Here is a 112,040-nt window from a genome sequence, read left to right on the forward strand (position 1 = left end):
GCGGGCAACTACGAAGCGCTCTGCGCGCAGCTGTGCGGCGTGGGTCATCCCAACATGCGCGGCTTCGTGGTGGTTGAGGACCCGGCGAGCTACAGGGCCTGGCAGGCCGCGCTGCCGACCTTCGCCAGTTCGCAGGCCAAGGCTCCCGAGCTCCCGGCGGACGCCGCGGCGGCCGGCGGCGGCGCGCGTGTCCAGCAGGGCCGCGCGCTGGCGGATGCCAAGGGCTGCGTGGCCTGCCATACGGTCGATGGCAGCGCGCGAGTGGGACCGACCTGGAAGGGCCTGTACGGCAAGACCGAAACCATGTCGGACGGCTCCACCGCGCTGGTCGACGACGCCTATCTGCGCAGCTTCATCCGGGATCCGCAGGCCCGCCAGGTGAAGGGCTTCCCGCCGGTCATGCCCAGGATCGAGCTGAGCGACGAGGAACTGGCCGCGCTGGTGGCCTATATCCAGAGTCTCGGCAGCCCGCCGGCGCAGGCCGCCCCCGAACAGAAGGCCGCGCGATGAACCATCCCTCGCCCACGGGGCACGCCGTGTCCCACGCCGACAACGCGGGGCACCCCGCGCCGCGCAGTTTCCTGACCCGCTACGTCTGGAGCCAGGACCACAAGGTGATCGCGGTCCAGTACGCCTGCACGGCCATCGCGGTGGGCGTGGTGGGCCTGGTGCTGTCCAACCTGATGCGGCTGCAGCTCGGCTTTCCCGGCCAGTTCGAGTTCATCAACGCCGAGCGCTACTACCAGTTCGTGACCATGCACGGGATGATCATGGTGATCTACCTGCTCACGGCGCTGTTCCTCGGCGGCTTCGGCAACTACCTGATTCCGCTGATGGTGGGGGCGCGGGACATGGTCTTCCCCTACCTCAACATGCTGAGCTTCTGGGTCTACCTGCTCTCGGTCGTGGTCCTGATGGCGAGCTTCTTCGTCGAGGGCGGCCCCACCGGCGCGGGCTGGACGCTGTATCCGCCGCAATCGATCCTGCCCGGCACGCCGGGCCATGCGGGCGGCATCGTGCTGATGCTGGTCTCGCTGCTCATCTTCATCGTGGCGACCACGATGGGCGGCCTCAACTACGTGACCACCGTGCTGCAGGCGCGCTGCGAAGGCATGACGCTGCTGCGCATGCCGCTGTCGGTGTGGGGCATCTTCGTTGCCACCATCCTCGCGCTGCTCGGCTTTCCGGCGCTGTTCGTCAGCGGCGTGATGCTGCTGCTCGACCGGACGCTGGGCACCAGCTTCTTCATGCCGGCGCTGGTGTCGATGGGGCAGGTGACGAACTACAAGGGCGGCAGCCCGCTGCTGTTCCAGCACCTGTTCTGGTTCTTCGGCCATCCCGAGGTCTACATCGTGGCGCTGCCGGCCTTCGGCCTCGTGTCCGACCTGATCAGCGTGCACGCGCGCAAGAGCATCTTCGGCTACCGCACGATGGTGTGGGCCATCGTGGCCATCGGCGGACTCAGCGTGGTGGTCTGGGCGCACCACATGTTCGTGAGCGGCATGAACCCGTACTTCGGCTTCTTCTTCGCGACCACTACGCTGGTCATCGCGGTGCCCACCGCGATCAAGGTCTACAACTGGCTCCTGACGCTGTGGCGGGGCGACATCCACCTGTCGGTGCCGATGCTGTTCGCGCTGGCCTTCGTGTGCACCTTCGTCATCGGCGGGCTGACCGGGCTCTTCCTCGGCAACGTGAGCGTGGACATTCCGCTTTCCGGCACCTATTTCGTGGTGGCGCACTTCCACATGGTGATGGGCGTGGCGCCGCTGCTGGTGGTGTTCGGCGGCATCTACCACTGGTTTCCCAAGATCACCGGCCGAATGCTCGACGACCGGCTCGGCCGGCTGCACTTCTGGATCACGTTCCTCGGCACCTACGCGATCTATTTCCCGATGCACTACCTCGGCGTGCTGGGCATGCCGCGGCGCTACTACAACTTCGACGGCTACAAGTTCATTCCGCAGTCGGCATTCAGCCTGAACACGTTCATCACCGTGGTTGCGCTGATCGTCGGCGTGAGCCAGCTGATCTTCATCGCCAATCTCGCCTGGAGCGCCTGGAGCGCCTGGCGCGGCCGGCGCGCCGACGCCAATCCGTGGCGTGCCGCGTCGCTCGAATGGCAGACACCCGAAACGCCGCCGGCTCACGGCAACTGGGGCCCCCGGCTGCCGGTGGTCTACAGGTGGGCCTACGCCTACGGGGTGCCGGGTGCGGCGGAGGATTTCGTCGCGCAGAACGCACCGCCGCAAGCCGGGGGCGAGGAGCCCGGAGCGCAGCAGGGCCAGGGCGGGGTTCGAGGGGCACCGGCATGAACCCGGGCATCGCCTCCCTGGGCGTGCGCGGCGCCGGCCGCGGCGGTGGTCCTCGCGACGCGAACGCGAGCGCGGCCAGCATCGGCCTGTGGGTTTTCATGGGCGTGGCCACCGCGTTGTTTTCCCTCTTCATCGTGGCCTACGTGATGCGCATGAGCGGCGACGACTCGATGACGATCGCGCTGCCGTGGCAGCTCTGGCTCAGCTCGGCGCTGCTCGTCGGGGGCAGCGTGGCGCTGCAATGGGCAGCTGCCGCGTCGCGCGACGCCGGGTCGACGCGCAGCCGTCGCCTGCTGCTGGCCGGTGGCCTCTGCGCCGCGGCCTTCCTGGGCGTGCAGCTGTGGGCCTGGCAGGTGCTTTGGAGCGCGCAGGTGATGCCGGCCGGCAATCCGGCGGGCAGCTTCTTCTATCTGCTGACCGCCATGCACGGGCTCCACCTGGCGGGTGGGCTGGTCGGGTGGGCATGGACGGCGCGCGTCGCATGGGTCGATCCTGCCCAAGCCGCGTGGCGCGTCGCGCTGTGCGCGCGCTACTGGCACTTCATGCTGGCGGTGTGGCTGGTGCTGTTCGGGCTGCTGGGCTGGGTGACGCCGGAGGTGGCGCGCTTCGTCTGCGGCACATCCTGAGGAGGCGTCCCATGAACACGTCGACGATCGCGGCAACGCCATCGAACCCGGCCGTCGCCGCCGCCGCGAGCGGCTGGCGCGGGCTGGTCGCCGACTGGTCTTCCGATCGCCAGGCGTTCCACGTCTCGTGGGGCAAGGCGATGATGTGGATCTTCCTGCTCAGCGACACCTTCATCTTCAGCTGCTTCCTGACCGGCTACATGACGGTGCGCGTCTCGACCACCGTGCCGTGGCCCAACCCGAGCGAGGTGTTCGCGCTCCATGTCGGAGGTGCCGACGTACCGCTGCTGCTGATCGCGATCATGACCTTCGTGCTCATCAGCAGCAGCGGCACGATGGCGATGGCCGTCAATTTCGCCTACCGTCGCGACCGCGTGAACGCCGCCACCCTGATGCTCGTGACCGGCACCCTGGGCGAACTTTTCGTCGGCATGCAGGCCTTCGAGTGGTCCAAGCTGATCCTCGAGGAGGGCGTGCGGCCCTGGGGCAACCCGATGGGCGCGGCGCAGTTCGGCTCGACCTTCTTCATGATCACGGGCTTTCACGGGCTGCATGTGTCGGCCGGCGTGGTCTTCCTGTTCACCGTGGCCTTCAAGCTGATGCGCGGCGACTACGACAGGGCCGGCAACTACCAGATCGTCGAGATCGCCGGCCTGTACTGGCATTTCGTCGACCTGGTGTGGGTGTTCATCTTCGCGCTGTTCTATCTCTGGTGAGGACGACCATGAACCCCGCTACCGGCCAGCAACATCCGATCGGCCTCTATCTCAGGATCTGGGGTCTGCTGTTCGTGCTCAGCACGATGTCGTACCTGGTGGACTACTTCCATTTCCAGGGGTACCTGCGCTGGGCCCTGATCATCACCTTCATGCTGTTGAAGGCGGGGCTGATCGTCGCGGTCTTCATGCACATGGCCTGGGAGCGGCTGGCGCTGGTCTATGCCATCCTGCTGCCGCCCCTGTGCCTGCTGGTCCTGGTCGGGCTGATGGCGGCGGAGGCCGGCCATACCTTCCTGACGCGGCTGCTGTTCTTCCACTGAGGACGGTGGCGGCTGGCCCTTCAGCGCCGCACGATGTAGCGCGTGATCACCGGCCCCGTCTCGCCGATGTGGAAGGCGAGCCGACGTTCGCGCAGCGCCATGTCGCTCGCGGTGGCGCGGTTGAAGCGGCGCAGGTGATCGGTCCACGACTCGTCGACGATCTGCTCGACGTAGCGCTCGGGCTGCGCGATGTCGTGCAGCAGCTCCCAGCCGATGGCGCCCTGGCTCAGGCGCGCGCGACGCGTCTGCTGCATCACGAGGTGGAAAGCCGCGGCGCGCGCGGGTTCGATGATGTATTCGACGGTGATCACCACGCGGCCGTTTTCCTCCGGCGCCTCCGCGGGCGGACCGACGGCCCAGCCGGCCTGCGCGGGGCTGGTGTCGTCCTCGCCGCTCACGTCGGTCACCCAGCGCAGCGCAACGAGCATCAGCAGCGTGCCGCTGACGGCGGCCACGCCGAGGCTGGCGACCAGCGAGGTGACCGTGGCCACCTGCCCCCAGATGGCCGCGCCGATCGCGCTCGCGCCCATGATCGCCATCTGGTACATCGACATGCCGCGTGCGCGCACCCAGTCGGGCAGCGCGAGCTGTGCCGACACCGAGAGCGAGTTGGCCACCGTGATCCACGCCATGCCGCCGAAGAACATCGCGGGCACGGCGATCCACGCATTCGGCGCGAAGGCCATGACGGCGGTGGCGCCCGACTGCAGCAGCGTGCCGCGCAGCACCAGCTGGTCGCGCCCCAGCGCCTGGCGCAGCCGCGGCAGGAACAGCACCGCCACGATCGCGCCCGCGCCCATGGCGGCCAGCAGCAGCGTGAAGGTGCCCGCGCCGCCGCCCTGGAGGTTGCGCGCCAGCAGCGGCAGCAGCGCCAGCAGCGCGGTCGAGTGGAAGAAGAAGATCGTGATGCGCGTGAGCACCGCGCGCATGCGCTGCGACTGCCGCACGAACTGCACGCCCACGCGCATCGCGCTGATGAGCTTCTCGCGGCCCAGCGGGTTGGGCGTGTGCTCGCGTCGCCAGCGCAGCACCACGAAGCCCGAGGCCACCGACAGCACCGCGTTCAGCGCGAACACCCAGATGCTGCCCGCGCTCGCGATCAGCATGCCGGCGGTGAGCGGGCCGACGATGCGCGATGCGTTCATGGCAATGCCGTTCAGCCCCAGCGCCGCCGGCAGCTGCGGCCGCGGCACCAGCTCGGGCACGATGGCCGCGAACACCGGCCAGCGCAGCGCCAGCCCGATGCCGTTGGCGAAGGTGAGCGCCAGCAGCAGCGGCGCGGTCATGAGGTCGAGCGCCAGCGCGCCGCACAGCACGATGGCGGTGCCGGCCAGCCAGAACTGCGTGGCCACCAGCCAGCGCCTGCGATCGAGGATGTCGGCCAGCGCGCCGCTGGGCAGGCCCAGCAGGAACACCGGCAGCGTGGAGGCCGACTGCACCAGCGCCACCCAGATCGGCGAGGAGGTCAGCGTGGTCATCATCCACGCGGCGGCCACGTCGTTCATCCACATGCAGATGTTGGCGACGAGCCAGGTGCTCCACAGCATGCGGAACACGGGGAGCTTCAGGGGCACGAGCGCCGCGAACTTCGTCGGCTGCGGCCTCGCGGCGGGGATGGGCGTCTCTTCGGGGGATATGGGCGGCATGTGGCGCTATTTTGGCCCCGGCGCCTGCGGGCCTGGCGATCTGGTCCTTCCGCGAACACCGAGGAACCGGCTTTGCCGGGCCTCAGGTGTTGCCCCCTGCAAGGGGGGTGGCGAAGCGACACGAAGTGCGCGAAGCCTGGGGGTGTGCCTAGGCTCTGTCGCTACGCGCGAGGCGGTGCTCCAGGCGGCGCAGCATCGTCGTGAGGATCAGCGTCATCACCCAGTAGATCACCGAGATCGCGAGGTACGGCTCCCAGTAGCGCGCATAGGCGCCGGCCACGGTGCGCGCGGCGTAGGCCAGCTCGGCCAGGCCGATGGCGGAGACCAGCGACGTGTCTTTCAGCAGCGCGATGGCGTTGTTGCCCAGCGGCGGCAGCATGCGGCGGAAGGCCTGCGGCAGTACCACGTAGCGCATCACCTGCGCGGGCGAGAAGCCCAGCGAGCGGCCCGCGTCGAACTGCCCGCGCGAGATCGACTGGATGCCGGCGCGGAACACTTCGGAGATGTAGGCAGCCGAGTTCAGCGTGAGCGCCACCACGCCCGAGATGAGAGCGCCGTGCTCCTGCTTGAGCGTGCGCGCGAGCTCGCCGTCGATCAGGATGCCCGAGGTCGGGTGGATGAACACCGGCATCACCGCGAAGTGGATCAGGAGGATCTGCACGAACAGCGGCGTGCCCCGGAAGAAGCTCACGTACACCGTGGCCGGCCAGCGCAGGAAGAAGCGCGCGACCCAGGTCCATGGCGCATGGCGCGGATGCGCCAGCCGCGCGAGCGCGAGGCACAGCCCCCAGCTCGCGCCCAGCAGCACGCAGACCACCGTCATGCGCAGCGTCATCCATGCGCCCTGCCAGAACAGGTCCTTGTATTCCACGAGGATGTCCCAGCGGAACCATCCGAAAAGCAGCACTGGTTGTTCCATGCTTGCGTCCTCAAACTCTCATCGATCAACGGAAAACGAAACGGCCGCGTTGGGGCGGCCGTGTTCGGTGAAATGCCGTGCGGCTCAGCGCACGTTCGGGTCCTTGTTGAACCACTTCTTGTAGATCGTCACGTAGCTGCCGTCGGCGCGGATGGCCGCGAGGCCGGCGGTGAGCTTGTCGAGCAGGGGCTTGTCGCCCTTCTTCACGACGATGCCGAAGCCTTCTTCGGGGAAGGACTTGTCGTCCAGCGTCTTCAGCTCGGGGTTCTGCGCCACGCGGTAGGCGATCACGCCGTTGTCGCCCATGGCGGCATCGACGCCGCCGCCGGCCAGCTCGGAAATGATGAGCGGCGTGCTCTCGAAGCGGCGGATGTCGGGGCTGGTCTTGCCGAACTCGCGCGATGCGATGTCGTCGGCGGTGGAGGCGCTGACCACGGCGATCTTCTTGCCGGCCAGGTCCTTCAGCGAGGCCACCTTGCTGTTCTTCGGCAGCGCGATCAGCTGGCGGGCCGCGAAGTAGGGCGGCGTGAAGTCGTAGCTCTGCTTGCGCTTCTCGTTGATGGTGACGCCCGAGATCACGAGGTCGACGTCGCCGTTGTTCAGCGCACCGAAGATGCCGGTGAAGGGCGTGTTGACGATCTTGATCTTCAGGCCTTGCTGCTTGGCGATGGCATTGATGATGTCGATGTCGAAGCCGACGATCTGCTTGTCCTTGTTCTCGAAGGCGAAGGGGGCGTAGGTGGCGCTGGAGGCCACGATCAGCTCGCGGTTCTGGGCCTGGGCGCCGAGCGTGAAGGCCGCGCTGGCGGAAAGAAGAACGAGCGACAGGGCGCGCCGGATGCGGTTCATGGGGTGTATCTCCCGGGAAGTGATGGCTAAGGCCGCCCGAAAAGGGCAAAGGAGCGGGATTTTAGGCTCCCGGCCGCGGGCCCCCGGTTGCATCACGGCCTGCGCGGATGTGGCGCCGACGCCCTCCCTGTTAACAAACGCTGTGGATTTCTTCTCGTTGCCAGCCCCAATTTCAAGCGTTGCCCCGATTTGCAATACACCAATAGTTAACAGGAATAACAATGGCAAACCTTTGAAAACAAGTAATCAGGGAAGAAGAAGGTATGTCTCTCGTTCTGGGCGTCATGGGGCTCCCTCAGGTTGAGGTCGAGCTCCTGAGAATCATCGTGCGCCTCAGCTCCAATCTCCGCTCGCGCTGGACCGTCAGCGAATCGCGATCCTGCGATCTGCTGCTGATGGACGGCGATTTCCCAGCCTCTGAATGGCAGTCGCTCAGGGCACGCTTCGTGGTGCCCATGGTGAGCCGCGGCGATGCCGCCGCCGCGAGCGGCAGCCGCGCGCTGGCGCGGCCCATCTATGCGGAGGAACTGGTCGAACTGCTCAACCAGGTCGGGCCGGGTACCTCGTTGGGCGATGCCGCTCGTGCCGCGCAGCGCCCGGCCGGCATGCGTGCCTCGCTCGTGCGCTGGCCCTCGCAGGCGACCCTGCGGCGCCATCCGGCCTTCGCCCGGCTGGCGGCCGCGCTTGCCAGGAGCACGCAGTCGGCGGAAAGCCTCAGCGTGCTCGGCCGCGTCGACGTCGAGGTGTGCAGCACCTTCCTCGGCCTGCTCGACGGCGAAGGCGCCCTGGCCTGGGCCGGGGAGGCCCCCGTGCCTTCCCGCGCGCGGGCCGGCGGCGATGCCGCGCGGCGCAAGCAGGGCCTGCTCTCGCGCATCCGCCAGCGCCTCGGGCTGGCCTGATCGGAGGCCGCCATGAGGGACTACAAGCTCGTCTTCACGGGCCCGATGGGCGTGGGCAAGACCACCGCCATCGCCGCCATCAGCGAAACCCCGCCGATCAGCACCGAGGTCGCGAATGCGGACGCCTCGGTCGCCAAGGCCACCACCACCGTCGGGCTCGACTTCGGCCAGGTGACGCTGGACAACGGCGACCGGCTGCGCCTGTACGGCACGCCGGGGCAGGCCCGCTTCGACTTCATGTGGAAGATCCTGGTGCGCGACGCGCTGGGCTTCGCCATCCTCATCGACAACAGCCGGCCCGATCCGCTCGCCGACCTGGCGGCCTACCTCGACGGCTTCGCGGGCGCGCTCGAGAAGATGCCCTGCGCGCTCGGCATCAACCGCCTGCCCACGCACCCCCTTCCCACGCTCGACGACTATGCGCGCGCGCTGGCCGCTCGCGGGCTGGTGCTGCCCGTGCTGGAGATCGATCCGCGCCGCAGGGACGACGTCGTCTCGCTGATAGAGATGCTGCTGATGCAGATCGAGGCGCTCGACGAAGAGGTCGCGCCATGAGGATTCCCCATGCCATCAGGCTGCGCGCCGCGGACGAGGTGCAGCGCGTGCTCGAGGACGTGAACGGCATCGTTTCCGTGGTGATCGCCACGCCCGACGGCTTCGAGATCGCCAGCGCGAGCCAGCGCGACATCGAGCCCGCGCGCATCGCCGCGATGGCCAGCTCGATCTGCGCCATCGGCGCCGTCGCGGCGCAGGAGGCGCGGCTGGGCCGCTGCACCTGCATCACGGTCGCCACCGACAACGGCTTCGCGCTCGTCAGCCCGGTACGCAACGGGGAGACCGAACTGGTGGTGAACGTCATCGCCGGCGCCGGCGCGGTGCTGGCCCAGGCGATGTACCGCACCGCGGCCTGCGTGCGGGCGCTCGAGGCGCCATGAGCGGCCGCCGGCCGGATCGAACCACAGGCGCGGACGGGTTGCATGCGACGCCCTCGCCTCACTCCTTCATTCGCATGAGCAACCGAACCTTGGGAAAACATTGAAATGGCCTCGATCCAGAACAGCCTCGAAAACCTCCTGACCGCCGACGGCGCGCTGTGCGCCGCCGTGGTCGACTCCTCCAGCGGCATGATGCTGGGCTCCGTCGGCACCGGCGTCGACCTGGAAGTGGCCGCCGCCGGCAACACCGAGGTGATGCGCGCCAAGCTCAAGACCATGCGCGCCCTCGGCCTGAACGACAGCATCGAGGACATCCTGATCACCCTCGGCAAGCAATACCACCTGCTGCGCCCGATGGCGCGGCACGAAGGCGTGTTCATCTACTTCGTGCTGGACAAGGCGAAGTCGAACCTGGCGCTGGCCCGCCGCAAGCTGCAGGAAGTCGAAAAGGAAATGGCCTTCTGACGGCCTTCCGACCTGAGCCCGCGCTGCCGGCCGTACGCGGCCTGGATTGCCGGGCCGGCTCCCTCGCGGGGGCCGGCCCTTTTTCTTTTGCGTCCCTTTGGGTTCCTTCGCGCGGGCGGGCTAACTAAGGTTCTCCGGGCGGGATGAAGGGCATCGCGATACGGCCGGTGCCCGCTGGCTAGCATCCGGGACTTTGCTGTCGAGGAGCCTTGCATGAAGACGTTCCGGCCCGCCTTTCTTCTCTGTGGCATCGGTCTCGCATGGAGCGCCGCGAGCGCGCTGGCGGCCGATCCCGCGGTGCCGGTCTTCGATCCGCAGCGCCTCTCGCAGATCGTGAAGACGGTCTCCGGAGACGACTTCGAGGGCCGCGCGCCCGCCACGCCGGCGGAAGCGAAGACGGTCGACTACCTCGTCGCCCAGTTCAAGGCCGCCGGCCTCGCCCCCGGCGGCGATCTCGAAGGCGGACGGCGCGCGTGGACGCAATCGGTGCCGCTGGTGAAGACCGAGTTCCGCGGCACGCCGCAGATCACGCTGCAGGTGGGCGCCCAGCGCGACGCGCTGGCGCAGGGCGAGCAGATCGCGGTGCGCGCGGCGCTCGACGGCTCGACCGCGGTTTCGATCCAGCAGGCGCCGCTGGTCTTCGTGGGCTACGGCGTCAGCGCGCCCGAGCGGCGCTGGGACGACTACAAGGGCGTCGACCTGAAGGGCAAGATCGCCGTGGTGCTGGTGAACGACCCCGATTTCGAAACCGGAAGCGGCGACTTCGGCGGCAAGGCCATGACCTACTACGGCCGCTGGACGTACAAGTTCGAGGAGGCCGCGCGCCGCGGCGCGCTCGGCGTGCTGATCGTGCACGAGACCGCCCCCGCCGCCTACGGCTGGGCCACGGTCAAGAATTCCAACACCGCGACCATGCTCGACATCGAGCGCGACAAGCCGGCGGCCGTGCATCCGAAGCTGGAGGCCTGGATCCAGCGCGACGTGGCCGTCGAGCTGCTGCGCCGCGCGGGACTGGACTTCGAGGCGCAGAAGAAGCTCGCGCAGACGCGCGAGTTCCAGCCGCAGGTGCTGAAGGACGCGAGCCTGTCGGCCGAGTACGCGATCGACCGGCAGGTGATCGTCTCGAAGAACGTGGTGGGCCGCATCGAGGGCCGCAGGCACCCGGGCGAGACGGTGATCTACAGCGCCCACTGGGACCATCTCGGCGTCGGCGCGCCCGATGCGAAGGGCGACCGCATCTACAACGGCGCCGTCGACAACGGCACCGGCCTGGCCGCGCTGATCGAGATGGGTCGCGCCTTCGCAGGCGCGCGTCCCAGGCCCGACCGCTCGGTGGTCTTCCTGGCGGTGACGGCCGAGGAGCGCGGGCTGCTGGGCTCCGAGTTCTACGGAGCCAGGCCGCTGTACCCGCTCGCGAAGACGGTGGCCGTCATCAACATGGACGCGCTCAGCCCCGAGGGCACGGCGCGCAACTTCAGCACCTCGGGCAGCGCGGTCTCGCAGCTGCAGGACCTGCTGGTCGAGCAGGCCAGGGGTTTCGGCCTGGCCTATGCGCCCGATCCGCACCCCGAGGCCGGCTACTTCTTCCGCTCCGACCATTTCTCCTTCGCCAAGCGCGGCGTGCCCGCGCTGTCCTTCGCCTCGGGCAACGACCTGGTGGAAGGCGGGCTCGCGGCCGGCGAGGCGGCCGGCAAGGCCTACACCGCCGAGCGCTACCACCAGCCGGCCGACGAATGGCGCGCCGACTGGTCCTTCGCCGGCATGGCGCACGACCTGCCGCTGCTCTACCGCGTGGGCGAGACGCTGGCCAACAGCCGGCGCTGGCCGGAGTGGGGGCAGGGTTCGGAATTCCGCGCGATCCGCGAGGCCAGCCGGGCCGAGCGGCGCTGACCCAGGGACCTAGGCCGCGCGCGGCCGGGCGCCACCGCCCAGGTGCGCCAGCGGCAGCGCGCTGCTGGCCTTCACCTCGCCCAGCGAGAAGCTGGTGTGCAGGTCCTTCACGTTCGGCAGGTTCATGAGGTGCTGGCGCGCGAAGGCGGAGAAGCTGTCGAGGTCCTGCGCCACCACCTGCAGCTCGAAGGTGCCGGTGCCGCTGATGTAGTGGCAGGCGATCACGTCGGGCAGCTTGCGGATCGCGTCCTCCAGCTTGCGCGTGGCCTCGTGGGTGACGCGCTCGGTGTCCACCCGCACGAACGCGAGCACGCCCAGGCCGATCTTGTGGCGGTCGATCTCGGCGTGGTAGCCCTTGATGAAGCCGGCCTCCTCCAGCGCGCGCACCCGGCGCCAGCACGGCGCGGCCGACAGGCCCACGCGCTGCGCAAGCTCGGCGTTGGTGAGGCGGCCGTCCGCCTGCAGTTCTTGCAGGATCGCGAGGTCGAACTTGTCAATGCTTTCCATGGATGCCGATGTTAAGCAAGATTCTTTCTGGATACGCGTTTTTCCCGGCAAAGAACGCAAACACCTGTCGCGGACCCCGGCATACACTTTGCGGGATCATGGGCTCGTGCCCTACCCGGGCACAGACCCAGAAACAGCCAGGCCCACGAGGCCCTGCCAAACGGAGACAGACGACATGAATGCACCGCTACCCGCGCACATTCGCAAGGCCCTAGAAACCGTCACGCTCGACGACAAGTACTCCCTCGACTACGGCCGCGCCTTCATGAGCGGCGTCCAGGCCCTCGTGAAGCTGCCCATGCTGCAGCGACTGCGCGACAAGCAGGCCGGCAAGAACACCGCCGGCTTCATCAGCGGATACCGCGGCTCCCCGCTCGGCGGCTACGACCAGGCGCTGTGGAAGGCCAGCAAGTTCCTCAAGGAACAGAACATCGTCTTCCAGCCCGGCGTGAACGAAGAGCTGGCCGCCACCGCGCTGTGGGGCACCCAGCAGCTGGGCTTCTCCCCGCAGGGCACCAACAAGTTCGACGGCGTCTTCGGCATCTGGTACGGCAAGGGCCCGGGCGTGGACCGCTGCTCCGACGTGTTCAAGCACGCCAACATGGCCGGCACCACCCAGTACGGCGGCGTGATCGCGGTGGCGGGCGACGACCACATCTCCAAGAGCTCCACCGCCGCGCACCAGAGCGACCACATCTTCAAGGCCTGCGGCACGCCGGTGTTCTTCCCGGCGAACGTGCAGGAAATCCTCGACCTGGGCATCCACGCCTTCGCCATGAGCCGCTTCGCGGGCGTGTGGTCGGGCATGAAGACGATCCAGGAGATCGTCGAGTCGAGCGCCACGGCCATGATCGACCCCGAGCGCGTCGAGATCGTCATTCCCACCGACTTCGAGATGCCGCCCGGCGGCCTGCACATCCGCTGGCCCGACCATGCGCTGGAGCAGGAAGCCCGGCTCATGCACTACAAGTGGTACGCCGCGCTGGCCTACATCCGCGCAAACCGGCTCAACCACAACGTGATCGAGGGCCCGAACGACCGCTTCGGCATCATGGCCAGCGGCAAGGCCTACAACGACACCCGCCAGGCGCTCATCGACCTGGGCCTGGACGACGCGGCCTGCCGCCAGCTCGGCATCCGCCTGCACAAGGTGGGCGTGGTGTGGCCGCTGGAGGCGCAGCTCACGCGCCAGTTCGCCACCGGCCTGCAAGAAATTCTGGTGGTGGAGGAGAAGCGCCAGGTCATCGAATACCAGCTCAAGGAAGAGCTCTACAACTGGCGCTCCGACGTGCGGCCCAACGTGGTCGGCAAGTTCGACGAGGGCGAGGTTCACGCGGCCGAGGGCTACTCGGGCGGCGAATGGTCGATGCCCAATCCGACCTCGCACACGCTGCTGCGCGCCAACGCCGACCTGAACCCGGCGCTCATCGCCAAGGCCATCGCCACGCGCCTGAAGAAGACCGGCCTGCTGGCCGCCGCCGGCGCCGACATGACCGCGCGCATCGACGCCCAGCTCGCCATCCTCGAGGCCAAGGAGCGCTCGATGGTGCTGCAGCAGGCCTCCACCGGCGTGGCCGACGCCACGCGCCAGCCCTGGTTCTGCTCGGGCTGCCCGCACAACACCAGCACCGTGGTGCCCGAGGGCTCGCGTGCGATGGGCGGCATCGGCTGCCACTTCATGGCGACCTGGATGGACCGCTCCACCATCGGCTTCACGCAGATGGGCGGCGAGGGCGTGCCGTGGGTTGGCCAGCAGCCCTTCACGACCGACCAGCACATCTTCGCGAACCTGGGCGACGGCACCTACTTCCACAGCGGCCTGCTCGCCATCCGCCAGAGCATCGCGGCGGGCGTGAACATCACCTACAAGATCCTCTACAACGACGCGGTGGCCATGACCGGCGGCCAGACGGTGGGCGAGCGCCCCGAGGGCCACTCGGTGCTGCAGATCGCCGAGAGCCTGCATGCCGAGGGCGCGGCCAAGGTCGTCATCGTCACCGACGAGCCCGAGAAGTACGAGGGCGTGACCATTCCCGGCGAGCACGTTCAGGTGAAGCACCGCGACCTGCTCGACGACGTGCAGCGCGAGTTCCGCAAGATTCCCGGCACCACGGCCATCATCTACGACCAGACCTGCGCCACCGAGAAGCGCCGCCGCCGCAAGCGCGGCACGGCCGTCGACCCGGCCAAGCGCGTGGTCATCAACGAGCTGGTCTGCGAAGGCTGCGGCGATTGCAGCGTGCAGAGCAACTGCCTGAGCGTGGAGCCGCTGGAGACCGAGTTCGGCCGCAAGCGCACCATCAACCAGAGCAGCTGCAACAAGGACATGAGCTGCCTGAAGGGCTTCTGCCCGAGCTTCGTGACGGTCGAGGGCGGCCAGCTGAAGAAGAAGGGCAAGAACAAGGCGGCCACGCCGGCCGAGTTCGGCCTGCTGCCCGAGCCGTCGATCCCGTCGCTGGAAGGCGGCAGGGTCTGGGGCGTGGTGGTGGCGGGCGTCGGCGGCACCGGTGTGATCACCATCGGCCAGCTGCTGGGCATGGCGGCGCACATCGAGGCCAAGGGCATCGTCACGCAGGATGCAGCCGGCCTCGCGCAGAAGGGCGGTGCCACCTGGAGTCACGTGCTCATCGGCGACACGCAGGACGACATCCGCACCACCCGCGTGGGCACGGCGGCGGCCGACCTGATCCTGGCCTGCGACCCGCTGGTCACGGTGAACGCCGAGACCATGGCGCGCATGCGCGAAGGGCGCACGCACGTGGCGCTCAACAGCCACAGCGCGCCGACGGCCGCCTTCGTGCGCAACGCCAACTGGAAGAACCCGGAAGAAGCCTGCGCGGCCGAGATCGTGCGCGCCGTGGGCACCGACGGCGTGGGCAGTTTCGATGCCGACGCCACCGCGACCGCGCTGATGGGCGACACCATCTACGTCAACCCGATGATCCTGGGCTACGCCTGGCAGAAGGGCTGGATCCCGCTGGCGCACGAGTCGCTGATGCGCGCCATCGAGCTGAATGCGGTGGCCGTCGATAACAACAAGGCGGCCTTCGAATGGGGCCGCCAGGCGGCGGTGCGGCCGGAAGAGCTGCAAAAGCGCGTGCGTCCGGGCCAGGTCATCGAATTCAAGAAGCGCGAGTCGGTCGAGAACATCGTCGCGCGCCGCGCGGAGTTCCTGACCGGCTACCAGAACGCCGCCTACGCCGACGAATACAAGCAGTTCGTGGGCAAGGTGCAGCGGGCCGAGGCGGCGGTGGGCAAGAGCACGGCGCTCACCGAGGCGGTGGCGCGCTACCTGTTCAAGCTGATGGCGTACAAGGACGAGTACGAGGTCGCCCGCCTGCACAGCGACCCTGCCTTCCTCGGCCGCATCGAGGGCATGTTCGAGGGCCAGATGGGCAAGGACTTCAAGCTCAACTACCACCTGGCGCCGCCGATCATCGCGAAGAAGAACTCCAAGGGCCAGCTGCAGAAGCAGAAGTTCGGCCCCTGGATGCTCACGGGCTTCAGGTTCCTCGCCAAGCTGAAGGGCCTGCGCGGCACGGGGCTCGACATCTTCGGCCGCACCGAGGAGCGCAGGACCGAGCGCGCGCTGATCGGCGAGTACCGCGCCAGCATCGAGGAAGTGATCGGCGGCCTGCGCGCCGACAACCACGCGCTGGCGCTGGAGATCGCCGGGCTGCCCGAGCAGATCCGCGGCTACGGCCACGTGAAGGATCGCAACCTGGCGGCCGCCCGCACCCGCTGGAGCGAGCTGATGACCCGCTGGCGCAACCCGCAGCAGGCGCCACGCGCGGCGGCCTGACCCCGGGGGCGCCGGAGCCCCAAGGGCCGGCGGACCATGCAAAGGGCGCCCTCGGGCGCCCTTTGCTATTGAAACCGTAGCAAAAAGCCGGCTCCCGGGACAGCTCGAAAGCCCTCCCCACTGCGCCGGATAAGCGCTCGGAGCCGGCATCCGCGCCGAATACAATGCCCGGTGCTGTGCGCGGCCAGGCCCCGCCGCGCTTTGAGTTGCAGCCCGCATCCCGCGTGGCGGCGAAGCCCAAGGAACCGCGGGCGTGACCCGCGCTCCCACACGTTTTCTTTTCTCTTCTTCCCTCTGCTGGAGACTCTCTTGTTCATTTCCTCTGCTTTCGCCCAGACCGCGCCCGCTGCAGGCGGCGGCGACATGATGTCCTCGCTCGGCAGCATGCTGCCCCTGGTGCTGATGTTCGTGGTGCTGTACTTCGTCATGATCCGGCCCCAGATGAAGCGCCAGAAGGAAGCCCGCGCCATGATCGAGGCCCTGGCCAAGGGCGACGAAGTCGCCACCGCCGGCGGCCTGCTCGGCAAGATCACCTCGCTGAACGACCAGTACCTGGGCCTCGAGATCGCCAACGGCGTCGAGATCAAGATCCAGCGCAGCGCCGTGGTGCAGGTCCTGCCCAAGGGCACCGTCAAATAAAAGCGTGAGCTGAACCTTGCGCCTTGCGGCGCGGGCCCCAGATCACGCCGTGTCTCGTTTCAGAAAAAGCGCTTTCTCATGAACCGTTACCCGGTCTGGAAGTACGCGATCATCGTGATCGTGCTGCTCGTGGGGCTCATCTACGCCCTGCCCAATTTCTTCGGTGAAGCGCCTGCGGTGCAGGTGTCGGCGGCGAAGTCCACCGTCAAGATCGACGCGTCGACCCAGGCCAGGGTGCAGGAGCTGCTCAAGACGGCAGGCCTCGCGCCCGACCTGCTGACCCTCGAGCCCACCGCCGTGCGGGCCCGCTTTGCGACCACCGACGACCAGATCAAGGCGCGCGACACGCTCCAGCAGGCGCTGGTGCCCGACGCCGACGACGCCTCGTACACGGTGGCGCTCAACCTCGTGTCGCGCTCGCCCTCGTGGCTGACGGCGCTGCACGCCTTCCCGATGTACCTGGGCCTCGACCTGCGCGGCGGCGTCGACTTCCTGCTGCAGGTCGACATGCGCGGCGTGCTCGACAAGAAGGCCGAATCCTTCGCCGGCGACATCCGCACTGGCCTGCGCGAGAAGAAGGTGCGCGGCAGCGCCGTGAACCGCAACGGCCAGGCCGTCGAGATCACGCTGCGCGACGCCGACAGCGTCGAAGTCGCCCGGCGCCTGATCCAGGACCAGATGCCCGACCTCAGCACCGTCGAGACCCAGCAGGGCAACGAATGGCGCATCGTGGCGAGCATCAAGCCCGAAGCCGCCCGCCGCTTCCAGGACGCGGCGCTCAAGCAGAACGTGACCACGCTGCACAACCGGATCAACGAACTCGGCGTGGCCGAGCCGGTGATCCAGCAGCAGGGCATCGACCGCATCGTCGTGCAGCTGCCCGGCATGCAGGACCCGGCCCAGGCCAAGCGGATCATCGGCCGCACCGCCACGCTCGAGATGCGCATGGTGGACGAAAGCGCCGAGGGCCGCGCCGCCGAACTGAGCGGCGGCCCGGTGCCCTTCGGTTCCGAGAAATTCCTCGACCGCCAGGGCCGTCCGGTGATCGTGAAGAAGCAGGTGCTCGTCACCGGCGAGAACCTCACCGACGCGCAGCCCGGCTTCGACCAGCAGAGCAACCAGCCCAAGGTCGACCTGACCATGGACTCGAAGGGCGGCACCATCATGCGTGACGTCAGCCGCGAGAACTACAAGAAGCGCATGGCCATGCTGATCTTCGAGAAGGGCAAGGGCGAAGTGCTCACGGCTCCCTCGATCAACGGCGAGCTGGGCAACCGCTTCCAGGTCTCGGGCTCGATGAGCGTGGCCGAAGCCAACGACCTCGCGCTGCTGCTGCGCGCCGGCTCGCTGGCGGCGCCCATGGAAATCATCCAGGAACGCACCATCGGCCCGACGCAGGGCGCCGAGAACATCAAGAAGGGTTTCGACAGCGTGATGTACGGCTTCGCCGCGATCATGGTGTTCATGTGCATCTACTACGCGCTGTTCGGCCTGTTCTCGTCGATCGCGCTGGCCGTCAACCTGATGCTGCTGGTGGCCATCCTCTCCATTCTTCAGGCCACGCTCACGCTGCCGGGCATCGCGGCCATGGCGCTGGCCATCGGCGTCGCCATCGACTCCAACGTGCTGATCAACGAACGGGTGCGCGAGGAGCTGCGCAACGGGGCGACGCCGCAGGCGGCGATCCATGCGGGCTACGAGCGCGCCTGGGGCACCATCCTGGACTCCAACGTGACCACGCTGATCGCGGGCATCGCGCTGCTGGCCTTCGGTTCGGGACCGGTGCGCGGTTTCGCGGTGGTGCATTGCATCGGCATCGTCACCTCGATGTTCTCGGCCGTGTTCTTCTCGCGTGGCCTCGTGAACTTCTGGTACGGCCAGAAGAAGAAGCTCAAGACGGTGTCCATCGGCACGGTCTGGCGCCCTGCGGCCGACAGCACGGCCGCGGCCGAAACGAAGTAAGAAGCAGAAGAGACGCACAGCCATGGAATTCTTCCGCATCCACAAGACCATCCCGTTCATGCGCCACGCGGTGGTGCTGAACATCGTTTCCGTCGTCACCTTCGCGCTGGCGGTGTTCTTCCTGTTCCACCGCGGGCTGCACCTGTCGGTGGAGTTCACCGGCGGCACGGTGATGGAAGTCGCCTACACGCAGTCGGCCGACGTCGGCAAGGTCCGCGAAATCGTCGGCACGCTGGGCTACACCGAAGTGCAGGTCCAGAGCTTCGGCAAGTCGGTGCAGATCCGCTTGCCGGTGAAGAAGGGCGCGACCTCCGCGCAGCAGAGCGCCGAGGTGATGAACGCGCTGAAGGCGGCAGAGCCCACGGTGGAGTTGCGCAGCAACGAGTTCGTCGGCCCGCAGGTCGGCGACGAGCTCACCACCAACGGCCTGAAGGCCCTCGCCATGGTGGTCGTCGGCATCATGATCTACCTGGCGTTCCGCTTCGAATGGAAGTTTGCGCTGGCTACCGTGCTGGCGAACCTGCACGACGTGGTGATCATCCTGGGCTTTTTCGCCTTCTTCCAGTGGGAGTTCTCGCTGGCGGTGCTGGCGGCGGTGCTGGCGGTGCTGGGCTACTCGGTGAACGAATCGGTCGTGATCTTCGACCGGATCCGCGAGAACTTCCGCCGCTACCGCAAGATGTCGACCACCGAGATCATCGACAACGCGATCACCTCGACGATCAGCCGGACCATCATCACCCACGGTTCCACCCAGCTGGTGGTGCTGTCGATGTTCTTCTTCGGCGGCCCGACCCTGCACTACTTCGCGCTGGCGCTGACCATCGGCATCTGCTTCGGCATCTACTCGTCGGCCTTCGTGGCGGCGGCGATCGCCATGTGGCTGGGCGTGAAGCGCGAGGACCTGGTCAAGGGCGGCCCGACCAAGCGCGACGGCGGCTCCGAGGACGACCCGAACGCCGGCGCCGTCGTCTGACGGATACTCCAGGGTTAGGCAACAAGGCGCTGGCGGCGGCAACACCGCCGCCGCGGTTCGCATGCAACGCCGGGCACTTCCACACTTGTGCGGCAGCCCGTCCCGATGCAAGCTCGCGGTTGTTGCCGACGAACAGAACACCCTGGCCCTTCCGACTTTTCAATGAGCACCGCTCGGTCCGCCTCTTCCCTGCAGCTCGCACGCGAGACGCGTGAGCGCTTCGTATCGGCCACTGAAGGTGCCATCGTGCCGCTGGCCCGCGCTATACGGGACCGGCTGACGACCATGGCCTCCGAGGCCGGCACCGCCCGCTCCATGCAGGAGAACCGCGACGACTTCGTCGCGTTCCAGGGCCAGGCAACGCAGTGGGTCACGCTTTCCCAGACCGGCTGGCGCAAGGCGCTGGCCGCCTCCGGCGGCGCGTCGAGCATGCCTTCGGCGCTGCGGCTCGAGCTGATCGGCGACGAGGTGGTGGAGAGCAACATCCTCTCCTCGCGGCTCGCCCAGCTGATCCACGACAAGGCCAGCTTCGAGCTCAGCGACCTGCGCCTGCGCATCCAGCACCTGGAGGGCACCACCGAACTCGACGCCAAGGACGTGCTCAAGCCCGAGACGCTGGCCAAGCTGCTGGTCGAGCAATGGCTCGCGGTGGGCCTGAGCCGCGGGCTCTGGACCCGGGTGCAGGACACCGTGCAGCAGGGCCTCGTCGACGTGATCGTCAAGGCCTACGAGAGCGCCAACGCCTACCTGATCGCCAACGGCGTGATGCAGGAGATCGACCTCAAGAGCTTCGTGCGGCGCACGGGCAACGCTGGAGGCGGCGCCGGTGGCAGCGGTGCCAGCGGTGCTGGTGGCGGCTCGGGTGCCGCGCCGGTCGACAGCGGAGTCTCCGGCGGCCCCCAGAACAACATGCAGCGCGCCGGCTTCGGGTACGACGGCCAGCAGCAGCAGTCGACGCCGACCGCTCCGGCGACCACGTCGACCATGAGCAGCTCGCCGCTGATGATCGCGCGGCAGCGCGCCCAGACCGCGCTGCTGAGCCTCAAGCGCTTCGTGACGGCGCGCATCGGCGGCGAAGCGGGGGGCGGCGCCGGGGCGTTCCAGACCGCGAGCACGGATGGCCGGGCCACGAGCCCCGGCAGCCAGTCGGGCCAGGGCGGCGGTGGCGGGGCGCCACGCGCGTTCTCCAGGACATTCGCCGGCGCCATCGCCGAGGCCGAGGCCGCCTACCGGATGGCCGCCACGCAATACATGGAGGGCGCGGGCGAGCAGGCCACGCTGATGCAGCAGACGGCCGTCGACCTGCGCCGACGCTCCGCCGAGCTCAAGAAGCGCGCGCCCACCACGGCCGACAAGGCCACGGTCGAGATCGTGGCGCTGATGTTCCAGGCCATCCTCGCCGAGGAACGCATTCCGTTCTCGGCCCGCGTGTGGTTCGCCCGCCTGCAGATGCCGGTGCTGCGCGTGGCCATCGCCGAGCCCGAATTCTTCGGCACCCTGCAGCACCCCGCGCGCATGCTGATCGACCGCATGGGCTCCTGCGTGATGGGCTTCGACGCGGCCGCCATCACCGGCAGCGCGCTCGAAGGCGAGATCCGTCGCGTGGTGCAGGTGATCGAGCAGTATCCCGAGACCGGCCAGCGCGTGTTCAAGCTGGTGTTCGACGAATTCGTCGCCTTCCTCAACCGCTACCTGACGCAGAGCGACACCACGCAGCGCGTGATGAGCGTGGCGCAGCAGGTCGAGCAGAAGGAGACGATGGCGATCCAGTACACCATCGAGCTGCGCAAGATGCTGAACGACATGCCGGTGCGCGACGAGATCAGGGAGTTCCTCTTCAAGATCTGGGCCGAGGTGCTGGCCATTGCCGCGCTGCGCTACGGCGCGCAGGGCGAGCAGACCGTGATGCTCAAGCGCGTGGCTTCCGAACTGGTGTGGGCCGCGAGCGCCAAGCCCAATCGCACCGACCGCGCCCGCGTGATCCAGGACCTGCCGCAGCTGCTGCAGCGCCTGCGCCAGGGCATGGCGCTGCTGGGCATCGTCGACGAGCCGCAGGAAGCGCAGATCAAGATCATCGGCGCCACGCTGTCCGACGCCTTCCTGTCGAAGACCGAGGCGATCCCGCAGGCCAAGATCGAAGCCATGGCCGAGCGGCTGGCGCACCTGGAAGATTTCGTGAGCGACGTGGGCGGCACCGCCGACCTGCCGCTCGACGCGCAGAGCATCGAACTGCTGCTTGGCGTGGACGCGGCGTCGATCGAGGTCATTCCCGACACCGCCGGCACCAAGGTGCCCGAGGACATGATCGCCTGGGCCAACGAGCTGCAGGTGGGCAACTGGTTCATGCTCGACCACAACGATCGCGTGAGCCAGGTCCAGTTCGTCTGGCGCAGCGACCGCAAGCAGCTGCACCTGTTCGCCTCGGGGGATGGGCGCAGCTTCCTGATCCAGGCCGGACGCCTGGCGACCTATCTGCAGGCCGGCCTGCTGGTGCCTGCCGAAGAGGAAACGCTCACGGTGCGCGCCACGCGCGAGGCACTGGCGAAGCTCGACGCGAATCCCGAACGTCTGCTGAATTAGCTGCGCGGCTTTTTTCGTGGAACACCGAGGAACCGGCTCTGCCGGGCTTCTGGTGTTGCCCCCGGTAGGGGGTGGCGAAGCGGCACGAAGTGCGCGCAGCCTGGGGGCGAGCCTGGCTAGTGTGCCGTGCGGCCTTCGCGGCTCTCGCAGAGCTCGTCGAGCACCAAGGCATCGGGCTCGATGCCGGTGCTCCAGTGCACCATCAGCACGATGATCTTCAGCTCGTCGAGCGCGACCGGTGCGCCCGGCGCGGCCATCGCGCGCTCGATGACGATCTCGCGCAGCCCGCAGGGCAGCACGTTCGACGATTCGAGAAAGCGGATGAAGCCGAGGCACTCGGCGCCAAGGTGGTCCTGCTCGGCCAGCGAGTAGACGCGCATCGCGTCGGCGGATTGCGGCATGGCCGCGGGAGGCGCTCCGGACAGCACGACCGTGGCGGTGGCGTCGTCATCGGAGCTTCGCTCGATCTGCATGCCCTGCGTTGCAAGGCTCAGGCCGTCGAGCCAGTGAAGGGCTTCGCGGATCTCTTCTGCCTCGAAGCCGTGTGCACTGAGCTTGCGGCCCAGTTGTTCGGCCTCGGGGCAGGCATCGCCGCGCCAATAGTTTTCGTAGACAAAAACAAGCACTTCGAACATGGGCCCAATATAGCCGACGTTCGTGCAATGCCGACCAGGGCCTGTTCACACTATTTCCGGGGTTGCGTTGGTGCCCTTCGCACCTCCGGAAATAGTGTGAACAGGCGCTAGGTGGATGCCACTCGTTGGAAGAGGCCGCCGGGCAACCGGGAGACGTGCCCGTCCAGTTCCAGCTCGAGCATCCTGGCTTGCAGCGCGGCGGCGCCCCAGCCGGTGCGCGCGCCGAGTGCGTCGAGGCTCGCCGGCTCGAAGCCGAGGGCCTCCAGCAGCGGATCTCTCGGCGACGAAGCCATGCTCGCGCTGTCGGAGACGAATGAAGCCGGGGCAGCGCGCGGCGCATGCAGGGGCGGCAGCTCCTCGAGGATGTCGCTCACCGACTCCACGAGCTTCGCGCCCTGGCGGATCAGCGCGTGGCAGCCGCGCGACTGCGGCGAATGGATCGAGCCGGGGATCGCGAACACCTCCTTGCCCTGCTCCGAGGTGAGCCGCGCAGTGATCAGCGAGCCCGACTGCAGCGCCGCCTCGACCACCAGCGTGCCGCGCGCAAGGCCTGCGATGAGCCGGTTGCGCTTCGGAAAGTTCTGGGTGAGGGGCGGCGTGCCCAGCGGCAGTTCGCTCACGATCAGCCCCTGCAGCGTGATGCGGTGCGCAAGGTCGCGGTGCCGCGCGGGATAGACCCGGTCGAGCCCGGTGCCGACCACCGCCACCGTCGCGAGCCGGTGCGCATCGCCCGCCGCGTCGAGCGCGCCGGTGTGCGCCGCGCCGTCCACGCCCAGCGCCAGCCCCGACACCACGGGCAGCCCGGCCTCGCCGAGCGCCCGGCCGAAGCTGCGCGCGTTGGTTGCGCCCTGCGGCGTCGGGTTGCGGCTGCCCACGACGGCGATGCTGTGGCCGAGCTGCGTGAGGTCGAAGCCGGTGGCGCCGAGCACGTAGAGCATCAGCGGCGGATCGGCCATTTCGAGCAGGGAGGCCGGATAGCCGGCGTCGCCGAGCGTGACCACGCGGCGCGATACCTTGTCGTCGCCCGCCTGCAGCCATTGCCAGGTCAGGTCGATCTGCGCCTGCAGGCCGGCGGGCGGCTGCGCCAGCGCTTCTGCCTGCGCATGCGAGACGACCTCGCGCAGCGCGGCGTCGGGTTGCACGAAGATGCGCTCGGGCAGCCCGAAGGCCGCGAGCAGGCGGCGCGCGGCACCATCGCCGATGCCGGGCGTCAGCGAAAGCCGCAGCCAGCCTGCGAGTTCTGCGCGTTCCAAACGAGTGTGCGAGAAGAAAGGCCGGAGTCGCGGGTCAGGGATTGACGAGGAAGTCGCCGGCGCGCGGAGTGTCGTTGATTTCGAGCACCAGCGCGTACGAAACCTTCTCGAAAGTGCGGAACACCATCAGCAGGCCGATGCGTTCGTTCGGCAGCTTGATGGTTTCCTTGCGGGCGCCGGTGCGGTCGAGGATGGTCTCGCCGTTCTTCAGGATGGCCAGCACGTGACCGTTGTCGATGCCGTCGCGCGTGCCCTTGTTGATGGCCACCACCTGGTTCTGCGCCGCGAACTGCACCGCGTTGCCGTAGACCGAGATGATGCGGCCGTCGACCTGCGTCGACGGGGCGCGCGGCACGTAGCTCAGCAGCTGGCGCGGCGGCTCGGGCAGCAGGCGGTCGCCGGCGCGCATTTCCTCGCGCGAGGCAATGATGTCGATGCTGGCGGGCACCACCGTGATGAGGTCCTTGTCCTCGACCGTCTCGACGGTGGTCGATTCGCCGCGCTGCAGGCGGGCCTTGCCCAGGTACTGCGCCTCGTAGCCGAGGATTTCGCCCGTGCCCGGGTCCTTCAGCGGCGTGGCGTTGCGGAAGATGCGGAAGTTCTGCACCGGGCCCGGCACCTCGACCAGCGGCGCCTCGGCGGTGCCGCGGGCATAGGCCCGGTCGCCGCGCGACAGCAGCACGCGGCTGTCGTTGCCGGCGACGATGCGCGGCGCGGCCTCGAGCGTGCCGGCATCGACCACGATGGGTTCGCTCAGGAAGGGCTCGATGATGCTCGGGTTGAGCGTGGGCAGCGCCATGCCGGCCAGCGAGTCGAAGCGGGTGCGCGGCGAGAGCTTGATGGTTCCGCCGTCGCCGCTGACGCCGCCGCGGCGGGTGGTCAGGCGGGCGCGGCCGCCGGTCTTGTCCAGGTAGAGCACCTGGCCGGGGTAGATCCGGTGCGGGTTGGCGATTTCATTGATGTTCATGCCCCAGAGTTCCGGCCAGCGCCAGGGGCGCAGCAGGTAGAGGCGGGAAATGGCCCAGAGCGTGTCGCCCGGCTTGACGGTGTATTCGTCGGGCGCGTTGGGCGCCAGCTCGCTCAGCGGCACGCCGGCCTGGGCGGTCTGCTGGGCCGTGGCGCGCTGCTGCTGGGTGATGGGGTAGTTCTGTGCCCAGGACGTCGCGGCGCCGCAACTGCCGATCACCGCCAGGGCTGTCAGCGTGGCAAGAAAGGAGGGGCGCCGGCGTTCGGTGAGTCTGAGCTTTTTCATGTCTGGATGGTGAGCGCGCGACGTATCGCTGCGCATACGAATCTCACAATTTGCTACGAATTCTGCGCTGAAGCCCTTGGGAGGGCAACGTTTTCGGGCTCCTACGGCGCGTGTCGTCGCGGAATTGGCGAAAATAGCCACAACTTTCCCCCGATTTCATGGCCAAACGAAACATTCTGAGTTACCCGGACAAGCGCCTGCACACCGTCGCCAAGCCGGTGCAGGGCGTCGACGCGCGCATCAAGGCCCTGGTCACCGACATGCTGGAAACCATGTACGACGCCAACGGCATCGGCCTGGCGGCCACGCAGATCGACGTGCACGAGCGCCTCGTCGTGATCGACGTGTCCGAGGAGCGTAACCAGCCGATCGTGCTGATCAACCCCGAGATCACCTGGGCCAGCGAGGAAAAGGTCGTGAACGAAGAGGGCTGCCTGTCGGTGCCCGGCATCTACGACGGCGTGCTGCGCTCCACCTCCGTGAAGGTGCAGGCGCTCGACGAGAACGGCGAGATGCGCACCATCGAGGCCGAGGGCCTGCTGGCCGTGTGTATCCAGCACGAGCTCGACCACCTGCTGGGCAAGGTGTTCGTCGAATACCTCTCCCCCCTGAAGCGCAACCGCATCAAGAGCAAGCTGCTGAAGCAGCAGCGCGAAGAATTGCGGGAGCGGGCTTGAACCTCCCCGCCATGACCGACGCACGCCGTCGCTCCCTTGCAGCGATGGCGTTCCTCGCGGTCGCCGGCCTCGGCCTTCTTGCCGGCTGCGCCAGCGAACCCACCCGCATCCAGCCCGGCGCCACCGCCGCCGAGACCCTGCAGCGCCTGGGCACGCCCACCGGCCGCTACCCGCTCACGGGCGGCGGCGAGCGGCTGCAGTACTCGCGCATGCCGGCCGGCTTCGAGGTCGTCGACATCGACGTCGATGCCTCCGGCAAGGTCGTCTCGGTGACGCAGGTGCTCAGCGAGGCGCGTTTCGGCCAGGACATCAAGGTCAACCAGTGGCGCCAGAACGACGTGATGGCCTTCTACGGCCGGCCCTATGAGATCACCCGCGTGAGCTCCTTCGACGGCGCGGTCTGGACCTGGCGCTACAAGGCCGTGAACGAGCGCCGCATGCTGTACATCTACATCGATCCGACCGGCGTGGTCCGGCGCTATCACACGGGGGACGATCTCGATTTCGATCGGATCCGGGATTGAGCCGCCTCAGAGTCGTTTTCGCGGGCACGCCCGAGTTCGCGCGCGTCGCGCTCGAAGCCATCGCCGCCGCCGGCCATGAGGTCGTGCTGGTGATGAGCCAGCCCGACCGCCCCGCCGGCCGCGGCATGAAGCTGCAGGCCTCCCCCGTCAAGCAATGCGCCGTCGCCAGCGGCTGGCCCGTGGCCCAGCCGCGCAGCCTGCGCCTGGACGGCAAGTACCCCGACGAGGCCTCGGCCGCGCGCGACACCCTGCTGGCCGCGAAGCCCGACGTGATGGTGGTCGCCGCCTACGGCCTCATCCTGCCGCAATGGGTGCTCGACCTGCCGGTGCACGGCTGCCTGAACATCCACGCGAGCCTGCTGCCGCGCTGGCGCGGCGCCGCGCCGATCCACCGCGCCATCGAGGCGGGCGACGCGCAGACCGGCATCACTATCATGCAGATGGACGCCGGCCTCGACACCGGCGACATGCTGCTGCGCGAGGCCGTCGACATCGGTCGCGACGACAACACCGCCCGCCTGCACGACCGCCTGGCCGAACTCGGCGGAAAGATGATCGTCGAGGCGCTGGCGCGCATCGGCACGCTCGTCCGCACGCCGCAGCCCGCCGAGGGCGTTACCTACGCCAACAAGGTCGAGAAGCACGAGGCGCTGGTCGACTGGACCCAGCCCGCCGACGCCATCGTGCGGCGCGTGCTGGCCTTCGACCCGTTCCCGGGCGCCAACAGCCCGCTGGACGGCGAAACCGTCAAGCTCTGGGCGGGCCATGCGGCGACATCGGTTGAACAGGCCGCGCCGGGCACCATCCTCGCCGTGAGCGAGACCGGCGTGACCGTGGCCGCCGGGGCCGGCTCGGCCCTCGTCGTCACCGAACTGCAGCGGCCGGGCGGCAAGCGCCTGGCCGTGGCCGATTTCCTGCGCGGCTTCGACCTGAAGCCCGGGCAGGCCTTCGGCTGATGTTCCTCTCGCAAAGCATCCGCAGCCGCCCCGAATTCCGTACCGGCGTGCGCGACATGTCTCCCGTGGCGCTGGGCATCGGTGCCTGGGGGCTCATGACCGGCGTGGCCATGGTCAAGTCGAACATGAGCCTGGTCGAGGCGGTGGCGATGACGCTGCTGGTCTACGCGGGCAGTTCGCAGCTCGCGGCCATTCCGCTGCTCTTCGCCGGCGCGCCGGCCTGGGTGATCCTGGCCACGGGTTTCTGCGTCAACCTGCGCTTCGTGGTGTTCAGCCTGCACCTGCGGCCCTACCTCATGCACATGCCACGCTGGCGCCGCATGCTGCACGGCTACCTCACGGCCGACATGAGCTACGCGCTCTTCACGAAGAAGTACCCCAAGCCGCCGCTGACCGTTGCCGAGCAGCAGGCGCAGGAGGCCTACCTCACGGGCAACTACTTCGTCACCTGGTGCGCCTGGATGGGCATGAGCCTGCTGGGCATCGCGCTGGCCAACTTCATCCCGCAGAGCTGGGGCCTGAGCTTCGCCGGCGTGCTGAGCCTGGTGGCCATCGTCTGCTCGATGGCGACGACGCGCCTGCGCGTGCTGGCCGCGCTGATCGCCGGCGCGACGGCCGTGGCGGCCTATGCGCTGCCGCTGAAGCTCAACATCGTGGTGGCCATCGGCGTGGCCGTGCTGCTGTGCTTCTGGCTCGAGAAGCAGCTCGGACTCGACCCTGACGCGGAGGACGACAAGTGAGCGCCGCCCGGCCGCCCGAAGGCGCTCGCCCCCTCCGTCCGGAGGGGGGAGGAGAAGCGACACGAAGTGCGCGGAGCCTGGGGGAGGACAACAAATGAGCGCCGCGAATGCGACCACCGACTGGTGGACCATGGGCGTGATCGTCGGCCTGGCCCTGGTCACCGTGCTCACGCGCTGCTTCTTCTTCATCCTCGACCGGCCCTGGGGCCTGCCCGAATGGGCGCACCGCGCGCTGCACTATGCGCCGGCCGCCGCGCTCGCGGGCGTGATCGCGCCCGAGATCGTCATGACGCAGGGGCACCTCATCACCACGCTGCACGACGCGCGCCTCTACGCGGCGGTGGTCGGCGCCGCGTACTTCTACTGGCGGCGCGGCGTGCTGGGCACGATGCTCGCGGGCATGGTGGTGTACCTGCCGCTGCACCTCGGTCTGGGCTGGTAGGCGGCCGCCGCCGGACCGCCCCAAGGCGGGCCGCGCCTCCCCCTCGGGGGTGGAGTTACACGCAGCGAAGCGAAGTGAAAAGCCGGGCGCTCCGGTTTCTAGTCGAGCTTCACGCCGGCGGCGACGATGATCTTGCCCCAGCGCTCGCTCTCCGCGCGCGAGAGCTTGTAGAAGTCCTGCGGCGTCCCCGGCAGCGCCTCGAAGCCGAAGTCGGCGAACAGCTTCACCACCTTCGGCGCCTTCATCGCCTTGTGCAGTTCGGCGTTGAGCCGCGCCACCGCCTCGGGCGGCATGCCGGCCGGACCGATCAGGCCGTGGAAGGCGTAGGCGTTGACGTCGCTGAAGCCGGCCTCGACGAAGGTCGGAACATCCGGCAGGGCGCTCGCGCGCTGCGGCAGTGCAATGGCCAGCACGCGCACCTTGCCCGACTTGATGATCGGCAGGCCCGAGGCCAGGTCCAGCATCATCGTCGGCACCTGGCCGCCCATCACATCGGTCATGGCGGGCGCCGCGCCCTTGTAGGGCACGTGCGTGATCGTCAGTCCGGCCTTCTGCTTGAAGAGCTCCATCGCCATGTGATGCGGCGAGCCGTTGCCGGGCGAGGCGTAGCTCACCTTGTCGGGGTTGGCCTTCACGTAGCGCACGAACTCCGCCACGTTCTTCGCGGGAAAGTCGGGGTGCACCACCAGCGCCACCGGAAAGCGGCCGATGGTGCCGATGTAGGTGAAGTCGCTCGCGGGCTTGTACGGCAGCTTGGCGAACATGTGCTCGTTGAAGAGCAGCGCGGCATTCTCGGCCTGCATGATCGTGTAGCCGTCGGGCTTGGCCTGCATCATCACGCCCACGCCGATGTTGGTGGAGGCGCCCGGCCGGTTGTCGATGATGAGCGGCTGCCCCAGCGACGGCTGCATCGCCTCGGCCAGCGTGCGCGCGAGGTTGTCGGTGCCGCCGCCGGCCACGTAGGGCACGATCCATTTGATCGGCTGGGTGGGGTAGGCCGCCGGCTGGGCCGATGCGAAGGGGGAAGTGGCCAGCGCGAGGGTTGCGGCCAGCATGGGAAGGAATCGCTTCATCGTCTCTTGTCTCCGTTGCTCGTTTTGAAATCAGTCTGGCCGGCTTGCTAGCCGCGCAATGTCTGCCACAGCTCGCGGTCGCGCTCGGCGGTCCACACCACCGGGTGCTCGATGCCGCGCAGCTCGTCGTACGCGCGCGAGACGTCGAAGGGCAGCACGTGCTGGAACACGGGCCAATCGCCGAAGCGCGGCGTCATCGCCGCCTCGGCGCGCGCGAAGCAGCCCTTGAGCGTGTCGCCGGCCGCGATGCCGGCTTTCACGCTCTCGAGCAGCGTCGAGAGGAATGCCTTGGTGAGCCCGATGGCTTCGGCGCAGGCGGCCTCGTCCTGCAGCACCGCGCCGCGGCCGGGTACCAGCACGCGCGGCTTCAGGGCTGCCACGGCGTCGAGCGTGCCGGCCCAGTCGCCGATGTAGGCGTCGCCTGCATACACGCCGCAGTGGTTCTCGACCACGTCGCCCGAGAACAGCACGCCGCTGTCGGGCAGCCATGCGACGGTGTCGCCGCTCGAATGGCCCCGGCCCAGCGCCATCAGCCGCAGCTCGCGGCCGCCGCCTAGCGGCAACGTCATCTCGCGCTCGAAGACCGTCGTCGGGATGGTCAGGCCCGGAATCTCCTCCACGCCCGCGAAGAGCCGCGGAAAGCGACCGACTTCCGAGTCGAAGTCGGCCTGCCCGCGCGTGCGGATCCAGTAGAGCGTGCCGGCGCTCGCGACGATGTCGCGCGCCTCGTCGAATGCGCTCGCGCCCATCACGCGCACCGCGTGGTAGTGCGTGAGAACGATGGTGCGGATGGGCTTGTCGGTCACCGTGCGGATGGCGGCCAGGAAGTCGCGCGCCATGCGCGGCGTGGGACGCGTGTCGATCAGCACGACATGCTCGTCGCCGACGACGAAGCCGCAGTTGGGATCGAAGTCGCTGATGTAGCCGTACGCGCCGGGCGCGAGTTCCTGCAGCCGGGGCTTCTGCTCGCGGGTGTCGGAGGCGGATGCGAAGGAAACGGTCGTGGTCATGGGGCCTTGTCGTTCGTCGTCGTGAGGTCTTCTTCTTCGGCCGCCGCGCGGATGCAGGCGAGCAGCACGTCCTGGTCGGCGCACTGGTTGGCCAGCAGCAATACGAGGCGCGCGTTGAGGTCGGCGCTCTGCGCTTCGGTGCGGCCCTCGTGCGCGGCGAGCAGCGCCGCGTAGAAGCCGTCGGGGTCGGGGATGCGGGGCTCGGTGATCATGGGTTGCGTTCGTTGGCGGCCAGTGCGGCGCGCACTGCAGATGCGACGGCTTCGGGCGTGGCGCTCGCCAGCGTGGCGGCGCGATAGGCGTCGGGGCGCACGAGGACGAAGCTGCCTGCATCGCCTGCGCCGAGATGGCTTGCGAGCTTCTCGTTGGCCTGCAGCGTGGGCAGGCCGCTGTCGCCGCCCACGGCCAGCAGGCGCAACGGCAGTGAAGCCATCGCATCGAGCGCCGCCCGCGCCTGCTCGCGTGTCGGCGCGAACCACAGGCCGATGCACTCGGTGCCTTCGGACAGCAGCTGCATCAGCGTCGTCTCGCGCCCATCGGCCCAGCGCAGCGGCAGGTTCTGCACCGAGCGCGCGCCTTCGGGCAGCAGCGGCGCGGGCGGATAGTCGTTGGCCACCGACATGCGGCCAGTGTTCACCAGCGCCCGTGCGAAGGGATGGCGCGCCGCCAGAGCCACCACGGCGCGGCGCAGGGTGTGCTCGGCCGGCGAACGTGGTGCGAGGAAGCGCGCCGAGCGGCTCGTCACCTGCAGGTTCTGCTTCGCGGCGGGTTGCCGCTCCGCGTCGTAGCTGTCGAGCAGCGCGTCGTCCGCCTTGCCCTGCGCGACCAGCGCGAGCTTCCAGCCGAGGTTGGCCGCGTCCTGGATGCCGCTGTTGCCGCCGCGCGCACCGAAGGGGCTCACCACGTGCGCCGCGTCGCCGATGAAGAACACGCGGCCGTGGCGGAAGTTGTCGAGCAGGTGGTCGCGGTAGCCGTAGGGGCCGATCCAGACGAACTCGAACTCCACGTCGGGCCCGAGCTGTTCGCGCAGCCGCGCGCCCGCCACTTCGGGCTTGCTGATGTAGGCCGTGTCGCAGTCCTCGGGCATCTGGTAGTCGATGCGCCACACGCCGTCGGCCATCAGGTGCTGCCATACGCCGCGGCCTTCGTTGAAAGGCGCGTCGACCCAGGTCCAGCGCTCGGTGGGCAGCGGCTTCCTGAAGCGCACGTCGCTGATGCACCAGCGGTCGGTGCTGCGCGAGGAGTGCGCGTCGATGCCGAGCTGCGTGCGGATCGCGCTGTTGGCGCCGGTGGCGTCGATCAGCCGGTCGGCCTCGATGGTGTAGCTGCCCGCGGGCGTCTCCACCTCGAGGCGCACGCCGTCGGCCAGCTGCTCCACGCGCGTGACGCGGCTCTTCCAGCGCACGTCGGTCAGCCCCAGTTCGAGGATGCGGTCGACCAGGAACCACTCGACGTAGAACTGCTGCAGGTTGATGAAGGGCGGCTGCCTGGAGACGCTGTTCGCCTGCAGATTGAAGTTGTAGACCTCCTGCTCGCCCGAGAAGGTGCGCCCGAACGACCAGGTGATGCCCTTGGCCGCGATGCGCTCGTAGATGCCCAGGCGCTCGAAGATCTCCAGGCTCTTCTGCGCGTAGCAGATGCCGCGCGACGATGCGCCGCGCACGCCGACGGTGTCGTCCTCGTCCAGCAGCACGGCGCGCACGCCACGTTGCGCGAGGTCGCAGGCCAGCGTGAGGCCCGAGGGGCCGGCGCCGACGATCACGATGGGGTGGCGTGCGATGGTCTTGCTGCCCAGTTCGGGCGGCGGCGTGAAGGGCCAGGCCGGCAGCTCGTAGGCCGGCGCGAATGCGAAGTTTTCCATGTCTCTGCTAAAGCGCGTGCGCGAACTCGGCGATGGCATCCGCCGCCTTCGGGATCAGCTCCGGCTGCCCCGCGAGATAGTGGTTGCCGCCGACGATGTCGACGTTGCGGATGCGCGATCCGCCCGCCGCCATCCACGCGTCGCGCGTGCTCGGGAAGGTCGACTGGTCGCCCGTGTAGGTCAGCAGCAGCTTGGGCACCGTGGTGCGTGCGAGGTTGGTCGGCCCGTCGGCCTGCGAGCGCGATGACCACTGCGACAGGAACGCCGTGAGCGAGGTGGTGCGCCCCATCGCGTTGGCCGAGTAGTTCACCTGCCGGGCGTCGCCCCACACGCTGCCGGGCAGGCGGTCGTTGGGGTCGAGCGAGAGATCCACGCAGCGCGGATCGGCATGCGTGCGGTAGACGATGAAGGTCTGGTCGCGCGGGGCGCCCGGCGTGTCGCGCAGCAGCGCGAGGCGGTCGATGCACCACTGCTCGATGCGATCGAGACGTGCCTTCTGCGCGGCGCTGAAGCGCGCGAGGAAGTCGCTGTCGTAGGGCACGCGATGGCGCGCGTCGTACATGTCGAGCTCGGGGTCGACCGAGAGCGGGTCGTGCTCGTCGGTGACGGAAGGGTCGATCCAGTCGCGCATCAGCCGCGTGCGGCCCAGGTGCGCGGCGCACAGCGCGATGCCGTCCACGGGCGGAAGGTCGCCCGGGTGCAGGTGCGTGGGGTCGCCGTCGGGCAGGTGCGTGGCGGTGAGCTTCTCGGCCTGCGCCTGGTAGAAGGCCGAGAGCGCTGCGCCGCCGGAGTTGCCGACGAGGAACACCTTCTCGTAGCCGGCCGAGCGCAGGTACTGCACGCCGGCGCCGAGGTCTTGAATGGCGCGCTCCATCAGCAGCACCGTGTCGTTGCCCACGAAGCGGGAGTTCAGGCCCATGCAGCAGATGCCGCGCTCGGCCAGCGGGCCGATCAGGTAATGGCCCATGAAGTTGCTCGTGGGGTGCATCACGATGGCGGCGATCTTCTTCGGGCCCCGCGGCGCGCGGAAGGCGCCGTAGATGCGCGGGCGCAGCAACTGGAGGCCCGACTGGCTCTCCATGGCCGCACCGGGCTTCACGTCGATGACGGCGAGTTGCAGCTCAGGCATTCGACACGCCCCTTGCCGCGCGAAGTTCGGCCTTGCGCGCGGTCCATGCGTCGAGGTCTGCCCGGGCGCGCAGTGCATGCGCGTCCATCTCGGCCTGCGGCACGGTCGGTGTGGTCAGCTCCACGCGGATGCCGTTGGGGTCGAAGAAGTAGATCGATTCGATGATGTGGTGGTCGGTCACGCCCAGCACCTCGATGCCGGCGCCTTCGAGCCGCGCCTTGGCGGCCAGTAGGTCGGCCACGGAATCGACGCGCAGCGCGATGTGGTTCACCCACGAGGGCGTGTTGGGCGAGGGCAGCGCGGCGATGTCGTCGCCGAGGTCGAAGAAGGCGATGTACGAGCCGTCGCGCATCTGGAAAAAGATGTGCACGTAGGGGCAGTACTCGCCGGTGCTCGGCACGTGGTCGCTCTTGATGACGTGGGCCAGCGGCAGGCCGAGCAGGTCTTCGTAGAAGCGGCGGGTTTCCTCGCTGTCGCGGCAGCGCCAGGCGAAGTGGTGCAGCCCGCGCACGGGCGGTGGTGGGGTCGGCATGGCTCGTGTGTCTCCGGTGAGCCGGTATTGGGCGATGCCGGGTCTTATGATGCAATCGAAATTAATTCATCGATTGATGAAATAACCGTATATATGAACCTCACCCTGCGCCAGCTGCGCGCCTTCGCCGCCGTGGCCGGGACCGGCAGCTTCACCGCCGCGGCGCAGCAGCTGCACCTCACGCAGTCGGCGCTCAGCGTGCTGGTGCGCGAGCTGGAACGCGAGATGGGCGTGCAGCTGCTCGACCGCAACACGCGCCGCGTGCAGCTGTCGGAGGCGGGGCGCGAGTTCCTGCCCTCGGTGCACCGGCTGCTGGGCGACCTGGCCGGCGCGGTGGCCGGCGTCACGGATTTGCGTGACAAGAAGAAAGGCTTGCTACGGCTTGCCGCGCCGCAGCTCATGGCCTGCACGCTGATGCCGCGCGTGATCGCGCTCTACCGCGAGCGGTACCCCGACGTGGACGTGCGCCTGGCCGACACCCTGCCCGAGCACCTGCTCGCGGGCGTGACGGCGGGCGACGTGGAACTGGCCGTGGGGCAGGACGTGGCCGTCGACGACGCCATCGAGCGCCGCGCGCTGCTGCGCGACCGACACTGGCTGATCTGCCCGCCGGGCCATGCCTTCGCCAATCGCCGCAAGGTGCGCTGGCACGAGCTCGGCCCCTACACCTTCATCGCGCCCACGCGCGACTTCCGCCAGCGCGTGCTGCCCGAGTTGGCACCCGCGGAACGCGAATACATGCTGCGGCCCGGCACGCAGGAGGTGTCGTACATGACCACCGCGCTGGGCATGGTGGCCTCCGGGCTGGGGCTGACCGTGTGCCCGACCTACTCGGCGCCGCTGGTGCGCGCCCACGGCCTGCAGATGGTGCGGCTCGAATCGCCCGACTTCCATCGCGAGGTGTGCGTCTACAGCGCGGCGCGGCGCTCGCTGTCGCCGGCGGCCGCGAGCTTCGTCGAAGTGCTCGAGGGCTTCGCGCGCGAACAGCAGCAAAAAGACTGAAGAACGGGTTGAAGAAAAGCATCGACGCGCGGCAAGAGGCGCACAGGTCGGCGATGGGGCAAAAACTACAATGCAGGCCGATCTCCGTCTTGTCTTCCATCTTCTCCGGACTCCCCCCATGAACGTCATTCGCTTCACCGACCTCTGCGCGCAGGGCAAGGCCGCCGGCCAGCGCGTCTTCATCCGTGCCGACCTCAACGTGCCGCAGGACGACGCCGGCAACATCACCGAAGACACGCGCATCCGCGCTTCGGTGCCCTGCATCAAGCTGGCGCTGGACGCCGGCGCTGCCGTGATGGTCACCTCGCACCTGGGCCGCCCGACCGAGGGCGAGTTCAAGCCCGAAGACTCGCTGGCTCCTGTTGCCAAGCGCCTGGGCGAGCTGCTCGGCCGTGAAGTGCCGCTGGTCTCCAACTGGGTCGACGGCGTCGACGTGAAGCCCGGCCAGGTCGTGCTGCTCGAGAACTGCCGCGTCAACAAGGGCGAGAAGAAGAACGACGAAGGCCTGGCCCGCAAGCTGGCCGCGCTCACCGACATCTACGTGAACGACGCCTTCGGCACCGCGCACCGCGCCGAGGCCACCACCTACGGCATCGCGCAGTTCGCCAAGGTGGCTGCCGCCGGCCCGCTGCTGGCGGCCGAGATCGACGCCATCACCAAGGCGCTGGCGCAGCCCAAGCGGCCGCTGGTGGCCATCGTGGCGGGCTCGAAGGTCAGCACCAAGCTCACCATCCTGAAGAGCCTGTCGGCCAACGTCGACCAGCTCATCGTGGGCGGCGGCATCGCCAACACCTTCATGCTGGCCGCCGGCCTGAAGATCGGCAAGTCGCTGGCCGAGCCCGACCTGGTCGACCAGGCCAAGGCGGTGATCGACGCCATGCGCGCGCGCGGCGCCGACGTGCCGATCCCGGTGGACGTGGTCACGGCCAAGACCTTCGCGGCCGACGCGGCCGCCACCGTCAAGGACGCGAGCGACGTGGCCGACGACGACCTGATCCTGGACATCGGCCCCAAGACTGCCGCCCAGCTCGCCGCGCAGCTGCGCGAAGCCGGCACCATCGTCTGGAACGGCCCTGTGGGCGTGTTCGAGTTCGACGCCTTCGCGGGCGGCACCAAGGCCATCGCGCAGGCGATTGCCGAGAGCAGCGCGTTCTCGATCGCCGGCGGCGGCGACACGCTGGCGGCCATCGCCAAGTACGGCATCGAGAAGCAGGTCGGCTACATCTCGACCGGCGGCGGCGCTTTCCTGGAAGTGCTGGAAGGCAAGACCCTGCCGGCCTTCGAGATCCTGTCGAAGCGCGCCGCGGGCTGAGCGAGGCCCGAAGCGGGAAAACCCATGGGTGACTTCCGTTCGACACACAAACTGTATACAGTAGCGAATACAAAACGGAGACTACCCTCATGAGCACGGACCGCATTCCCCGCCACGCCACCAAGATCGTTGCCACCCTCGGTCCGGCGTCCAGCACGCCCGAACTGCTGGAAAAGATGATCCAGGCCAAGGTCAGCGTGGTGCGGCTGAACTTCAGCCACGGTACGGCGCAGGACCACATCGATCGCGCCGCCATGGTGCGCGAAGCCGCCCGCCGCGCGGGCCGCGAGGTGGCCATCATGGCCGACCTGCAGGGCCCGAAGATCCGCGTCGGCAAGTTCGCGCAGGGCAAGGTCTGGCTGGAGGCCGGCGCCAAGTTCGTGCTCGACGCCTCGCGCACCGAGCTCGGCGACGCCGATGCCGTGGGCCTCGACTACAAGGACCTGCCGCGCGACGTGAAGCCCGGCGACAGGCTCCTGCTGAACGACGGCCTGATCGTGCTGACCGTCGATGCCGTCAGGGGCGAGGCGGTGCACACCACCGTCAAGCTCGGCGGCGAGCTGTCGAACAACAAGGGCATCAACAAGCAGGGCGGCGGCCTCACCGCGCCCGCGCTGACGGCCAAGGACATGGAAGACATCAAGACCGCGATGAGCTTCCAGGCCGACTACGTGGCCGTGAGCTTCCCCAAGAACGCCACCGACATGGAAATGGCGCGCCAGCTGTGCAACGTGGCCGCGGCCGAGTACGGCCACAAGCCCGGCATGATCGCCAAGATCGAGCGGGCCGAGGCCATCCCGAAGCTGGAAGAGATCCTGCGCGCCAGCGACGGCATCATGGTCGCGCGCGGCGACCTCGCGGTCGAGGTGGGCAACGCGGCCGTGCCCGCGCTGCAGAAGAAGATGATCCGCATGGCCCGCGAGATGGACAAGGTGGTGATCACCGCGACCCAGATGATGGAGTCGATGATCACCAACCCCGTGCCCACCCGCGCCGAGGTGAGCGACGTGGCCAACGCCGTGCTCGACGGCACCGACGCCGTGATGCTCTCCGCCGAAACAGCCTCGGGCCGCTACCCGCTCGAGACCGTGCAGGAGATGAGCCGCATCTGCGAAGCCGCCGAGGCGGCCGAAGACAAGCAGCTCGACGCCGACTTCAGCGGCCAGAACTACAGCCGCATCGACCAGTCGATCGCCATGGGCGCGCTGTTCACCGCCCATCACCTGGGCGCCAAGGCCATCGTCGCGCTCACCGAGTCGGGCTCCACCCCGCTGTGGATGAGCCGCCACCGCGCGCACATTCCCATGTACGCACTGACCTCGCGCCTGGCCACGCAGCGCAAGATGGCGCTCTACCGCAACGTACGCCCGCTGCTGATGGATTCGGAAAGCGACCGCGACACCGCGCTGCTGCAGGCCGAGAACCACCTGAAGAAGCGCGGCATCGTGCAGAGCGGCGACGTCTACGCGATCACCTGCGGCGAGCCGATGGGTGCCCCCGGCGGCACCAACATGCTGAAGATCTGCCGAGCGAGTTAAGCACTCCCCAGGCTTCGCGCACTTCGTGTCGCGCGCGCCTTCCCCCTCGCCGGGGGCAACACCAGCGGCCCGGCAAAGCCGGTTCCGCTGTGTTCCTGGAATCAGCCGTTGCGGAACAGGAAGCTGTAGGCATTGAGGGCGGGCACGCCGCCCAGGTGCGCGTACAGCACCTTCGATCCGGCAGGGAATTCACCCAGCCGCACCTTCTCGATCATCCCGTGCATCGACTTGCCCTCGTACACGGGGTCGGTCAGCATGGCCTCGAAGCGCGCGCTCAGGCGGATGGCTTCCAGCGTGCCTTCGTTGGGCAGGCCGTACTCGGGGCCGCCGAAGCGGCGATCGAGCACGATGTCTTTTTCGGTGATGTCGCGGCCCAGCTCCACCAGCTCGGCCGTGTTCTTGGCGATGCGCAGGATCTGGTCGAAGGTCTGCTGCGGCTTGGCCGAAGCGTCGATGCCGATCACGCGGTCGGCCCGGCCGTCGGCCGCGAAGCCCACCACCATGCCGGCCTGCGTGCTGCCGGTCACCGAGCAGACCACGATGTAGTCGAACTTGAAGCCCAGCTCGGCCTCCTGCTGGCGCACTTCCTCGGCGAAGCCGACGAAGCCCAGGCCGCCGCGCGGATGCTCCGAGCAGCCCGCCGGGATCGGGAACGGCTTGCCGCCTGCCTTGCGGACGCTCTCCATGGCGTCTTCCCAGCTCTTGCGGATGCCGATGTCGAAGCCGGCTGCGTCCAGGCGCACGTCGGCGCCCATGATGCGTGACATTTCGATGTTGCCGACCCGGTCGTACACCGCGTCGGAATAGTTGACCCAGTTCTCCTGCACCAGCACGCACTTCATGCCGAGGTGCGCCGCCACGGCCGCAACCTGGCGCGTCTGGTTCGACTGGATGCCGCCGATGGACACCAGCGTGTCGTAGCCGCCTTCGATCGCCTCGGGGATCAGGTACTCGAGCTTGCGCGTCTTGTTGCCGCCGAAGGCCAGGCCGCTGTTGCAGTCCTCGCGCTTGGCGTAGAGGTCGACCTTGCCGCCCAGGTGCGCGCTCAGGCGCTTGAGAGGCTGGATCGGCGTGGGGCCGAAGGTCAGCGGGTAGCGGGGAAACTTCTCGAGGTTCATGGTGCGGCTCCGTCCAGGAAATTGAAGCTTGAATCGTAGGAAGAAGCCTGCGCAACGTGCTTGCGAAGTTTGCTGGCTTTGGTCGAGAAAAAAATGCAAGATCGAAAAATCGATAGTTTTTGATTTGAAGATCTGGCAATGAGCACAACAAAATTGCGTGACGCGCCGGAGCTCGACCGGACCGACCGCGCCATCCTGCGCACCATGCAGCGCGACGCCTCGCTGTCGAACGTGGCGCTGGCCGCCAAGGTCAATCTCAGCCCCGCCGCCTGCCTGCGGCGCGTGGAGCGGCTCAAGGCGGCCGGGCTCATCAAGGGCGTCGTCGCACTGCTCGAACCCGACGCGCTCGAGCTCGGCATGCTGGTGATGATCGGCGTGGTGCTCGACCGCTCCACGCCCGATTCCTTCGCCGACTTCGAGAAGGCCGCCCAGAAGGTCTCGGGTTGCCTCGAATGCCACGTGGTGTCCGGCGAGTTCGACTACTTCATGCTCGTGCGCACCCGCGACAACGACAGCTTCAACCGCCTGCACGCCGAGCAGCTGCTGTACCTGCCGGGGGTGCGGCAGATCCGCACCTTCGTCGTGCTCAAGCAGGTGCTGTCGACCACGCAGCTGCCGATCTGACGAAACCGGCACCCGGCAGCGTGCGTACTGTTGCGATGAGCCTTCCCACCTTCGCCTCACTCCGCCGGCGCCGCGGCGCTTTTCTCATCGCCTTCTCCGTCATCGCCGCGGCAGTGCTCTCGGCCTGTTCGCCGGTCAAGGTGCTCAACGGCCTGGTGCCCACCGACACCTACCGGTTCCAGGGCGGCATCGCCTACGGCCAGGCGCCGCACCAGTTGCTCGACGTGTACCAGCCGCTGCCGGCCACGCAGCCAGCGCCGGGCGGGCGGCCGCTGGTCGTGTTCTTCTACGGCGGCACCTGGACGACCGGCGATCGCGCCAGCTACAGGTTCATGGGCGAGGCGCTGGCCGCGCGGGGCGCCGTGGTGGTGGTGCCCGACTACGGACTCTCGCCGGCCTTCACCTACCCGGCCTTCGTGCGCGACAGCGCGCTGGCCGTCAAATGGGCGCTCGACAACGCGGCCCGGCTGGGCGCCGACCCGAAGCAGGTGTTCGTCATGGGCCACAGTTCGGGCGGCTACAACGCCGCGATGGTGGCGCTCGACGGGCGCTGGCTCGGGGAGGTGGGGGCCAGCCCGAAGCAGCTCGCGGGATGGATCGGCCTGGCCGGCCCCTACGACTTCCTGCCCATCATCGACCCGCAGGCGCGGGTCGCCTTCAACTGGCCGGACACGCCGCGCGACTCGCAACCGCTGGCGCATGTCACGTCCGGATCGCCGCGCGCCCTGCTCATGGCGGCTTCGAAGGACGACCTGGTCCAGCCCGGCCGCAACACGGGGCAGATGGCCGCAGCGCTGCGCGCGGCGGGCGTTCCGGTGCAGGTCCGGCTGTTCGACGACCTGAGCCACGTGACGCTGATCGGCGCCTTCGCCAGGCCCATCCAGTGGCTGGGCGGGCCGGTGCTGCCGCCTGTCATGGATTTCCTCGGGCTGGCGTCGGTCCTGTCCCACAAGGGTGCTCGGTAGAATTACGGCAGTTTTTCCCGCCTTTCCGTCTTCTTCTTCTTTCAATTTCCCGCGAGGTATTTCCCATGGCACTCGTCTCGATGCGCGAACTGCTCGACCATGCCGCAGCCAATGGCTACGGCATTCCGGCCTTCAACGTCAACAACCTCGAACAGGTCCAGGCCGTCATGGAGGCCGCCAAGGAAACCGGCGCGCCCGTCATCCTGCAGGCCAGCGCCGGTGCCCGCAAATACGCCGGCGAGGCCTTCATCAAGCACCTGATCCAGGCCGCCATCGAGCAGTACCCGAACATCCCGCTGGTCATGCACCAGGACCACGGCCAGAGCCCGGCCATCTGCCAGGGCGCCATCGACCTCGGCTTCTCCTCCGTCATGATGGACGGCTCCCTGCACGAAGACGGCAAGACGCCCGCCTCCTTCGACTACAACGTCGACGTGACCCGCAAGGTCGTGCAGCTGGCGCACAAGGTCGGCGTGACCGTCGAAGGCGAGCTGGGCTGCCTGGGCTCGCTCGAGACCGGCATGGCCGGCGAGGAAGACGGCATCGGCGCTGAAGGCGTGCTCGACCACTCCGCGCTGCTGACCGACCCCGAGGAAGCCGCCCAGTTCGTCAAGGCCACGCAGCTCGACGCGCTGGCCATCGCCATCGGCACCAGCCACGGCGCCTACAAGTTCACCCGCAAGCCCACCGGCGACATCCTGTCGATCCAGCGCGTGAAGGAAATCCACGCCCGCCTGCCCAACACCCACCTGGTGATGCACGGCTCGTCGTCGGTGCCGCAGGACCTGCTCGAAATCATCCGCAAGTTCGGCGGCAACATGAAGGAAACCTACGGCGTGCCCGTCGAGGAAATCCAGGAAGCCATCAAGTACGGCGTGCGCAAGATCAACATCGACACCGACATCCGCCTGGCGATGACCGGCGCGGTGCGCAAGTTCATGGCCGAGAACCCCGAGAAGTTCGACGCCCGCGAATGGCTCAAGCCCGCGCGCGAGGCCGCCAAGCAGATCTGCAAGCAGCGCTACATCGAATTCGGCTGCGAAGGCCAGGGCGCCAAGATCAAGGGCGACACGCTCCAGGTCGTCGCCACCAAGTACGCCAAGGGCGAACTGGCGCAGGAAGTCATCTAACCAGGCTCGCCCCCAGGCTGCGCGCACTTCGTGTCGCTTCGCCAACCCCCTACCGGGGGCGGGCCGGCCGCTTCGGGCGGCCGTGCGCGGCGGCCCCTCGGATGATCAGGGCCTTTTCACGATCTGCGGGCCACCTTCGATGGTGGCTTTTTTCTGCGCGCACAATCCGAACTCCGCTATCCCGTTTCACCGCACCAGCCCCATGACCACCGTCCACACCTCCTCCATCCAGAGCCTGCCCCTGCTTGCGCGCGGCAAGGTGCGCGACAACTACGCCGTCGGCGAAGACCGCATCCTGATGGTCGCGAGCGACCGCCTGAGCGCCTTCGACGTGATCATGGGCGAGCCCATCCCCGGCAAGGGCGAGATCCTCACGAAGATGGCGCTGTGGTGGTTCGACCGGCTCGGCCAGATCTGCCCCAACCACCTGACCGGCGACGCGCCCGAGAGCGCCGTCACGGCCGCAGAGGTGCCGCAGGTCACCGGCCGCTCGATGCTGGTCAAGCGCCTGAAGCCGATCCCGGTCGAGGCCGTGGTGCGCGGCTACCTGGCCGGCAGCGGCTGGAAGGAATACCAGGAAAGCCGCTCGGTCTGCGGCGTGCCGCTGCCCGAGGGCCTGACCAACGCGAGCAAGCTGCCGCGCCCCATCTTCACCCCCGCCGCCAAGGCCGCGGCCGGCGAGCACGATGAGAACATCAGCTACGAGCGCGTGGTGGAAATCGTCGGCCCCAAGCTCGCGCAGCAGATCCGCGAGACCAGCATCGCCATCTACGAGACCGCCGCGCAGATCGCCCTGACCAAGGGAATGATCATTGCCGACACCAAGTTCGAGTTCGGCCTCGACGAGAACGGCACGCTGGTGCTGATGGACGAAGTGCTCACGCCCGACAGCTCGCGCTACTGGCCGGTCGAGGGCTACCAGGCCGCACTGGCCGCCGGCGCCAATCCGCCGAGCTACGACAAGCAGTTCGTGCGCGACTGGCTCGAGGGCACCAAGATCAACGGCAAGCCCTGGGACAAGACGCCCCCGGCGCCGCGCCTGCCGGCCGAGGTCATCGAGAAGACGGCCGCCAAGTACCGCGAGGCGCTGGAACGGCTCACCGGCTGACAGGCCGACAGGCTGAAGCAGGGGCTGCCCGCGTAGCCGGGTAGTCCATCCCGGGCGCCTTGTCGCCACGGGAACAGGGGATGCCCGAACGTCCCCGCCTCGCCATCATGTGCGCCAAGAACATGAGGGGCGGGAATATGGAAACCGGAGCAGGAAGAGTCCAGCGCTGGCATCGCTGCATGGCCGCGGGCCTTGCCGTTGCGATCGCGGGGTGCAGCAGCACGAATCCCTACCAGCGCAGTGCGCGCGTCGACAAGCCGATCAGCCAGCTCGGCCGGGAGGAAGTGCACTACGCCCATGCCGAAAGGCTGGCCGGCAACCTGCACGGCGCGCTCGCCGTGCTCAAGGACCAGCGCCGCGAGTGGTACGACTCGCTTTCCACGCAGGCGCGCGTACGCGCCGTCACGCAGCTCGGACTGCTGGGCGTCACCGCCGCGGCGCTCTACAGCGGCCTGAAGTCGGGCGTGACGAGCGACCACGACAAGAAGCGCCTGGCGCTGGCCGGCGCGGCCGGCTTCGCGGCTTACTCAGGCAGCACCTGGTTCGTCAATCCCGCCCAGGAGCAGGCGTATGTCGAAGGCATGCGCGAGCTGACTTGCGCGATGATGAACATCGAGCCGCTGCGCATGAGCGCGGTCCAGTTCTCGCAGATGAGGCAGGAGCGGGAAGATCTTGCGAAGGCCATCAACAAGCTCGACAAGAGCCTGCTCGAGGCCGAGGCCACCGAGCGCTATGGCCGCGACAGCAAGCTTGCCTGGGCGCAGGTCCGGGTGGAGGCGAGAAGTGCGCTGGTGCGCGCCCGCAAGACCCTGGCCTCCAGCGAGCAACTGGCCGACCAGCTGAACAACAGCGGCGTCACCCTGATGCGCGAGGGCGACCTCGTCTTCGCCCGGGTGGCCGCGCGGATCAACGCAGCCAGCAAGCCCATCACTTCGCCGGAGGTCATGGCCAGCCAGGCAGCGGGAATCATCGGCAGCTTCAGATCGGTGAAGATCGATGTCCCGAGCGAAAGCAATGGGGGCGCAGGCGGCGGCGCTGGCACTCCGCCAACCACGTCGGGCGCTGGCGACGGCGGCGGTGCCGCTGGCAAGCAGACGAAGACGACGACCACCGCTGCCGCGTCGAAGTCGCTCGGAAGCGCCAGCATGCAGGAGCTGCTCGCACAGGTCGCCGCCCTGCAGAAGCAGCAGACCGCCGCCGCCGTGAAAGAGGCGCAGAGGACGCGCGAAGACAGGCTCGAAGCGCAAGCGAAGGGCCAGAAGCCCAAGGCGGACGAAGCAACGACAGCGCGCAGGCTGGCAGCCGAAACCGCCGACCTCTACGCCGCCCGTCGCCCCCTGAGTAATCGCCTGCTCAGCTTCGCCGAGCAGCGCAAGTCCGTCGAACGCAACGGCAGCTGCGTGGGCGGCGTGAGCGCCATGAGCATTTCCCCGGCAGACGACACGAAGGTCGCCCCGGGCGAGGCCCACGAAATCACCGTGAGCGGCGTGACCGCGACGCCGCAGGTATCGGTCAAGGGCTCGGCGAGCTTCGAGATCCTGGTCGGCCCGGGCGTGAACCAGTACATGGTGCGCATCAAGGTCGCGGCCGATGCCAAGGGCACGGTGGACGTCACCATCTCCGACCGGGGCCTGGCCACCGAGGAAGTCCAGCTGACCGTCGCGACGGCAGCCGACAAGTAAGACGTCGGGGGCAGCTCGGGAGCGCCCCTCAGCGCCCCCCGCCGCTGTTCAGCAGCGCCACCGTCCGCCCGCTGGCATCCAGCAGCGCCAGCCGGGTCGGCCCGGCCAGCCGGTAGCTCGTGGCGCTCTGCAGCGCGGAAATGAACTGAGCCTCGTTGGCGCCGCGCGTCGGGTCGGTGCAGGCCATGCGGGTCGAGGCCATCTGGCCGATCTTCAGCGCGACGCCGGTGCGCGTGAAAGTGCCCGAGATGCGGTTGCAGCCGCCCGAGCCGCTCACCCGTCCGCTGCTGCGGTCGAACTGCACCTGCGCGCCGCTGCCCGGCGCCACCGGCTCGTCGCCCAGCTGCACCAGTTGCCAGGCCGGGCCTTCGATCGGCTCGTCGAGGCTGATGCCGCTCCCGCAGCCGGTCAGGGCGGTCGTCAGTGCCGCCGCCGCGAGGGCGGAAGGCGCAAGGCGGCGGGCGAGGCGGGCGAATGAGCGCATGGCCGGTCTTTCCTTTTCAGATCAGATCTGCAACAAGTTGAATCGGGCGTGATCGTATGCGACGGCGCGGGGCTCGCCAATGGCGCGCCCGCTTGCCGCAAAGGCCATGAAAAAAGCGACCCGGAGGTCGCTTTGGGAAGATCTTCTGGAAGGGGATCAGCTCAGCACGATGCTGCTGAGCCGGCGCCGGTAGCTCGCCACCACCGGATCGTCCGGCGGGATCTGCCCGTCGGCCACCTTCACCTTCGGCGGCTCGATGATGTCGAGGATGGCGATGTAGGTCTTGCGGGCGAGGTCCTCGCTCCAGGTCTTGTCGCGCATCAGGATGTCGAGCAGCTCGTCCATGGCGTCGGTCCAGCGCTGCGCGGCCATCAGCAGGCGGGCGCGGCCGAAGCGGGCGTCGAAGTCGCGCTTGTTGGCGGCGATCTTCGCGTCGAAGTCGGCGACAGCAGGCGCTGCGCCTGCCACTGGTGCTGCGAAATCGATAGCGTCCATCCAGCGTTGCAGCGCGTCGAAGCGGCGCACCACCGAGGTCTTGGCGATCACCGGGGCGAAGGCCACCTTGGCGTCGTCGATGCGGCCTTCCTGCAGCAGCAGCTTCACGTAGTCGAAGCGGGCGTCGTCGTTGGCCGGGTCGGTGGCCACCGCGTGCTGCAGCTTCTCGAGCGCGCCTTCGGTGTCGCCACCGGCCAGCGCCTCCTGGGCGGCGGCTTCCTGCGAGGCTGCCTCGGCCTCGTCGGCGCCGGGCACGTGCTTGTCGAGGAATTCGCGGATCTTGTCGGCCGGGATGGCGCCGACGAAGCCGTCCACCGGCTGGCCGTCCTTGAACATCACGCAGAACGGGATGCTGCGCACGCCGAACATCTCCGACAGCTGCGAGGAAATCTGCGGCACCTTGTCGGCGTCGAGCTTGGCCAGCGTGAAGCGCCCGCCGTACTCGACCTCGAGCTTTTCGAGCACCGGGCCCAGCTGCTTGCAGGGGCCGCACCATTCGGCCCAGATGTCCAGCAGCACCGGCGTGGCGACCGAGCCTTCGATCAGTTCGGCCTGGAAATTTTCGAGAGTGATGTCGATCATCGGAACCAGCTGGGGGTGAAACGTAAAATTGAAACCATGAACGAAACCATTCAGGTCGGTGTAGTGATGGGCTCGAACTCCGATTGGGAGACGATGCGCAACGCGGTCGAGATTCTCCAGCAATTCGGAATCGGGCACGAAGCCAGGGTGGTCTCGGCCCACCGGATGCCCGACACGCTCTTCGAATACGCCGAAAGCGCCGCCGGGCGCGGGCTGGCCGCGATCATCGCCGGCGCGGGCGGCGCGGCCCACCTGCCGGGCATGCTGGCCTCCAAGACCACGGTGCCGGTGCTTGGCGTGCCGGTGGCCAGCCGCCACCTGCAGGGCGTCGATTCGCTCTACAGCATCGTGCAGATGCCCAAGGGCGTGCCGGTCGCCACCTTCGCCATCGGCAACGCCGGCGCGGCCAACGCGGCGCTGTTCGCGGTGTCGATGCTGGCGGTGAACAACCCGGCGCTGCGCGCGAAGCTCGACGCCTTCCGCGCCGCGCAGACGGCGGCCGCCGAGGCCATGACCCTGCCCCCGGCCCCCGCTGGCGAGGCTCCCCCCGTGTCTCCTTTCTCGCCGCAAGGCGGAGGTGCCCTGTGAGCAGCAAGAACGGTGACCTGCCCATCCTCCCGGGCGCCACGCTCGGCGTGCTCGGCGGTGGACAGCTGGGGCGCATGTTCGCCCACGCCGCCCAGCGCATGGGCTACTTCACGGCGGTGCTCGATCCCGACACCGACAGCCCCGCCGGCCGCGTGAGCCACCACCACATCCACACCGACTACGACGACGTCGACGGCCTCGCCCGCCTGGCCGGCCTGGCCGACGCGGTGACCACCGAGTTCGAGAACGTGCCCGCGCCTTCGCTGGAGCATCTCGCGGTGGCGCGCCCGGTGTCGCCCGCCGCGCCGGCCATCGCCATCGCGCAGGACCGCATCGCCGAGAAGGCGCACTTCACCCGCTGCGGCGTGCCCTGCGCGCCTTACGCCGTCATCGAGACCGCCGCCCAGCTCGCCGCCGTCGACGACAACCTGCTGCCCGGCATCCTGAAGACCGCGCGCCTGGGCTACGACGGCAAGGGCCAGCAGCGCGTGAAGACGCGCGCCGAGCTGGTCGACGCCTGGCAGGCCACGGGCTGCGTGCCCTGCGTGCTCGAGAAGATGCTGCCGCTCGAATTCGAGTGCTCGGTCATCCTCGCGCGCGGCCGCGACGGCCAGATCGTGCACTTCCCGCCGCAGCGCAACCTGCACCGCGACGGCATCCTGGCCGTGACCGAGGTGCATGCGCAGAACATGCCCAAGACGGTGGCGCAGGGCGCCGTCAACTCCGCCAAGAGCATCGCCAACGGCCTGGGCTACGTGGGCGTGCTGTGCGTCGAGTTCTTCGCGCTGGCCGACGGCTCGCTGGTCGTCAACGAGATGGCGCCGCGCCCGCACAACAGCGGCCACTACACGATGGAAGCCTGCGACGTGTCGCAGTTCGAACTGCAGGTGCGCACCCTCGCCGGCCTGCCGCTGGCCGCGCCGCGCCAGCACAGCCCCGCGATCATGCTCAACCTGCTGGGCGACCTGTGGTTTCCCGCCGGCGCCGACGGCAAGGCCGACAAGCCGGTGTCGCCGCACTGGAGCGAGGTGCTCGCGCTGCCCGGCGCGCACCTGCACCTCTACGGAAAGATCGAGCCGCGCCGCGGCCGCAAGATGGGCCACCTCACCCTCACCGGCGCCACGCTCGAGGCGGTGCGCGCCACGGCCTCGCAGGCCGCGCTGCTGCTGGGCCTGCCGGCGGTGAGCACCACCGACCTCGCATGATCCTCGACGGCCGCACCCCCGAAGCCATCGCCGAGGCGGCGCGCGTGCTGCGCGCGGGCGGGCTGGTGGCCTTCCCGACCGAGACCGTGTACGGCCTCGGCGCCGACGCGAGCAGCGACACGGCCGTGGCCGGCATCTTCGAGGCCAAGGGGCGGCCCTCCGACCATCCGCTGATCGTCCACGTGGCGGCCGGCACCAAGGGCATCGAATCGCTCTCGCGCTTCGCCCAGCCGCTACCGGCCTTCGCGCAGAAGCTGGTGCAGGCCTTCTGGCCCGGTCCGCTCACGCTGATCGTCACGCGCCAGCCCGGCGTGGGCGCGGCGGCCGCCGGCGGGCAGGACACCATCGGCCTGCGCTGCCCCTCGCATCCGGTGGCGCAGGCGCTTCTCGAAGCCTGCGCCGAGCAGGGCGTGCCCGGCGTCGCGGGGCCAAGCGCCAACCGCTTCGGCCGCGTCAGCCCGACCACCGCGCAGCACGTGCACGACGAGTTCGGCGACGACCTGCTGGTGATCGACGGCGGGGCCTGCGACGTGGGTATCGAGTCGACCATCGTCGACTGCAGCCGCGGCGCGCCCGTGCTGCTTCGCCCGGGCCTCATCACGCGTGCCGAGATCGAGGCCGCCTGCGGCGAGAAGCTCGCCGACCGCGAAGTGCTGGAAACGCCCGACCCGCGCGCCTCGGGCACGCTCGAAGCGCACTACGCGCCGAACGCCAAGGTGCGGCTGATGGACGCCAAGTCGATCCAGACCGGCCTCGACGTGCTGGGCGCGAATGCCGCCCACATCGCCGTGTGGTCGCGCACGGCGGTGCGAAGCCGCTCGCAGCGCGTGCTGCTGCGACGCATGCCCGACGACGCGGCGGCGAGCGCGCAGCTGCTGTTCGCGGTGCTGCGCGAGTTCGACGCGCAGGGCGTCAAGCTGATCTGGGTCGAGACGCCGCCCGACACGCACGACTGGGAAGGCGTGAAAGACCGCCTTCAAAGGGCGTCGGCCGCTTGAACCTGGCTAACGGCTAGCCCCCAGGCTTGCCCACTTCGTGTGGCCGCCCACCCCCTTGCAGGGGGCAACACCAGCGGCCCGGCAAAGCCGGTTCCGCGGTGTTCCTGGAATGGGCTCTTCGTTCAGCCTCCGGCTGCGAGGACACCCTGGAAGAAGCCTCGCGCGGAGGCCAGGCAGAACGGCGGCGCCAGCGTGCCGTGGTACGCCAGAGTGACCGCCTGTGCCTTGTCCGATGCGCTGCCCGACGTGTTCTGCGCCAGCAGGGCCTTGGCCTGCGCGAAGCCGGCGCGGGCGGTCGAGTAGGCGTCGATCGCTGCCGAATCCTCCAGGTCCACCACGGACAGCAAGCTCGACGGCATGCCCTTGGCGCGGAAGTAGCCCGAGGTGGCGCGTGTGCTCACGAAGTTCACCGTGGGGTCGTTGGCGCCGCCGCACATCAGCACCGGCCGGGTCGGCACCCAGTTGCGCAGGTCGTTGGCGATGGCGGCCTTGCGAAAGCCCGTGGACGGCTTGCAGTCCAGCGGCGAGGTCGTGCTCAGCGAGGCCGCCGTGGCTGGCAGCGCGTTGCCGGCGCAGGGGTTGCCCTGGATGTCGCCGGCCGCCTGCGTCAGGAAGCTCTGCTTGATGAGGTTGTTGGCGCCGTAGAAGATCGACAGCTCGGGGCTCACCGGACCCGGCGTGGCGTTGGCCGGGAACAGCGCGAGCTGCGGCAGCTTGCCGCTGGAGAACAGCGTGCCGGGCGAAGTGCTCGGCAGCAGGGTGTCGATGCCGCTGGCGTACTGCGCCTCGTACACGTCGCTGGTGGAGCCGTAGACGTTGCCGAACTGCTGCTGCCAGCTGGTCGACAGCAGCGGCACGAACAGCGTGGCGCCCAGTGCCGGCCAGCCCAGGTAGGTGTAGTCGGTCAGCAGGCTGATGGCCGAGGGCGCCGACAGCGGCGCCGATGCCGTCACGGCCTTGCCGTTGGCCTGCATCTCGCGGTGCGCCGCCATCGCCACGTAGCCGCCCTGCGAGTAGCCGGTGATGAAGAGCGAGCCGGCGTCGTTCGCGCCGATGCCCGAGAAGGTCTTGCGCGCCGCGGTGAGCGCGTCGACCATGTCCTTGCCCTGCTGGTCGCCGTTGAGGTACGGGTGGTAGGGCAGCGTCGACTTGTCGTAGCCCGCGTAGTTGGGCGCCACCACGATGTAGCCCTGCGCCGCGAACATGGCGGCGACCATCAGGCCCTCGCCGGCGGCGGCCTGCGTGCTGTCGGTCCACTTCGCCAGGTTGTAGGCCTTGGCGGCGGTGGTGCCGTGGGCATAGAGCACCACCGGGCGCTGGCCGCCGCAGGCCACGTCGGAGCCGGTGGGCACCATGATGGCGGCGGTGGCGTTGGTGGCCTCGTTCTTCGCGCCGACGGTGCGGTACTCGAGGTAGCGCAGGTCCACGCCGCACTTGGGCGTGCCCGCCACCTGCAGCAGGGCCTTGCCCTGGTCGCTGGCCTGCAGGCTGGCGGTGAACTGGGTGGCCGTCAGCGCGGCCGTCTTCTCGGGCGGGTCGGTGACCACCGAGCCCCGGCCGTTGTCGACCGCGGGCGGCGGAACGCCCACCCCGATGCCGATGCCTCCTCCGCCCCCGCCACCACCGCCGCAGGCGGCGAGCAGCAGCAGCGTCGCGGCGCTTGCGACGGCCGTGAAGGCGCCGGTCTTGCGCAGGGATCTCGAGGACTGGGGATGAGGCTGGTTCACGTGATGTCTCCTGCGCTGGTGCGCTTGGCTTGTCTGTATGGAATCGAACGACCGTCCGATTCTGTGCAGCGGCATGGTCGTGCGCAAGCGGGCGTTTGCCCTCAGAAAACTTCAGTACACAGCGCTGCAAGCCAGCCAGCCGCCGGCCATGCAGGCGGCCTTCAGGCCTTCAGTTGTCCTGCGAGGCCCAGTCGACCAGCGCGTCGAAGGCCGCTCGCGCGGCCCCGGCGTTCTCGCCGTTGGCGATGGCCACGAGCACGTAGCGGCGTCCGCTCGCGCCGTCCACGTAGCCGGCCACGCCCGAGGCGTCGCGCAGCGTGCCGGTCTTCAGGTGCGCCGAGCCGCCCGAACGCAGCGTGCGCTTCTTCAGCGTGCCGTCCACGCCCATGGCCGGCAGCGAGGACATCAGCTCCGGCATCACCGGCGAGCGCCACGCCACCTGCAGCATGCGGCCGAGCGCGGCGGCGCTGATGCGCTCGTCGCGCGACAGGCCCGAGCCGTTCTCGAACACCGGCTGCGCCTCGCCCGTGCCGATGCGCTCGCGCCACCACTGGCCCAGCGCCGTGCGCGAGGCCTCGAAGGTGCCGCGGTTCTTCTGCGCCAGCCCGATGGTGAGGAACAGCTGCTGCGCCATCACGTTGTTGCTGTACTTGTTGATGTCGCGGATCACCTCCGCCAGCGGCGGCGACTCGAACTCGAAGGCCGGCTTCAGCCCCGCCGGCACGCGCCCCTCGCGCATCTGGCCGCCGACGCGCCCGCCCATCTCGGCCCACATGCCGCCGATGGCGCGCATGGCGTAGGTGCGCGGGTCGCCGTAGGCCACGGCCCAGCTCTTCTCGCCGCAGCCGCTGGGGAAGCCGCCGTTGAAGCGGATGCGGTTCACGTCGCTGAAGTCGGCGCGCAGCGTGCCGCGCCAGTCGCCGCATTCGCCGGGCACCAGCGCCACGGTCTGCGGCATCGCCACGCTGGCCAGCGGGGGCTCGTAGCTCACCCGCGCGATCTGGCCGGCACGGTCGGGCGCGAAGGTCATGTTGACCGACTTGAAGTTCACCAGCAGCGCGTCGGGCGAGGCGTTGTAGGGGCGCAGCGGCTCGCCGTCGAAGGCGGCGGGGTCGCTTTCCACCGTGGTCTCGAAGGCGCTGCGGTCGAGGACGATGTCGCCGCTCACGGTGCTGATGCCCAGCCCCTGCACGTGGCGCAGCAGCAGCCACACGCGCTCCAGCACCAGCTTCGGATCGCCCTGGCCCTTGATGTAGAGGTTGCCGTTGAGCACGCCGTTGTTCACCGTGCCGTCGACGTAGACCGGCGTGGTCCAGCTGTAGGCCGCGCCGAGCAGGTCGAGCGCGGCGTAGGTGGTGACCAGCTTCATGATCGACGCCGGGTTCACCTGCGCCTGCGTGCGCCAGGCCAGGCGCGGCTGGCGCGTGCCGTCGGCCTCGGCGACCAGCATGGTCACCGACTCGCGCGGCACCTTGGCGCGGGCGAGGGCGGCTTCGACCTGGGTCGGAAGGGCTTGCGGTGCCTGTTGTTGGGCGAGTGCGCCGGCCGGAGCCAGCGTTGCGAGAGTCAGCGCGCAGGCGAGTGCACGGGGGACACGACGAAAGGCGAAAGGCATCCGCCCATTATCCCGGCGGGAAAACGTGCAGCTTCGCGTGATACAGCAGCATCACCGTCTTGGCGTCCGCGATGCGCCCGTCGGCCACCATGGCCAGCGCCTCGTCGATGCCCACCTCCAGCACCTCGATGTCCTCGCCTTCCTCGGCCAGCCCGCCGCCTTCGCCGACGCGCATCGAGGGCTCGTAGGGCGCGACGAAGAAATGCAGCTTCTCGGTGACCGAGCCCGGGCTCATGAAGCACTCGAAGACCTTGCGCACCTCGCCCAGCCGGTAGCCGAGCTCTTCCTCCACCTCTGCGCGGATGCGCTCCTCGGGCGCCGCGTTGTCCAGCAGGCCGGCAGCGGCCTCGATCAGCAGGTCGTCGTGTCCGTTCACGAAGGCCGGGTAGCGGAACTGCCGCGTCAGCAGCACGGTGCGCCGCTCGAGGTTGTAGGGCAGCAGCGTGGCACCGTTGCCGCGGTCGTAGGTCTCGCGGTGCATGCGCTGCCACTGGCCGTCATTGCGGCGCCAGTCGAAGGCGGTGGTGCGCAGCGTGTACCAGTTGTCGGAGAGCAGGGTGACTTCGTGCACCCGGACGCGGTCGTGGATGGTCATGGCGGCGAGCATATGCGCACATTCGTGCAAAAACAAGAAAAAACGTGCAAATTCCGGCGCGAGCCGATACCATCGGCCGATGCTCACCAGCCAGCGCAAGCAACACATCCTCTCGGTCCTGCAACGCGACGGCAACGTCGTCGCCAAGTCGCTCAGCGAAGAACTCGGCCTGTCGGAGGACACCATCCGCCGCGATCTGCGCGAGCTGGCAGCCGAGGGCCTGCTGCTGCGCGTGCACGGCGGCGCGCTGCCGCTGGCGGCGGCCGAGGCCGACCTCGCCGGCCGCCAGCAGCTCGCGCCCGACGAGAAGATCGCCATCGGCCGCGCCGCCGCGCGCCTGGTGAAGCCGGGGCAGGTGGTGTTCATCGACGGCGGCACCACCGCCGTGCAGCTCGCGCGACACCTGCCGGCGAACCTGCGGGCCACGGTGGTCACGCACAGCCCGTCCGTGGCGGTGGAACTGGCTTCGCATGCCGGCGCCGAGGTGGTGCTGATCGGCGGGCGCCTCTTCCGGCATTCGATGGTGGCGGTGGGTTCGGCGGCGATGGCGGCCATCTCGCGCATCCATGCCGACACCTACTTCATGGGCGTCACCGGCGTGCATGCCGAGGCCGGGCTGACCACGGGCGACCTGGAGGAGGCAGAGATCAAGCGCGCGCTGATGGCCTCGGCGGCCGAGACGGTGGTGATGGCCTCGTCGGAGAAGATCGGCGCGGCGTCGGCGTGGGTGGTCAACCCGGTGGCGTCGGCCGGCACGTTGCTGGTTTCGCCGCAGGCTCCGGCGGGGGCGCTGGCGCCGTTGCGCCGGGCGGGGTTGACGGTCCTGCGCAGTGACGGTGCGGATGACGCGAACGCAGCCGATATCGCAGGCCGTGCTTCGGGATTGCCCGGCCCTCGATAATCGCGGGGATGCCTTCCGTCCCGCCCAAGCTGCTCGCCTTCGATACCAGCACTGAACACCTGTCCGTGGCCGTGATGCACGGCGACAGGCTGCTGGCGCACGAGGGTGCCGGCGGCGCGCAGGCCTCCAGCACCCTTCTCCCGCTGATCCGGCAGCTGCTGGGCGAAGCCGGCCTCGCGCTGGCCGAGCTCGACGCCATCGCCTTCGGCCGCGGCCCGGGCTCCTTCACCGGCCTGCGCACCGCCTGCTCGGTGGCGCAGGGCCTGGCCTTCGGCGCCAAGGTGCCGCTGCTGCCGGTCGACACCCTGCTCGCGGTGGCCGAGGAAGCGCGCCATGCCTTCGGCGCGCAACAGGTGGTGGCGGTGCTGGATGCCCGCATGGACCAGGTCTACGCCGCGCGCTACGACTTCGCGGCCCATGGCCCGCTCGGCCAGCCCGAAGGAGGCGAAGAGCCCCTGCTGCTGTCGCCCGAGGAGCTCGACGTGCCCGCCGGCTGGGCCCTCGCCGGCAATGCCTTCGCCGCCTACGGCGCGCGCCTGGCCCCGGCCTCCGCCCGCCATGAGGCGCTGCCGACGGCCGTCGCCATGCTCCGGCTGGCGCCCGCGCTGCTCGCCGCCGGGCGCACCGTGCCGGCCGCGCAGGCCTGGCCGCTCTACGTTCGCGATAAAGTGGCGCAAACCACCGAAGAGCGCGCCGCCATCAAGGCGGCCGCTGCACGCTAGACACCCTCGCATGAGCGCCGTCCTCCAACCCGTCGAAGCCCGCCTCGAACCGCTCACCGTCGAGCGGATCGATGCCGTCTGCGCGGTCGAGCAGACGGCCTACAGCCACCCCTGGACGCGCGCCAACTTCACCGATTCCATGGCCGTGGGCTACCACTGCCAGTGCCTGCTGGCCCCCGGCGCGGCGCCGGGCGTGAATTCGCCGGTCACCCAGCTGGGCGAGACGCTGATCGGCTACTTCGTCGCCATGAAGGGCGTCGACGAGGTGCACCTGCTGAACATCACCGTGGCGCCGGCCTTCCAGCGGCAGGGCTGGGCGCCGCTCATGCTCGAGGCGCTGGGCGGCTGGTCGCGCGCCGAGGGCGCGCAGTGGCTCTGGCTCGAAGTGCGCCAGAGCAACCAGCGCGCGCTCGACATCTACCTGCGCCAGGGCTTCCGCAGCGTCGGCGTGCGCAAGGGCTACTACCCGGCGTACGACGGCAAGCGCGAGGACGCGGTCGTCATGAGCCTGCGCCTGAACGAAAGCACCACCGCCTGGGGAGGCCTGCGATGAGCGGCGCTGTGCAGACACTGAGGCTCGACGCCCGCCAGCGCGCGATGCTCGACGAGATGGGCGTGAAGGTCTGGTGGCCTGTGCCCGAGGCGGTCGAGGTGGCGGCAGCGCCCGAAGCTCCGGCGCCCGTCGAGGACGAAGTGGTCATCGTCGACGAGCGGCAGGAAGTCGAAATGCCGGTGGCCGCGCCGCCGCCTGTCGCCCGGCCTGCCGTCGCACCGGTGCAGGCCCCCGCGCCGGCTCCGCGCGCCGCCGCGCCAGTCACCCAGGGCGCAGCCGTTCTGGTCGAGGCACCCTGCCGCCTCTATGCAGATGCCGATGCCGGCGCGGAGCCCGCACAGGGCGGCTGGCTGGTCGTGGCCGACATGCCCCCCGAAGCCGACGGCCGCCACGGCGATCCCTTCGCCGGCGACGCCGGCCGCCTGCTCGACAACATGCTGCGCGCCCTGAAGCTGCACGATGGCGGCACGCCGGTGCACCTCATGCGCACCCACCGCGGCGTGGCCGCCGGCCAGCCCGGCAGCCCGCGCGCCATGGACGAGGCCTTCGGCGAGCATGCGGCTGCCATCGCTCCGCGCGTCGTGCTGGCCATGGGCCCGCTGGCCGCGCAGAGCCTGATGCGCAGCGGCGACCCGCTCGGCAAGCTGCGCGGCCGCGTCGTTCCGCTGGATTCCGCCGGCGGCGCGGCGATGGTGGTGGCCACCTACCACCCCGCGTACCTGCTGCGCAATCCGGCCGACAAGGCCCGTGCCTGGGCCGATCTCTGCCTGGCCGCCGAGCAGCACACGCCGGCGTCGAACTGACGGGCTGGCGTGGTTCCGGGGCGGCCCGCCTAAAATCGGGCCTCATGACTTTTCTCGACAAGCTGGCCGCCGCACAGCAAAAAAACGGTTCTTTGCTTTGCGTGGGGCTCGATCCGGAGCCAGCCAGGTTCCCGGGTCAGTTCAAGGGTGACGCCACCCGCATCTACGATTTCTGCGCTCGCATCGTCGACGCCACGGCCGATCTGGTCATTTCCTTCAAGCCGCAGATCGCCTACTTCGCCGCCCATCGCGCCGAAGCCCAGCTCGAGAAGCTCATGGAGCACATGCGCCGCAACGCGCCCCACGTGCCCGTGATCCTCGACGCCAAGCGCGGCGACATCGGCTCCACCGCCGAGCAGTACGCCCTGGAAGCCTTCGAGCGCTACGGCGCCGACGCGGTGACGCTGTCGCCCTTCATGGGCTTCGACTCGGTGGCGCCGTACCTCAAGCACGAGGGCAAGGGCGCCTTCCTGCTGTGCCGCACCAGCAACCCGGGCGGTTCCGACCTGCAGGGCCAGCGGCTGGCGGACGTCGAGGGCCAGCCCTTCCTGTACGAGCACGTCGCCAAGCTGGCGCAGGGGCCGTGGAACCTGAACGGCCAGCTCGGGCTGGTGGTGGGCGCGACCTACCCCGCCGAGATCGAGCGCGTGCGCGAGCTCGCGCCCACGGTGCCGCTGCTGATTCCCGGCGTCGGTGCACAGGGCGGCGATGCGGTCGCCACGGTGCGCGCCGGCTGGCGCGCCGATGCGCCGATCGTCGTGAACTCGTCGCGGGCGATCATCTACGCCTCGTCGGGCGACGATTTCGCCGAAGCGGCCAAGAATGCGGCGCGCACGATGCGCGACACCCTCGAAGCGGCCAAGCCCTGAGCCTCAGGCTCTACGGAGCCTTGTAAAAGCCTCGAACTCCCAGTTCCGCATCCCCAGCAGCAGCGTGTAGCCCTCGCGGTCCTTGGCGGCCAGTTTCTGGTCGGTCTGGTGCTGCTGGGCGAAGTCCTGCGCCACGCGCTGCAGGCGCTCCAGGAAGGCGGGCGCCAGCGAGCGGCTGATCTGGCCGTGCACCAGCAGCAGGCCCTCGGCCGGGCCGTCGAAGCCGCCCTTGTAGTAGTCGAGTACCACGTTCTCGCGGAAGAACTCCATCACCGGGCCGTGCGGCCGCCAGCGGAAGGTCTTGGCGAGCTTCAGGCGATACCGGTTGAGCGGGCGCAGCTCGATGATGCCGATGCGGTCCAGCTGCGCCAGGAAGCCGATGCACTCGGCCTCGCTCACGCGGTAGGCGGCCACGATCTGCTCAAGCGTCCACTGGCTCAGCACGCTGATGGCCACCAGCAGCAGCTTCTTGTCCTTGACCACCGCCTTTTCCTGCTCGTGCGTCAGCTCCTTCAGCAGCGGCTGGGCGTCGGCCACGCGGCGCGCCAGTTCGGCGAAATCGATCTTCAGCGCCCGGCAGATGGCGTCCACGCGCGACAGCGGCATGTCGCTCTTGGCCAGCATCCGCTTGACGCTGGATTCGGCCATGTCCAGCGACCGCGCCAGGTCGGCGTAGGTCATGCGGGCGTTCTTGAGTTCGTTCTTGAGGGCTTGGACGAGATCGACGGTGGTACTCATGGGCCGGAAGCGTACACGGGCGTCGGCAAGTATCAATTGGAGATACCACCGGGTGTGAATTAGTACCTCGTATCGATTCTCGATGCCTCTGGAGGGGTCCGGACCCTAAATTCCGCCCCACGTTCAGACCACCACCGAGGACCGCCATGCTTCTGCCCTCTCTCAGCCGCCGCGAACGCGGGTTGCTTTTCACCTTCGCGCTGCTCACGTTGATCGCCTTCTTCGGCCCCGAGCTGCCGGCCGCCGACGTGGCCATCGCCTCGGTGTTCGCCGACAACCGCGCCTGGCACGGGCTGCCCAACGCCATGGACGTGCTGAGCAACGTCCCCTTCGTGGTGATCGGCCTGTGGGGCCTGTACCGGCTCAACCGCATCGACCGCTCGCACCAGGAGGCGCTGTCGCAGTTCCCGCTGGCTCCGCCCGCCAGCGACCCGCCGGACAACACGCTCGACTGCGCCTGGCTGTTCTTCGCCGGCCTGATCGCCACCGCCGCCGGATCGGCCTTCTACCACCTCATGCCCGACGGCCCCCGGCTCGCGGCGGACCGCGCCGGCATGGCGGTGGCATTCGCCGGGCTGATCGGGGTGGCGGTCTGCGAACGGGTGAGCCAGCGCGCCGGCTGGCCCGCCGCCTGGTTCGTGCTGACTGCCGGCCTGCTCTCGGCCGAGGTGTTCCAGGAGACGGGCAACGTCATGCCCTGGGCGCTGGTGCAGTTCGGCGGCATGGCGCTGGTGCTGACGCTGGCGCTCTCCACGCCGATGCGCAAGTCGGTGGGGCTGAAGCTGGGCTGGGTCATCTTCTTCTATGTGCTGGCCAAGGGCTTCGAGATGGCCGACCACCAGATCTACGAGTTCACGCGGCATACGGTGTCGGGCCACACGCTCAAGCACCTGACGGCCTCGCTCGCCGGGCTGCCCGTGGTGTTCGCCCTGCGCAAGCTGGAGATGCGCTGGGAAGCCGCGCTGCGGCACAATCCGGGCGCCGCCGCCGTGGCCGCATGAGGAGCACTCTTCGAATGACAAATCCCTCCGCCGCAGCAGCCACGCCAGTGGTTCACGAGGAGAACGCCCACGCCAACCAGTTCGCGCTCCTCGGGCAGCGGCGCTTCGCGCCTTTCTTCTGGACGCAGTTCGCGGGCGCGGCGAACGACAACCTCTTCAAGTTCGCCTTCACCGTGATGGTGACCTACCAGCTCCAGCTGAGCTGGATGCCGCCTTCCATGGCGGGCCTGGTGATCGGCGCGCTCTTCATCCTGCCGTTCCTGCTGTTCTCGGCCACCTCCGGCCAGCTCACCGACAAGTTCGACAAGACGAAGATGATCCGCTTCGTCAAGGATCTCGAGATCGTGATCATGCTGATCGCCGCCTGGGGCTTCGTCACGGCCAACGCGGTGGTGCTGCTGGGCTGCGTGTTCCTCATGGGGCTGCACTCCACGCTGTTCGGCCCGGTCAAGTTCGCCTACCTGCCGCAGGTGCTCGACGCGCGCGAGCTCACCGGCGGCAACGGCATGGTCGAGATGGGCACCTTCGTCGCCATCCTGCTCGGGCAGGTGGCCGGCGGGCTGCTGGTGGCCCTGCCGCAGGTCGGCCACACGAGCGTGGCCGTGGGCTGCGTGCTGCTGGCGCTGGTCGGCCGGGGCGTGGCGCAGGCCATTCCGCGCGCGCCGGCCACCGACCCGGGGCTGGTCATCAACTGGAACCCCATCAGCGAGACCTGGCGAAACCTGAAGCTCGCGAACGAGAACGTGGTGGTGTTCCGCTCGCTGCTGGGCATTTCGTGGATGTGGTTCTTCGGCGCGGTGTTCCTGAGCCAGTTCCCGAGCTTCGCCAAGGAAGTGCTGCACGGCGACGAGCAGGTGGCCTCGCTGCTGCTGGTGGTGTTCTCGGTGGGCATCGGCGTCGGCTCGCTCCTGTGCGAGACGCTCAGCCGCCGGCAGGTGGAGATCGGCCTGGTGCCGCTGGGCGCCATCGGCATGAGCGTGTTCGCGATCGACCTGTACTTCGCCTCGCGCGGCCTCGCGCCCGCCACGCACGACATGGGCATCGGCGCCTTCGTGCACCAGGCCGCGCACTGGCGCGTGATGGCCGACCTGGCGTTGCTGTCGCTCTTCGCGGGGCTCTACAGCGTGCCGATGTACGCGCTGATCCAGTTGCGCAGCCAGCCCACGCACCGCGCGCGGATCATCGCGGCGAACAACATCCTCAACGCGCTCTTCATGATCGGCAGCTCGGTCATCGCAGGCGCACTGCTGGGCGCGGGCTTCACCATTCCGCAGATCTTTTTGTTCACGGGCATCGCCAACGCGGTGGTGGCGTTCTACATCTTCATGCTGGTGCCCGAGTACCTGCTGCGCTTCGTGGCCTGGGTGCTGTCGCGCTTCGTCTATCGCTTCGACATCAAGGGCGAGACGCACATTCCCACCGAGGGCGCGGCCGTGCTGGTTTGCAACCACGTGAGCTTCATCGACGCCGTGCTGCTGATGGCGGCGAGCCCGCGGCCGATCCGCTTCATCATGGACCACCGCATCTTCAGGGTGCCGGTGCTGGGGTGGCTCTTCAAGCTGGCCAAGGCGATCCCCATCGCGTCGCAGAAGGAAGACCCGGCGGCCTACGAGGCGGCGTTCGCCAAGGCGCAGGAAGTGCTGCGCGAGGGCGACCTGCTCGCCATCTTCCCCGAAGGCGCGATCACGCGCGACGGCGAGCTGCAGCCCTTCAAGGGCGGCGTGATGAAGATCCTCGAGGGCGCGCGCGCCCAGGGCATCGAGCCGCCGGTGATCCCGATGGCGCTGACCAACCTCTGGGGCTCGTACTTCAGCCGCATCGAGCTGCGTGGCGGCGAGCGCGTGGCCATGGCCAAGCCCTTCCGCCGCGGCTTCTTCAGCCGCGTGGGCCTGAACGTCGGCGCCCCGGTGCCGCCGGCCGAGGTGCATCCCGACGCGCTGCGCCAGCGCGTGAGCGCCCTGCTGGCCTCCTGAAATACCCGAAAAGTATCTCTTGCGGATACCGGCGGAGCCGAAAACCGCAACTGGTGCAAGCATTCGAGCCTCGCGGTGCGGGAGCGAACCATCATTCGCTCACCTTCACTACGCCGCGAGGCACACATGCAACCCCTCTCATCCACCACGACCGTCTTCATCCAGCGCGACACGCGGGCCTGGCAGTTCCAGGCCTGGGCTTCGTTCGCGATCGCCGTCTTCCTGTGCGCCACCGGCCTGAGCTGGCTGCCGGGCGAGGCGCTGGACCGGGCGTTCATGGTGATGGGCTACGTGTTCTGCCTGAGCACCGCCTTCATGCTGTCGAAGTTCGTGCGCGACAACCAGCAGGCGGCCGAGCGCGGCTCCGAAGCGTCGCGTGACGTTCCGATGTGGAAGCTGGTCGTCTGGGGCAGCTTCTTCATTGCGATGGGCCTGACCGGCTGGGGCCTCGTGCGCATGGAGATCAACGAGGCCTACAAGGCCTTCCTGGGCGTGAGCTGGCTGTTCCTCATCAGCTCCGCCTTCACGCTGGCCAAGACGCTGCGCGACCGCCACGAAGCCGACCTGGCCGAAGCCCGCATGCAGGGCCGCCGCATGGCGCGCGCCGAAGCCGCCGCCGCTGCTGCTGCAACTGCCGCCGAATGACCCACGCACCTCAAGAACGGAGACTCATCATGATCAGGAAGTCGATTGCCGCTGTCCTCGTTGCCGCCAGCACCGCCTTCGCCGGTGTCGCGGTTCCCATGCAAGCCCAGGCGCAGAGCGACGCCTCGCTCGCCCTCTCGCTGATGCCGGTGGCGTCGGTGGTGATCGCGGGCTCCGCCGTCGGGGCCTCGGCCACCACGGCGGTCGCGCTGCCCGCCGCGTTGTCGGTGGGCGGCTCGACGCTCGCCGTGGTCGCGGTCGAGGCCTCGGTCGACGGCACGGTGTACGTGCTCGAACGCGCCTCCGACGGCGCGCGCGCCAGCATCAAGGTTTCGGGCCGGGTGGCCGAAGGCGCGGCGAAGGCCGTGGGCACCAGCGTCCTCGTCACCGTGATCGGCTCGGGCGTCGTGCTGTCGGCCGCCGGCGAGGTGCTGGCCTTCGTGCCCAACGCCATCGGCCGCGCGCTGCTCCACAACGAGAGGTTGTCGTGAACCGCGCGCTGGCGCCGCTGCTCGCGCTGGCGGTCGCGGCGGCCTTGCTGCCCATGCAGGCGCAGGCCGGCCGCTCCTGCGAGCAGGTCAAGCCCACGCCCGACGTGATCGTCAAGGGCATGCGGATGGCCGAGCGCACCTCGCAGGCGCTCGACGCCAGCGGCGCGCGCGTGGTGATCCTGGCGCGCGCCGGGCAGGACCTGAGCAAGTACGGCCTGCGCTATTCGCATCTCGGCTTCGCCTACAAGACCGAGGCCGGCCCGTGGCGCGTGGTGCACAAGCTCAACCAGTGCGGCACCGCCATCGCCGAGGTCTATCGGCAGGGGCTCGGCGAGTTCTTCCTCGACGACCCGTGGCGCTACGAGGCCGCGTGGGTGGTGCCCACGCCCGAGGTGCAGGCGCAACTGCTTGCCGCGCTCAACGAATCGCCCGCGCGCATCGTGCGGCTGCACATCGAGCCCTACAGCATCGTGAGCTACGTGTGGGGTCGCAAGTACCAGCAGTCGAACCAGTGGGCCATGGAGACGCTCGCCGCCGCCATGGAACCCGCCACCATCGCCAACCGCGCGCAGGCGCAGGCATGGATGCAGTTCAAGGGCTACGAGCCGACCACGCTGAAGCTCGGCCCGCTCACGCGGCTGGGCGGTCGCGTGGGTTCGGCCAACGTGGCTTTCGACGATCATCCGAACGACAAGCGCTTCTCGGACCGCATCGAGACTGTGACGGTCGATTCGGTGTTCGCGTGGATGCCGCGCGCCGGGCTGGGCGCTGCGCCTGTGACACTGAAGCTCCAGTGAGAAGGAACAAGGAGAAAACAACATGAGCAAGTCCCTGAGACTTTCCGAGAAATGGTTCCGCCGCGGCCTCTGGCTGGTGGCGCTAGTGTTCGCGAGCTTCCTCATCGGGCTCGGCAGCACCGTGGTGAGCGACCTGCCGCAGGTCGAGCGGGTGCGCCAGCTCGACGACTTCATCGACAAGCCCAGGGCCGAGCCGCTGCGCGCCACCATCAAGGCCTCGGAAGCCGCCGAGCTGCAGGCCGCGCGCGACCTCGACCAGATCCGCCTGCAGCTCAACGCCGCGCAGCAGGCCAGCGCCAACGCGCGCGAGACCTTCGGCAACTGGCTCTCCACGCGGCGCGCCACCGCGCAGCCCGACCAGGACACCGAGCTCATCGCGCGCACCAAGGCGCTCGACGCCTTCAAGCAGAAGGAAGAGGAGCTGCAGCGCAAGGTCAACGCGCAGCAGCAGATCGCGCTCGACGCGCGCCAGGCCGAGCAGGGCGCGCGCACGGCGCTGTCGGTGCTGGAGCACGAGGCGCAGCGCAAGCTCGACGCCGAATACCGCCGCATCGAGCTGCGCGTGTTCGCCTACCGGCTGGCGCTCACGCTGCCGCTGCTGGTGGTGGCCGGCTGGCTCTTCGCGAAGAAGCGCAAGAGCACCTACTGGCCGTTCGTGTGGGGCTTCATCTTCTTCGCGCTGTTCGCCTTCTTCGTCGAGCTGGTGCCCTACCTGCCGAGCTACGGCGGCTATGTGCGCTACGTGGTGGGCATCGTGCTCACGGTGCTGGTGGGGCGCTATGCCATCCTCGCGCTCAACAGGTACCTCGCGCGGCAGAAGCTGGCCGAGCAGCAGCCCGACCAGGTGCGGCGGGAAGAACTCAGCTACGACACGGCGCTCGCGCGCCTGGCCAAGAGCGTGTGCCCGGGCTGCGAGCGGCCGGTGGACCTGAAGAACAACGAGATCGACTTCTGCCCGCACTGCGGCATCGGCCTGTTCGACCACTGCGGCAAGTGCAGCACGCGCAAGAGCGCGTTCTCGAAGTTCTGCCATTCGTGCGGAACCTCGGCCGCGCCGCGTGTGCTGCCGTCTATGGGGACGGGGAGGGGCACGGCCGAGGCGTAGTCTGCGAATTCGGTCACGGCCGGCGGAACGATCGACACACCGTGTAGCGGGCGCGCCGCACGGTCGTGCTACAACCGCCCGCTGCGACACAAATGTTGCCGCAGCCTTCCCAGCCACCTCTTCAACGGAGCACTCGCATGAGCATTTTTGGCAGCATCCTTTCCAAGATCTTCCCGGGCGCCAAAGCCGCTGAGGCCCCCGCGCCCGCCGCCGCGGCACCAGCCGATGCACCCGCCCCCGCCGTGGCAGCGCCGCCGCCCGCCATTCCGCTGGGTGACGTGGCCGCCGTGCTCGACGCCATGCCCGGTGCGAGCAGCCTGAACTGGCGCACCTCCATCGTCGACCTGATGAAGCTGCTGGGCCTGGACAGCAGCCTCGACGCGCGCAAGCAGCTGGCCGCCGAGCTGAGCTACGGCGCCGACACCAGCGACAGCGCCAAGATGAACATCTGGCTGCACCGTCAGGTCATGACCAAGCTGGCCGCCAACGGCGGCACGGTTCCGGCCGAATTGCGGGACTGAGCAGACCCCCAGGCTTCGCGCACTTCGTGTCGCTGCGCCAACCCCCTTGCAGGGGGCAACACCTGCGGCCCGGCAAAGCCGGTTCCGCGGTGTTCCCCGAAGAAAAAGCCTCGCGCGATGCGCGAGGCTTTTTTTCAGGTCCAGCCGGCGTCGACGACGTAGTCCTGCGCGGTACACATGCGCGAATCGTCCGCAGCCAGGAACAGTGCCATCGCCGCAATGTCCTCGGCCATCACGCGTCCCGGCAGGCATTGCGCCGCATCGATCTCCGCGCCCGACTCGGGCTTGACCCACAGCTTGATCTGCCGCTCGGTCATCACCCAGCCCGGCACGATCGAATTCACGCGGATGTTCTGCTTGCCCAGGTCGCGCGCCAGCGAGCGCGTGAGGCCGCGCGCCGCCGCCTTGCAGGCCTGGTACACCGGGTAGCCCTTGCCCTTGATCATCCAGCTGATGGAGCCGAAGTTGACGATCGAGCCGCCGCCCAGCGCGCGCATGTCGTCGGCCACCGCCTGCGCGGCGAAGAACTGGTGCTTGAAGTTGACGGCCACGAGACGGTCGAAGTCTTCGTCGGTCACATCGGCCATCTCGTGTCGGCGGTCGTTGGCCGCGTTGTTCAGCAGCACCGAGACCGGCCCGAAGCGCTGGCGCACCGCGTCGATGGTGGCCGCGAGGGCGGCCGTGTCGGTCACGTCGCAGGGGAGGAAGAGGGCGGGATGCTCGCCCTGCAACTGCGCGGCGAGCGCATTGCCGGCGGCCGTGTCGAGGTCGCAGAAGCCGACCTTCGCGCCCTGCGCATGGAAGGCCCGCACCAGCGCCTCGCCGATGCCGCTGGCCCCGCCGGAGATGAACACGGTGCGCCCGGCCAGCGAGGGATAGCGGGCGGTGTAGGGCGAAAGTTGTGATGCGTCGGTCATGTGGATGCGGCAACGGAGTCGGAGACGGACGGCAAGCGTAGCGGATAGCGGCCGGCCGGTGTATGGCTTCCGGCGAATGGGCGACGCGCGCGTGCGTGGCTACGCTTGCTCCCATGAAGACGAAGACACTTCCCCGCCGCCGCACCCTCGTTGCGTTCGCGATGCTCGTTCCCGCCGCGCTGGCGGTGCGCTCCGTGCGCGCCCAGGCTGCCGCGGGCGGCGTTCAGCTCTTCAAGGTGGTCTCGTCGCGCGACGAGGTGATCGTGGGCGCCGATGCCGCGCTGCTCGGGGCAGGATCGGGCCCTGCGGTGGAGCGCCTGGCGACCCAGCTCGCCGCCAAGGGCCAGCTCACGCTGTGGCAGTACGCCTCGAGCAAGGACGCGGGCGGCGCGCTGGTGCAGGTGCCGCTCAGGCAGATCGTGGTGTTCAAGAACGATGCGCTGCGCATCGAGCCCTATGCCACGCCGCTGCCGATCAAGCCGCTGAAGTAAGACGAAGCCTCAGACGCCTCGCGCCCGCTCCGACTTGAAGCGTGCCCGGAACTCCGTGAACGTGCCCGCGTCGAGCGCCTCGCGGATCTCGCGCATCAGGTTCAGGTAGTAGTGCAGGTTGTGGATGGTCGTGAGCATCGGCCCGAGCATCTCGCCACAGCGGTCCAGGTGATGCAGGTAGGCGCGGCTGAAGCCCTCGCGGCCGCCGTCGTTCCAGCTCACGCCCGAGGTGCCCGCGCAGGCATGGCAGGTGCAGCTCGGGTCGATCGGCTGCGGGTCGCTCTTGTGGCGCGCGTTGCGCATCTTCAGGTCGCCGAAGCGGGTGAAGAGCGTGCCGTTGCGCGCATTGCGCGTGGGCATCACGCAGTCGAACATGTCCACGCCGTCGGCCACGCCCTGCACTAGGTCTTCCGGCGTGCCCACGCCCATCAGGTAGCGCGGCTTGTTCGCGGGCAGCCGGTGCGGCGTGTGGCCCATGATGTGCAGCATCTCTTCCTTGGGCTCGCCCACGCTCACGCCGCCGATGGCGTAGCCGGGAAAGTCCATGTCGACCAGCGCGGCGAGCGACTCCTCGCGCAGGTTCTCGTACATGCCGCCTTGCACGATGCCGAAGAGCGCGTTCGGGTTCTGCAGGCGCGAGAACTCCGCCTGGCAGCGCTTGGCCCAGCGCAGGCTCAGCTCCATCGAGATGCGCGCCTCGGCCTCGGTCGTGATGTGGCCCTTGGTGTCGTAGGGCGTGCACTCGTCGAACTGCATCACGATGTCGCTGTTGAGGATGGTCTGGATCTGCATCGAGACCTCCGGCGTGAGGAACAGCTTGTCGCCGTTGACCGGCGATGCGAACTTCACGCCCTCCTCGCTGATCTTGCGCATCGCGCCCAGCGACCACACCTGGAAGCCGCCCGAGTCGGTGAGGATGGGCTTGTTCCACTTCTCGAACTGGTGCAGCCCGCCGAAGCTCTCCATCACGTCGAGGCCGGGGCGCATCCACAGGTGGAAGGTGTTGCCCAGGATGATCTGCGCGCCCATCTCTTCCAGGCTGCGTGGCATCACGCCCTTGACCGTGCCGTAGGTGCCCACGGGCATGAAGATCGGCGTCTGCACCTTGCCGTGGTTGAGCGTGAGCGTGGCGCGGCGCGCGTGGCTGTCGGGGTCGGTCTTGAGGAGTTCGAAGTTCAGCATGTCGTTCAGTCCTGGGTGCGTGCGAGCAGCATGGAATCGCCGTAGCTGAAGAAGCGGTAGCGCCCGGCGATGGCATGGGCATAGAGCGCCATCACCCGCTCGTAGCCCGCGAAGGCCGAGACCAGCATCATCAGCGTGCTCTTCGGCAGATGGAAGTTGGTTACCAGCAGATCGACGTGCTCGAAGACGAAGCCCGGCGTGATGAAGATGCGCGTGTCGCCCGCGGCTTCGCCGCTCTTTGCCCACGACTCGAGCGTGCGCACGGTGGTCGTGCCCACCGCCACGATGCGCCCGCCGCGCGCCTTGCACTCGGCAATGGCGCGCTGCGTGGCCTCGGGCACCTCGTAGCGCTCGGCGTGCATCGTGTGCTCTGAAATGTTTTCGGTCTTCACCGGCTGGAAAGTGCCCGCGCCCACGTGCAGCGTGACGTTGGCGCGCTGCACGCCGTTCGCCTCCAATTCGGCCAGCAGGCCTTCGTCGAAGTGCAGCGCGGCGGTGGGCGCGGCCACCGCGCCGGGCACGCGCGCGAACACGGTCTGGTAGCGGCTCTCGTCTTCGGCAGAGTCGGTGTGCGTGATGTAGGGCGGCAGCGGCACGTGCCCGCAGCGGGCCATCAGCGCATACGGGTCCTCGCCGGCGTCGCTCTCGAAGCCGAAGCGGAACAGCGCACCGTCCTCGTCGGGCCAGCGGCCGAGCAGCGTGGCACGGAAGCCGCCGACCATCTCCAGCGTGGTGCCCACGGGCGGCTTCTTGCTGACCTTCATGTGCGCGACCACCTCATGGCCCTGCAGCACGCGCTCGACCAGCAGCTCGAGCTTGCCGCCGGTCGGCTTCTCGCCGAAGAGGCGTGCCTTGACCACGCGCGTGTCGTTGAAGACCAGCAGGTCACCCGCGCGCAGCAGCGAGGGCAGACTCTTGAAGATGCGGTCGACCGGCTCGGGCCCTGTGCCATCGAGCAGACGGGAGGATGTGCGTTCGGTGGCCGGGTGTTGCGCCACCAGTTCGGGTGGCAATGCGAAATCGAAATCGGAGAGCGTGAAAGCGCGCATGTGCTTGAGGGCCGGACGGGCCCGTTCCAAGAAAGACGGGGAGACGGGGGATGCGACCCGGATTGTCCCATGCCGCGAAAGCCGCCCATTTTCGAGGGGCTGTCGAGGCAGAATCGGCGGATGGTCGATTCACAAGCTGCGCGTGTTCCGTCGGGCTCGTCGCCCGGCCCTTCCGAAGGCGAACTCTTCAAGAAGATCCTCGGCAGCGCCTGGCAGGGCCTGCACCCCGACATCCGCCGCCGCTTCGACAAGAACCCGTCGCCGGGCAAGGCGCTGCACTACCTGGGCTCGCTCAGCGAACTGCGCTGCTCGCGCTTCGGCAAGCTGCTGGGCCACGTCACGCAGCCGCTGATCCAGGGCGCGCTCATTCCCTACAGCGACGCCAACTTCCCGGTGGAGATCCAGGTCTATGCGAAGCCGCAGGACCCGGCCATCTACAAGCAGCGCATCTACCGCCTGCGCGGGCGCAAGCCGATCCAGTTCACCAGCTTCATGCGAGAGAGCGAGCGCGGCGAGGTGCTGGAGTACGTGGGCCTGGGCCTGGGCATGAAGCTGGTGCTGAGCGTGGAGAACGGCAGCCTGCACTTCCAGAGCGACGGCTATTTCTGGGACCTGTTCGGCTGGCGCATTCCGCTGCCCGGACTGCTCACGCCGGGCAAGACATTCCTCTGGCATCACAACGAGACGCCCGAGCGCTTCAACATCCGCATCGAGATCCGCCACTGGCTGATGGGAACGACCTTCACGCAGGTCGGGGTGTTCGAGGAAATCGCGGAACCAAAGGCGACGCCCGCATGATCGACACGCATCTGCTGGCCTTGCAGCTCATGGCGGCGCAGGGCGCGCTGGGCGCCTTCGACACGCTCTATCACCACGAAGGCACCGAGGCGCTGCCGCGGCGCGGCACCGCGGGCCGCGAGCTGGCGATACACGCGACGCGCTCGTCGATCTATTGCGCGCTGTTCATCGGGCTGTCGTCATGGGCCTGGCATGGCGCGTGGGCGTGGGTACTGCTGGCGGTGTTCGGCGTCGAGATCGTGCTCACGCTGTGGGACTTCGTGGTGGAAGACGGCAGTCGCCTGCTGCCGCCCACCGAGCGCGTGACGCACACGGTGCTGGCCATCAACGCGGGCGCCTTCATCGCACTGCTGGCGATGAGCGCGACGGGCTGGGCCGCGCAGCCGACCGCGATGGTGTGGCAGCCGCAGGGCTGGCTCGGCGCATTCCTGGCGCTGTGCGGCGTGGGCGTCGGCCTGTCGGGCCTGCGCGATGCCTTCGCGGCGCGTGCCCTGTTCAGGCGCGGCGCACAGGAGCAGGCGCGCGCGGCCGAGGCGCCGGTGCGCTTCGGCTCGAAGCCGCAGCGCGTGCTGGTGACGGGCGGCACGGGTTTCATCGGCCAGTTGCTCGTGCGCCACCTGGTGGCCGACGGGCATGCCGTGACGGTCTGGACGCGCGACGCGCGATCGGCCGCCTGGGGCTTCGGCGGCGCGGTGCGCTGCGTGCAGACGCTCGACCAGATACCGGCGGCCGACGATGTCGACGTGGTCGTCAATCTCGCGGGGGCGCGCATCCTTGGCATGCGCTGGAGCGAGCGGCGCCGGGCGCAGCTGCTGCAAAGCCGCGAAGGGCTGACGCAGCAGCTTGTCGCATGGATCGCGGCGCGCCCGCGGAAACCGTGGCTGCTGCTTTCCGGCTCCGCCATCGGCTACTACGGCGTGCAGCCGCAAGGCGACACGGCCGAACTCGACGAGAACGCCCCGCCGCAGGCGATCTTCATGTCGCAGCTGTGCCAGCGCTGGGAACAGGCGGCGCAAGCAGCCGTGGCCCACGGCGTGCACGTGGCCTGCATGCGCTTCGGCTTCGTGCTGGGCCACCAGGGCTCGCTGCCGCAGCTGCTGTTGCCGATCTCGCTGGGCATGGGCGGGCGCCTGGGCAGCGGGCGGCAGTGGCTGTCGTGGGTGCACGTGCACGACCTGATCCGCGCCATGGCGCATGTCTGGACCGAGGCGCAAAGGGCCGACGCGCCGCCGGCCGCGCAGGCATTCAACTTCACCGCGCCCGGTGCCCTGAGCCAGGAAGAGTTCACCCGCGTCGCCGCCGGCGTGCTGCACCGGCCCTGCTGGATGCCGACGCCCGCCGCGCCCGTCAGGCTGCTGCTCGGCGAACAGGCCGACCTGCTGCTCGAAGGCCAGCGCGTGGTGCCGGCGCGCCTGCTGCGATCCGGCTTCCGGTTCATGTTCCCCGATGCCCGCAGCGCCTTGACGGACCTTTGCCGCCCGCGCTAGAAGCCTTGTCCGTGCCCGCCAAGAAAGCCCCGACTCCTCCACCCGAAGCGAACGCCGCCGCAGCAGCGCCTTCGCAGCCGGGCGCCGGCCTGAGCCAGGTCCAGCGCGCGCTGCGCAAGCTCGGCCTCGTGCGCGACATCGACTTCGCCCTCTACCTGCCGATGCGCTACGAGGACGAGACGCGCATCGTGCGCATCGCCGACACGCGCGACGGCGACATGGCGCAGGTGGAAGGCGTCGTCACCGAATGCGAGGTGGTCTACCGCCCGCGGCGCCAGCTGCTGGCGACCATCGACGACGGCAGCGACACCTGCCAGCTGCGCTTCTTCAACTTCTATCCCTCGCAGCAGAAGCAGCTTGCCGTCGGCGCTCGGGTGCGTGTGCGGGGCGAGGTGCGCGGGGGCTTCGTGGGGCGGCAGATCATGCACCCGACCGTGAAGGCGGCCGGCACCGCCTTGCCGAACGCGCTCACGCCGGTGTATTCGACGGTGGCCGGGCTCGCGCAGCCGGTGCTGCGGCGCGAGGTGCGCTCGGGCCTTGCGCGCGCTGTGCTCGACGAGACGATCCCCGTGCAGATCGGCTTTCGCGGCGCGTGGGACCTGCGCGCCTCGCTGAGCTTCCTGCACTACCCGACGCCCGACGTGGCGATCGCCACGCTGGAGGACCACAGCCATCCGGCATGGCAGCGCATCAAGGCCGAGGAGCTGCTCGCGCAGCAGCTCTCGCAGCTGCAGGCGCGGCTGGAGCGCGCGGCGCAGCGTGCGCCCGTGCTGCCGCCCGCACCGCCCGAGCCGGATGCGGCCTCGCTGCACTCGCAGCTGCTCGCCGTGCTGCCCTTCGGCCTCACGGGCGCGCAGCAACGCGTCGGCGAGGAGATCACGCGCGACCTCGGCCGTGAGATCCCGATGCACCGCCTGCTGCAGGGCGACGTGGGCTCGGGCAAGACGGTGGTGGCGGCGCTCGCGGCGGCGCGCTGCATCGACGCGGGCTTCCAGTGCGCGCTGATGGCACCCACCGAGATCCTCGCGGCGCAGCACTTCGGCAAGCTCGTCGGCTGGCTCGATCCGCTGCTGGCCGCGCGCGGGCTGCGCGTGGCGTGGCTCACGGGCAGCCAGAAGAAGAAGGAGCGCGACGAGATGTCGGCCGCGGTGGAAAGCGGCCAGGCCGCGCTGGTCATCGGCACGCACGCGGTCATCTCCGAGAAGGTGCGCTTTCGCAACCTGGCGCTGGCGATCATCGACGAGCAGCACCGCTTCGGCGTCGCGCAGCGCCTTGCATTGCGCGGCAAGGCCGAAGGACACCTCGAGCCGCATCTGCTGATGATGAGCGCCACGCCCATCCCGCGCACGCTCGCGATGAGCTACTACGCCGACCTCGACGTCTCCACGCTCGACGAGCTGCCGCCGGGCCGCACGCCCATCATCACGAAGCTGGTGGCCGATCACCGGCGCGACGAGGTCATCGACCGCATCCATTCGCAGATCGCGCAGGGCCGGCAGGTGTACTGGGTGTGCCCGCTGATCGAGGAAAGCGAAGCCGTCGACCTGCGCAACGCCACCGAGACGCGCGACGAACTGGCCGAGACGCTGGGCGAGCCCATCCAGGTCGGCCTGCTGCATTCGCGCATGCCTACGGCCGAAAAGCAGGCGGTGATGGCCGCGTTCACCGCCAACGAGATCCAGGTGCTGGTGAGCACGACCGTGATCGAAGTGGGCGTCGATGTGCCGAATGCCTCGCTCATGGTCATCGAGCACGCCGAGCGCTTCGGCCTCTCGCAGCTGCACCAGCTGCGCGGTCGCGTGGGGCGCGGCGCGGCGGCCTCGGCCTGCGTGCTGCTCTATGCGCCGGGCGACAGCGGCCGCGTCGGCGAGGCGGCGCGTGCGCGGCTCAAGGCGATGGCCGAGACCGGCGACGGCTTCGAGATCGCGCGGCGCGACCTGGAGATTCGTGGCCCCGGCGAATTCCTCGGTGCGCGCCAGTCGGGCGCGCCGCTGCTGCGTTTCGCCGACCTCACGACCGACACGCTGCTGCTCGACTGGGCCCGCGAACTCGCGCCGGTCATGCTGCGCAAGCACCCCGACCTCGCGCAGCGGCACATCGACCGTTGGCTGGGCACCAAGGCCGAGTACCTCAAAGCCTGAGAAAGATCAGGCGGCGGGCCGGCGGGTGAGGGCCAGCAGCAGCCCGAAGCCGACCATCATGCTGCCGCTGATGCGGTTGAACCACCGCATCGCACGGCTGCCGTTGGCCAGCCGGCGCATGCGCGCGCCGAGCAGCGCATAGAGCGCGATCGCCACCAGCTCGAACACCAGGAAGGTCAGGCCCAGCAGCAGGTAGCTGGAAGCATAGGCGCCTGGCACCACGAACTGCGGGAAGAAGGCGGTGAACACCAGGATCGCCTTCGGGTTGCCCGCCGCCACGGTGAACTCCTGCCGCACCAGCGCGCGCATGGAAGGCGGCGCGGACGCGTCGCGCGCCTGCACCTCGGCCGTGGGCGCCGGCGCGCGCAGCAGGCGGATGCCGATCCACACGAGGTACGCCGCGCCGATGTACTTGATGACGTCGAAGGCCATCTCCGAGGCCACCAGCACCGCGCCCATGCCCAGCCCCGCGATGGCGATCATGATCGCGAAGGCCACGAGCCGGCCGCTGGCCGCGACGACCGCGGGCGAGACGCCGTGCTTCGCGCCGTTGGTCACCGACAGCAGGTTGTTGGGGCCGAAGGCCATGTTGATGGCGAAGCAGGCCGGCAGGAACAGCAGGTAGGTGGACAGGTTCATGGTGACATCCTGCAACGCAGATGACGCAGGCCGAAGAAGGTTCGCCATTATCCGCAGCGCGCGCCGCGTGTACGACGAAAGCTAATTACTGCAACATTGATGCAATAGCGCAAGAGGATTTACGCCGACGAAAGTTGCGCCCAGGGCGTCTTGTTCATCAGGGAAAAGGCGGTGCGCCTCGAGGGAACTTCGTTCCTAGACTGCCCCGCTTGGCAACGGCACCCTCACTTCCGCATCGACTTGCGCATCGCCCGGCGACACCGTCTTCGACGGCCGCGCGCCGCCGCGGTTCCATCCCCGGCCCTTCCTGCCACGGCACGCGTCCCGCGCATGCCCACGGGGTCTTCCGGTGCCCGCCATCCATTCCAACAACGCACTTCACGGAGGAAAGTCGCAATGACTTCGAAGAGGATGAAAAAGCTCGCGTTCGCCATGGCCGCCGCGGGGCTGGCGACGCATCAGGCATGGGCCATCCAGAGCTACCCCGGCGACCCGGGAATGATCGGCTCGCCGGCCAGCTGGCGCACCGCAGAGTTTCTGCGCGACTGGGGCCTGCGCGCGATGGGCGCCGAGTACGCGTACGCGGCGGGCGTCAGCGGCATGGGCATCAAGGTCGGCGAGGTCGACTCGGGCTATGACGCCTCGCACCCCGAGTTCGCGGCCTCCCGCTACCAGGGCGTGCTCGTGGGCACCATTCCCGGCGCCTACAACGGGGCCTACAACGACCGCCACGGCACGCACGTGGCGGGCACCATCGCGGCCAATCGCGACGGCGGCGGTGCCGTGGAGAACATGCACGGCGTGGCCTTCAATGCGAACCTCTTCGTCGCCAACACGGCGAAGACCGACAGCGCCAACTTCGGCCGGCCGGTGCCGGGGCAGTCCGCGACCATCACGGTCGACGACCAGCACATCGCCGACGCCTACCGGCAGGCGAACGCGCAGGGCGTGCGCATCATCAGCACCAGCTGGGGCAGTCCGCCGACCGGCGAGCAGTACAACACGCTCGCGCAGCTTCACACGGCCAACGGTTACTACGTTGCCAACAACACCTGGATCCAGGGCGCGTTCGACGCGGCGAAGACCGGCACGCTGATGGTGTTCAGCGCGGGCAACGGCGGCTGGCTCAACCCGAGCCCGCGCGCGGCGGCGCCATATTTCGATCCGAAGCTCGAATCCAACTGGCTCGCCGTGTCCGCCCTGCGCACCACGGGGCAGACCTTCAACGACGACGGCTCGGTCAACGTTCCCGGCACCCAGAACTACAACAAGTGCGGCGTGGCGAAGTGGTCGTGCGTCACCGCGCCCGGCGTCGCCATCAACGGCACCGTGCTGGGCGGCGCATATGCCTCGCTGAACGGAACGTCGATGGCCGCGCCTCATGCCTCCGGCGCGCTCGCGCTGATCATGGAGCGCTTCGGCTACATGACGAACGAGCAGGTGCTCACGGTGCTGAAGACCACCGCGACGCAGAACGCCACCATTGCCGATGCGGCCGGCACAGGCACCGTCGCCAACCCCGAGGCGGGCCAGCAGGTCAAGGTGCCCGACGTGGTCAACGGCTGGGGCACGCCGAGCCTGCGGCGCGCGATGAACGGGCCCGGCCAGTTCATCGGGCCGTTTGCGGTGAACACGCAGGGGCAGAGCGACACATGGTCGAACGACATCTCCGACATCGCGATCCGCGCCCGCCGCGCGGAAGACGTGGCCGAGGCCGCCGCCTGGGAGACGACCAGGCAGTCGCACGGCTGGACCACGGGCCTGCCGCCCGGCGCCAGCGACGCGGACCGCAGCGAATACGCCACCGGCGTGGCCCGCGAGGCCGCGCGCGCCACGCGGGTCTATGCCGGCAGCCTCGAGAAGCTCGGCGCCGGCACGCTCACACTGAGCGGCCAGAACAGCTACACGGGCAGCACGGCAGTCAACGGCGGCACGCTCAAGGCCGGTGCGACGAATGCCTTCAGTGGCGCGTCGGCCCACACGGTCGGCGCGGGCGGCACGCTCGACCTCGCGGGCTTCAGCCAGAAGCTGCCTTCGCTGGCCAACGGCGGCGTCGTCTCGCTGGTGGGCGCCGCGCCGGGAACCACGCTGACCATCACCGGCGCCTACGTGGGCAACAACGGCACGCTGCGGCTGGGCACCGCGCTCGGCGACAGCGGCAGCGCGAGCGACAGGCTGGTGCTCGATGGCGCCGGAGCCAGCGCCAGCGGCCGCACCACGCTGCAGGTCACGAACCTGGGCGGGCTCGGCGCGCTGACCAGCGGCAGCGGCATCGAACTCGTCAGCGCGCTCAACGGCGCCACGACGACGGCGCAGAGCAGCAAGGACGCGTTCACGCTCGCGAACGGTCACGTCGACGCGGGCGCATACGAGTACCGGCTGCATGCGGCCGACGCCAACGGCGCCGGCGAGAACTGGTATCTGCGCTCCGCCGTGCAGGTGGGGCCCGGTCCGGTGCTGCAGATCCCGACCTATCGCGTCGAAGTCCCGATGCTCGCGGCGCTGCCCGAGCAGCTGCGCCAGGGCAACCTCGCCATGCTGGGCAGTTCGCGCGTGCGCATGGGCGACGACGACGCCGGCATCGGCCGCAACGACGCGGGCGATGCGCTCGACGGCCCGCGTCGCAGCGCCTGGGGCCGCGTCGTCGGCACGAGCCTGAAGACGCGCCAGCAGGGCACCGTGAGCCCGGCCACCGAAGGTCGCCTGACGGGCCTGCAGGCCGGCACCGACCTGTGGGCCGACCGCAGCTGGCGTGCCGGCGTGTATGTCGGCCGGCTCGAGGGCGATGCCAGGGTCGGCGGCTTCGCGCGCGGCGTGCCCGGCCTCGCCGTCGGCAGCACCGACCTGCGCAGCGAGTACCTCGGCGCCTACGGCACTTTCACGAACGACACCGGCTTCTACGCAGACGCAGTGCTGCAGGGCGGCCGCCATCGCTACACGGCGGGCCCCTTCGACGGCTCGCCGTCCGCCTCGGGCAAGGGCAACAGCACGATGCTTTCGCTGGAGGTGGGCCAGAGCTTCGCGATGGGCGGCGACTGGAAGATCGAGCCGCAGCTGCAGCTGGTGCATCAGCGCCTGAAGCTGGGCGACGTGAATCTCTTCGGCGCCCGCGTCGCGCAGGACGCCGACAGTGGCTGGACGGTCCGCGCGGGCCTGCGGCTCAAGGGCCGCATCGCGACGGATGCCGGCGTGCTGCAGCCGTATGCGCGGCTCAATGTCTATCGCAGCAGCAGCGGCACCGACGCGGCGCGCTTCATCGGCCCGGCAGGCTCGACCGACATCGTCACGCGCACCGGCGGCACCAGTACCGAGGTGGCGGCCGGTGCCACGCTGTCCGTCGGCGAGCGGACCAGCCTGTACGCCGAAGTGGGCAAGCTGTTCGCCTCGGGCGGCGATTCGCGCGTCAGGAGCGGCATCAACGCCAGCCTTGGCGTGCGCGTGAAATGGTGATGCAGGCCGCGGGCTGAAGGGGGCGGCGGGCCCCCCGCCTGTTCAGCTGTCGATGCCGCCTTCGGGCATGCTGCGCGCATAGACCGCCAGCACGATGCGCTCGGAGTGCACCAGGTAGTCGTTGAGCGCGGCCGAGCCCTCGGCGAACTTGCCGGCCTCGATGAGCTCGAGCAGCTTCATGTTCATGTCCACGTAGGGCGCGTGCAGGAACTCCGGGTCCTTGAGCAGGCCGAAGGCCAGCCGCAGCTCGACCAGGATGTGGGCGAACAGGTTGTTCAGCCGCTCGCTGTCGGCGAGTTCCACGATGGCCATGTGGAACTCCATGTTGGCCGTGCCCACGCCCAGCCAGTCGCCGGCCTCGCGGCACCTGAGCGCCATCTCCACCGCCTCGCGCATGTGCTTCTTGGCCGGGTGGCGCGGGTAGGCCTGCGCCAGCGCCTGGCATTCGATGAGCCGGCGCACGCGGTAGATGTCGATGATCGACGCGATGCTCGGCACCGCCACGAACACGCCGCGGTTCGGCGCGTGCTTGAGCAGCCCTTCCTTGGTCAGCGTGCGGAACACCTCGCGCAGGGTGTTGCGCGAAATCTCGAAGCTGTCGGCCAGCGCGGCCTCCGACAGCCGCTGCCCCGGCAGGAACTCGCCCTTCACGATCTTCTGGCGGATGAGCTCCGCCACCCGGTCGTTGAGCGTCTGCGCGCCGGCGGCCGGCGCGGCGGGAGCGGGAGGGGGCGTGGAAGCCGGTGGAGTCATGCCGGAAGAAGACAGCAAGAGGGTGGAAAGGGGCGGAAAGCGCATTGAAAGGCGCGCCGCGACCGGGCGTTTTTAGCAGGTTTTCCCCGCCGGACCGCCGCCGTCCGGGCGCCGCCCGATGCACCAAGTGTTGGCGCGCTCAGGGTTTTCATGGGGTCAGCTTGGCACCGTTGTTGGGCACACTCGCATAAATTGTTCAACAATTTCCATTAAATGAGTGATTCACAAGAAACGAATTGCTCATTCATTGGCACGCAGTTTGCAAGAAGCGGCTGCCGGCGCCCCCGCGCAAGGTGTCTCCGAATCACCCGAACGAAAGACCAACATGACTCCTGACATCCCTCACCTGTGGCCGCTGATCGGCGTCGCCGTGATCATTGCGGGCTTCGTCCTGCGCTTCAATCCGATGCTGGTGGTGATCGTCACCGCCATCGCCACGGCGATCGCCGCGGGCTTCGGCCCCATGGCGATCCTCACGGCCATCGGCACCGGGTTCATCAAGACCCGCAACCTGCCGCTGATCATTCTTCTGCCGCTGGCGGTGATCGGCCTGCTCGAGCGCCACGGCCTGCGCCAGCATGCGCAGAACTGGATCAGCCGCATCAAGTCGGCCACCGCCGGCCGCCTTCTGATCGTGTACCTGGCAGCGCGCGAACTGACGGCGGCCATGGGTCTCACCAGCCTGGGCGGCCATCCGCAGATGGTGCGTCCGCTGCTCGCGCCGATGGCCGAGGGCGCCACCGAGACGCGCTACGGCAAGCTGCCCGACCGCATCCGCCACAAGCTGCGCGCCTACGCGGCGGCCACCGACAACGTGGGCCTCTTCTTCGGCGAGGACATCTTCGTGGCCTTCGGCGCCATCGTGCTGATGACCACCTTCCTGCACGAGGCCGGCATCGACGTGGAGCCGCTGCACGTCGCGATGTGGGGCATTCCGACGGCGATCGCCGCCTTCGTCATCCACGCCTGGCGCCTGCGCCGGCTCGACCAGGCGCTGGCCCGTGAACTCGACGGCGCCCCGGCGTCCGACGTGCCCGCCGTTCCCGCCACGCAGGAAGGACGCTGAGCATCATGATCCTCTCGATCCAGCACCTCTACATCCTGGTCGGCCTGATCCTCGCGATCACGGCGGTCATGACGCTGGCCGACCGCCAGCATCCCAAGCGCTACACCAGCGCGCTCTTCTGGGGCCTCTATTCGCTGGTCTTCCTGGTCGGCGACAAGCTGCCGCCGGCCGTGGTCGGCGTGGGCGCCATCGCCATGGCCGTCATCGCCGGCATGCGCGGCGTGGGCGCGGGCAAGCACAACGAGCCGACGCCCGCCCAGTACGAAGCCAGCGCCAAGCGCCTGGGCAACAAGCTCTTCATGCCGGCGCTGGCGATCCCGCTGGTCACCGTGATCGGCACCGTGCTGATGAGCAAGGTGAAGATCGGCGACGCCTTCCTGCTCGACCCCAAGAACACCACGCTGGTGAGCCTGGGCGTGGGCTGCGTCGCGGCGCTGGCGCTGGCCTGCTGGCTGACGCGCGAGACGCCGGTGCAGGGCATGCGCGAGTCGCGCCGCCTGACCGACGCGCTGGGCTGGGCCGTGGTGCTGCCGCAGATGCTGGGCATGCTGGGCCTGGTGTTCTCCGACGCCGGCGTGGGCAAGGCCGTGGCGTACATCACCACCAGCTACATCAACATGGACATCCGCTTCGTCGCGGTCGCGGTCTACGTGCTGGGCATGGCGCTCTTCACCATCATCATGGGCAACGGCTTCGCGGCCTTCCCGGTGATGACGGGCGGCGTGGGCGTGCCTGTGCTGGTGGGCGTGTACCACGGCGACCCGGCGGTGATGGCGGCCATCGGCATGTTCTCGGGTTACTGCGGGACGCTGATGACGCCGATGGCGGCCAACTTCAACATCGTGCCGGCGGCGCTGCTGGAGCTGCCCGACAAGAACGCCGTGATCCGCGTGCAGATACCGACCGCGGCCGCGCTGCTGGTGGTCAACATCTTCCTGATGTACTTCCTGATGTTCCGCTGAGGCCCCTGCATGACCACCGATGACAAGGCACCCCGGGTGCTGGTCGCGGGCTTCGAGCCGTTCGAGAACGATCCCGTCAACCCCGCGTGGGAGATCGCCCGTGCGCTCGACGGCTGGCGCTGCGAAGGCACCGTGGCGCAGGCGCTGCAGCTGCCCTGCGTGTTCGGCCGCGCGATCCACGTGCTCGACGCCGCCATGGCGGGCATCGTGGAGAGCGGGAAGCCGCTGCCTCTGGTGCTGTGCATCGGCGCCGCGGGCGGGCGCACCGAGATCTCGCTGGAGCGCGCAGCGCTGAACGTCGACGACGCGCGCATTCCCGACAACGCCGGCTACCAGCCCATCGACATCGAGGTGGTGCCCGGCGCACCGGCCGCCTACTTCTCGACGCTGCCCATCAAGGCCATGGTGCGCGACATGCGCGCGGCGGGGCTGCCCGCGGCGGTGTCCAACAGCGCCGGCACCTTCGTGTGCAACCACATCTTCTATGCGCTGATGCACCGCATCGCGACCTGGCCCGCGCTCGCGCACACGCGCGGCGGCTTCGTGCACGTGCCCTACCTGCCGGAACAGGCCGCGTCCAAGCCGGGCGTGGCGAGCATGGCGCTGCAGACGCAGGTGGAAGCCTTCCGCGTGGCGATCCGCACCGCGCTGCTCGTGCGCGACGACGTGCGCGAGACCGCCGGCCGCCTGCACTGACCGACTGAAGACCGAACGATGAACATCGACCTGAACAGCGACCTCGGCGAGAGCCTCGGCGCATGGCGCATGGGCGACGACGCCTCCATGCTTTCCCTCGTGAGCAGCGCCAACGTGGCCTGCGGCTTCCATGCCGGCGACCCCGCCGGCATCCTGCGCACGCTGCGGCAGGCGAAGGAGCGCGGCGTAGTCATCGGCGCGCACGTGGCCTATCGCGACCTCGTGGGCTTCGGCCGCCGCAACATGGACGTGGAAAGCGCCGACCTGCGCGCCGACGTCATCTACCAGATCGGCGCGCTGAAAGGCCTCGCCGTCGCAGCCGGCACCACCGTGCGCTACGTGAAGCCGCACGGCGCGCTCTACAACACCATCGCCCACGACGAGCGCCAGGCGCGCGACGTGATCGCCGCCATCCGCGAGATCGACGCGAGCCTCGTCCTGGTGGCATTGGCCGGTTCGCCGCTGCTGGGCTGGGCGCGCGACGCGGGCCTGCGCGTGGTGGCCGAGGCCTTCGCCGACCGCGCCTACACGCCGAAGGGCACGCTGGTGTCGCGCCGCGAACCCGGCGCGGTGCTGCACGACGCGGAAGAAGTGGCCGCGCGCATGCTGCGGCTGGCCTCCGAGGGCGTGGTCACGGCCATCGACGGCAGCACGGTGCGCATCGAGGCCGAGTCGGTCTGCGTGCACGGCGACAGCCCCGGCGCGGTGGAGATGGCACGCCGGGTGCGCGCGCTGCTGGAGCAGTCGGGCGTGGCGATCCGCTCCTTCGTGGATGCCGCCGCATGACGATGCGCTTCCTGCCGGTCAACCTGAATGCGGTGCTGGTCGAACTCGACGACCTGCCGCAGACCCTCGCGCTGCTGGCCTCGCTGCGCGCGGAACCCATCGCGGGCATCGAGGAGCTGGTGCCCGCCGCGCGCACGCTGCTGATCACCTTCAGGCCGGCCGCGATCACGGCCGATGAGCTCGCGCGACAGGTCGGCGCGCGCAGCCTCGACGCGCGCGAGACCCGCATCGAGCGGCGAATCGAGATTCCGGTGCGCTACGACGGCGAGGACCTGGCCGAGGTGGCCGGCCTGCTCGGCATCACGCCCGAGGAAGTGGTGCGCCGCCACACCGGCAGCGACTACACGGTGGCCTTCACCGGCTTCGCGCCGGGCTTCGCGTATCTCTCGGGCGGACACCCGAGCCTGAACGTGCCGCGCCGCAAGGTGCCGCGCACGCGCATTCCTGCCGGGGCGGTGGGCCTCGCGGGCAGCTTCAGCGGCGTCTATCCGCAGGCCAGTCCGGGCGGCTGGCAGATCCTCGGCATCACCGATGCGCCGATGTGGGACCTCTCGCGCGAGACGCCCGCGCTGCTGCAGCCGGGCGACACGGTGCGATTCGTGGACGTGACCGGGCAGCCGCGCGCGGAAGCGCAGGCCACCGCGCCTGCGCCGTCGCAACCGGCGGCAATGAACAACGGCGGCAGTGCCTTCGAGATCCGTGCGGCGGGCCTTCAGGCGCTGCTGCAGGACGGCGGCCGCCATGGCCAGGCGAAGCAGGGCGTGTCGGCCTCCGGCGCGATGGACCGGCGCTCGCTGCAGGCGGCCAACAGGCTCGTCGGCAATGCCTCCGACGCGGCCTGCATCGAAGTCGCGTACGGCGGCTTGCAGCTTGCCTGCCGCGGCGATGCGGTGGTGGCTGTCACCGGCGCAGAAGGGCCTGTCACGCTGACTCGCGCCGATGGTGCGCAGTGGCCGCTGCCGCGCTACCAGCCCGTCGCGCTGGCCGACGGCGACGTGCTCGCGCTGGGCGAACCCGAGGCCGGCATCCGCAGCTACATCGCGGTGCGCGGCGGCTTCGACATCACGCCCGTGCTCGGCAGCCTCTCGACAGACACGCTCGCGCGCGTCGGCCCGAACGCCATTGCCACGGGCGACGTGCTGCCCTTGCGCGCGGTGTCCGCGGGCGCCCTCGTCGGCGAGCCCGAAGCTCCGCCCACGGACCTGCCCACAGTGCGGGAAGAAATCGTGCTCGACATCGTGCTCGGCCCGCGCACCGACTGGTTCACGCCCGACGCGGTCGAGCTGCTGTGCGCGCAGGCGTGGACCGTCACGCCGCAATCGAACCGCGTCGGCATCCGCCTGGCCGGCGAGGAAGCGCTGGCGCGCGCCAACCATGCCGAGCTGCCCAGCGAGGGCACCGCGCGCGGCTCGATCCAGGTGCCCGCGAGCGGCCAGCCCGTGCTGTTCCTCGCCGACCATCCGCTGACCGGCGGCTATCCCGTGATCGCCTCCGTCGCCACCCATCACCTGGACCGCGCGGGGCAGATCCCCGTGAACGCGCGCGTCCGCTTCAGGCCCATGGCCCAGTGAAAGCCTCCTCATGAAGAAAGTACTGATCGCCAACCGCGGCGAGATCGCCGTGCGCATCGCGCGCGCCTGCGCCGACCACGGCGTGCAGTCCGTCGCCGTCTATGCGGACGCCGACCTGAATGCACTGCATGCGCGCATGGCCGACGAGGCCTACGGGCTCGATGGCAACAAGCCCGCCGACACCTACCTGAATATCGCCAAGCTGCTCGACGTGGCCGCGCGCAGCGGCGCCGACGCGGTGCATCCGGGCTACGGCTTCCTGTCGGAAAGCGCGGCCTTCGCGCAGGCCGTCATCGATGCGGGCCTTACCTGGGTCGGCCCGTCGCCGGCCGCCATCGCGATGCTGGGCGACAAGGTGCAGGCCCGCAAGCTCGCGATGAAGGTCGGCGCGCCGCTGGTCGCGGGCACGGCCGATCCGGTGAAGAACGCAGGCGAGGTGCTCGCCTTCGCGGAAAAGCACGGGCTGCCGGTCGCGATCAAGGCCGCGTTCGGTGGCGGCGGGCGCGGCATCAAGGTGGCGTGGCGGCTCGATGAAGTCGAGGGCCTCTACGAATCGGCGGTGCGCGAAGCCGTGACGGCCTTCGGGCGCGGCGAGTGCTATGTCGAGCAGTTCCTCGACCGCCCGCGCCACGTCGAGGCGCAAGTGCTGGCCGACACGCACGGCAACGTGGTGGTGCTCGGCACGCGCGACTGCTCGCTGCAGCGGCGCAACCAGAAGCTGGTGGAAGAGGCGCCCGCGCCCTTCCTGAGCGACGCGCAGCGCGAGCGCATCCACCAGGCCGCGCGCGACATCTGCGCGGAAGCCGGCTACACCGGCGCGGGCACGGTCGAGTTCATGCTGAGCGCGAGCGGCGCGATCTCCTTCCTCGAAGTGAACACTCGGCTGCAGGTGGAGCATCCGGTGACGGAGGAAACCACGGGCATCGACCTCGTGATCGAGCAGCTGCGCATCGCCGACGGCCTGCCGCTGCAGGTCAGGCAGACGCCGGCTCCGCGCGGCCACGCCTTCGAGTTCCGCATCAACGCCGAGGACGTGGGGCGCGGCTTCCTGCCCTCGCCGGGGCCGGTGAAAGTGTTCGAGGCGCCTTCGGGCCCTGGCGTGCGCGTCGATGCGGGCGTGGACTCGGGCTCGCAGGTGCCGGGCACCTTCGACTCGCTGATGGCCAAGCTCATCGTCACCGGCGCCACGCGCGAGCAGGCCATCGCGCGTGCGCGGCGCGCGCTGAAGGAGTTCCGCATCGAGGGCCTGCCCACGGTGCTGCCCTTCCATCGTGCGGTGATGACGCATCCCGACTTCGTTTCGGGCGACGCCTTCAAGGTGCACACGCGCTGGATCGAGACCGACTTCGCCAACGGCGAGGCGCCGGCCCTGCGCCCCGATCCGCTGCCCGATGCCGCGCTGCTGCGCACGGCGATCGAGGTCGACGGGCGGCGCATGGCGCTGGGGCTGCCTGCCGTGCTGCTCAGCGGGCTTTCATCGGCTGCGGGCGGCGCTGTCGCAGCGCCCGCGACGCAGGCATCTGCAGTCGATGCCGCCGCCGTGGCCGCGCCCGTCTCGGGCACGGTGCAGGCGTGGAAGGTGGCCGACGGCGACGAAGTTGCCGAGGGTGCCGTCATCGCCGTGATGGAAGCGATGAAGATGGAGATGCAGGTGCTCGCGCATCGCGCGGGGCGCGTCGCCATCTCGGTTGCCGCGGGTGGGTACGTGGCGGTCGGCGCCGCCATCGCCACCATCGGCTGAGAGGCCTCGACATGAACGGCGGCAGCATCACGCGGCGCGGCTTCGCATGGCTGGCGTGCGGGGCAGGCGTCCTGCCGCCGGCCGCATGGTCGGCGCAGGCCACGGTGTGGCGGCTGGCCACCGGCTATCCGGCGGAGAACTTCCACACCGCCAACCTGCTGGCGATGGCGAAGGACGTGGAGGCCGCGACCGGCGGGCAGCTTCGCATCGAGGTCCATCCGGGCAACACGCTGTTCGCGCTGAACGCCATTCGCGCGGCGGTGCAGGAGGGCAAGGTCGAGGCCGGCGAAGCCATCATGAGCAGCATCGCTGCAGACGTGCCGCTGGCGGGCGCCGATTCCGTTCCCTTCATCACGCGCAGCTATGCCGATGCGCAGCTGCTGTGGCGCATCCAGCGCCCGCTGATCGAGCAGGCCTTCGCGCAGCGCGGGATGCGCGTGCTCTATGCGGTGGCATGGCCGCCGCAGGGCCTGTACTCGAACCGGCCGCTCGGCGGCGCGGGCGACCTGCGCGGCATGCGCATGCGTGCCTACAACGACACCACCGCGCGCATCGCGACGCTGATGGGCGCGGTGCCCGTCGACGTTCCGGCCACAGGTCTCGACAAGGCGCTGGCCGAAGGCCGCATCGACTGCATGATGACTTCCGCCGTGACCGGCGTGGAGAGCCGCGTGTGGCAGTCGATGCGCTACTTCTACGAGATCAACGCGTGGTTCCCGAAAAACCTCGTGTTCGTCAACGGCAAGGCGTGGGACGAGCTGGCTCCGTCCTCGCGCAATTCGCTGGCGGCTGCATGCGCGGTCGCCGAGACGCGCGGATGGGCTCGCAGCGCGGAGGCCGCTGCCCGCTCCATGGACGAACTGAGGCGCAACGGCATGAAGGTCGAGCCGGTTTCCTTCCTGCTCGGGCGCGACCTGCAACGCCTCGGCGAGAACTTTTCGCTGAACTGGGTCAAGCAGGTCGGTACTGCCGCCAACGGCATCTTCATTCCGTATTTCGAGAAGCGCTGAGCCCGTGCGCCGAGCCCGCGCGCGGAGGGAAAACCCTACATCCAGGAGATGAAGTTGCTGCGTTGCAACATTCCATTTCCCGCGCTTCCCATTGCGGTTACGACGAAAGCCATCGGATTTTTCGGCCGCTCATCGGGTGACCACTTCCCGATGAAATCTTTCTCGCTCAACGCTCCACGTGAAATGTTTTCACCCGGAAAGCTGTCTCTGAAATTGTTGAAACAGCTTGTACATTGAATCGGGACTGGCGATTGCTTCCTTGCCGGAGCGATCGCCGCCGATCAATTCAAGACGTGGAGAAGTTCATGAGCACGGTCGACCCTCAGGGTGGCGCATCTGTCCTCACTTCGGGCCAGATGGCGATGTGGCTCGGCGCCAGGTTCGCCTCGCCCGACACCAACTTCAATCTCGCCGAAGCCATCGACATCGAGGGCCCCATCGATCCCGACGTCTTCATCGCCGCGATGCGGCAGGTGACCGAGGAGGCCGAGGCCACGCGCCTGAGCTTCGTCGACACCGCGCAGGGGCCGCGCCAGGTGGTCGCACCTGTCTTCACGCGCGAGATGCCCTGGCTCGACTTCAGCGGCGAAGAAGATCCGCTCGCCACGGCGCAGGCGTGGATGCAGGCCGACTTCAACCGCAAGGACGACCTCGCGCGCGACCAGCTGTGGATGTCCGCGCTGATCCGCATCGCGCCCGAGCGCCACGTCTGGTATCACCGCAGCCACCACATCGTGCTCGACGGCTTCGGCGGCGGGCTGATCGCACGTCGCTTCGCCGATGTCTACACCGCGCGCATCGAAGGCACCGAAGTGCCCGAGGCCTCGCGCCTCGCGCCCATCTCGCAGCTGGCCGAGGAGGAGAAGGCGTACCGCGAGTCGGGCCGCTTCCCGCGCGACCGCCAGTACTGGAGCGAACGCTTCGCCGACGCGCCCGATCCGCTGAGCCTGGCCTCGCACCGCTCGGTCAACGTCGGCGGCCTGCTTCGGCAGACGGCGCACCTGCCGGCCGCCAGCGTGCGGGCCCTGGCGGACATCGCGCAGCAGCAGGGCACCACGCTGCCGCAGATCCTGATCGCCACCACCGCCGCCTACCTGTACCGCGCCACCGGCATCGAGGACATGGTGATCGGCATTCCCGTCACCGCGCGCCATAACGACCGCATGCGCCGCGTGCCCGCGATGGTGGCGAACGCCCTGCCGCTGCGCCTCGCGATGCGCGCCGACCTGCGCATGCCCGAGCTCATCAACGAAGTGGGCCGGCAGATGCGGCAGGTGCTGCGGCACCAGTCCTATCGCTACGAGCACCTGCGCAGCGACCTCAACATGCTGGTGAACAACCGGCAGCTCTTCACCACCGTGGTCAACGTCGAGCCTTTCGACTACGACTTCCGCTTCGCCGGCAGCAAGGCGAAGCCGCGCAACCTGTCGAACGGCACGGCCGAAGACCTGGGCATCTTCCTGTACGAGCGCGGCAACGGGCAGGACCTGCAGATCGACTTCGACGCCAACCCGGCGATCTACACCGCGCAGGAACTCGCCGCCCACCAGCGCCGGCTGCTGGCCTTCATGACCGCCGTGATCGCCGAGCCCGACCAGGCCATCGGCCACGTCGACCTGCTGCAGGCCGGCGAGCGCGAGCAGTTGCTGGTGACGTGGAACGACACCGCCCGCGCGGTGCCCGAGACAGACCTCGTCGCGCTGATCGAGGCGCAGCTCGCGGCCGATCCGCAAGGCGTCGCGCTTCGCTTCGAGGGCGAGGCGATGAGCAACGACGAGCTGAATCGTCGCGCCAACCGCCTCGCGCACCTGCTGCGCGCGCGCGGCGCGGGGCCGGAGCGCACCGTGGCGCTGGCCATTCCGCGTTCGTTCGAGCTCATGGTGGCCTTGCTCGCTACGCTGAAGACCGGCGCGGCCTACCTGCCGGTGGACCCCGACTTCCCGCAGGACCGCATCGCCTTCATGCTCGACGACGCGCAGCCGGCGTGCCTCGTCACCACCGCCGCGCTCGCGGAGTCGCTGCAGGTGAGCGCCCCGACCCTTCTGCTCGATGTAGGGCAAACGTTTGCGGACCTGGCGAATTGCGACGATGCCGATCACGCCGTCGCCATCGACCCTTCGCATCCGGCCTACGTGATCTACACCTCCGGCTCCACCGGCAGGCCGAAGGGCGCGGTGGTGTCGCACCGGGCCATCGTCAATCGCCTGCAGTGGATGCAGGACCGCTACGGCCTCGGGGCCGGCGACCGCGTGCTGCAGAAGACGCCCTCGAGCTTCGACGTGTCGGTGTGGGAATTCTTCTGGCCGCTGATCGACGGCGCCACGCTGGTGCTGGCGAAGCCGGGCGGCCACAAGGACGCGGCCTACCTCGCGAAGCTGATCGTGGATGAAGGCATCACCACGATCCACTTCGTGCCGTCGATGCTGGAGGTGTTCCTGCTCGAACCCACGGCCTCTGCCTGCACCTCGCTGCGGCGTGTGATCTGCAGCGGCGAGGCGCTGTCGCCCGCGCTGCAGTCGCAGTTCCAGCAACTGCTGCCGTGCGAGCTGCACAACCTCTACGGGCCGACCGAGGCCGCCGTCGACGTCACCTCGTGGGAGTGCCCGCGCACGGCGGAGGGAGAGACCGCGCTGAAGAGCGTGCCGATCGGCAAACCGATCTGGAACACACAGATGCACGTGCTCGACAGCGGCCTGCAGCCCGTGCCGCCCGGCACCACCGGCGAGCTGTACATCGCGGGCACCGGCCTGGCGCGCGGCTATCTCAGCCGCCCGCTGCTGAGCGCCGAGCGCTTCATCGCCAATCCTCACGGCGGACCCGGCAGCCGCATGTACCGCACCGGCGACCTGGCACGCTGGCGCGACGACGGCAGCCTCGACTTCCTGGGCCGCGCCGACCAGCAGGTGAAGATCCGCGGCCTGCGCATCGAGCCCGGCGAGATCGAATCGGTGCTGCTGCGGCATCCGCAGGTCGCCCAGGCGGCGGTGGTCGCGCGTGAAGACGTGCCGGGCGAGAAGCGCCTCGTGGCTTACGTCGTTGCTGCCGACGCGGCCGATCCGCAGGCCGCCGAGCTGCGCACCCATCTCGCGCAGTCGCTGCCCGAGTACATGGTGCCTTCGGCCTTCGTCAGCGTGCCGGCCCTGCCGCTCGGCCCCAGCGGCAAGCTCGACCGCAAGGCGCTGCCGGCGCCCGAGCTGCAGGCGGCCACGCCCTACGTGGCGCCGCGCACGCACACCGAGAAGATCCTCGCGGGCCTCTGGGCCGAGACGCTGCACCTGCCGCGCGTGGGCATCGACGACAACTTCTTCGAGCTCGGCGGGCACTCGCTGATGATCGTGCAGCTGATCTCGATGATCCGGCAGCAGTTCATGATCGACCTGCCGCTGGACACGCTGTTCCAGGTCTCCACCATCGCCGGCCTCGCAGAGCTGCTGGACCAGGCCTCGCAGGCGGGGCCCAGCCTGGTGCCGATGCCGCGTCCGGCGCGCATTCCGCTGTCGTTCGCGCAGCGCCGCCTGTGGCTGATGAACCAGCTGGAGAACGCCAACCCCGCCTACAACATGCCGCTGGCGCTGCGCCTGTCGGGCGTGCTCGACCGCGCGGCGCTGCAGTCGGCGCTCGACGACCTGATGCAGCGCCACGAGAGCCTGCGCACCGTCTACCCGAGCGAGGACGGGCTGCCGTACCAGCGCATCCTCGAGGGCGAGCAGGCGCGTGCACTGCTGATCGAGGCCGACAGCAGCGAGGACGAGATCGCCGCGCAGCTGCATGCCGCCGCCCGCTCGGGCTTCGATCTCGGCAGCACGGTGCCGCTGCGGCCGCACCTGTTCAGGCTGGCCGCCGACGAGCACGTGCTGCTGCTGCTCACGCACCACATCGTGGGCGACGGCGCGTCGCTGCTGCCGCTGGCGCGCGACCTGAGCGTTGCCTACGCCGCGCGCAGCGAAGGCCAGGCGCCCGGCTGGACGCCGCTGCCGCTGCAGTACGCCGACTACGCGCTGTGGCAGCACGACCTGCTCGGCAGCGAGGACGACCCCGAGAGCATGGCCGGCCGCCAGCGCGAGTTCTGGCGCGAGACCCTGCGCGATCTTCCCGAGCGGCTGAGCCTGCCGGTCGACCGGCCGCATCCGGCCGTGCCCAGCTACCGCGGCGACGTGGTGCCGCTGCGGATTCCGGCGCAGGTGCACGAGCGCATGCTGCAGCTGGCGCGCGACGGCCAGGCCAGCGTCTTCATGGTGCTGCAGGCCGCGCTCGCGGGGCTGCTGAACCGGCTGGGCGCGGGCGAGGACGTCGTCATCGGAACGCCCGTTGCAGGCCGAAGCGACCACGCGCTGGACGAACTCATCGGCTGCTTCGTCAACGCGCTGGTGCTGCGCACCGACGTCGCAGGGCAGCCCAGCCTGCGCGAGCTGGTCGCGCGGGTGCGCGCCACCAATCTCGCCGCATACGCGAACCAGGAGTTCCCGTACGACCGCATCGTGGAACTGCTGCGGCCCCAGCGCGGCGGCGCCAACCTGCCGCTGTTCCAGGTGATGCTGGGCTTCCAGAGCAGCAACAACCGCCTGTCCTTCAGCCTGCCGGGCCTGTCGATCACGCCGCAGCCGGTGGAAGTCGACACGGCGAAGTTCGACCTGTCCTTCATCCTCGACGAGCAGCGCGGCGCCGACGGCCTGCCGGGCGGCATCGCGGGCGGCATCCAGTACAGCACCGACATCTTCGACCGCGGCACCGTCGAGGCCATCGGCGAGCGGCTGGTGCGCCTGCTGGAGCAGGCGTGCGAGACGCCCGACACGGCGCTGGCCGGCCTCGACATCCTGGGCGACGAAGAGCGCCGGCGTCTGCTGTCCGACTGGAGCGGCAGCAAGCGCGAGATCGCACCGCTCTCTCTGGCCGCCATGGTGGAGGCGCATGCCGCCGCGCGCCCGCATGCGCCGGCCGTGGTGCTCGACGACGCGACCGTCGGCTACGCAGCGCTCGACGTGCGCGCCAACCGGCTCGCGCACCTGCTGCGCGGCCGCGGCATCGGTGCCGGCGACATCGTCGCGGCGGTGCTGCCGCGTTCGCTCGACCTCGTGGTGGCGCACCTGGCCATCGTCAAGGCCGGCGCGGCGTACCTGCCGATCGATCCGAACCACATGGCGGGCCGAAGCGCCTTCGTGTTCGCGGAAGCGGCGCCCGCCGCCGTGCTGACGCATGCCTCGCTGCTGCCCGAGCTGGCGGGCATTCCGCACTGCCTGGCGCTGGACAGCGACGAGACCGTCGCCGCGCTGGCGATCCAGTCGGACGGCCCCGTGGCGCTGGCGCGCGCAGCAGATGCGCTCGACGCCGCCTACGTCATCTACACCTCGGGCTCCACCGGCACGCCCAAGGGCGTGGTGGTGCCGCATGCGGGCCTGAGCAGCCTCGGCGCCTCGATGGCCGAACGCTTCGCCATCGGCCACGACTCGCGCGTGCTGCAGTTCTCCTCCAGCGGCTTCGACGCCTCGGTGATGGACCTGCTGATGGCCTTCCACGCCGGTGCGGCGCTGGTGGTGCCGGCGCCGCAGCCGCTGCTGGGCACGGAACTGGCCGAGCTGCTCGGCAGGCAGGCCGTGAGCCACGCGCTGATTCCGCCGGCTGCGCTGGCGACGCTGCCGGAGGGCGACTACCCGTACCTGCAGACGGTGGTGGTGGGCGGAGACGCCTGCCCGGCCGAGCTGGCCGCGCGCTGGTCGCAGGGCCGCCGCATGATCAATGCCTACGGCCCGACCGAGATCACCATCTGCGCGAGCATGAGCGCGCCGATGAATGCGAAGGAAGCACCGTCCATCGGCACGCCGGGGTGGAACACGCGGCTGTACGTGCTCGACGACGCGCTGCAGCCGGTGCCGCCCGGCGTGGCGGGCGAGCTCTACATCGCGGGCGGCGGCGTCGCGCGCGGCTACCTGAACCGCCCGCTGCTGAGTGCCGAGCGCTTCATCGCCGATCCTTTCGGGGAGGCCGGCAGCCGCATGTACCGCAGCGGCGACCTGGTGCGCTGGCGCAATGACGGCAGCCTCGACTTCCTGGGCCGCGCCGACCAGCAGGTGAAGATCCGCGGCTACCGCATCGAGCCCGGCGAGATCGAGTCGGTGCTGCTGCGCCACCCGCAGGTGACGCAGGCGGCCGTGATCGCGCGCGAAGACGTGCCGGGCGAGAAGCGCCTCGTGGCCTACGTGGTCGCGTCCTCCGATCCGCAGCCGCTGGAGCTGCGCGCCCACATGGCGCAGTCGCTGCCCGACTACATGGTGCCCTCGGCCTTCGTGCACCTGCCGTTCCTGCCGCTCACGCAGAGCGGCAAGCTCGATCGCAGGGCGCTGCCGGCGCCGGGACAGCAGGCCGCCGCGCCGTATGCCGAACCCCGCACCGCCACCGAGAGGCAACTCGCCGCGCTGTGGGCCGAGACCCTGCACCTGGAGCGCGTGGGCATCCACGACAACTTCTTCGAGCTCGGCGGCCATTCGCTGATGGCCATCCAGCTCGGCATGCGCATCCGCCAGCAGGTGCGCGCGGACTTCCCGCACGCCGAGGTCTACAACCGCCCGACCGTCGCCGCCCTGGCCGCATGGCTGGACGACAACACGGCGGGTGCCGAGGCGCTCGACCTGTCGCGCGAACTGGAGCTGCCCGCGGGCATCCAGCCCCATGTGGCCCTGCCGCCGCTGATCGCGAAGCGCGTGTTTTTGACGGGCGCCAGCGGCTTCGTCGGCAGCCACCTTCTGGCCGCGCTGCTGCGCGACACCTCGGCATGCGTGGTCTGCCATGTGCGCGCAGCCGACGAGGAGGCCGGCAGGCGGCGCCTGCAGCTCACGCTGGCGCAGCGCCGGCTCGGCGCGATCTGGGACGACGAGCGCATCAAGGTCGTGACCGGCGACCTCGGCAAGCCGCTGCTCGGCCTCGACGACAGCGCCGTTCGGCTGGTGCGCGACGGCTGCGACGCCATCTACCACTGCGCCGCGCAGGTCGACTTCCTGCATCCCTACGCCAGCCTGAAGCCGGCCAACGTCGACAGCGTGGTCACGCTGCTCGAGTGGACCTCGCAGGGGCGGCCCAAGAGCATGCACTACGTCTCGACGCTGGCGGTGATCGACCAGAACAACGGCAAGGAGGGCACCGTCACCGAGCAGTCGGCACTGGCTTCCTGGAGCGGGCTGGTCGACGGCTACAGCCAGAGCAAGTGGGTGGGCGACGCGCTGGCCCGCGCGGCGCAGGCGCGCGGCATGCCGGTGGCGATCTACCGGCTGGGCGCGGTCACCGGCGACCACACGCACGCCATCTGCAACGCCGACGACCTGATCTGGCGCGTGGCGCATCTCTATGCCGACCTGGAAGCGATTCCCGACATGGACCTGCCGCTCAACCTCACGCCGGTGGACGACGTGGCGCGCGCCATCCTCGGCCTCGCGGCGCTGCAGTCGGCGTGGGGCCAGGTGTTCCACCTGACGAGCCAGGAGGCGCTGCGGGTGCGCGACATTCCGGCCGTGTTCGAGCGGCTCGGCATGCGGCTCGAACCCGTCGGGCTCGAGCCCTGGCTGCAGCGCGCGCATGCGCGGCTCGCCGTGGGGCAGGACCGCGACCTCGCGGCGGTGCTGGCGATCCTCGACCGCTACGACACATCGGCCACGCCGCCGAAGGTGAGCGGCGAGGCCACGCACGCGCAGCTCGAGGCCATCGGCGCGGCGATCCGTCCGGTGGACCGCGACCTGCTGCAGCGCTACTTCGTCGACCTGGGCATCGACACCAAGGCGCGCCGCACGGCCGAGGCCGGCGCGTCGCAGGAGGCCTGAAGCCATGGCGCGCTATCTCATCGCGGCGACGCCGCTGCCGGGACACGTGCTGCCGATGCTGGCCATCGCGCAGCACCTGGTGGGCCTCGGGCACGAGGTGCGGGTGCACACCGCGAGCCGCTTCCGGGCGCAGGCCGAGGCCACGGGCGCGGGCTTCGTGCCCTTCGAGGCTGCGATCGACTTCGACCACCACGAGCTCGACCAGCGCTTTCCGCAGCGCCAGCGCCTTCCGTCGGCGCATGCGCAGCTGTGCTTCGGCCTGAAGCATTTCTTCGCCGACGCCATGGCGGCGCAGCGCAGCGGCCTGCGCTCGATCCTGCGCGACTTCGCGGCCGACGCCATCGTGGTCGACACGATGTTCTGCGGCACCTTCCCGCTGCTGCTGGGGCCGCGCGAGGAGCGCCCGGCCGTCGTGGGCATCGGCATCTCGGCGCTGCCGCTTTCGAGCTGCGACACGGCCTTCTTCGGCACGGCCCTGCCGCCCTCGGCCACGCCGGAAGGACGCGTGCGCAACCGCGCGATGAACGCCAACCTCCGGCAGGCGATGTTCGGCGAGGTGCAGCGCTACTTCGACGCGCTGCTGACCTGCGCGGGCCTGCCGGCGCTGCCGGAGTTCTTCGTCGATGCCATGGTCAAGCTGCCGGACCTGTACCTGCAGCTGACCTCCGAGTCCTTCGAGTACCCGCGCAGCGACCTGCCGGCCTCGGTGCGCTTCGTCGGCCCGCTGCTCGCGCCCGCCAGCCGCGACTTCGTGGAGCCCGACTGGTGGCACGAGCTGGACGACGGCCGCCGGGTCGTGCTGGTCACGCAGGGCACGCTGGCCAACCAGAACCCGGCGCAACTCATCGGACCGACCTTGCAGGGCCTGGCCGGCGCCAGCGACATCCAGGTCATCGCCACCACCGGCGGCCCTACGCCGGCCGCGCTGAACATGGCCGTGCCCGCGAACGCCCGCGTGCTGCCCTTCCTGCCCTACGACCGGCTGCTGCCCAAGGTGCATGCGATGGTGACCAACGGCGGCTACGGCTCGGTCAACCATGCGCTGAGCCTCGGCGTGCCGCTGGTGGTATCGGGCGCCACCGAGGAGAAGCCCGAGATCGCCGCGCGCGTGGCCTGGTCGGGCGCCGGCATCAACCTCGGCAACGGCCAGCCCGGCGCGCGCCAGATCGGCGACGCGGTGCGCAGGCTGCTGAACGAACCCGCCTACCGGCAGCGCGCGGGCGTGCTGCGCGACGACTTCGCGCGCCACCGTGCGCTCGACGAAATCGCTGCCGCACTCGAGGCGCTGCGCGAGCCCGCGGCATCCATGGCATCCATGACGATGGCCTGAACGAAGAACCCCCCGCAAGGAATCCGAAGATGAGCAATCCGTTCGACGACAAGAACGCCAGCTTCCTGGTGCTGGTGAACGAGGAAGGTCAGCACTCGCTGTGGCCGGCCTTCATCGCCGTGCCGGCCGGCTGGAACGTGGCGCTGCCCGCCACCGACAGGGCGGCCTGCAGCGCCTACATCGAGGCGAACTGGACCGACATGCGGCCGCGATCGCTCGCGGCCAGGGACCTCGATGCCGCTGGCGCATGAGGGTGTTCGCGCTGTACCGGCGCGGCGCCGCATGGGCGTATGCGTCGCGCTTCCGGCCGCCGGCCGTCGGTGAACTGGACAAGGAGCGCGCGGAGCCGGCGAGAAGAGAGGCCGACATTTCCGCAAAGACGTCCGAAGCGAGAAGGCCGCTGAGCAGGCCGCGCCGCCGATGAGCGTCTTTTCCGCCTGGCCGTATTTCGTGCTCGTGCTGGTCGTGCTCGGCATGCTGGCCCTGCCGGTCTTCCGCGTGGCCGACGAGCCGCACGGGCGCGATCGGCGTACGGCGACGCTCGACGGCCTGCGCGGCTTCCTCGCGCTGAGCGTCTTCGTGCACCACCTGATGGTGACCCACGGCTACATCGAGCGCGGCGAGTGGACCTTTCCGCCGCCGGGCTTTCCCACGCTGCTGGGGCAGGTCGGCGTGGGCGTCTTCTTCATGATCACCGGCTTCCTGTTCTGGGGGAAATTGCTCGACGCGCAGGGGCGGCCGGACTGGAGGGGCCTGTACGTCGGCCGGCTGTGGCGCATCGGCCCGACCTACCTGCTGGCGGTGGGGCTGATGTTCCTCGTCGTCGCATGGCGCACCGGGTTCGAGCTCAGGGAGCCGGCGTGGTCCGTGCTTGCCGCGGTGCTGCAGTGGCTGGCCCTCGGCATCTGGCCGCTGCAGCCGGACATCAACGGCCATGCCGGAACGGGGCTGATCCTCGCGGGCGTGACGTGGACGATCTTCTTCGAGTGGCTGTTCTACGGTGCCCTGCGGCCGATGGCGCCGTTCGCGCGCGGCGGGCGGACGCCGCGCTTCGTCGCGGGCGGCCTGCTGCTGTGCATGCTGGCGCTGACCGTCGCGGCGCTTTCGCCGGGCGCCTCGCCCAATCGCCCGACGACCGCGCTGGTGATCGGTGCCGTGGCCTGGGTGCTGGCCTCGTTCCTGCTGGGCATGCTGTCGGCGTGGCTCGCTCGGCGCAATGGTGCGGACGCGGATGCGGACGTGGCTGCGCGGCGCATGCCCGAATGGATGGGCTCGCTGCTCGCGCTGGCTTGCCTCGGAGCCGTGTTCCTCGGCTTCGAGCACATGGTCGGGCCTGTCCAGGTGCTGCTGCTGTGGGGCTTCTTTCACCTGGTCTGCCGTGGCGGCACGCTGTTCGGCCTGCTGTCCCTGCGCGCGGCGCGGCGCATGAGCACGGTGAGCTACAGCATCTACCTGCTGCAGGGACTGGTCCTGAGCATCGTCCTCGCCGCGGGACCGGTGCGGGAGTTCGCGATGACCGGCGCGCTGCAGTACTGGCTGACCGGCATCTTCTGCGCGCTGGTGCTGGTGGTGGCTTCGGTCGTGAGCTATCGGCTGGTCGAGAAGCCGGGCATCGCGCAGGGCAGGCGGGCGCGATCCGGTTCGCGCCGGGTGCCTGCCGCACAGGCGGCGCGATAGCGTGGCTCGTTCAGCAGTTGGCAGGCCTTGTCGATGTCGACGCGTTGCCGATCGGGGCGTCCCCGGGGCACCCACTCAGCTCGTGCGCGGTGGCGCCACGGCGGCGCCCTCGATCGCGTGGCGCCTGAGCGCTTCCGCCACGAAGCCCGATCGCTTCATCTCCTCGATATACGCGCTCAGCCAGACCTGCGCCGCGGTGCGTCCCTTGGGTACGCCCATGGCCTGTTCGATCACCATGAAGCGCCCCGGCAGCAGGCGCACGCCGCCCACGCGCCGGGCGTCGGCCTCCAGCTGCTGCCTGACGCCGGCCGCCACGTCCAGGTCCTGCGCGAGGAACATGTCGGTGACGGCCGGCGAGGTGGACGCGCGCACCAGCGTGGCGGCCTTGAGCTCGCGCGTGAGGAACAGGTCGTAGGCACTGCCGCGTCCCACCACCACGCGGGTGCCGGTGCGGTCCACTTCCTCGTTGCGCCGCAGCGGCGAGGCGTTGCGCACGAGGTAGGCGCCTTCGATGATCACGTAGGGCGCGGTGTAGTCCATGTCGGCGCCGCGCACCGGGTCGATGGCGACGAAGGCCATGTCCACCCGGCCCGCCTTCACGGCCTCGACCACGCTGCCGGCCGAATTGAACTGCACCAGCTCGACGGGCAGGTCCAGCCGCCGCGCGGCCTCGCGCGCGAGGTCCACCGAGACGCCCTGCGGCTCGCCGCCGGAGCCCCTGGTCGCGAGGATGGGATTGCCGAAGTTGATGGCCGCGCGCAGCCTGCCGGTTGGCGAGAGCTCGGTGCGGGCCGCCCGCGCATTGGCCGAAGGCCCGATCGAAGACCCGATGGCGGCGCAGCCGCCCAGCATCAGCGCGCCGGCAGCCAGCACCGAGCGCCTGTAGACGGTGACGGTGTGTTCCATGCTCATCACTCCACCTTCACTTTCGCGTTCTTCACCAGGTCCACCCAGAACCTGCCGTCCGACACCAGGAACTGTCCGAACTCTTCCGGCGAGGTCGAGAGCGACACCTCGGTGCCCTCGCGCGCCAGGCCGGTCTTCACCGAGGGCTGCTGCATGGCGGTCCGGGCCGCCTCGAAGATCTTCTTCACCACCGCCGGCGGCGTGCCCGCGGGCACGAATATGCCGTACCAGAACTCCAGGTGGTACTCGGGCAGGCCGGCCTCGCGCATGCCGGGCAGGTCCGGCACCAGCGGCGAACGCTCGCGCGTGCTCACCGCCAGCACCTTGAGCCGCCCGCCCTTGGCCATCGGCAGCACCGAGGGCGAGGTGCCGAAGGTGACCTGCGTGTCGCCCGCCATCACCGACTGGATGGCCAGGCTGCCGCCCTTGTAGGGCACGTGAGTCATCGGCGCGCCGGTGAGCAGCGTGAACAATGCCGCGCCCAGATGCGGCGCCGAGCCGTTGCCCGAGGTGGAGTAGTTGAGCTTGTCCGGCTCCTTCTTCGCCGCCGCGATCAGCTCGGGCACCGAGCCGATGCCGGCCGCCGGGTTCACCGCCAGCACCAGCGGCGAGGTGGTGATCTTCGTGACGGGCAGGAGGTCGGAGGGCGCGTAGCCGATCTTCGGGTTGAGCGCCGGGTTCACCGAGATGCTGCTGGGGCTGGCGATGAGCAGCGTGTAGCCGTCGGCCGGCGACTTGGCGACGATGTCCGCCGCGATGCTCGAGCCGTTGCCCGGCTTGTTGTCCACCACCACGGGCTGGCCCATCGCCCTGCCGAAGGACTCGCTCATCGAGCGTGCCACGTAGTCGGCCGCGCCGCCGGCCGCGAAGCCGATCACGAGGCGGATGGGCTTGCCGGGATAGGGCGCGGGCTGCGCCCACGAGGCGTGCGAAAGCGCGCCCAACGCCAACGCCGTGGCGAAGTGCCTGGTCTTCATGCTTGTCTCCTTCCGTTGTGGCTCTGGTCGTCGTCGAAAACGAAGAGGAAGGCCTCAGGCGGCGGCAGGCATGCGCAGCACGATCTTGCCGACGTGCTGGCCGGCTTCCATGCTGGCCTTGGCCTGCGGCAGGCGATCGAAGTCGACCACGCGGTCGATCACCGGGCGGATGCGGCCCGCCGCGAAGTGCGGCAGCACCTCGGCCACGAAGCGCGGCACCGCGGCGGCGCGCTGCTCCTTGGTGCGAAGCTTGTTGGAGACGCCGAAGAGCGTCAGGCGCCGCGCGTGCAGCGCGTCCAGGTCGATGTCGGCATGCAGCACGCCGTCCACGTGGCCCACGGTGGCCAGGCGGGCCTCGAAGGCCGCGGCGCGGACGTTCTCGGCGAAGACGGTGCCGCCCACGGTGTTCACGACCAGGTTGGCGCCCAGCCCGCCGGTCGCCTCCATCACCGCCGGCGCGAAGCCGGCGCCCCGGGTGTGAAGGGCCACGTCCAGGCCCAGTTCGCCGAGCGACGCCAGCTTGCCGGCCGAGCCCGAGGTGCCGATCACCTTCGCGCCCAGCGCCTTGCCCAGCTGCAGCGAGGCCACGCCCACGCCGGACGAGACGCCGTTCACCAGCAGCCATTCGCCCGGCTGCAGGCGGCCCTGCAGCACCAGCATGTCGAAGGCCACGAGGAAGGTCAGCGGAATGCCGGCCGCCTGCTCGAAGGAAAGGGCCGCGGGCATCGGCATGGCCTCGGCCGCCTCCATCAGCGCGTATTCCGAGAAGGCGCCGGCGCAGCGGCCCATCACGCGGTCGCCCGGCCCGAAGCCGCCCGCTTCGTCGCCGGCGGCCACCACCTCGCCCGCGCCTTCGCCGCCGATGGCCTTCCAGCTGCCGGGCTTGCCGTGCAGGCCGTGGCCCAGCAGGAACTCTCCCCGGTTGAGCGCGGCCGCGTGCATGCGCACCAGCAGCTGGCGCGGCCCGGGCACCGGCGTGGGCGCCTCGCGCAGTTCGATCACGGTGTCCGTGTCGGTCATCTGCATCCAGTAGGACTGCATCGCGGTTGCTCCTTGTCGTGGTTCAGCGGCCGGTGAAGACCGGCTTGCGCTTCTGCATGAAGGCCGTTCGGCCCTCGGTGTAGTCCGCGCTCTCGAAGCAGCCGCGGATCAGTCTGGTGCACAGCGCCATGTCGAGTTCGGGCGAGGGCTTGAGGATCTCGCGCACGATCGCCTTGCCGGCCATCACGGTGAGCGGCGCGTTTTCCGAGAGGGCGCCGACGTACTCGGCCAAGAGCCCGTCCAGGGCATCGGGCGCGCAGGTGCGCGAAACCAGGCCGATCGCCTTCGCCTCGGCCGCGTCGATGCGGCGGGCGGTGAAGAACAGGTCCTTCGCGGCGCCCGGGCCGATCAGGTCCACCAGGTTCTTCATGGCCGAGTAGCGGTAGCCCAGGCCCAGGCGCGCTGCGGGCACGGAGAACACCGAGTCGGTGGCGGCGACGCGGATGTCGCAGGCGATGGCCACGTTCACCCCGCCGCCGATGCAGTACCCCTGGATGCAGGCCAGCGTGGGCTTGGCGAAGTCGTGGATGCCCATGAGCGTGGTCTCGGCCATCTGCTCGTAGTGCGCAACGGCCTCGCGTGCCGCGCGCATGTCCTCGAACTGCGAGATGTCCGCGCCGGACACGAAGGCCTTGCCTCCGGCGCCGGAGAACACCACGACGCGCACGCGATCGTCGTCCCGGGCCTGGTCGAGCAGGGGCGGCACCGCCTCCCACATGTCGACCGACAGCGCGTTGTGCCGCGCCGGGTTGTTGAAGCGGATGTGCAGCGCGCGGCCATCCAGCCAGGTTTGCACGCGATCGGTGGTGGAGATGTAGTCGGGGTGGGTGTTCGTCATCAAAAGACTCCTGCGGCCTTCATGCGGGCGAGCTCTTCGCCCGACAGGCCCAGTTCGGAAAGGATCTCCTCGCTGTGCTCGCCGCGGCGCGGGGCGGCGCGCGCGATGGTGCCGGGCGTGCGCTCCAGCTGCACCGGCTGGCCCACCAGGCGCTGCTCGCCGTGCCAGCGCGAGACCACCTTCTTGACCATGCCCAGGTGCCGGATCTGCGGCTCGTCGAAGACCTCGCTCATGTCGTTGATCAGGCCGCAGGCGACGCCGCCCTCGTTGAACTGCCTGACCCAGTGGGCGCGGTCGTGCGCCGCCAGCCGGCGGTTGATCTCGGCGTTGAGCGCGTCGCGGTTGACCGAGCGCGCGGCCTTGTCGTGGTAGCGCGCGTCGTCGATCCACTCCGGCGCGCCCAGGATGTTGCAGAAGCGCTCCCAGATCCTGGAGCCGAACACCGCGATGTTCATGTAGCCGTCTCGCGCCTTGTAGACGCCGGTCGGAATGCTGGTGGGATGGAAGTTGCCCGCCTGCGCCGCGACCTCGCCGTCGATGAGAAAGCGCGAGGTCTGGAAGTCCATCATGTAGACCATGGACTCCAGCAGCGAGGTGTGCAGCCACTGCCCCTTGCCGGAGCTCTCGCGCTCCAGCAGCGCCACCAGGATGCCCTGCGCCGCGAAGATGCCCGCGCACAGGTCGGCGATCGGGATGCCCACTCGCACGGGCCCCTGCTCCTGCAGCCCGGTCACCGACATGAGCCCGCCCATGCCCTGCGCGATCTGGTCGAAGCCCGGTCGCTGAGCGAGCGGGCCGGTCTGGCCGAAGCCCGAGATGCTGGCGTAGACCAGGCGCGGGTGGTCCGCCGCCAGCGTCTCGTAGTCGATGCCCAGGCGGAATTTCACGTCCGGGCGGAAGTTCTCCACCACCACGTCGGAGGTGGCGATCAGCCGCTTGAGCGTGGCGATGCCCTCGGCCTGTTTCAGGTCCAGCGTGATCGAGCGCTTGTTGCGGTGCGTGTACTGGTAGTCGGAGCCGTCCTGCCCGCCCAGCGTGTCGTCGCCGCGCATGTGCTCGGGCATCTGCACCTGGATGACGTCGGCGCCCCAGTCGGCGAGCTGGCGGCAGGCTGTGGGGCCGGCGCGCACCTGCGTGAGGTCGATGACGCGAAAGCGCTGCAGCGCGGCGGAGGCTGGAAGGTGAGGCATGCGTGTCAGGTCCTCAGGTTCTTCAGCACGGCCTGCGTGAACGTGGCCGTGTTGCCGCTGCCGCGGATGTCGCCTGTGCGCGCCTGCCGGTCGGCCAGCGCGGCGGTGGTTGCCTTCGCCATGGAGGCGCCCATGCGGACAGCGCCTTCGTTGCCGCGGCTGTGGCCCAGCCATTCGAACATCATCCGCGTGGACTCGATCATGGCGTAGGGGTTGGCGATGCCCTGGCCCGCGATGTCGGGCGCCGAGCCGTGCGTGGCCTGCGCCATCGCCACGTCGCCATCGCCGATGCACAGGCCCGGCGCCATGCCCAGGCCGCCCACCAGGCCGGCGGCCTCGTCGGACAGGATGTCGCCGAACATGTTGGTGGTGACCACCACGTCGAAGCTCTGCGGGTCGCGCACCAGGCGCATGGCGAAGGTGTCGACGATCACGTCGTCCACCCGAACGTCGGGGTACTCGGCGGCGAGCTTGCGGCACTCCTCCACGAACATGCCGCAGCCCAGCTTGAACACCGTGTCCTTGTGCACGTAGGTCAGGTGCCTGCGGCGCTGGCGCGCGAGCTCGAAGGCGGCCCTGGCCACGCGTCGGCTGCCCGTGCGCGTGATGACGCGCACGGAGAGCGTGACCTCGTCGTTGGGCCGGAACTCGCCCGAGCCGGCCACCATGTTGCGATCCGGCTGGAAGCCCTCGTTGTTCTCGCGCACGATCACCAGGTCGACGCCGTCGTGGAGGCAGCCGATGTCGGGGTAGGAGCGCGTGGGCCGGACGTTGGCGAACAGGTTGAACTGCTTGCGCAGGATCGGGTGCGGATTGATCGCGTTGGGCCCAGGGGGATAGGCGCGGTGTCCGATGGGGCCGAGGATCCAGCCGTCGAGCTGGTGCAGCGCGGACAGCGTCTCCGGCGGCAGCGTGTGGCCATGCGTCTGCAGCGCGCTCGCGCCGATGGGCAGCGGCCGCCAGTCGACCTGCACGCCATGGAGCTCGGCCGCGGCGCGGGCGACGGCCACCGAGGCCGGCACGATCTCGTGCCCGATGTCGTCGCCGTCCAGGATGCCGATGCGAAGTGCGCTCATGGTCATGTCAGCTCCTTCGCTTCGTCAGGCGGCGCACAGGGCCGTGAGGCCGCGCACGTCGGCCAGCGCGGCCAGCGACCGGCACTGGGCGCTGATGCGGTCGGCGCGCTCCCGGCCCAGCACCGGCACCACCAGGCCATCGAACTTGCCCTGCAGCTGCGCGTCGGTCAGCGGGTTCTGCATGGAGCCGATGGCATGGTCCACGCGCACCTCCACCCGCCGGCCGTCCTTGAGCACCGCGGCCACGCGCACCGCGGCTTCGTCGATGCCGTCGTCCACCGTGGCCTGCACCTTGTTGCGCAGCGCGACCACGCGCGGGTCGGTCACCACCGCGTCGGAGAACTCCTCCTCGCCGGCGCGGCCGTACAGCAGGCCCACGGCGCAGCCGTGGTAGACGCTGAACTTGCCCTGCAGGCCGTCCCTGGGCTCCTTCTTGCCGGTGAGCTCCAGCACCAGCGAATGCACGCGCAGCTCGATGCGTTCCACCTGATCGTCGGTGATGCCCTGGGCGCGCAGCTGCACGCAGGCGTCGATGCTTGGATGGATCACGATGCCGCAGGCAAAGGGCTTGTAGGTGTTGAAGGAGATCTCGAAGCGCTCGCCCAGTTCGTCGGTCACTTCGTTCCACGCCCGCTTGTCCGAGACCACCTGCACGAAGCCGCGCGGCGCCTCCAGCGCCCGCTCGCTGGCGGTGAAGCCCCGGCTGGCCAGCAGCGCCGACAGCAGGCCGGCGCGCGCCGCGCCGCCCGGGTGGAAGGGCTTGGTCATGGTGCCGAACTGCTCGCGCACGCCCACCGGCTGCGAGGCCGCGATGCCCAGCGCCATCGCCGTGCGTTTCTCGTCGAGCTTCAGCAGGCGCGCGCAGCCCGCCGCCGCGCCGAGCATGCCGGTGGAGCCGGTGATGTGCCAGCCGCGGTCGTAGTGGTCCGGGTACATGGCATTGCCCACGCGGCAGGCCACGTCGATGCCCAGCACCAGCGCATCGATGACGTCGCGGCCGGCCAGGCCCTGGTGCTCGGCCAGCGCGAGCACGGCCGAAGCCACCGGGCCGGCCGGATGGATGATCGTCTTGAGGTGCGTGTCGTCGAAGTCGAAGGTGTGCGAGGTGATGCCGTTGATCAGCGCGGCGCTGGCCATGTCCACCTTCTCGCTGCGGCCCAGCACCGTGGCCTGGGGCGCGGGCTGCAGCATCTGCACCGCCCCCAGCGCGGCGTCGGCCGCCTCGTGGTGCGCCGCGCCGATGGCGCAGCCCAGCCAGTTGTAGAAGGTGCGGTGCGCCTCGTGCTCCACCGCGTCGGACCAGCCGCGCGAGCGGTGGCCGGCCACGAAGCGGGCGAGGATGGACGTGATCGGGGGCGCGGAAAGATCGGCGGGGACTTGCGTGTTGCGGGCCACAGGATGAATTCAGGTTGCGGTTGAAGAAACAGGAAGAAGGTGAAGAGAAAGGGGAAGGCTCATTCGTCGAGGCGGATGTTTCGGGCCTTGGCGAGCGCGGTCCAGCGCCGGATGTCGGCAACGATGTACTGGCCGAACTGCTCGGGCGTCATGGGCCAGGGCTCCACCGCCTCGCTGGCCAGCTTCTCCGCCAGGTCGGGCGACTTGAGCACCGCCACCTGGGTCTCGTTGAGGCGCTGCACGACGTCCGCCGGCATGCCGGCCGGCCCCACGGAGCCGTACCACTGCATGGCGTCGAAGCCCTTGAAGCCGGCCTCCTCCATGGTGGGAACGTCCTTGACCTGCGCGCTGCGCTGCTTGCCCGTGACGGCCAGCGCGCGCATGCGGCCCGAGCGAAGGTGCGGCAGCGCTGCGGCCAGGCCGGGGAACATGGCCTGGGTCTGTCCGCCCAGCAGGTCGTTGATGGCCGGGGCGATGCCGCGGTAGGGGATGTGGACCATGACGGTGCCCGTCTCCTGCTTGAACAGCTCCATGGTCAGGTGCGTGAGGGAGCCCGCGCCGGCCGATCCGTAGCTCACGCTGCCGCGGTTGGCCTTGAGGTACTGGATGAACTCGCCCACCGTCTTGGCGGGCACCGAGGCGTTGACCACCAGCACGTTGGGGGTGGCGCCGATCATGCCGATGGGGGTGAAGTCCTTGATCGCGTCGTAGCTCACCTTGCGCGTGGCCGGCGTGGTGCCGTGCGTGGCCACGTAGCCCTGCATGAGCGTGTAGCCGTCGGGCGGGGCGTGCGCGGTGAGCTGGCTGGCGACCACGCCGCCGCCGCCGCTCTGGTTGTCCACGGGCATGGCCTGGCCCAGCAGGCGCCCCCAGCGCTCGGTCACCACGCGGGCGGTCATGTCGTTGCCGCCACCTGCGGCCACGGGAACGATGTAGCGGATCGGCTTGCTCGGAAAGGCCTGCGCGAAGGCCACGCCTGGAAGGGCGATCGCGGCCGAGGCGGCTTGCAGCAGTTGGCGGCGCTTCATGTTGTCTCCTTGTTATGGCGCGCATCTTCCGCATTCGGGCCCTTGCAGTAAATTGCAAGTTTCTGGTGTTTTATTGCATTCCTTGCATGAGTGAATTGCCATGACCAAACCATCGCTGGCCGACCTCCGGGCCTTCATCACCGTGGCCGAGACGCAGAGCTTCGCCGCCGCTGCGCGGGCGCTCTACCTGTCGCAGCCGGCGCTTTCGCGCCGCATCTCGCACCTGGAGAACATGCTGGACGTGCGCCTGTTCGATCGCACCACGCGCAACGTGGAGCTCACCCTGCTGGGCCGGCGTTTCCTGGGCCAGATCCGCGGCGTGGTGGAAGACCTGGACCGGTCGGTGCTGAGCCTGCGCGACGCCGCCGAGCTGGAGGCGGGCGACGTGACCATCGGCTGCGTGCTTTCCACCGTGCACCACTTCATGCCCCCGGTGATCAACGCCTTCCGCAAGGAGCATCCGCGCGTGCTGGTGCGCGTGATCGAGGAGGGCGCCGACGAGGTGCTGGCCAGCGTGAAGCAGGGCGAGGCCGACTTCGCGCTCAACTACATCGGCATGCAGGACCCGGAGGTGGAGTTCACGCCGCTGCTGAAGGAGCCCTACGTGCTGGCCTGCCGCGCGGACCATCCGCTGGCGCGGCGACGGTCGGTGGGATGGGAGGAGCTGGCGGCCTACCCGCATGCCCGGGTTTCCCACGACAGCCGCAATCGGCTGTTCATCGACCAGGCGCTGGCCGAGATGCCGCCTCTGCCGCGCCCGGTGTGCGAGGTGCGCCACGTTTCCACGCTGATCGGCATGGTGGAGAACGGCATGGGCATCGCCGTGGTGCCGCAGCTGACGCTGCCGCGCAAGCCCGCGGCGGTGGTGGGCGTACGGCTGGAGAAGCCTGCCATCAGCCGGACCATCGGCATCATCCGCCGCGCGGGGCGCAGCCTGTCGCCGGCGGCACAGGCCTTCGCCGGCCTGCTGGCGGCGTCGGCCACCCGCGCCACGCCCAGGGCCCGCTCCAGATAGATGGAGACGGCGTTGCCCTTCCGGCTGGCCTTGGGCGGTGGAATCCGACGAATTTGGCGCCCTGCAGGGAGCTTCCAAGACCCCAAGCCATCCTCGTGACACACCCTTGCGCATAATTGACGCAAGCTATGACTCTCACCGAACTCAAATACATCGTCGCAGTGGCCCGCGAACGGCACTTCGGCAAGGCGGCCGAGGCCTGCTACGTTTCGCAGCCGACCCTCTCCGTCGCAATCAAGAAGCTCGAGGACGAGCTCGAAGTCAAGCTCTTCGAGCGCAGCGCCGGCGAAGTGACCGTCACGCCGCTGGGCGAGCAGATCGTGCAGCAGGCGCAGAGCGTGCTCGACCAGGCGGCCAGCATCAAGGAGATCGCCAAGCGCGGCAAGGACCCGCTGGCCGGTCCGCTGAACCTGGGCGTGATCTACACCATCGGGCCGTACCTGCTGCCCGACCTCGTGCGCCAGGTGATCGCGCGCACGCCGCAGATGCCGCTGGTGCTGCAGGAGAACTTCACCGCCAAGCTGCTCGAGATGCTGCGCGCCGGCGAGATCGACTGCGCCATCATGGCCGAGCCCTTTCCCGACACCGGCCTCGCGATGGCGCCGCTGTACGACGAGCCCTTCATGGCGGCGCTGCCCAACAGGCACAAGTTCGCCGACCGCGAATCGATCACGTCCGAGGAACTGCAGAGCGAGACGATGCTGCTGCTGGGCACCGGCCACTGCTTCCGCGACCACGTACTGGAGGTGTGCCCGGAGTTCGCGCGCTTCTCGAGCAACGCCGAGGGCATCCGAAAGAGCTTCGAGGGCTCGTCGCTGGAGACCATCAAGCACATGGTGGCCTCGGGCATGGGCGTGACGCTGGTGCCGCGCCTGTCGGTGCCGGCCGATGCCATCAAGCCGAAGGTCAAGGGCCGCAAGGAGCCCGAGCAGATGGTGCGCTACCTGCCGGTGCGCGACGCGCACGACCGCGATCCGCCCACGCGCCGCGTGGTGCTCGCATGGCGCCGCACCTTCACGCGCTACGAGGCCATCGCCGCGCTGCGCAACGCGATCTATGCGTGCGAGCTGCCGGGCGTGAAGCGCCTTTCGTAGTTCGCAATTCGAGAACTTGACCTACGCGGCGGCCGTTTTGAATCGTTGATCGCTGAGATAGAGTGACGCTGTTGCGAAGCCGTGCGCCGGCTTCCAGAATTCAGTCCAGCACCTCCCAAAATTCGATCGAAGAAAAGGATCTCGCGCCATGGCCAAAGACTCGAAGAAAACCTCGTCCGCCTCTTCCGCAGGCAAGGTGCCCAAGAAGGGCGGCAAGCAGGTCGCGCAGGAGTCGGGCAGCCGCAACGCGCCCATCATCAATATCGGCATCGAGCGCCAGGACCGCGCCGCCATCGCCGAAGGCCTGAGCCGCGTGCTGGCCGACACCTACACGCTGTACCTCACCACGCACAACTTCCACTGGAACGTGACGGGCCCGCACTTCAACTCGCTGCACGCGATGTTCATGGGCCAGTACACCGAACTGTGGGGCGCGACCGACGTGCTCGCCGAGCGCATCCGCGCGCTGGGCCACTACGCGCCGGGCTCGTACGCCGAGTTCAGCAAGATCGCCACCGTGCCCGACGTGCCGCAGAACCCGCCCAAGGCGATGGAGATGGTGCGCATCCTGGTGAAGGGCCACGAAACCGTGTCGCGCATTGCGCGCGAATTCATTCCTGTCGCCGAGGAAGCCGGCGACGACCCGACGGCCGACATGCTGACCGCGCGCTGCACGGTGCACGATCAGACGGCCTGGATGCTGCGTTCCCTCCTTGAAGACTGATTCCGCTCCTTCCGTCACTGCGCCCGCGGCTCGCCGCGGGCGTTTTGCGTTGTATCTCGACCTGATCCGCTGGAACCGTCCGGCGGGCTGGCTGCTCCTGCTCTGGCCCACGCTGGGTGCGCTGTGGTTCGCGGCGGGCGGCTGGCCCGGTTGGCACCTGCTGGTCGTGTTCACGCTCGGCACCGTTCTCATGCGAAGCGCCGGCTGCTGCGTGAACGACGTGGCCGACCGCGACTTCGACCGCCACGTGAAGCGCACCGCGCAGCGGCCCGTGACCAGCGGCGAGTTGCCGGTCAAGGAGGCGCTGGGGCTGGGCGTGGTGCTGGCGCTGGTGTCCTTCGGGCTGGTGCTCACGACCAACCGCGCGACGGTGCTGTGGTCGTTCGCGGCGCTGGCCATCACGCTGGTCTATCCCTTCGCCAAGCGCTTCGTCTCGGTGCCGCAGGCGGTGCTGGGCGTTGCCTTCAGCTTCGGCATTCCGATGGCCTTCGCGGCGGTGCAATCCACCGTGCCGCTCTTCGCCTGGGCGCTGCTGGTGGGCAACCTGTTCTGGGTGCTGGCCTACGACACCGAGTACGCGATGGTCGACCGCGACGACGACCTCAAGATCGGCATGAAGACATCGGCCATCACCTTCGGCCGCTTCGACGTGGCGGCGGTGATGGCGAGCTACGCGATCTTCATCGCGGTCTGGACCTGGGCCGGCGCGAGCCGTTCGCTGGGCGTGCTGTTCTACGTCGGCATCGCGGTCGCCGTGGCGCAGGCGCTGTGGCACTGGCGGATGATCCGCGACCGCACGCGCGAAGGCTGCTTCAAGGCCTTCCGGCTGAACCACTGGCTGGGCTTCACCGTGTTTGCCGGCATCGTGGCCGGCTACGCGCTACGTTGAGCATCACCATGTCCGATGTGCTGGAGCGGCTGAGGCAGAAGATAGGCCAGGAGGGCCACTCCGGCTGGCACCGCATCACGCAGGAGATGGTCGACCGCTACTCGGAGCTGTCTGGCGACGGCGAGGGCGAGTGGATCCACCTCGACCCCGAACGCGCGGCGCGCGAGGCCGGCTACGGCGGCACCATCGTGCAGGGCTTCTTCCAGGTGTCGCACCTGATCCGGCTGACCGGCGAGGCCATGCGCACGCTGCTGCCCTTCGACTCGAACCACGCGCTCAACTACGGCTTCGACCGCCTGCGCTTCGTGCGGCCTATGCCGGTGGGGGCGCGCTTTCGGGCGCGCGTACGCATTGCGGACGTGACGGCCAGGCCGGGCGACAGCTATCTGCTGAAGGAAGAAGTCTGGCTGGAGCTGGAGAACGGCACCGTCACGCTGGCTGCCGAATGGTTGTTCCTGCTCGGGCCGGGGGCGTTGCCCGAGGCCTGAAATCAGCCTCGGCCGAATTCCTCGCCCAGCTCTGCGGCGCGCTTCTGTGCGGCGCGGATCGCTGTCTTGAACTGGGACTTCACATCGGCCGCCTGGAGCGAAGTGATGGCGGCGTAGGTCGTGCCGCCCTTGGAGGTCACGCGCTCGCGCAGCACCGAAGGCGGCTCGGTCGCGCTGTGCGCCAGTGCCGAGGCGCCGGTGAAGGTGCCGACGGACAGCCGCAGCGCCTGCTCGGGCGTGAGGCCCATCTCGACGCCGGCCTCGGTCATCGCCTCGATGAAATAGAACACGTAGGCCGGGCCGGAGCCCGAAATGGCGGTCACTGCGTCGAGCGCCGGTTCGGCGTCGACCCAGAGCAGCTCGCCGGTGGGCGCCAGCAGCTGCCCGACCATGGAGCGGTCGGAACTGTCGACGCCGGGCCGGGCGAACAGGCCGGTCATGCCCTTGCCCACCAGCGCGGGCGTGTTGGGCATGGCCCGCACCACGCGTTCGGTGCCGAGCCAGCGGGCGATGCTGTCGGATGGAATGCCGGCTGCCACGCTCAGGTGCAGGGCGTCTTCGACATGGGCGCGTACCGGCCGGGTGGCCTCCGCGAAGGTCTGGGGCTTGACCGCCCAGACCACCACGCCGCAGCGCGAGAGGGCCTCGCCCGCCTCGGCCTTCGCGACGATGCCGAAGGACTGGGACAGCTTCGCGCGCGCTTCCTCGAAGGGCTCGACCACCTCGAAGGCCTCGGCCGGGGTGCCTTGCTGGATCAGGCCGCCGATGATGGCGCTGGCCATGTTGCCGCCCCCGATGAAGGCGACGGGGGGCAGCGGCGCGGGGCCGGTGCGGGGCAGGAAGGTCACGGCGATGGTCATGGTCGGTCGGCGTATTCGAAGGCGGCGAACTGGGTGATTTGAAGCGGATTGAAATTGTCGTCGCTCACGACCACCAGCATGCGCTTGCCGCCGGGCAGGGGCGGGCCCCAGCACATGCCTTCGGTGTTGTCGAGCCGGGACAGGCCCAGCGCGGCGAAGTCGGCCACCAGCGTCTTGGCCGCCGGCCGGTGGTTGCCGGGCGCCAGCGCGTCGACGGCGAGCACGTCGCTGGCCGCGCGGGTATCTATTTCATACAGGCGCAGCGAATTGCCGCGGCCGGTGGCGTAGGCGCGCTCCAGCACCAGCATGCGGTCGGCGTCGATCATCAGGATCTCGCTCACGCCGTTGTCGGCGTAGCTGCCGGGAACGAGCGGGCGCAGCGGGATGGCGTCGGGAATGTAGGCGATCTGGCGGTCGGCCTGGCCGGTCTCCAGGTCGATCCGGGTGAAGCGGCAGGGGCCGCCGGGGGCGCCGACGGCGGGTTCGGGGCCGTCCTGAATCAGGGCGTTCTCCATCGCCAGCCAGGCGAAGCGGCCGTCGGGCGTGAGGCTGACACCCTCGAAAGTCAGGTTGTCGCGCGGGCCGCGGCGCTTTGCCGGATCAGGCTGGAACATCGCCGGCATCCGGAATTCGCGCAGGAAGCGGCCGTCGCGGGCCGATTCGTACAACGCGGGGCCGAAGCCGCGGGCGACGTCGCCTTCGCTGGTCCACAGCAGGGTGTTGGTGGCCGGGCGTAGCCGCAGCGCTTCGGGGTCGGGCACCGGGAGACCGTCGACCGCGTTGCGCCGGTTCGGCCAGGGGCCGCCGCCGGGGCGTTGCAGCTGCACCACGCCTGTCGGTTCGGGCGGCGCGGCCGGTGGATCGGGCCAGCGGGCGACGTAGTAGCGGACGGGAGCCAGGTCCGACCGGTCGTCGCTGATGAGCAGGTACTCACCTCGGATTGGGTCGTAGTCGATGCCCGAGAGGCCTCCGGCCGTGGTCCCTTCTATATGAAGGCGGTGCGGCCATCGCGCTTCGGCGATGCGGCGCAGCCGGCCGGAGTCCGGGTTCGGCGTCGCGCCGCCCTTGCAGCCGGCCACGCCCAGCATCGCCAGCCCGGCGCCGCCGGCCAGCAGGAGGCGACGGCGCGGCAGCGGCAATGAGGTCGAAAGAATGGGTTTTTCGGGCTTTTCGGACGGGCGCACGCCCCGGAGTCTAGTGGCAGCGTCCCGCCGCAGACAGGGTTGTTGACTTCCTGGCCTTCGCGTGCAACAATCGCGGGCTTCGCTTTCAAAAGGCGGAGCTTTCAGCCCAAAGCGGAAGTGCCCCGAGTGGTTCGGGGCATGGACGACGGGCCCAAGACTGACTGATTTGCCTCCCTCCTGGAGGCACATCGGTACAAGTTGGGAATATCAAGAAATGATCCAAACTGAATCCCGGCTCGAAGTGGCCGACAACACGGGCGCGAAATCCGTCCTGTGTATCAAGGTGCTCGGTGGCTCCAAGCGGCGTTACGCCAGCGTGGGCGACGTCATCAAGGTCAGCATCAAGGAAGCCGCTCCGCGTGGTCGCGTCAAGAAGGGCGAGATCTACAGCGCAGTGGTGGTCCGCACCGCCAAGGGCATCCGTCGCGCCGACGGTTCGCTCGTGAAGTTCGACGGCAACGCTGCAGTGTTGCTCAACGCCAAGCTGGAGCCCATCGGCACCCGCATCTTCGGACCGGTCACGCGCGAACTGCGCACCGAGAAGTTCATGAAGATCGTGTCGCTGGCACCCGAAGTTCTCTAAGGACACAACGCCATGAACAAGATTCGCAAGGGCGACCAGGTCATCGTGTTGGCCGGCCGCGACAAGGGCAAGCGGGGCACCGTCTCGCTGCGCAAGGATGACTCGCACGTGGTCATCGAAGGCATCAACCTCGTCAAGAAGCACACCAAGCCGAACCCCCTGAAGGGTACGACCGGTGGCATCGTCGAGAAGGCCATGCCGATTCATCAATCCAACGTGGCGATCTTCAACGCCGCGACCGGCAAGGCCGATCGCGTGGGCGTCAAGGTCACCCAGGATGCTGACGGCAAGCGCGTGGCTGTTCGCGTGTTCAAGTCGAGCGGCGAAGAAATCAAGTTCGCCTAAGAGGTACTCACATGGCACGTCTCCAACAACACTATCGCGAAAAGATCGCGAAAGACCTGACGGAAAAGTTCGGCTACACGTCGCCGATGCAGGTCCCGCGCCTCACCAAGATCACGCTCAACATGGGTGTGGGTGAAGCTGTCGCCGACAAGAAGGTTCTCGACAACGCCGTTGCCGACCTGACCAAGATCGCCGGCCAGAAGCCCGTGGTCACCAAGTCGAAGAAGGCTATCGCCGGCTTCAAGATCCGCGAAAACCAGCCGATCGGCTGCATGGTCACGCTGCGTGGCGTGCACATGTACGAATTCCTGGATCGCTTCGTGACCATCGCGCTGCCGCGCGTTCGCGACTTCCGTGGTATCTCCGGCCGTGCTTTCGATGGCCGTGGCAACTACAACATCGGCGTCAAGGAACAGATCATTTTCCCCGAGATCGAGTACGACAAGGTCGATGCCCTGCGCGGTCTCAATATCAGCATCACGACGACGGCCAAGACCGACGAAGAAGCCAAGGCGCTTCTCGCTGGCTTCCGTTTCCCGTTCAAGAACTGAGGTGACCTGTGGCTAAAGCATCTTTGATCCAGCGCGAACTCAAGCGCGACAAGCTGGTTGCCAAGTTCGCCGCGAAGCACGCGGAACTGAAGGCAGCTTCCAACGACCTGAAGAAGAGCGAAGAAGAGCGCGCCGCTGCACGCCTGGCGCTGCAAAAGCTGCCGCGCAACGCGAACCCCACGCGTCAGCGCAACCGTTGCGAAATCACCGGTCGCCCGCGCGGCACCTTCCGTCAATTCGGTCTGGCCCGCGCCAAGATCCGCGAACTGGCTTTCAACGGCGACA

At 69.2% G+C, this 112,040-nt stretch carries 103 protein-coding genes (2 of these 103 cut by a window edge); 68 read left to right on the forward strand and 35 right to left on the reverse strand.

Annotated elements, in window-relative coordinates; all coding sequences use genetic code 11:
• The 5 genes in view from BMY35_RS05605 to BMY35_RS05625 are tightly spaced (at most 26 nt apart) and all read left to right on the forward strand, a layout consistent with a single transcriptional unit that may run on beyond the window.
• On the forward strand, positions 1 to 510 hold the end of the coding sequence (locus BMY35_RS05605; protein WP_093196009.1) for a cytochrome c oxidase subunit II. The gene continues 651 nt to the left of window position 1, outside the view; the window shows 510 of its 1,161 coding nt (coding positions 652-1,161); its start codon lies off the left edge, out of view; the stop codon is at positions 508 to 510.
• Between the two features lie 26 nt (positions 511 to 536).
• Complete coding sequence (gene ctaD, locus BMY35_RS05610; protein ID WP_093196184.1) at positions 537 to 2,315, forward strand: cytochrome c oxidase subunit I; 1,779 nt, start codon at positions 537 to 539, stop codon at positions 2,313 to 2,315.
• Complete coding sequence (locus BMY35_RS05615; RefSeq protein WP_093196010.1) at positions 2,312 to 2,941, forward strand: cytochrome c oxidase subunit 3 family protein; 630 nt, start codon at positions 2,312 to 2,314, stop codon at positions 2,939 to 2,941. The genes ctaD and BMY35_RS05615 overlap by 4 nt, the downstream gene beginning before the upstream one ends.
• An 11-nt stretch (positions 2,942 to 2,952) precedes the next feature.
• A complete protein-coding gene (locus BMY35_RS05620) occupies positions 2,953 to 3,657 on the forward strand; it encodes a heme-copper oxidase subunit III family protein (protein WP_093196011.1) in 705 nt (234 codons plus the stop codon).
• An 8-nt stretch (positions 3,658 to 3,665) separates the two neighbouring features.
• On the forward strand, positions 3,666 to 3,980 hold the full coding sequence (locus BMY35_RS05625) for a cytochrome C oxidase subunit IV family protein (RefSeq protein WP_093196012.1): 315 nt from the start codon (positions 3,666 to 3,668) through the stop codon (positions 3,978 to 3,980).
• 20 nt (positions 3,981 to 4,000) lie between these two features.
• Here the strand turns inward: BMY35_RS05625 and BMY35_RS05630 are convergent, their stop codons facing one another.
• From BMY35_RS05630 to BMY35_RS05645, 3 genes are all read right to left on the reverse strand, one after another.
• Positions 4,001 to 5,626 carry an MFS transporter gene (locus BMY35_RS05630; RefSeq protein ID WP_093196013.1) on the reverse strand — a complete coding sequence of 542 codons (1,626 nt, stop codon included), beginning with the start codon at positions 5,624 to 5,626 and terminating at the stop codon, positions 4,001 to 4,003.
• A 148-nt stretch (positions 5,627 to 5,774) separates the two neighbouring features.
• Entirely contained in the window at positions 5,775 to 6,545 is a 771-nt protein-coding gene (locus BMY35_RS05640; protein ID WP_093196015.1) for an amino acid ABC transporter permease, read from the reverse strand.
• Positions 6,546 to 6,629: 84 nt separating this feature from the next.
• The gene (locus BMY35_RS05645) at positions 6,630 to 7,394 is read right to left on the reverse strand and encodes a basic amino acid ABC transporter substrate-binding protein (protein WP_093196016.1); all 765 of its coding nucleotides are present in this window, start codon (positions 7,392 to 7,394) and stop codon (positions 6,630 to 6,632) included.
• Positions 7,395 to 7,657: 263 nt separating this feature from the next.
• Between BMY35_RS05645 and BMY35_RS05650 the strand changes: the two genes are divergently transcribed.
• The 5 genes from BMY35_RS05650 to BMY35_RS05670 all read left to right on the forward strand — a co-directional run bounded on the left by BMY35_RS05650 (position 7,658) and on the right by BMY35_RS05670 (position 11,583).
• On the forward strand, positions 7,658 to 8,293 hold the full coding sequence (locus BMY35_RS05650) for a hypothetical protein (protein ID WP_093196017.1): 636 nt from the start codon (positions 7,658 to 7,660) through the stop codon (positions 8,291 to 8,293).
• A gap of 12 nt (positions 8,294 to 8,305) precedes the next feature.
• Positions 8,306 to 8,848: a GTP-binding protein gene (locus BMY35_RS05655; protein WP_093196018.1), complete on the forward strand. Its 543-nt coding sequence runs from the start codon at positions 8,306 to 8,308 to the stop codon at positions 8,846 to 8,848.
• Positions 8,845 to 9,228 (forward strand): roadblock/LC7 domain-containing protein, encoded by a 384-nt coding sequence (locus BMY35_RS05660; protein WP_093196019.1) that lies wholly within the window; start codon positions 8,845 to 8,847, stop codon positions 9,226 to 9,228. Before BMY35_RS05655 ends, BMY35_RS05660 begins: the two co-directional genes overlap by 4 nt.
• 105 nt (positions 9,229 to 9,333) lie before the next feature.
• Positions 9,334 to 9,693 (forward strand): hypothetical protein, encoded by a 360-nt coding sequence (locus BMY35_RS05665; RefSeq protein WP_093196020.1) that lies wholly within the window; start codon positions 9,334 to 9,336, stop codon positions 9,691 to 9,693.
• Positions 9,694 to 9,906: 213 nt separating this feature from the next.
• Complete coding sequence (locus BMY35_RS05670; RefSeq protein ID WP_093196021.1) at positions 9,907 to 11,583, forward strand: M28 family metallopeptidase; 1,677 nt, start codon at positions 9,907 to 9,909, stop codon at positions 11,581 to 11,583.
• A gap of 9 nt (positions 11,584 to 11,592) precedes the next feature.
• Here the strand turns inward: BMY35_RS05670 and BMY35_RS05675 are convergent, their stop codons facing one another.
• Entirely contained in the window at positions 11,593 to 12,090 is a 498-nt protein-coding gene (locus BMY35_RS05675) for an Lrp/AsnC family transcriptional regulator (protein WP_093196022.1), read from the reverse strand.
• A 175-nt stretch (positions 12,091 to 12,265) separates the two neighbouring features.
• Between BMY35_RS05675 and BMY35_RS05680 the strand changes: the two genes are divergently transcribed.
• The 5 genes from BMY35_RS05680 to BMY35_RS05700 all read left to right on the forward strand — a co-directional run bounded on the left by BMY35_RS05680 (position 12,266) and on the right by BMY35_RS05700 (position 22,049).
• A complete protein-coding gene (locus tag BMY35_RS05680; RefSeq protein ID WP_093196023.1) occupies positions 12,266 to 15,892 on the forward strand; it encodes an indolepyruvate ferredoxin oxidoreductase family protein in 3,627 nt (1,208 codons plus the stop codon).
• Positions 15,893 to 16,201: 309 nt separating this feature from the next.
• Entirely contained in the window at positions 16,202 to 16,531 is a 330-nt protein-coding gene (gene yajC, locus BMY35_RS05685) for a preprotein translocase subunit YajC (protein WP_093196024.1), read from the forward strand.
• Between the two features lie 78 nt (positions 16,532 to 16,609).
• Positions 16,610 to 18,493, forward strand: coding sequence for a protein translocase subunit SecD (gene secD / locus BMY35_RS05690; protein WP_093196025.1), 1,884 nt, complete (start codon positions 16,610 to 16,612; stop codon positions 18,491 to 18,493).
• Between the two features lie 22 nt (positions 18,494 to 18,515).
• The gene (secF, locus tag BMY35_RS05695; RefSeq protein ID WP_093196026.1) at positions 18,516 to 19,469 is read left to right on the forward strand and encodes a protein translocase subunit SecF; all 954 of its coding nucleotides are present in this window, start codon (positions 18,516 to 18,518) and stop codon (positions 19,467 to 19,469) included.
• Between the two features lie 162 nt (positions 19,470 to 19,631).
• Positions 19,632 to 22,049 carry a DUF1631 family protein gene (locus tag BMY35_RS05700; RefSeq protein ID WP_093196027.1) on the forward strand — a complete coding sequence of 806 codons (2,418 nt, stop codon included), beginning with the start codon at positions 19,632 to 19,634 and terminating at the stop codon, positions 22,047 to 22,049.
• A 116-nt stretch (positions 22,050 to 22,165) separates the two neighbouring features.
• Here the strand turns inward: BMY35_RS05700 and BMY35_RS05705 are convergent, their stop codons facing one another.
• From BMY35_RS05705 to BMY35_RS05715, 3 genes are all read right to left on the reverse strand, one after another.
• The gene (locus BMY35_RS05705) at positions 22,166 to 22,684 is read right to left on the reverse strand and encodes a Smg family protein (protein ID WP_093196028.1); all 519 of its coding nucleotides are present in this window, start codon (positions 22,682 to 22,684) and stop codon (positions 22,166 to 22,168) included.
• Positions 22,685 to 22,791: 107 nt separating this feature from the next.
• On the reverse strand, positions 22,792 to 23,937 hold the full coding sequence (gene dprA / locus BMY35_RS05710) for a DNA-processing protein DprA (protein ID WP_093196029.1): 1,146 nt from the start codon (positions 23,935 to 23,937) through the stop codon (positions 22,792 to 22,794).
• 34 nt (positions 23,938 to 23,971) lie between these two features.
• Positions 23,972 to 25,189 carry a LysM peptidoglycan-binding domain-containing protein gene (locus tag BMY35_RS05715; protein ID WP_093196030.1) on the reverse strand — a complete coding sequence of 406 codons (1,218 nt, stop codon included), beginning with the start codon at positions 25,187 to 25,189 and terminating at the stop codon, positions 23,972 to 23,974.
• Between the two features lie 158 nt (positions 25,190 to 25,347).
• Here BMY35_RS05715 and def point away from each other — a divergent pair, with 158 nt between their 5' ends.
• From def to BMY35_RS05740, 5 genes are all read left to right on the forward strand, one after another.
• On the forward strand, positions 25,348 to 25,866 hold the full coding sequence (gene def, locus BMY35_RS05720) for a peptide deformylase (protein WP_093196031.1): 519 nt from the start codon (positions 25,348 to 25,350) through the stop codon (positions 25,864 to 25,866).
• A complete protein-coding gene (locus tag BMY35_RS05725) occupies positions 25,863 to 26,390 on the forward strand; it encodes a hypothetical protein (RefSeq protein WP_256228243.1) in 528 nt (175 codons plus the stop codon). Before def ends, BMY35_RS05725 begins: the two co-directional genes overlap by 4 nt.
• On the forward strand, positions 26,387 to 27,346 hold the full coding sequence (fmt, locus tag BMY35_RS05730) for a methionyl-tRNA formyltransferase (RefSeq protein WP_093196033.1): 960 nt from the start codon (positions 26,387 to 26,389) through the stop codon (positions 27,344 to 27,346). The genes BMY35_RS05725 and fmt overlap by 4 nt, the downstream gene beginning before the upstream one ends.
• The gene (locus BMY35_RS05735; protein ID WP_093196034.1) at positions 27,346 to 28,086 is read left to right on the forward strand and encodes an AzlC family ABC transporter permease; all 741 of its coding nucleotides are present in this window, start codon (positions 27,346 to 27,348) and stop codon (positions 28,084 to 28,086) included. Before fmt ends, BMY35_RS05735 begins: the two co-directional genes overlap by 1 nt.
• A 94-nt stretch (positions 28,087 to 28,180) precedes the next feature.
• A complete protein-coding gene (locus tag BMY35_RS05740) occupies positions 28,181 to 28,528 on the forward strand; it encodes an AzlD domain-containing protein (RefSeq protein ID WP_093196035.1) in 348 nt (115 codons plus the stop codon).
• Between the two features lie 98 nt (positions 28,529 to 28,626).
• On the opposite strand, the gene BMY35_RS05745 is transcribed toward BMY35_RS05740, so the two are convergent.
• The 6 genes from BMY35_RS05745 to BMY35_RS05770 are packed head-to-tail and all read right to left on the reverse strand — an operon-like array spanning position 28,627 to position 34,133.
• Positions 28,627 to 29,601, reverse strand: coding sequence for a Bug family tripartite tricarboxylate transporter substrate binding protein (locus BMY35_RS05745; protein ID WP_093196036.1), 975 nt, complete (start codon positions 29,599 to 29,601; stop codon positions 28,627 to 28,629).
• A 47-nt stretch (positions 29,602 to 29,648) separates the two neighbouring features.
• On the reverse strand, positions 29,649 to 30,611 hold the full coding sequence (locus BMY35_RS05750) for an MBL fold metallo-hydrolase (RefSeq protein ID WP_093196037.1): 963 nt from the start codon (positions 30,609 to 30,611) through the stop codon (positions 29,649 to 29,651).
• Positions 30,608 to 30,823: a DUF2783 domain-containing protein gene (locus tag BMY35_RS05755; protein ID WP_093196038.1), complete on the reverse strand. Its 216-nt coding sequence runs from the start codon at positions 30,821 to 30,823 to the stop codon at positions 30,608 to 30,610. The genes BMY35_RS05750 and BMY35_RS05755 overlap by 4 nt, the downstream gene beginning before the upstream one ends.
• Positions 30,820 to 32,472 (reverse strand): FAD-dependent oxidoreductase, encoded by a 1,653-nt coding sequence (locus BMY35_RS05760; RefSeq protein WP_093196039.1) that lies wholly within the window; start codon positions 32,470 to 32,472, stop codon positions 30,820 to 30,822. Before BMY35_RS05760 ends, BMY35_RS05755 begins: the two co-directional genes overlap by 4 nt.
• 7 nt (positions 32,473 to 32,479) lie before the next feature.
• A complete protein-coding gene (locus BMY35_RS05765) occupies positions 32,480 to 33,601 on the reverse strand; it encodes an alpha/beta hydrolase family protein (RefSeq protein WP_093196040.1) in 1,122 nt (373 codons plus the stop codon).
• A complete protein-coding gene (locus BMY35_RS05770; RefSeq protein WP_093196041.1) occupies positions 33,594 to 34,133 on the reverse strand; it encodes a VOC family protein in 540 nt (179 codons plus the stop codon). Before BMY35_RS05770 ends, BMY35_RS05765 begins: the two co-directional genes overlap by 8 nt.
• 93 nt (positions 34,134 to 34,226) lie before the next feature.
• Here BMY35_RS05770 and BMY35_RS05775 point away from each other — a divergent pair, with 93 nt between their 5' ends.
• From BMY35_RS05775 to pyk, 3 genes are all read left to right on the forward strand, one after another.
• Positions 34,227 to 35,135: a LysR family transcriptional regulator gene (locus BMY35_RS05775; RefSeq protein ID WP_093196042.1), complete on the forward strand. Its 909-nt coding sequence runs from the start codon at positions 34,227 to 34,229 to the stop codon at positions 35,133 to 35,135.
• Between the two features lie 118 nt (positions 35,136 to 35,253).
• A complete protein-coding gene (locus tag BMY35_RS05780; RefSeq protein WP_093196043.1) occupies positions 35,254 to 36,447 on the forward strand; it encodes a phosphoglycerate kinase in 1,194 nt (397 codons plus the stop codon).
• Positions 36,448 to 36,536: 89 nt separating this feature from the next.
• The gene (gene pyk, locus BMY35_RS05785) at positions 36,537 to 37,985 is read left to right on the forward strand and encodes a pyruvate kinase (protein ID WP_093196044.1); all 1,449 of its coding nucleotides are present in this window, start codon (positions 36,537 to 36,539) and stop codon (positions 37,983 to 37,985) included.
• A 101-nt stretch (positions 37,986 to 38,086) separates the two neighbouring features.
• Here pyk and BMY35_RS05790 read toward each other — a convergent pair whose 3' ends face one another.
• Entirely contained in the window at positions 38,087 to 39,103 is a 1,017-nt protein-coding gene (locus tag BMY35_RS05790) for a 1-aminocyclopropane-1-carboxylate deaminase (RefSeq protein ID WP_093196045.1), read from the reverse strand.
• A gap of 138 nt (positions 39,104 to 39,241) precedes the next feature.
• Between BMY35_RS05790 and BMY35_RS05795 the strand changes: the two genes are divergently transcribed.
• From BMY35_RS05795 to BMY35_RS05815, 5 genes are all read left to right on the forward strand, one after another.
• Positions 39,242 to 39,727 (forward strand): Lrp/AsnC family transcriptional regulator, encoded by a 486-nt coding sequence (locus BMY35_RS05795; RefSeq protein WP_093196046.1) that lies wholly within the window; start codon positions 39,242 to 39,244, stop codon positions 39,725 to 39,727.
• 35 nt (positions 39,728 to 39,762) lie between these two features.
• On the forward strand, positions 39,763 to 40,692 hold the full coding sequence (locus tag BMY35_RS05800; RefSeq protein WP_093196047.1) for an alpha/beta hydrolase: 930 nt from the start codon (positions 39,763 to 39,765) through the stop codon (positions 40,690 to 40,692).
• A 65-nt stretch (positions 40,693 to 40,757) separates the two neighbouring features.
• Complete coding sequence (gene fba, locus BMY35_RS05805) at positions 40,758 to 41,822, forward strand: class II fructose-bisphosphate aldolase (RefSeq protein ID WP_093196048.1); 1,065 nt, start codon at positions 40,758 to 40,760, stop codon at positions 41,820 to 41,822.
• A gap of 202 nt (positions 41,823 to 42,024) precedes the next feature.
• Positions 42,025 to 42,930 carry a phosphoribosylaminoimidazolesuccinocarboxamide synthase gene (locus BMY35_RS05810; RefSeq protein ID WP_093196049.1) on the forward strand — a complete coding sequence of 302 codons (906 nt, stop codon included), beginning with the start codon at positions 42,025 to 42,027 and terminating at the stop codon, positions 42,928 to 42,930.
• A gap of 179 nt (positions 42,931 to 43,109) precedes the next feature.
• The gene (locus BMY35_RS05815; protein ID WP_093196050.1) at positions 43,110 to 44,612 is read left to right on the forward strand and encodes a hypothetical protein; all 1,503 of its coding nucleotides are present in this window, start codon (positions 43,110 to 43,112) and stop codon (positions 44,610 to 44,612) included.
• A gap of 28 nt (positions 44,613 to 44,640) precedes the next feature.
• Here the strand turns inward: BMY35_RS05815 and BMY35_RS05820 are convergent, their stop codons facing one another.
• Both BMY35_RS05820 and BMY35_RS05825 read right to left on the reverse strand, forming a co-directional pair.
• On the reverse strand, positions 44,641 to 45,096 hold the full coding sequence (locus BMY35_RS05820) for an META domain-containing protein (RefSeq protein WP_093196051.1): 456 nt from the start codon (positions 45,094 to 45,096) through the stop codon (positions 44,641 to 44,643).
• A gap of 156 nt (positions 45,097 to 45,252) precedes the next feature.
• Positions 45,253 to 46,173 (reverse strand): tetratricopeptide repeat protein, encoded by a 921-nt coding sequence (locus BMY35_RS05825; protein WP_093196052.1) that lies wholly within the window; start codon positions 46,171 to 46,173, stop codon positions 45,253 to 45,255.
• 36 nt (positions 46,174 to 46,209) lie between these two features.
• Here BMY35_RS05825 and purE point away from each other — a divergent pair, with 36 nt between their 5' ends.
• Genes purE through BMY35_RS05840 form a run of 3 tightly spaced genes read left to right on the forward strand, consistent with a single transcriptional unit; the run spans position 46,210 to position 48,964 of the window.
• Complete coding sequence (purE, locus tag BMY35_RS05830; RefSeq protein ID WP_093196053.1) at positions 46,210 to 46,761, forward strand: 5-(carboxyamino)imidazole ribonucleotide mutase; 552 nt, start codon at positions 46,210 to 46,212, stop codon at positions 46,759 to 46,761.
• Positions 46,758 to 47,966: a 5-(carboxyamino)imidazole ribonucleotide synthase gene (locus tag BMY35_RS05835; protein ID WP_093196054.1), complete on the forward strand. Its 1,209-nt coding sequence runs from the start codon at positions 46,758 to 46,760 to the stop codon at positions 47,964 to 47,966. Before purE ends, BMY35_RS05835 begins: the two co-directional genes overlap by 4 nt.
• Entirely contained in the window at positions 47,963 to 48,964 is a 1,002-nt protein-coding gene (locus BMY35_RS05840; protein ID WP_093196055.1) for an L-threonylcarbamoyladenylate synthase, read from the forward strand. Before BMY35_RS05835 ends, BMY35_RS05840 begins: the two co-directional genes overlap by 4 nt.
• 122 nt (positions 48,965 to 49,086) lie before the next feature.
• Here BMY35_RS05840 and BMY35_RS05845 read toward each other — a convergent pair whose 3' ends face one another.
• From BMY35_RS05845 to BMY35_RS05855, 3 genes are all read right to left on the reverse strand, one after another.
• A complete protein-coding gene (locus tag BMY35_RS05845; RefSeq protein WP_093196056.1) occupies positions 49,087 to 50,691 on the reverse strand; it encodes an alpha/beta hydrolase family protein in 1,605 nt (534 codons plus the stop codon).
• 169 nt (positions 50,692 to 50,860) lie between these two features.
• Positions 50,861 to 52,306, reverse strand: a complete 1,446-nt coding sequence (dacB, locus tag BMY35_RS05850) for a D-alanyl-D-alanine carboxypeptidase/D-alanyl-D-alanine endopeptidase (RefSeq protein WP_093196057.1) — start codon at positions 52,304 to 52,306, stop codon at positions 50,861 to 50,863.
• A gap of 7 nt (positions 52,307 to 52,313) precedes the next feature.
• Positions 52,314 to 52,901 (reverse strand): NUDIX hydrolase, encoded by a 588-nt coding sequence (locus tag BMY35_RS05855; RefSeq protein WP_093196185.1) that lies wholly within the window; start codon positions 52,899 to 52,901, stop codon positions 52,314 to 52,316.
• Between the two features lie 79 nt (positions 52,902 to 52,980).
• Here BMY35_RS05855 and BMY35_RS05860 point away from each other — a divergent pair, with 79 nt between their 5' ends.
• From BMY35_RS05860 to pyrF, 5 genes are read left to right on the forward strand one after another with little or no spacing between them, the layout of a single operon-like run.
• On the forward strand, positions 52,981 to 53,802 hold the full coding sequence (locus BMY35_RS05860; RefSeq protein ID WP_093196058.1) for a DeoR/GlpR family DNA-binding transcription regulator: 822 nt from the start codon (positions 52,981 to 52,983) through the stop codon (positions 53,800 to 53,802).
• Between the two features lie 8 nt (positions 53,803 to 53,810).
• Entirely contained in the window at positions 53,811 to 54,524 is a 714-nt protein-coding gene (tsaB, locus tag BMY35_RS05865; protein WP_093196059.1) for a tRNA (adenosine(37)-N6)-threonylcarbamoyltransferase complex dimerization subunit type 1 TsaB, read from the forward strand.
• Between the two features lie 10 nt (positions 54,525 to 54,534).
• Complete coding sequence (rimI, locus tag BMY35_RS05870; protein ID WP_093196060.1) at positions 54,535 to 55,077, forward strand: ribosomal protein S18-alanine N-acetyltransferase; 543 nt, start codon at positions 54,535 to 54,537, stop codon at positions 55,075 to 55,077.
• Positions 55,074 to 55,880 carry a uracil-DNA glycosylase family protein gene (locus BMY35_RS05875; protein ID WP_093196061.1) on the forward strand — a complete coding sequence of 269 codons (807 nt, stop codon included), beginning with the start codon at positions 55,074 to 55,076 and terminating at the stop codon, positions 55,878 to 55,880. Before rimI ends, BMY35_RS05875 begins: the two co-directional genes overlap by 4 nt.
• Positions 55,881 to 55,924: 44 nt before the next feature.
• Positions 55,925 to 56,749, forward strand: coding sequence for an orotidine-5'-phosphate decarboxylase (gene pyrF / locus BMY35_RS05880; RefSeq protein ID WP_093196062.1), 825 nt, complete (start codon positions 55,925 to 55,927; stop codon positions 56,747 to 56,749).
• Between the two features lie 3 nt (positions 56,750 to 56,752).
• On the opposite strand, the gene BMY35_RS05885 is transcribed toward pyrF, so the two are convergent.
• Complete coding sequence (locus BMY35_RS05885) at positions 56,753 to 57,487, reverse strand: helix-turn-helix domain-containing protein (RefSeq protein ID WP_019653935.1); 735 nt, start codon at positions 57,485 to 57,487, stop codon at positions 56,753 to 56,755.
• Positions 57,488 to 57,633: 146 nt separating this feature from the next.
• Between BMY35_RS05885 and BMY35_RS05890 the strand changes: the two genes are divergently transcribed.
• The 7 genes from BMY35_RS05890 (at position 57,634) to BMY35_RS05920 (ending at position 64,020) form a co-directional block, all read left to right on the forward strand.
• Positions 57,634 to 58,488 carry a hypothetical protein gene (locus BMY35_RS05890; RefSeq protein ID WP_093196063.1) on the forward strand — a complete coding sequence of 285 codons (855 nt, stop codon included), beginning with the start codon at positions 57,634 to 57,636 and terminating at the stop codon, positions 58,486 to 58,488.
• Positions 58,489 to 58,502: 14 nt separating this feature from the next.
• Complete coding sequence (locus BMY35_RS05895) at positions 58,503 to 60,461, forward strand: MFS transporter (RefSeq protein WP_093196064.1); 1,959 nt, start codon at positions 58,503 to 58,505, stop codon at positions 60,459 to 60,461.
• 126 nt (positions 60,462 to 60,587) lie between these two features.
• On the forward strand, positions 60,588 to 61,106 hold the full coding sequence (locus BMY35_RS05900; protein ID WP_093196065.1) for a YiaA/YiaB family inner membrane protein: 519 nt from the start codon (positions 60,588 to 60,590) through the stop codon (positions 61,104 to 61,106).
• A gap of 29 nt (positions 61,107 to 61,135) precedes the next feature.
• Positions 61,136 to 61,597 (forward strand): hypothetical protein, encoded by a 462-nt coding sequence (locus BMY35_RS05905; protein WP_143042907.1) that lies wholly within the window; start codon positions 61,136 to 61,138, stop codon positions 61,595 to 61,597.
• Entirely contained in the window at positions 61,594 to 62,394 is an 801-nt protein-coding gene (locus BMY35_RS05910; protein WP_093196067.1) for a DUF2145 domain-containing protein, read from the forward strand. The genes BMY35_RS05905 and BMY35_RS05910 overlap by 4 nt, the downstream gene beginning before the upstream one ends.
• Before the next feature lie 22 nt (positions 62,395 to 62,416).
• The gene (locus BMY35_RS05915) at positions 62,417 to 63,499 is read left to right on the forward strand and encodes a zinc ribbon domain-containing protein (protein WP_093196068.1); all 1,083 of its coding nucleotides are present in this window, start codon (positions 62,417 to 62,419) and stop codon (positions 63,497 to 63,499) included.
• A gap of 137 nt (positions 63,500 to 63,636) precedes the next feature.
• The gene (locus BMY35_RS05920) at positions 63,637 to 64,020 is read left to right on the forward strand and encodes a DUF3597 domain-containing protein (protein WP_093196069.1); all 384 of its coding nucleotides are present in this window, start codon (positions 63,637 to 63,639) and stop codon (positions 64,018 to 64,020) included.
• Between the two features lie 134 nt (positions 64,021 to 64,154).
• Here the strand turns inward: BMY35_RS05920 and BMY35_RS05925 are convergent, their stop codons facing one another.
• Positions 64,155 to 64,937 carry an SDR family NAD(P)-dependent oxidoreductase gene (locus BMY35_RS05925; protein WP_093196070.1) on the reverse strand — a complete coding sequence of 261 codons (783 nt, stop codon included), beginning with the start codon at positions 64,935 to 64,937 and terminating at the stop codon, positions 64,155 to 64,157.
• A gap of 113 nt (positions 64,938 to 65,050) precedes the next feature.
• Here BMY35_RS05925 and BMY35_RS05930 point away from each other — a divergent pair, with 113 nt between their 5' ends.
• Positions 65,051 to 65,428, forward strand: a complete 378-nt coding sequence (locus BMY35_RS05930; protein ID WP_093196186.1) for a hypothetical protein — start codon at positions 65,051 to 65,053, stop codon at positions 65,426 to 65,428.
• A gap of 9 nt (positions 65,429 to 65,437) precedes the next feature.
• Here BMY35_RS05930 and tgt read toward each other — a convergent pair whose 3' ends face one another.
• Positions 65,438 to 66,610: a tRNA guanosine(34) transglycosylase Tgt gene (gene tgt / locus BMY35_RS05935; RefSeq protein ID WP_093196071.1), complete on the reverse strand. Its 1,173-nt coding sequence runs from the start codon at positions 66,608 to 66,610 to the stop codon at positions 65,438 to 65,440.
• A 5-nt stretch (positions 66,611 to 66,615) separates the two neighbouring features.
• Positions 66,616 to 67,659: a tRNA preQ1(34) S-adenosylmethionine ribosyltransferase-isomerase QueA gene (queA, locus tag BMY35_RS05940; protein WP_093196072.1), complete on the reverse strand. Its 1,044-nt coding sequence runs from the start codon at positions 67,657 to 67,659 to the stop codon at positions 66,616 to 66,618.
• A gap of 120 nt (positions 67,660 to 67,779) precedes the next feature.
• On the opposite strand from queA, the gene BMY35_RS05945 reads away from it, so the two are divergent.
• Genes BMY35_RS05945 through recG form a run of 3 tightly spaced genes read left to right on the forward strand, consistent with a single transcriptional unit; the run spans position 67,780 to position 72,085 of the window.
• Entirely contained in the window at positions 67,780 to 68,457 is a 678-nt protein-coding gene (locus tag BMY35_RS05945) for a DUF4166 domain-containing protein (RefSeq protein ID WP_093196073.1), read from the forward strand.
• Positions 68,454 to 69,944, forward strand: a complete 1,491-nt coding sequence (locus BMY35_RS05950) for a TIGR01777 family oxidoreductase (protein ID WP_093196074.1) — start codon at positions 68,454 to 68,456, stop codon at positions 69,942 to 69,944. The genes BMY35_RS05945 and BMY35_RS05950 overlap by 4 nt, the downstream gene beginning before the upstream one ends.
• Positions 69,945 to 69,955: 11 nt before the next feature.
• Positions 69,956 to 72,085 (forward strand): ATP-dependent DNA helicase RecG, encoded by a 2,130-nt coding sequence (gene recG / locus BMY35_RS05955; protein WP_177213578.1) that lies wholly within the window; start codon positions 69,956 to 69,958, stop codon positions 72,083 to 72,085.
• Positions 72,086 to 72,091: 6 nt separating this feature from the next.
• Here recG and BMY35_RS05960 read toward each other — a convergent pair whose 3' ends face one another.
• Positions 72,092 to 72,724: a LysE family translocator gene (locus BMY35_RS05960; protein ID WP_093196076.1), complete on the reverse strand. Its 633-nt coding sequence runs from the start codon at positions 72,722 to 72,724 to the stop codon at positions 72,092 to 72,094.
• Positions 72,725 to 73,120: 396 nt separating this feature from the next.
• Between BMY35_RS05960 and BMY35_RS05965 the strand changes: the two genes are divergently transcribed.
• A complete protein-coding gene (locus BMY35_RS05965) occupies positions 73,121 to 76,174 on the forward strand; it encodes an autotransporter family protein (RefSeq protein WP_256228244.1) in 3,054 nt (1,017 codons plus the stop codon).
• A gap of 42 nt (positions 76,175 to 76,216) precedes the next feature.
• Here the strand turns inward: BMY35_RS05965 and BMY35_RS05970 are convergent, their stop codons facing one another.
• Positions 76,217 to 76,927 (reverse strand): GntR family transcriptional regulator, encoded by a 711-nt coding sequence (locus BMY35_RS05970; protein WP_093196187.1) that lies wholly within the window; start codon positions 76,925 to 76,927, stop codon positions 76,217 to 76,219.
• Positions 76,928 to 77,252: 325 nt separating this feature from the next.
• Here BMY35_RS05970 and BMY35_RS05975 point away from each other — a divergent pair, with 325 nt between their 5' ends.
• The 11 genes from BMY35_RS05975 (at position 77,253) to BMY35_RS06025 (ending at position 95,571) form a co-directional block, all read left to right on the forward strand.
• Positions 77,253 to 77,993 carry a DUF969 domain-containing protein gene (locus tag BMY35_RS05975; RefSeq protein ID WP_093196078.1) on the forward strand — a complete coding sequence of 247 codons (741 nt, stop codon included), beginning with the start codon at positions 77,253 to 77,255 and terminating at the stop codon, positions 77,991 to 77,993.
• 5 nt (positions 77,994 to 77,998) lie between these two features.
• Entirely contained in the window at positions 77,999 to 78,955 is a 957-nt protein-coding gene (locus BMY35_RS05980; protein ID WP_093196079.1) for a DUF979 domain-containing protein, read from the forward strand.
• A gap of 9 nt (positions 78,956 to 78,964) precedes the next feature.
• Complete coding sequence (gene pcp / locus BMY35_RS05985) at positions 78,965 to 79,651, forward strand: pyroglutamyl-peptidase I (RefSeq protein ID WP_093196080.1); 687 nt, start codon at positions 78,965 to 78,967, stop codon at positions 79,649 to 79,651.
• A gap of 18 nt (positions 79,652 to 79,669) precedes the next feature.
• On the forward strand, positions 79,670 to 80,437 hold the full coding sequence (locus BMY35_RS05990; RefSeq protein ID WP_093196081.1) for a LamB/YcsF family protein: 768 nt from the start codon (positions 79,670 to 79,672) through the stop codon (positions 80,435 to 80,437).
• Positions 80,438 to 80,439: 2 nt separating this feature from the next.
• A complete protein-coding gene (locus BMY35_RS05995) occupies positions 80,440 to 82,008 on the forward strand; it encodes a 5-oxoprolinase subunit B/C family protein (RefSeq protein WP_093196188.1) in 1,569 nt (522 codons plus the stop codon).
• Positions 82,009 to 82,018: 10 nt separating this feature from the next.
• The gene (locus BMY35_RS06000; protein WP_093196082.1) at positions 82,019 to 83,749 is read left to right on the forward strand and encodes an acetyl/propionyl/methylcrotonyl-CoA carboxylase subunit alpha; all 1,731 of its coding nucleotides are present in this window, start codon (positions 82,019 to 82,021) and stop codon (positions 83,747 to 83,749) included.
• A gap of 11 nt (positions 83,750 to 83,760) precedes the next feature.
• Complete coding sequence (locus tag BMY35_RS06005) at positions 83,761 to 84,759, forward strand: TRAP transporter substrate-binding protein (protein ID WP_093196083.1); 999 nt, start codon at positions 83,761 to 83,763, stop codon at positions 84,757 to 84,759.
• A 305-nt stretch (positions 84,760 to 85,064) separates the two neighbouring features.
• On the forward strand, positions 85,065 to 92,564 hold the full coding sequence (locus BMY35_RS06010) for a non-ribosomal peptide synthetase (protein WP_093196189.1): 7,500 nt from the start codon (positions 85,065 to 85,067) through the stop codon (positions 92,562 to 92,564).
• 4 nt (positions 92,565 to 92,568) lie between these two features.
• Positions 92,569 to 93,894 (forward strand): glycosyltransferase, encoded by a 1,326-nt coding sequence (locus BMY35_RS06015; protein ID WP_093196084.1) that lies wholly within the window; start codon positions 92,569 to 92,571, stop codon positions 93,892 to 93,894.
• Between the two features lie 29 nt (positions 93,895 to 93,923).
• Complete coding sequence (locus BMY35_RS06020; protein WP_093196085.1) at positions 93,924 to 94,145, forward strand: MbtH family protein; 222 nt, start codon at positions 93,924 to 93,926, stop codon at positions 94,143 to 94,145.
• A gap of 169 nt (positions 94,146 to 94,314) precedes the next feature.
• Positions 94,315 to 95,571, forward strand: coding sequence for an acyltransferase family protein (locus BMY35_RS06025; protein ID WP_093196086.1), 1,257 nt, complete (start codon positions 94,315 to 94,317; stop codon positions 95,569 to 95,571).
• Between the two features lie 75 nt (positions 95,572 to 95,646).
• Here BMY35_RS06025 and BMY35_RS06030 read toward each other — a convergent pair whose 3' ends face one another.
• The 8 genes from BMY35_RS06030 to BMY35_RS06065 are packed head-to-tail and all read right to left on the reverse strand — an operon-like array spanning position 95,647 to position 104,022.
• On the reverse strand, positions 95,647 to 96,477 hold the full coding sequence (locus BMY35_RS06030; RefSeq protein ID WP_093196190.1) for an ABC transporter substrate-binding protein: 831 nt from the start codon (positions 96,475 to 96,477) through the stop codon (positions 95,647 to 95,649).
• A gap of 5 nt (positions 96,478 to 96,482) precedes the next feature.
• Complete coding sequence (locus tag BMY35_RS06035) at positions 96,483 to 97,454, reverse strand: tripartite tricarboxylate transporter substrate binding protein (protein ID WP_093196087.1); 972 nt, start codon at positions 97,452 to 97,454, stop codon at positions 96,483 to 96,485.
• A gap of 54 nt (positions 97,455 to 97,508) precedes the next feature.
• Positions 97,509 to 98,495 carry a zinc-binding dehydrogenase gene (locus BMY35_RS06040; RefSeq protein WP_093196088.1) on the reverse strand — a complete coding sequence of 329 codons (987 nt, stop codon included), beginning with the start codon at positions 98,493 to 98,495 and terminating at the stop codon, positions 97,509 to 97,511.
• 22 nt (positions 98,496 to 98,517) lie between these two features.
• The gene (locus BMY35_RS06045) at positions 98,518 to 99,333 is read right to left on the reverse strand and encodes an enoyl-CoA hydratase (protein ID WP_093196089.1); all 816 of its coding nucleotides are present in this window, start codon (positions 99,331 to 99,333) and stop codon (positions 98,518 to 98,520) included.
• Complete coding sequence (locus BMY35_RS06050) at positions 99,333 to 100,523, reverse strand: CaiB/BaiF CoA transferase family protein (protein WP_093196090.1); 1,191 nt, start codon at positions 100,521 to 100,523, stop codon at positions 99,333 to 99,335. The genes BMY35_RS06045 and BMY35_RS06050 overlap by 1 nt, the downstream gene beginning before the upstream one ends.
• Positions 100,524 to 100,528: 5 nt before the next feature.
• Positions 100,529 to 101,599 carry an isocitrate/isopropylmalate dehydrogenase family protein gene (locus BMY35_RS06055; protein WP_256228245.1) on the reverse strand — a complete coding sequence of 357 codons (1,071 nt, stop codon included), beginning with the start codon at positions 101,597 to 101,599 and terminating at the stop codon, positions 100,529 to 100,531.
• Between the two features lie 24 nt (positions 101,600 to 101,623).
• Positions 101,624 to 102,994: an MmgE/PrpD family protein gene (locus BMY35_RS06060; protein WP_093196092.1), complete on the reverse strand. Its 1,371-nt coding sequence runs from the start codon at positions 102,992 to 102,994 to the stop codon at positions 101,624 to 101,626.
• Positions 102,995 to 103,053: 59 nt separating this feature from the next.
• Positions 103,054 to 104,022 (reverse strand): Bug family tripartite tricarboxylate transporter substrate binding protein, encoded by a 969-nt coding sequence (locus tag BMY35_RS06065; RefSeq protein WP_093196093.1) that lies wholly within the window; start codon positions 104,020 to 104,022, stop codon positions 103,054 to 103,056.
• Between the two features lie 100 nt (positions 104,023 to 104,122).
• Between BMY35_RS06065 and BMY35_RS06070 the strand changes: the two genes are divergently transcribed.
• The 5 genes from BMY35_RS06070 to BMY35_RS06090 all read left to right on the forward strand — a co-directional run bounded on the left by BMY35_RS06070 (position 104,123) and on the right by BMY35_RS06090 (position 108,232).
• On the forward strand, positions 104,123 to 105,037 hold the full coding sequence (locus tag BMY35_RS06070; RefSeq protein WP_093196094.1) for a LysR family transcriptional regulator: 915 nt from the start codon (positions 104,123 to 104,125) through the stop codon (positions 105,035 to 105,037).
• Positions 105,038 to 105,165: 128 nt separating this feature from the next.
• Complete coding sequence (locus BMY35_RS06075) at positions 105,166 to 106,131, forward strand: LysR substrate-binding domain-containing protein (RefSeq protein WP_093196095.1); 966 nt, start codon at positions 105,166 to 105,168, stop codon at positions 106,129 to 106,131.
• A 148-nt stretch (positions 106,132 to 106,279) separates the two neighbouring features.
• Positions 106,280 to 106,855, forward strand: coding sequence for a Dps family protein (locus BMY35_RS06080; RefSeq protein ID WP_093196096.1), 576 nt, complete (start codon positions 106,280 to 106,282; stop codon positions 106,853 to 106,855).
• A complete protein-coding gene (ubiA, locus tag BMY35_RS06085; RefSeq protein WP_093196097.1) occupies positions 106,845 to 107,744 on the forward strand; it encodes a 4-hydroxybenzoate octaprenyltransferase in 900 nt (299 codons plus the stop codon). The genes BMY35_RS06080 and ubiA overlap by 11 nt, the downstream gene beginning before the upstream one ends.
• 8 nt (positions 107,745 to 107,752) lie before the next feature.
• Complete coding sequence (locus tag BMY35_RS06090; protein ID WP_256228246.1) at positions 107,753 to 108,232, forward strand: MaoC/PaaZ C-terminal domain-containing protein; 480 nt, start codon at positions 107,753 to 107,755, stop codon at positions 108,230 to 108,232.
• 2 nt (positions 108,233 to 108,234) lie between these two features.
• Here the strand turns inward: BMY35_RS06090 and proC are convergent, their stop codons facing one another.
• Positions 108,235 to 109,092, reverse strand: a complete 858-nt coding sequence (proC, locus tag BMY35_RS06095; RefSeq protein ID WP_093196098.1) for a pyrroline-5-carboxylate reductase — start codon at positions 109,090 to 109,092, stop codon at positions 108,235 to 108,237.
• Positions 109,089 to 110,180 (reverse strand): esterase-like activity of phytase family protein, encoded by a 1,092-nt coding sequence (locus tag BMY35_RS06100; protein ID WP_256228253.1) that lies wholly within the window; start codon positions 110,178 to 110,180, stop codon positions 109,089 to 109,091. The genes proC and BMY35_RS06100 overlap by 4 nt, the downstream gene beginning before the upstream one ends.
• 310 nt (positions 110,181 to 110,490) lie before the next feature.
• Between BMY35_RS06100 and rplN the strand changes: the two genes are divergently transcribed.
• The 4 genes in view from rplN to rpsN are tightly spaced (at most 12 nt apart) and all read left to right on the forward strand, a layout consistent with a single transcriptional unit that may run on beyond the window.
• Complete coding sequence (rplN, locus tag BMY35_RS06105; RefSeq protein WP_009124801.1) at positions 110,491 to 110,859, forward strand: 50S ribosomal protein L14; 369 nt, start codon at positions 110,491 to 110,493, stop codon at positions 110,857 to 110,859.
• 12 nt (positions 110,860 to 110,871) lie between these two features.
• A complete protein-coding gene (gene rplX, locus BMY35_RS06110; protein ID WP_093196099.1) occupies positions 110,872 to 111,204 on the forward strand; it encodes a 50S ribosomal protein L24 in 333 nt (110 codons plus the stop codon).
• Between the two features lie 11 nt (positions 111,205 to 111,215).
• Entirely contained in the window at positions 111,216 to 111,755 is a 540-nt protein-coding gene (rplE, locus tag BMY35_RS06115) for a 50S ribosomal protein L5 (protein ID WP_093196100.1), read from the forward strand.
• Between the two features lie 8 nt (positions 111,756 to 111,763).
• Positions 111,764 to 112,040, forward strand: partial view of a 30S ribosomal protein S14 gene (rpsN, locus tag BMY35_RS06120; protein ID WP_093196101.1) — the 5' portion only. It continues 29 nt past the right edge of the window; only the first 277 of its 306 coding nucleotides appear in the window; its start codon is at positions 111,764 to 111,766; its stop codon lies beyond the right edge, outside the window.

The sequence above is a fragment of the Variovorax sp. YR750 genome (assembly GCF_900109805.1).
Classification (GTDB): domain Bacteria; phylum Pseudomonadota; class Gammaproteobacteria; order Burkholderiales; family Burkholderiaceae_C; genus Variovorax; species Variovorax gossypii.

Bases quoted from the DNA above. Each gene is read 5' to 3' on its own strand.
- BMY35_RS05975 (WP_093196078.1), top strand. From the start codon at position 77,253: ATGACTCCTGACATCCCTCACCTGTGGCCGCTGATCGGCGTCGCCGTG.
- BMY35_RS05860 (WP_093196058.1), top strand. From the start codon at position 52,981: ATGCTCACCAGCCAGCGCAAGCAACACATCCTCTCGGTCCTGCAACGC.
- proC (WP_093196098.1), bottom strand. From the start codon at position 109,092: ATGACCATCGCCGTGACCTTCCTGCCCCGCACCGGCCCCGCGCCGCTG.
- BMY35_RS05930 (WP_093196186.1), top strand. From the start codon at position 65,051: ATGAAGACGAAGACACTTCCCCGCCGCCGCACCCTCGTTGCGTTCGCG.
- BMY35_RS05750 (WP_093196037.1), bottom strand. From the start codon at position 30,611: ATGACCACGACCGTTTCCTTCGCATCCGCCTCCGACACCCGCGAGCAG.
- BMY35_RS05825 (WP_093196052.1), bottom strand. From the start codon at position 46,173: ATGATCGACATCACTCTCGAAAATTTCCAGGCCGAACTGATCGAAGGC.
- BMY35_RS05905 (WP_143042907.1), top strand. From the start codon at position 61,136: ATGATCAGGAAGTCGATTGCCGCTGTCCTCGTTGCCGCCAGCACCGCC.
- BMY35_RS05890 (WP_093196063.1), top strand. From the start codon at position 57,634: ATGCTTCTGCCCTCTCTCAGCCGCCGCGAACGCGGGTTGCTTTTCACC.
- tsaB (WP_093196059.1), top strand. From the start codon at position 53,811: ATGCCTTCCGTCCCGCCCAAGCTGCTCGCCTTCGATACCAGCACTGAA.
- BMY35_RS05960 (WP_093196076.1), bottom strand. From the start codon at position 72,724: ATGAACCTGTCCACCTACCTGCTGTTCCTGCCGGCCTGCTTCGCCATC.
- BMY35_RS05705 (WP_093196028.1), bottom strand. From the start codon at position 22,684: ATGTTCGAAGTGCTTGTTTTTGTCTACGAAAACTATTGGCGCGGCGAT.
- rimI (WP_093196060.1), top strand. From the start codon at position 54,535: ATGAGCGCCGTCCTCCAACCCGTCGAAGCCCGCCTCGAACCGCTCACC.
- BMY35_RS05740 (WP_093196035.1), top strand. From the start codon at position 28,181: ATGAGCGCCGCGAATGCGACCACCGACTGGTGGACCATGGGCGTGATC.
- BMY35_RS06070 (WP_093196094.1), top strand. From the start codon at position 104,123: ATGACCAAACCATCGCTGGCCGACCTCCGGGCCTTCATCACCGTGGCC.
- BMY35_RS05795 (WP_093196046.1), top strand. From the start codon at position 39,242: ATGAGCACAACAAAATTGCGTGACGCGCCGGAGCTCGACCGGACCGAC.
- BMY35_RS06045 (WP_093196089.1), bottom strand. From the start codon at position 99,333: ATGACGAACACCCACCCCGACTACATCTCCACCACCGATCGCGTGCAA.
- queA (WP_093196072.1), bottom strand. From the start codon at position 67,659: ATGCGCGCTTTCACGCTCTCCGATTTCGATTTCGCATTGCCACCCGAA.
- secD (WP_093196025.1), top strand. From the start codon at position 16,610: ATGAACCGTTACCCGGTCTGGAAGTACGCGATCATCGTGATCGTGCTG.
- BMY35_RS05820 (WP_093196051.1), bottom strand. From the start codon at position 45,096: ATGCGCTCATTCGCCCGCCTCGCCCGCCGCCTTGCGCCTTCCGCCCTC.
- BMY35_RS05680 (WP_093196023.1), top strand. From the start codon at position 12,266: ATGAATGCACCGCTACCCGCGCACATTCGCAAGGCCCTAGAAACCGTC.
- BMY35_RS05670 (WP_093196021.1), top strand. From the start codon at position 9,907: ATGAAGACGTTCCGGCCCGCCTTTCTTCTCTGTGGCATCGGTCTCGCA.
- BMY35_RS05665 (WP_093196020.1), top strand. From the start codon at position 9,334: ATGGCCTCGATCCAGAACAGCCTCGAAAACCTCCTGACCGCCGACGGC.
- BMY35_RS05620 (WP_093196011.1), top strand. From the start codon at position 2,953: ATGAACACGTCGACGATCGCGGCAACGCCATCGAACCCGGCCGTCGCC.
- BMY35_RS05655 (WP_093196018.1), top strand. From the start codon at position 8,306: ATGAGGGACTACAAGCTCGTCTTCACGGGCCCGATGGGCGTGGGCAAG.
- BMY35_RS06055 (WP_256228245.1), bottom strand. From the start codon at position 101,599: ATGAGCGCACTTCGCATCGGCATCCTGGACGGCGACGACATCGGGCAC.
- BMY35_RS05735 (WP_093196034.1), top strand. From the start codon at position 27,346: ATGTTCCTCTCGCAAAGCATCCGCAGCCGCCCCGAATTCCGTACCGGC.
- rplE (WP_093196100.1), top strand. From the start codon at position 111,216: ATGGCACGTCTCCAACAACACTATCGCGAAAAGATCGCGAAAGACCTG.
- def (WP_093196031.1), top strand. From the start codon at position 25,348: ATGGCCAAACGAAACATTCTGAGTTACCCGGACAAGCGCCTGCACACC.
- BMY35_RS05800 (WP_093196047.1), top strand. From the start codon at position 39,763: ATGAGCCTTCCCACCTTCGCCTCACTCCGCCGGCGCCGCGGCGCTTTT.
- BMY35_RS05640 (WP_093196015.1), bottom strand. From the start codon at position 6,545: ATGGAACAACCAGTGCTGCTTTTCGGATGGTTCCGCTGGGACATCCTC.
- BMY35_RS05855 (WP_093196185.1), bottom strand. From the start codon at position 52,901: ATGACCATCCACGACCGCGTCCGGGTGCACGAAGTCACCCTGCTCTCC.
- BMY35_RS05765 (WP_093196040.1), bottom strand. From the start codon at position 33,601: ATGCCTGAGCTGCAACTCGCCGTCATCGACGTGAAGCCCGGTGCGGCC.
- BMY35_RS06025 (WP_093196086.1), top strand. From the start codon at position 94,315: ATGAGCGTCTTTTCCGCCTGGCCGTATTTCGTGCTCGTGCTGGTCGTG.
- BMY35_RS05970 (WP_093196187.1), bottom strand. From the start codon at position 76,927: ATGACTCCACCGGCTTCCACGCCCCCTCCCGCTCCCGCCGCGCCGGCC.
- BMY35_RS06040 (WP_093196088.1), bottom strand. From the start codon at position 98,495: ATGCAGTCCTACTGGATGCAGATGACCGACACGGACACCGTGATCGAA.
- BMY35_RS05630 (WP_093196013.1), bottom strand. From the start codon at position 5,626: ATGCCGCCCATATCCCCCGAAGAGACGCCCATCCCCGCCGCGAGGCCG.
- BMY35_RS06035 (WP_093196087.1), bottom strand. From the start codon at position 97,454: ATGAAGACCAGGCACTTCGCCACGGCGTTGGCGTTGGGCGCGCTTTCG.
- BMY35_RS06030 (WP_093196190.1), bottom strand. From the start codon at position 96,477: ATGGAACACACCGTCACCGTCTACAGGCGCTCGGTGCTGGCTGCCGGC.
- BMY35_RS05770 (WP_093196041.1), bottom strand. From the start codon at position 34,133: ATGCCGACCCCACCACCGCCCGTGCGCGGGCTGCACCACTTCGCCTGG.
- BMY35_RS06000 (WP_093196082.1), top strand. From the start codon at position 82,019: ATGAAGAAAGTACTGATCGCCAACCGCGGCGAGATCGCCGTGCGCATC.
- BMY35_RS05645 (WP_093196016.1), bottom strand. From the start codon at position 7,394: ATGAACCGCATCCGGCGCGCCCTGTCGCTCGTTCTTCTTTCCGCCAGC.
- BMY35_RS05925 (WP_093196070.1), bottom strand. From the start codon at position 64,937: ATGACCGACGCATCACAACTTTCGCCCTACACCGCCCGCTATCCCTCG.
- BMY35_RS06050 (WP_093196090.1), bottom strand. From the start codon at position 100,523: ATGCCTCACCTTCCAGCCTCCGCCGCGCTGCAGCGCTTTCGCGTCATC.
- dacB (WP_093196057.1), bottom strand. From the start codon at position 52,306: ATGCCTTTCGCCTTTCGTCGTGTCCCCCGTGCACTCGCCTGCGCGCTG.
- BMY35_RS05965 (WP_256228244.1), top strand. From the start codon at position 73,121: ATGACTTCGAAGAGGATGAAAAAGCTCGCGTTCGCCATGGCCGCCGCG.
- BMY35_RS05760 (WP_093196039.1), bottom strand. From the start codon at position 32,472: ATGGAAAACTTCGCATTCGCGCCGGCCTACGAGCTGCCGGCCTGGCCC.
- BMY35_RS06090 (WP_256228246.1), top strand. From the start codon at position 107,753: ATGTCCGATGTGCTGGAGCGGCTGAGGCAGAAGATAGGCCAGGAGGGC.
- rplN (WP_009124801.1), top strand. From the start codon at position 110,491: ATGATCCAAACTGAATCCCGGCTCGAAGTGGCCGACAACACGGGCGCG.
- BMY35_RS06100 (WP_256228253.1), bottom strand. From the start codon at position 110,180: ATGCTGGGCGTGGCCGGCTGCAAGGGCGGCGCGACGCCGAACCCGGAC.
- BMY35_RS06075 (WP_093196095.1), top strand. From the start codon at position 105,166: ATGACTCTCACCGAACTCAAATACATCGTCGCAGTGGCCCGCGAACGG.
- BMY35_RS05700 (WP_093196027.1), top strand. From the start codon at position 19,632: ATGAGCACCGCTCGGTCCGCCTCTTCCCTGCAGCTCGCACGCGAGACG.
- BMY35_RS05895 (WP_093196064.1), top strand. From the start codon at position 58,503: ATGACAAATCCCTCCGCCGCAGCAGCCACGCCAGTGGTTCACGAGGAG.
- BMY35_RS05885 (WP_019653935.1), bottom strand. From the start codon at position 57,487: ATGAGTACCACCGTCGATCTCGTCCAAGCCCTCAAGAACGAACTCAAG.
- BMY35_RS05915 (WP_093196068.1), top strand. From the start codon at position 62,417: ATGAGCAAGTCCCTGAGACTTTCCGAGAAATGGTTCCGCCGCGGCCTC.
- rplX (WP_093196099.1), top strand. From the start codon at position 110,872: ATGAACAAGATTCGCAAGGGCGACCAGGTCATCGTGTTGGCCGGCCGC.
- BMY35_RS06010 (WP_093196189.1), top strand. From the start codon at position 85,065: ATGAGCACGGTCGACCCTCAGGGTGGCGCATCTGTCCTCACTTCGGGC.
- BMY35_RS05650 (WP_093196017.1), top strand. From the start codon at position 7,658: ATGTCTCTCGTTCTGGGCGTCATGGGGCTCCCTCAGGTTGAGGTCGAG.
- BMY35_RS05840 (WP_093196055.1), top strand. From the start codon at position 47,963: ATGATCCTCGACGGCCGCACCCCCGAAGCCATCGCCGAGGCGGCGCGC.
- tgt (WP_093196071.1), bottom strand. From the start codon at position 66,610: ATGCTGAACTTCGAACTCCTCAAGACCGACCCCGACAGCCACGCGCGC.
- BMY35_RS05875 (WP_093196061.1), top strand. From the start codon at position 55,074: ATGAGCGGCGCTGTGCAGACACTGAGGCTCGACGCCCGCCAGCGCGCG.
- BMY35_RS05815 (WP_093196050.1), top strand. From the start codon at position 43,110: ATGGCCGCGGGCCTTGCCGTTGCGATCGCGGGGTGCAGCAGCACGAAT.
- BMY35_RS05775 (WP_093196042.1), top strand. From the start codon at position 34,227: ATGAACCTCACCCTGCGCCAGCTGCGCGCCTTCGCCGCCGTGGCCGGG.
- BMY35_RS05660 (WP_093196019.1), top strand. From the start codon at position 8,845: ATGAGGATTCCCCATGCCATCAGGCTGCGCGCCGCGGACGAGGTGCAG.
- BMY35_RS05715 (WP_093196030.1), bottom strand. From the start codon at position 25,189: ATGAAAAAGCTCAGACTCACCGAACGCCGGCGCCCCTCCTTTCTTGCC.
- BMY35_RS05780 (WP_093196043.1), top strand. From the start codon at position 35,254: ATGAACGTCATTCGCTTCACCGACCTCTGCGCGCAGGGCAAGGCCGCC.
- BMY35_RS05625 (WP_093196012.1), top strand. From the start codon at position 3,666: ATGAACCCCGCTACCGGCCAGCAACATCCGATCGGCCTCTATCTCAGG.
- pyk (WP_093196044.1), top strand. From the start codon at position 36,537: ATGAGCACGGACCGCATTCCCCGCCACGCCACCAAGATCGTTGCCACC.
- pyrF (WP_093196062.1), top strand. From the start codon at position 55,925: ATGACTTTTCTCGACAAGCTGGCCGCCGCACAGCAAAAAAACGGTTCT.
- pcp (WP_093196080.1), top strand. From the start codon at position 78,965: ATGACCACCGATGACAAGGCACCCCGGGTGCTGGTCGCGGGCTTCGAG.
- BMY35_RS06080 (WP_093196096.1), top strand. From the start codon at position 106,280: ATGGCCAAAGACTCGAAGAAAACCTCGTCCGCCTCTTCCGCAGGCAAG.
- BMY35_RS05920 (WP_093196069.1), top strand. From the start codon at position 63,637: ATGAGCATTTTTGGCAGCATCCTTTCCAAGATCTTCCCGGGCGCCAAA.
- secF (WP_093196026.1), top strand. From the start codon at position 18,516: ATGGAATTCTTCCGCATCCACAAGACCATCCCGTTCATGCGCCACGCG.
- BMY35_RS05615 (WP_093196010.1), top strand. From the start codon at position 2,312: ATGAACCCGGGCATCGCCTCCCTGGGCGTGCGCGGCGCCGGCCGCGGC.
- BMY35_RS06005 (WP_093196083.1), top strand. From the start codon at position 83,761: ATGAACGGCGGCAGCATCACGCGGCGCGGCTTCGCATGGCTGGCGTGC.
- BMY35_RS05980 (WP_093196079.1), top strand. From the start codon at position 77,999: ATGATCCTCTCGATCCAGCACCTCTACATCCTGGTCGGCCTGATCCTC.
- BMY35_RS05990 (WP_093196081.1), top strand. From the start codon at position 79,670: ATGAACATCGACCTGAACAGCGACCTCGGCGAGAGCCTCGGCGCATGG.
- BMY35_RS06065 (WP_093196093.1), bottom strand. From the start codon at position 104,022: ATGAAGCGCCGCCAACTGCTGCAAGCCGCCTCGGCCGCGATCGCCCTT.
- BMY35_RS05950 (WP_093196074.1), top strand. From the start codon at position 68,454: ATGATCGACACGCATCTGCTGGCCTTGCAGCTCATGGCGGCGCAGGGC.
- BMY35_RS06020 (WP_093196085.1), top strand. From the start codon at position 93,924: ATGAGCAATCCGTTCGACGACAAGAACGCCAGCTTCCTGGTGCTGGTG.
- fba (WP_093196048.1), top strand. From the start codon at position 40,758: ATGGCACTCGTCTCGATGCGCGAACTGCTCGACCATGCCGCAGCCAAT.
- BMY35_RS05995 (WP_093196188.1), top strand. From the start codon at position 80,440: ATGCGCTTCCTGCCGGTCAACCTGAATGCGGTGCTGGTCGAACTCGAC.
- BMY35_RS06015 (WP_093196084.1), top strand. From the start codon at position 92,569: ATGGCGCGCTATCTCATCGCGGCGACGCCGCTGCCGGGACACGTGCTG.
- BMY35_RS05900 (WP_093196065.1), top strand. From the start codon at position 60,588: ATGCAACCCCTCTCATCCACCACGACCGTCTTCATCCAGCGCGACACG.
- purE (WP_093196053.1), top strand. From the start codon at position 46,210: ATGAACGAAACCATTCAGGTCGGTGTAGTGATGGGCTCGAACTCCGAT.
- BMY35_RS05675 (WP_093196022.1), bottom strand. From the start codon at position 12,090: ATGGAAAGCATTGACAAGTTCGACCTCGCGATCCTGCAAGAACTGCAG.
- BMY35_RS05945 (WP_093196073.1), top strand. From the start codon at position 67,780: ATGGTCGATTCACAAGCTGCGCGTGTTCCGTCGGGCTCGTCGCCCGGC.
- BMY35_RS05745 (WP_093196036.1), bottom strand. From the start codon at position 29,601: ATGAAGCGATTCCTTCCCATGCTGGCCGCAACCCTCGCGCTGGCCACT.
- BMY35_RS05790 (WP_093196045.1), bottom strand. From the start codon at position 39,103: ATGAACCTCGAGAAGTTTCCCCGCTACCCGCTGACCTTCGGCCCCACG.
- BMY35_RS05810 (WP_093196049.1), top strand. From the start codon at position 42,025: ATGACCACCGTCCACACCTCCTCCATCCAGAGCCTGCCCCTGCTTGCG.
- BMY35_RS05755 (WP_093196038.1), bottom strand. From the start codon at position 30,823: ATGATCACCGAGCCCCGCATCCCCGACCCCGACGGCTTCTACGCGGCG.